105 protein-coding genes (1 of these 105 cut by a window edge) are annotated in these 115343 nt (G+C 48.7%); 7 read left to right on the forward strand and 98 right to left on the reverse strand.

Annotated elements, in window-relative coordinates:
• From HPY31_RS05215 to HPY31_RS05440, 46 genes are all read right to left on the reverse strand, one after another.
• Nucleotides 1–474, reverse strand: the 5' portion of a protein-coding gene (locus HPY31_RS05215; RefSeq protein WP_172139141.1) for a flagellar hook-basal body protein. The gene continues 522 nt to the left of window position 1, outside the view; only the first 474 of its 996 coding nucleotides appear in the window; its start codon is at nucleotides 472–474; its stop codon lies beyond the left edge, outside the window.
• Nucleotides 475–481: 7 nt separating this feature from the next.
• On the reverse strand, nucleotides 482–1498 hold the full coding sequence (mreB, locus tag HPY31_RS05220; RefSeq protein WP_015893600.1) for a rod shape-determining protein: 1017 nt from the start codon (nucleotides 1496–1498) through the stop codon (nucleotides 482–484).
• 81 nt (nucleotides 1499–1579) lie between these two features.
• On the reverse strand, nucleotides 1580–1864 hold the full coding sequence (gene spoIIID / locus HPY31_RS05225; RefSeq protein ID WP_003388385.1) for a sporulation transcriptional regulator SpoIIID: 285 nt from the start codon (nucleotides 1862–1864) through the stop codon (nucleotides 1580–1582).
• Between the two features lie 180 nt (nucleotides 1865–2044).
• Nucleotides 2045–2779, reverse strand: coding sequence for a M23 family metallopeptidase (locus HPY31_RS05230; RefSeq protein WP_172139143.1), 735 nt, complete (start codon nucleotides 2777–2779; stop codon nucleotides 2045–2047).
• 87 nt (nucleotides 2780–2866) lie between these two features.
• A complete protein-coding gene (gene spoIID, locus HPY31_RS05235) occupies nucleotides 2867–3883 on the reverse strand; it encodes a stage II sporulation protein D (RefSeq protein ID WP_172139145.1) in 1017 nt (338 codons plus the stop codon).
• A gap of 173 nt (nucleotides 3884–4056) precedes the next feature.
• Nucleotides 4057–5382 carry a UDP-N-acetylglucosamine 1-carboxyvinyltransferase gene (murA, locus tag HPY31_RS05240; RefSeq protein WP_016740202.1) on the reverse strand — a complete coding sequence of 442 codons (1326 nt, stop codon included), beginning with the start codon at nucleotides 5380–5382 and terminating at the stop codon, nucleotides 4057–4059.
• Nucleotides 5383–5400: 18 nt separating this feature from the next.
• Nucleotides 5401–6144, reverse strand: coding sequence for a YwmB family TATA-box binding protein (locus tag HPY31_RS05245; RefSeq protein WP_172139147.1), 744 nt, complete (start codon nucleotides 6142–6144; stop codon nucleotides 5401–5403).
• 97 nt (nucleotides 6145–6241) lie between these two features.
• Nucleotides 6242–6472 carry a DUF1146 family protein gene (locus tag HPY31_RS05250; RefSeq protein ID WP_172139149.1) on the reverse strand — a complete coding sequence of 77 codons (231 nt, stop codon included), beginning with the start codon at nucleotides 6470–6472 and terminating at the stop codon, nucleotides 6242–6244.
• 103 nt (nucleotides 6473–6575) lie between these two features.
• On the reverse strand, nucleotides 6576–8108 hold the full coding sequence (gene nuoN / locus HPY31_RS05255) for an NADH-quinone oxidoreductase subunit NuoN (protein ID WP_172139151.1): 1533 nt from the start codon (nucleotides 8106–8108) through the stop codon (nucleotides 6576–6578).
• Nucleotides 8109–8111: 3 nt separating this feature from the next.
• Entirely contained in the window at nucleotides 8112–9644 is a 1533-nt protein-coding gene (locus HPY31_RS05260) for a complex I subunit 4 family protein (RefSeq protein ID WP_172139153.1), read from the reverse strand.
• Nucleotides 9637–11550 carry an NADH-quinone oxidoreductase subunit L gene (nuoL, locus tag HPY31_RS05265; RefSeq protein WP_172139155.1) on the reverse strand — a complete coding sequence of 638 codons (1914 nt, stop codon included), beginning with the start codon at nucleotides 11548–11550 and terminating at the stop codon, nucleotides 9637–9639. The genes HPY31_RS05260 and nuoL overlap by 8 nt, the downstream gene beginning before the upstream one ends.
• 27 nt (nucleotides 11551–11577) lie before the next feature.
• Complete coding sequence (gene nuoK, locus HPY31_RS05270; protein ID WP_172139157.1) at nucleotides 11578–11889, reverse strand: NADH-quinone oxidoreductase subunit NuoK; 312 nt, start codon at nucleotides 11887–11889, stop codon at nucleotides 11578–11580.
• Nucleotides 11886–12395, reverse strand: a complete 510-nt coding sequence (locus tag HPY31_RS05275; RefSeq protein WP_087341729.1) for an NADH-quinone oxidoreductase subunit J — start codon at nucleotides 12393–12395, stop codon at nucleotides 11886–11888. The genes nuoK and HPY31_RS05275 overlap by 4 nt, the downstream gene beginning before the upstream one ends.
• Nucleotide 12396: 1 nt before the next feature.
• A complete protein-coding gene (gene nuoI, locus HPY31_RS05280; protein ID WP_007722093.1) occupies nucleotides 12397–12810 on the reverse strand; it encodes an NADH-quinone oxidoreductase subunit NuoI in 414 nt (137 codons plus the stop codon).
• 135 nt (nucleotides 12811–12945) lie between these two features.
• Nucleotides 12946–13956 carry an NADH-quinone oxidoreductase subunit NuoH gene (gene nuoH / locus HPY31_RS05285; RefSeq protein ID WP_172139159.1) on the reverse strand — a complete coding sequence of 337 codons (1011 nt, stop codon included), beginning with the start codon at nucleotides 13954–13956 and terminating at the stop codon, nucleotides 12946–12948.
• Complete coding sequence (locus HPY31_RS05290) at nucleotides 13953–15101, reverse strand: NADH-quinone oxidoreductase subunit D (RefSeq protein ID WP_016740195.1); 1149 nt, start codon at nucleotides 15099–15101, stop codon at nucleotides 13953–13955. Before HPY31_RS05290 ends, nuoH begins: the two co-directional genes overlap by 4 nt.
• A gap of 3 nt (nucleotides 15102–15104) precedes the next feature.
• The gene (locus tag HPY31_RS05295) at nucleotides 15105–16505 is read right to left on the reverse strand and encodes an NADH-quinone oxidoreductase subunit C (RefSeq protein ID WP_172139161.1); all 1401 of its coding nucleotides are present in this window, start codon (nucleotides 16503–16505) and stop codon (nucleotides 15105–15107) included.
• On the reverse strand, nucleotides 16502–17020 hold the full coding sequence (locus HPY31_RS05300; protein ID WP_007725455.1) for a NuoB/complex I 20 kDa subunit family protein: 519 nt from the start codon (nucleotides 17018–17020) through the stop codon (nucleotides 16502–16504). The genes HPY31_RS05295 and HPY31_RS05300 overlap by 4 nt, the downstream gene beginning before the upstream one ends.
• Nucleotides 17011–17382 (reverse strand): NADH-quinone oxidoreductase subunit A, encoded by a 372-nt coding sequence (locus HPY31_RS05305; RefSeq protein WP_015893615.1) that lies wholly within the window; start codon nucleotides 17380–17382, stop codon nucleotides 17011–17013. The genes HPY31_RS05300 and HPY31_RS05305 overlap by 10 nt, the downstream gene beginning before the upstream one ends.
• A 407-nt stretch (nucleotides 17383–17789) precedes the next feature.
• Entirely contained in the window at nucleotides 17790–18530 is a 741-nt protein-coding gene (locus tag HPY31_RS05310) for a DUF6042 family protein (protein ID WP_016740193.1), read from the reverse strand.
• 221 nt (nucleotides 18531–18751) lie between these two features.
• Nucleotides 18752–19150, reverse strand: a complete 399-nt coding sequence (locus HPY31_RS05315) for a F0F1 ATP synthase subunit epsilon (RefSeq protein ID WP_016740192.1) — start codon at nucleotides 19148–19150, stop codon at nucleotides 18752–18754.
• A gap of 27 nt (nucleotides 19151–19177) precedes the next feature.
• Nucleotides 19178–20587, reverse strand: coding sequence for a F0F1 ATP synthase subunit beta (gene atpD, locus HPY31_RS05320; protein WP_015893618.1), 1410 nt, complete (start codon nucleotides 20585–20587; stop codon nucleotides 19178–19180).
• Nucleotides 20588–20635: 48 nt separating this feature from the next.
• On the reverse strand, nucleotides 20636–21499 hold the full coding sequence (atpG, locus tag HPY31_RS05325; RefSeq protein WP_142497987.1) for an ATP synthase F1 subunit gamma: 864 nt from the start codon (nucleotides 21497–21499) through the stop codon (nucleotides 20636–20638).
• 74 nt (nucleotides 21500–21573) lie between these two features.
• Nucleotides 21574–23085, reverse strand: coding sequence for a F0F1 ATP synthase subunit alpha (gene atpA, locus HPY31_RS05330; RefSeq protein ID WP_015893620.1), 1512 nt, complete (start codon nucleotides 23083–23085; stop codon nucleotides 21574–21576).
• Between the two features lie 43 nt (nucleotides 23086–23128).
• On the reverse strand, nucleotides 23129–23656 hold the full coding sequence (locus HPY31_RS05335; RefSeq protein ID WP_015893621.1) for a F0F1 ATP synthase subunit delta: 528 nt from the start codon (nucleotides 23654–23656) through the stop codon (nucleotides 23129–23131).
• Nucleotides 23653–24156: a F0F1 ATP synthase subunit B gene (atpF, locus tag HPY31_RS05340; protein ID WP_015893622.1), complete on the reverse strand. Its 504-nt coding sequence runs from the start codon at nucleotides 24154–24156 to the stop codon at nucleotides 23653–23655. The genes HPY31_RS05335 and atpF overlap by 4 nt, the downstream gene beginning before the upstream one ends.
• Before the next feature lie 114 nt (nucleotides 24157–24270).
• Complete coding sequence (gene atpE, locus HPY31_RS05345; RefSeq protein WP_016740190.1) at nucleotides 24271–24492, reverse strand: F0F1 ATP synthase subunit C; 222 nt, start codon at nucleotides 24490–24492, stop codon at nucleotides 24271–24273.
• A gap of 57 nt (nucleotides 24493–24549) precedes the next feature.
• Nucleotides 24550–25365, reverse strand: a complete 816-nt coding sequence (gene atpB, locus HPY31_RS05350; protein ID WP_172139163.1) for a F0F1 ATP synthase subunit A — start codon at nucleotides 25363–25365, stop codon at nucleotides 24550–24552.
• A gap of 68 nt (nucleotides 25366–25433) precedes the next feature.
• Nucleotides 25434–25802: an ATP synthase subunit I gene (locus HPY31_RS05355; RefSeq protein ID WP_016740188.1), complete on the reverse strand. Its 369-nt coding sequence runs from the start codon at nucleotides 25800–25802 to the stop codon at nucleotides 25434–25436.
• Nucleotides 25803–25813: 11 nt separating this feature from the next.
• Nucleotides 25814–26023, reverse strand: coding sequence for an AtpZ/AtpI family protein (locus tag HPY31_RS05360; RefSeq protein ID WP_026134010.1), 210 nt, complete (start codon nucleotides 26021–26023; stop codon nucleotides 25814–25816).
• 137 nt (nucleotides 26024–26160) lie between these two features.
• Entirely contained in the window at nucleotides 26161–27351 is a 1191-nt protein-coding gene (locus HPY31_RS05365) for an acetyl-CoA C-acetyltransferase (protein WP_172139866.1), read from the reverse strand.
• A 153-nt stretch (nucleotides 27352–27504) separates the two neighbouring features.
• A complete protein-coding gene (bioC, locus tag HPY31_RS05370; RefSeq protein WP_172139165.1) occupies nucleotides 27505–28320 on the reverse strand; it encodes a malonyl-ACP O-methyltransferase BioC in 816 nt (271 codons plus the stop codon).
• Nucleotides 28289–29026 (reverse strand): alpha/beta fold hydrolase, encoded by a 738-nt coding sequence (locus HPY31_RS05375; RefSeq protein ID WP_172139167.1) that lies wholly within the window; start codon nucleotides 29024–29026, stop codon nucleotides 28289–28291. The genes bioC and HPY31_RS05375 overlap by 32 nt, the downstream gene beginning before the upstream one ends.
• Nucleotides 29023–30222 (reverse strand): 8-amino-7-oxononanoate synthase, encoded by a 1200-nt coding sequence (gene bioF, locus HPY31_RS05380; protein ID WP_172139169.1) that lies wholly within the window; start codon nucleotides 30220–30222, stop codon nucleotides 29023–29025. Before bioF ends, HPY31_RS05375 begins: the two co-directional genes overlap by 4 nt.
• Before the next feature lie 7 nt (nucleotides 30223–30229).
• A complete protein-coding gene (bioB, locus tag HPY31_RS05385; RefSeq protein WP_172139171.1) occupies nucleotides 30230–31225 on the reverse strand; it encodes a biotin synthase BioB in 996 nt (331 codons plus the stop codon).
• Nucleotides 31226–31245: 20 nt separating this feature from the next.
• The gene (gene bioD / locus HPY31_RS05390) at nucleotides 31246–31965 is read right to left on the reverse strand and encodes a dethiobiotin synthase (RefSeq protein WP_172139173.1); all 720 of its coding nucleotides are present in this window, start codon (nucleotides 31963–31965) and stop codon (nucleotides 31246–31248) included.
• Between the two features lie 5 nt (nucleotides 31966–31970).
• Entirely contained in the window at nucleotides 31971–33353 is a 1383-nt protein-coding gene (gene bioA / locus HPY31_RS05395; protein WP_172139175.1) for an adenosylmethionine--8-amino-7-oxononanoate transaminase, read from the reverse strand.
• Nucleotides 33354–33790: 437 nt separating this feature from the next.
• Complete coding sequence (locus HPY31_RS05400) at nucleotides 33791–36955, reverse strand: phosphodiester glycosidase family protein (RefSeq protein WP_172139177.1); 3165 nt, start codon at nucleotides 36953–36955, stop codon at nucleotides 33791–33793.
• A gap of 221 nt (nucleotides 36956–37176) precedes the next feature.
• A complete protein-coding gene (gene wecB / locus HPY31_RS05405; protein WP_015893637.1) occupies nucleotides 37177–38325 on the reverse strand; it encodes a non-hydrolyzing UDP-N-acetylglucosamine 2-epimerase in 1149 nt (382 codons plus the stop codon).
• Nucleotides 38326–38343: 18 nt separating this feature from the next.
• The gene (gene upp / locus HPY31_RS05410; protein WP_015893638.1) at nucleotides 38344–38973 is read right to left on the reverse strand and encodes a uracil phosphoribosyltransferase; all 630 of its coding nucleotides are present in this window, start codon (nucleotides 38971–38973) and stop codon (nucleotides 38344–38346) included.
• Nucleotides 38974–39156: 183 nt separating this feature from the next.
• Nucleotides 39157–40407, reverse strand: coding sequence for a serine hydroxymethyltransferase (locus tag HPY31_RS05415; RefSeq protein ID WP_172139179.1), 1251 nt, complete (start codon nucleotides 40405–40407; stop codon nucleotides 39157–39159).
• Between the two features lie 19 nt (nucleotides 40408–40426).
• Nucleotides 40427–40996, reverse strand: coding sequence for a TIGR01440 family protein (locus HPY31_RS05420; RefSeq protein WP_172139181.1), 570 nt, complete (start codon nucleotides 40994–40996; stop codon nucleotides 40427–40429).
• Nucleotides 40997–41452 (reverse strand): ribose 5-phosphate isomerase B, encoded by a 456-nt coding sequence (rpiB, locus tag HPY31_RS05425; protein ID WP_007725502.1) that lies wholly within the window; start codon nucleotides 41450–41452, stop codon nucleotides 40997–40999.
• 140 nt (nucleotides 41453–41592) lie between these two features.
• Entirely contained in the window at nucleotides 41593–42063 is a 471-nt protein-coding gene (locus tag HPY31_RS05430) for a low molecular weight protein arginine phosphatase (protein WP_172139183.1), read from the reverse strand.
• Between the two features lie 33 nt (nucleotides 42064–42096).
• Nucleotides 42097–42657 carry a manganese efflux pump MntP gene (locus tag HPY31_RS05435; protein ID WP_016740175.1) on the reverse strand — a complete coding sequence of 187 codons (561 nt, stop codon included), beginning with the start codon at nucleotides 42655–42657 and terminating at the stop codon, nucleotides 42097–42099.
• A 56-nt stretch (nucleotides 42658–42713) separates the two neighbouring features.
• Nucleotides 42714–43793 (reverse strand): L-threonylcarbamoyladenylate synthase, encoded by a 1080-nt coding sequence (locus HPY31_RS05440; RefSeq protein ID WP_172139185.1) that lies wholly within the window; start codon nucleotides 43791–43793, stop codon nucleotides 42714–42716.
• Between the two features lie 230 nt (nucleotides 43794–44023).
• Between HPY31_RS05440 and HPY31_RS05445 the strand changes: the two genes are divergently transcribed.
• Nucleotides 44024–44821, forward strand: a complete 798-nt coding sequence (locus HPY31_RS05445) for a DUF3298 and DUF4163 domain-containing protein (RefSeq protein WP_172139187.1) — start codon at nucleotides 44024–44026, stop codon at nucleotides 44819–44821.
• 58 nt (nucleotides 44822–44879) lie between these two features.
• Here the strand turns inward: HPY31_RS05445 and spoIIR are convergent, their stop codons facing one another.
• From spoIIR to HPY31_RS05520, 15 genes are all read right to left on the reverse strand, one after another.
• Nucleotides 44880–45635: a stage II sporulation protein R gene (gene spoIIR, locus HPY31_RS05450; RefSeq protein WP_172139189.1), complete on the reverse strand. Its 756-nt coding sequence runs from the start codon at nucleotides 45633–45635 to the stop codon at nucleotides 44880–44882.
• Between the two features lie 111 nt (nucleotides 45636–45746).
• Nucleotides 45747–46637: a peptide chain release factor N(5)-glutamine methyltransferase gene (prmC, locus tag HPY31_RS05455; protein ID WP_172139191.1), complete on the reverse strand. Its 891-nt coding sequence runs from the start codon at nucleotides 46635–46637 to the stop codon at nucleotides 45747–45749.
• Entirely contained in the window at nucleotides 46621–47697 is a 1077-nt protein-coding gene (gene prfA, locus HPY31_RS05460) for a peptide chain release factor 1 (protein ID WP_172139193.1), read from the reverse strand. The genes prmC and prfA overlap by 17 nt, the downstream gene beginning before the upstream one ends.
• 235 nt (nucleotides 47698–47932) lie before the next feature.
• Nucleotides 47933–48436, reverse strand: a complete 504-nt coding sequence (locus HPY31_RS05465; RefSeq protein WP_064200385.1) for a hypothetical protein — start codon at nucleotides 48434–48436, stop codon at nucleotides 47933–47935.
• Nucleotides 48437–48530: 94 nt separating this feature from the next.
• Nucleotides 48531–49106, reverse strand: a complete 576-nt coding sequence (locus HPY31_RS05470; RefSeq protein ID WP_015893649.1) for a thymidine kinase — start codon at nucleotides 49104–49106, stop codon at nucleotides 48531–48533.
• A gap of 28 nt (nucleotides 49107–49134) precedes the next feature.
• On the reverse strand, nucleotides 49135–50589 hold the full coding sequence (locus HPY31_RS05475) for a cryptochrome/photolyase family protein (protein WP_172139195.1): 1455 nt from the start codon (nucleotides 50587–50589) through the stop codon (nucleotides 49135–49137).
• Nucleotides 50590–50675: 86 nt separating this feature from the next.
• Complete coding sequence (rpmE, locus tag HPY31_RS05480) at nucleotides 50676–50873, reverse strand: 50S ribosomal protein L31 (protein ID WP_015893651.1); 198 nt, start codon at nucleotides 50871–50873, stop codon at nucleotides 50676–50678.
• Between the two features lie 106 nt (nucleotides 50874–50979).
• Nucleotides 50980–52245 carry a radical SAM family protein gene (locus HPY31_RS05485; protein ID WP_026043394.1) on the reverse strand — a complete coding sequence of 422 codons (1266 nt, stop codon included), beginning with the start codon at nucleotides 52243–52245 and terminating at the stop codon, nucleotides 50980–50982.
• Between the two features lie 70 nt (nucleotides 52246–52315).
• The gene (locus HPY31_RS05490) at nucleotides 52316–53218 is read right to left on the reverse strand and encodes a M23 family metallopeptidase (protein WP_172139197.1); all 903 of its coding nucleotides are present in this window, start codon (nucleotides 53216–53218) and stop codon (nucleotides 52316–52318) included.
• Nucleotides 53219–53293: 75 nt separating this feature from the next.
• Entirely contained in the window at nucleotides 53294–54574 is a 1281-nt protein-coding gene (rho, locus tag HPY31_RS05495; RefSeq protein WP_015893654.1) for a transcription termination factor Rho, read from the reverse strand.
• 67 nt (nucleotides 54575–54641) lie between these two features.
• Nucleotides 54642–55595, reverse strand: coding sequence for a class II fructose-bisphosphatase (gene glpX, locus HPY31_RS05500; RefSeq protein WP_016740165.1), 954 nt, complete (start codon nucleotides 55593–55595; stop codon nucleotides 54642–54644).
• Nucleotides 55596–55623: 28 nt separating this feature from the next.
• A complete protein-coding gene (locus HPY31_RS05505) occupies nucleotides 55624–56907 on the reverse strand; it encodes a UDP-N-acetylglucosamine 1-carboxyvinyltransferase (protein ID WP_015893656.1) in 1284 nt (427 codons plus the stop codon).
• A gap of 79 nt (nucleotides 56908–56986) precedes the next feature.
• Nucleotides 56987–57631: a fructose-6-phosphate aldolase gene (gene fsa, locus HPY31_RS05510; RefSeq protein WP_087341780.1), complete on the reverse strand. Its 645-nt coding sequence runs from the start codon at nucleotides 57629–57631 to the stop codon at nucleotides 56987–56989.
• 14 nt (nucleotides 57632–57645) lie between these two features.
• Nucleotides 57646–58500, reverse strand: a complete 855-nt coding sequence (gene fba, locus HPY31_RS05515) for a class II fructose-1,6-bisphosphate aldolase (protein ID WP_016740164.1) — start codon at nucleotides 58498–58500, stop codon at nucleotides 57646–57648.
• Between the two features lie 103 nt (nucleotides 58501–58603).
• A complete protein-coding gene (locus tag HPY31_RS05520) occupies nucleotides 58604–58978 on the reverse strand; it encodes a response regulator (protein ID WP_007725537.1) in 375 nt (124 codons plus the stop codon).
• Nucleotides 58979–59149: 171 nt separating this feature from the next.
• Between HPY31_RS05520 and HPY31_RS05525 the strand changes: the two genes are divergently transcribed.
• Nucleotides 59150–59944, forward strand: coding sequence for a lipid II flippase Amj family protein (locus tag HPY31_RS05525; protein WP_172139199.1), 795 nt, complete (start codon nucleotides 59150–59152; stop codon nucleotides 59942–59944).
• Between the two features lie 73 nt (nucleotides 59945–60017).
• On the opposite strand, the gene HPY31_RS05530 is transcribed toward HPY31_RS05525, so the two are convergent.
• The 18 genes from HPY31_RS05530 to speE all read right to left on the reverse strand — a co-directional run bounded on the left by HPY31_RS05530 (nucleotide 60018) and on the right by speE (nucleotide 82576).
• Nucleotides 60018–61613 carry a CTP synthase gene (locus tag HPY31_RS05530; RefSeq protein WP_016740163.1) on the reverse strand — a complete coding sequence of 532 codons (1596 nt, stop codon included), beginning with the start codon at nucleotides 61611–61613 and terminating at the stop codon, nucleotides 60018–60020.
• Between the two features lie 206 nt (nucleotides 61614–61819).
• Nucleotides 61820–62380: a DNA-directed RNA polymerase subunit delta gene (gene rpoE / locus HPY31_RS05535; protein WP_172139201.1), complete on the reverse strand. Its 561-nt coding sequence runs from the start codon at nucleotides 62378–62380 to the stop codon at nucleotides 61820–61822.
• A gap of 257 nt (nucleotides 62381–62637) precedes the next feature.
• Entirely contained in the window at nucleotides 62638–65889 is a 3252-nt protein-coding gene (gene icmF, locus HPY31_RS05540; protein WP_172139203.1) for a fused isobutyryl-CoA mutase/GTPase IcmF, read from the reverse strand.
• A 120-nt stretch (nucleotides 65890–66009) separates the two neighbouring features.
• Nucleotides 66010–66642: a TetR/AcrR family transcriptional regulator gene (locus HPY31_RS05545; protein ID WP_016740160.1), complete on the reverse strand. Its 633-nt coding sequence runs from the start codon at nucleotides 66640–66642 to the stop codon at nucleotides 66010–66012.
• A 169-nt stretch (nucleotides 66643–66811) separates the two neighbouring features.
• A complete protein-coding gene (locus HPY31_RS05550) occupies nucleotides 66812–67954 on the reverse strand; it encodes an acyl-CoA dehydrogenase (RefSeq protein ID WP_016740159.1) in 1143 nt (380 codons plus the stop codon).
• A 35-nt stretch (nucleotides 67955–67989) separates the two neighbouring features.
• The gene (locus tag HPY31_RS05555; RefSeq protein WP_172139205.1) at nucleotides 67990–69132 is read right to left on the reverse strand and encodes an acyl-CoA dehydrogenase; all 1143 of its coding nucleotides are present in this window, start codon (nucleotides 69130–69132) and stop codon (nucleotides 67990–67992) included.
• A gap of 30 nt (nucleotides 69133–69162) precedes the next feature.
• Complete coding sequence (locus tag HPY31_RS05560; RefSeq protein WP_172139207.1) at nucleotides 69163–70014, reverse strand: 3-hydroxybutyryl-CoA dehydrogenase; 852 nt, start codon at nucleotides 70012–70014, stop codon at nucleotides 69163–69165.
• Between the two features lie 15 nt (nucleotides 70015–70029).
• Nucleotides 70030–71208, reverse strand: a complete 1179-nt coding sequence (locus HPY31_RS05565; RefSeq protein WP_172139209.1) for an acetyl-CoA C-acetyltransferase — start codon at nucleotides 71206–71208, stop codon at nucleotides 70030–70032.
• A gap of 161 nt (nucleotides 71209–71369) precedes the next feature.
• A complete protein-coding gene (locus HPY31_RS05570; protein ID WP_172139211.1) occupies nucleotides 71370–72488 on the reverse strand; it encodes a hypothetical protein in 1119 nt (372 codons plus the stop codon).
• A complete protein-coding gene (locus HPY31_RS05575; protein WP_172139213.1) occupies nucleotides 72485–73024 on the reverse strand; it encodes a sigma-70 family RNA polymerase sigma factor in 540 nt (179 codons plus the stop codon). Before HPY31_RS05575 ends, HPY31_RS05570 begins: the two co-directional genes overlap by 4 nt.
• 115 nt (nucleotides 73025–73139) lie before the next feature.
• On the reverse strand, nucleotides 73140–75215 hold the full coding sequence (locus tag HPY31_RS05580; protein WP_172139215.1) for a heterodisulfide reductase-related iron-sulfur binding cluster: 2076 nt from the start codon (nucleotides 75213–75215) through the stop codon (nucleotides 73140–73142).
• 266 nt (nucleotides 75216–75481) lie between these two features.
• Entirely contained in the window at nucleotides 75482–76846 is a 1365-nt protein-coding gene (kamA, locus tag HPY31_RS05585) for a lysine 2,3-aminomutase (protein WP_172139217.1), read from the reverse strand.
• Nucleotides 76847–77010: 164 nt separating this feature from the next.
• Nucleotides 77011–78429, reverse strand: a complete 1419-nt coding sequence (locus HPY31_RS05590; RefSeq protein ID WP_172139219.1) for a sigma-54 interaction domain-containing protein — start codon at nucleotides 78427–78429, stop codon at nucleotides 77011–77013.
• A gap of 77 nt (nucleotides 78430–78506) precedes the next feature.
• Nucleotides 78507–78899, reverse strand: coding sequence for a hypothetical protein (locus HPY31_RS05595; RefSeq protein WP_172139221.1), 393 nt, complete (start codon nucleotides 78897–78899; stop codon nucleotides 78507–78509).
• Nucleotides 78900–78973: 74 nt separating this feature from the next.
• Nucleotides 78974–79387, reverse strand: a complete 414-nt coding sequence (locus HPY31_RS05600; RefSeq protein ID WP_047069857.1) for a YwiB family protein — start codon at nucleotides 79385–79387, stop codon at nucleotides 78974–78976.
• Between the two features lie 55 nt (nucleotides 79388–79442).
• Nucleotides 79443–80675 (reverse strand): MFS transporter, encoded by a 1233-nt coding sequence (locus HPY31_RS05605; RefSeq protein WP_172139223.1) that lies wholly within the window; start codon nucleotides 80673–80675, stop codon nucleotides 79443–79445.
• A gap of 178 nt (nucleotides 80676–80853) precedes the next feature.
• Nucleotides 80854–81723: an agmatinase gene (gene speB, locus HPY31_RS05610; protein ID WP_172139225.1), complete on the reverse strand. Its 870-nt coding sequence runs from the start codon at nucleotides 81721–81723 to the stop codon at nucleotides 80854–80856.
• A gap of 19 nt (nucleotides 81724–81742) precedes the next feature.
• Nucleotides 81743–82576, reverse strand: a complete 834-nt coding sequence (speE, locus tag HPY31_RS05615; RefSeq protein WP_026134007.1) for a polyamine aminopropyltransferase — start codon at nucleotides 82574–82576, stop codon at nucleotides 81743–81745.
• Between the two features lie 196 nt (nucleotides 82577–82772).
• Between speE and HPY31_RS05620 the strand changes: the two genes are divergently transcribed.
• Nucleotides 82773–84824, forward strand: coding sequence for a transglycosylase domain-containing protein (locus tag HPY31_RS05620; RefSeq protein WP_172139227.1), 2052 nt, complete (start codon nucleotides 82773–82775; stop codon nucleotides 84822–84824).
• Between the two features lie 49 nt (nucleotides 84825–84873).
• On the opposite strand, the gene HPY31_RS05625 is transcribed toward HPY31_RS05620, so the two are convergent.
• From HPY31_RS05625 to HPY31_RS05665, 9 genes are all read right to left on the reverse strand, one after another.
• Nucleotides 84874–85131: a hypothetical protein gene (locus tag HPY31_RS05625; protein WP_064200364.1), complete on the reverse strand. Its 258-nt coding sequence runs from the start codon at nucleotides 85129–85131 to the stop codon at nucleotides 84874–84876.
• 239 nt (nucleotides 85132–85370) lie between these two features.
• Nucleotides 85371–85868, reverse strand: coding sequence for a YwhD family protein (locus HPY31_RS05630; RefSeq protein WP_016740146.1), 498 nt, complete (start codon nucleotides 85866–85868; stop codon nucleotides 85371–85373).
• A gap of 83 nt (nucleotides 85869–85951) precedes the next feature.
• A complete protein-coding gene (locus HPY31_RS05635) occupies nucleotides 85952–86284 on the reverse strand; it encodes a hypothetical protein (protein WP_172139229.1) in 333 nt (110 codons plus the stop codon).
• Between the two features lie 26 nt (nucleotides 86285–86310).
• Nucleotides 86311–89100: a lipase/acyltransferase domain-containing protein gene (locus tag HPY31_RS05640; RefSeq protein WP_172139231.1), complete on the reverse strand. Its 2790-nt coding sequence runs from the start codon at nucleotides 89098–89100 to the stop codon at nucleotides 86311–86313.
• 66 nt (nucleotides 89101–89166) lie between these two features.
• A complete protein-coding gene (locus HPY31_RS05645; RefSeq protein ID WP_253901696.1) occupies nucleotides 89167–93096 on the reverse strand; it encodes an ABC transporter permease in 3930 nt (1309 codons plus the stop codon).
• A 57-nt stretch (nucleotides 93097–93153) separates the two neighbouring features.
• Nucleotides 93154–94053, reverse strand: coding sequence for an S-layer homology domain-containing protein (locus HPY31_RS05650; RefSeq protein WP_172139235.1), 900 nt, complete (start codon nucleotides 94051–94053; stop codon nucleotides 93154–93156).
• Nucleotides 94054–94089: 36 nt separating this feature from the next.
• A complete protein-coding gene (locus HPY31_RS05655; protein ID WP_172139237.1) occupies nucleotides 94090–94482 on the reverse strand; it encodes a thioredoxin family protein in 393 nt (130 codons plus the stop codon).
• A gap of 187 nt (nucleotides 94483–94669) precedes the next feature.
• Nucleotides 94670–95197 carry a YwgA family protein gene (locus HPY31_RS05660; protein ID WP_172139239.1) on the reverse strand — a complete coding sequence of 176 codons (528 nt, stop codon included), beginning with the start codon at nucleotides 95195–95197 and terminating at the stop codon, nucleotides 94670–94672.
• Nucleotides 95190–96485 carry an HD domain-containing protein gene (locus HPY31_RS05665; RefSeq protein ID WP_007724798.1) on the reverse strand — a complete coding sequence of 432 codons (1296 nt, stop codon included), beginning with the start codon at nucleotides 96483–96485 and terminating at the stop codon, nucleotides 95190–95192. Before HPY31_RS05665 ends, HPY31_RS05660 begins: the two co-directional genes overlap by 8 nt.
• A gap of 224 nt (nucleotides 96486–96709) precedes the next feature.
• Between HPY31_RS05665 and HPY31_RS05670 the strand changes: the two genes are divergently transcribed.
• Complete coding sequence (locus tag HPY31_RS05670; protein WP_216675491.1) at nucleotides 96710–97537, forward strand: CPBP family intramembrane glutamic endopeptidase; 828 nt, start codon at nucleotides 96710–96712, stop codon at nucleotides 97535–97537.
• 58 nt (nucleotides 97538–97595) lie between these two features.
• On the opposite strand, the gene HPY31_RS05675 is transcribed toward HPY31_RS05670, so the two are convergent.
• The 7 genes from HPY31_RS05675 to HPY31_RS05705 form a co-directional block, all read right to left on the reverse strand.
• Nucleotides 97596–100706: an efflux RND transporter permease subunit gene (locus tag HPY31_RS05675; RefSeq protein ID WP_172139243.1), complete on the reverse strand. Its 3111-nt coding sequence runs from the start codon at nucleotides 100704–100706 to the stop codon at nucleotides 97596–97598.
• A complete protein-coding gene (locus HPY31_RS05680) occupies nucleotides 100703–101935 on the reverse strand; it encodes an efflux RND transporter periplasmic adaptor subunit (protein ID WP_172139245.1) in 1233 nt (410 codons plus the stop codon). Before HPY31_RS05680 ends, HPY31_RS05675 begins: the two co-directional genes overlap by 4 nt.
• A gap of 31 nt (nucleotides 101936–101966) precedes the next feature.
• Entirely contained in the window at nucleotides 101967–102593 is a 627-nt protein-coding gene (locus HPY31_RS05685) for a TetR/AcrR family transcriptional regulator (RefSeq protein ID WP_172139247.1), read from the reverse strand.
• Nucleotides 102594–102720: 127 nt separating this feature from the next.
• Complete coding sequence (locus HPY31_RS05690; protein WP_172139249.1) at nucleotides 102721–103449, reverse strand: bactofilin family protein; 729 nt, start codon at nucleotides 103447–103449, stop codon at nucleotides 102721–102723.
• Between the two features lie 14 nt (nucleotides 103450–103463).
• Complete coding sequence (locus HPY31_RS05695) at nucleotides 103464–104087, reverse strand: YhbD family protein (RefSeq protein ID WP_172139251.1); 624 nt, start codon at nucleotides 104085–104087, stop codon at nucleotides 103464–103466.
• A 125-nt stretch (nucleotides 104088–104212) separates the two neighbouring features.
• Nucleotides 104213–105145 (reverse strand): RluA family pseudouridine synthase, encoded by a 933-nt coding sequence (locus tag HPY31_RS05700; RefSeq protein WP_172139253.1) that lies wholly within the window; start codon nucleotides 105143–105145, stop codon nucleotides 104213–104215.
• A 572-nt stretch (nucleotides 105146–105717) separates the two neighbouring features.
• The gene (locus HPY31_RS05705; protein WP_142498027.1) at nucleotides 105718–106830 is read right to left on the reverse strand and encodes an aminopeptidase; all 1113 of its coding nucleotides are present in this window, start codon (nucleotides 106828–106830) and stop codon (nucleotides 105718–105720) included.
• Nucleotides 106831–107399: 569 nt separating this feature from the next.
• Between HPY31_RS05705 and HPY31_RS05710 the strand changes: the two genes are divergently transcribed.
• Together HPY31_RS05710 and HPY31_RS05715 are read left to right on the forward strand one after the other, a co-directional pair.
• The gene (locus HPY31_RS05710) at nucleotides 107400–108647 is read left to right on the forward strand and encodes an MDR family MFS transporter (protein ID WP_172139868.1); all 1248 of its coding nucleotides are present in this window, start codon (nucleotides 107400–107402) and stop codon (nucleotides 108645–108647) included.
• Nucleotides 108648–108725: 78 nt separating this feature from the next.
• Entirely contained in the window at nucleotides 108726–109373 is a 648-nt protein-coding gene (locus tag HPY31_RS05715; protein WP_172139255.1) for a hypothetical protein, read from the forward strand.
• A 54-nt stretch (nucleotides 109374–109427) separates the two neighbouring features.
• On the opposite strand, the gene HPY31_RS05720 is transcribed toward HPY31_RS05715, so the two are convergent.
• Entirely contained in the window at nucleotides 109428–112076 is a 2649-nt protein-coding gene (locus tag HPY31_RS05720) for a DUF4855 domain-containing protein (protein ID WP_172139257.1), read from the reverse strand.
• A 74-nt stretch (nucleotides 112077–112150) separates the two neighbouring features.
• Nucleotides 112151–113308, reverse strand: coding sequence for a THUMP domain-containing class I SAM-dependent RNA methyltransferase (locus HPY31_RS05725; RefSeq protein ID WP_172139259.1), 1158 nt, complete (start codon nucleotides 113306–113308; stop codon nucleotides 112151–112153).
• A 206-nt stretch (nucleotides 113309–113514) separates the two neighbouring features.
• On the opposite strand from HPY31_RS05725, the gene HPY31_RS05730 reads away from it, so the two are divergent.
• A complete protein-coding gene (locus tag HPY31_RS05730; RefSeq protein WP_172139261.1) occupies nucleotides 113515–114321 on the forward strand; it encodes an Fpg/Nei family DNA glycosylase in 807 nt (268 codons plus the stop codon).
• Nucleotides 114322–114337: 16 nt separating this feature from the next.
• Here the strand turns inward: HPY31_RS05730 and HPY31_RS05735 are convergent, their stop codons facing one another.
• Nucleotides 114338–115246 (reverse strand): GNAT family N-acetyltransferase, encoded by a 909-nt coding sequence (locus HPY31_RS05735; RefSeq protein WP_172139263.1) that lies wholly within the window; start codon nucleotides 115244–115246, stop codon nucleotides 114338–114340.
• Nucleotides 115247–115343 lie beyond the last annotated feature (97 nt).

Raw genomic sequence — 115343 nt, forward strand, 5'->3', positions numbered from 1 at the left:
CACCAGATAACCAGCGTTATTCACGCTCCAGTTGCCATTCCGCGTGTAGCGAATATCCTCTTCTTGCACAGGCTGAGCCAAATCCGCTTCATCAATCCGCGCCACACTGTAAAACAACCGCCGCTCATTGCCATTCTGATCTGGCTGGATATTGTCCATCAACGCAAGATCATACGGATTGCGTGTCTCTTCAATATCCCCCTGCGCAAAATTCGGTAGCGCCTCCGACATGTAAACCCCTGTGTTTAAACGCCCGATAATGGCAGGCTGTCCAGGCATAGTAGGGATGCCCGGAACATCCAGTCCCTCATGATCATTCATGCGCGAGAGCAATTGCTCTGGAAATGCACGCATGACACCCACGTCCTGCTTGAACCCGGGTGTATTGATATTTGCTAAATTGTTCGCCAGCGATTCTTGCCTGTTTTGCAAAGCCAGCATGCCAGATGCAGACGTATACAAGCCTCTGATCACGTAAATCTTACCCCCTGAATAATCGCTTATTCGAGTGAGCCGGCATCTTGTCCAAATAGTCCAGCATCATTCCTGTTCCTTTTGCAACGCACATCATTGGCTCGTCCGCTACCAGCACAGGAACCTTCAGCTCCTCTGCCAGAATCTCGTCAATACCGTGCAATAATGCGCCGCCACCGGTCAGGAAAACACCCTTATCAATTATATCGGCAGAAAGCTCCGGAGGTGTTCGTTCTAAAACAGATTTTGAAGCTTGTACAATTGCACTCACCGACTCAGCCAGGGCTTCCTGGACTTCATTGGAGCGAATGGTAATCGTTTGCGGCAAGCCGCTTACCATGTCTCGACCCCGAATGTCCATTTCGTCCTGGCGTCCGCCGGATACGGTTCCAATCTGAACCTTGATATCTTCAGCCGTACGCTCTCCAATTAGCAATTTGTATTTATTTTTTATGTAACGCATAATAGCCACATCGAATGTATCGCCTGCTATTTTAATGGAGGAAGACGTAACAATATCGCCCATCGACAATACCGCTACATCGGTCGTTCCCCCACCGATATCCACTACCATATTACCCGACGGCTGAAAAATGTCCATACCTGCCCCAACTGCGGCAACTTTCGGTTCTTCTTCAATAAATACTTCTCTTGCTCCACCGCTGCGCTCAGCCGCTTCACGAATTGCCTTTTGCTCAACAGAGGTGATGTTGGTCGGGCAGCAAATCAAAATGCGCGGACGGGCAAACATGCTTTTTCCACCAATTTTGTTTAAGAAGTGCTTCAGCATGGCCTCTGTGATTTCAAAATCCGCGATAACCCCTTCTCGCAAAGGTCGGATCGCTACGATATTTCCCGGGGTGCGGCCTACCATGCGATAGGCTTCATTTCCTACGGCCAAAACTTTTCTGGTTTTACTATCTATTGCCACGACAGATGGTTCGTCTAGGACAATTCCCTTGCCTTTTACAAAAACCAAGACATTGGCCGTGCCCAAGTCGATTCCGATATCTTTGCCAAACATGAAAGGTCCTCCCTGATTACCAGTTACATTTCTACCTAATATCATAGGCTCTTCTACGTGAGAGGACAAGGAAATTCTTTCTTACACACTCTCCTCCTGTTCTACTCGTACTTTTTTACTACGTCGTTTGTACTTAATTTTGGTCGCTTCGCCCCCACGAAGATGTCTGATGGCTTTGTGGTATTCCAAAATTTCCTTAACCTGGTTCGCCAACTCTGGATTTATCTCAGGCAGCCGCTCAGTCAAGTCCTTGTGCACAGTACTTTTCGAAACACCGAACTCTTTAGCGATCATCCGAACCGTATTTCTTGTCTCTACAATATATCGGCCGATTTTGATGGTCCGCTCTTTGATGTAGTCGTGCACATTACTCGCCTCCTTGTATCTACATTGTCTGATACAATATATGGGTGCGTAGGGACACATATTCTACGTTTCCAAGCCTGACAAGCCAGCACGGCCGCATCTTTTTTCAACAGTTTGTACTACATGCAAAAAAACACCTGCAATTGTTGTTGTTTGCAGGTGTTTTTCTACATTCATTGGTTATTGATTTTTTACTTCCGTATCAGCCTGAATCAAGTATTGCTCTGGATTGACAGGCTTGTTATCGATGCGAACTTCAAAGTGAAGATGTGCGCCAGCGTCTTTTTCAAAGGTGTTGCGTCCAGCAGACCCGATTACTTGACCTTGTGTCACTTCATCGCCTGGTTTGACTGTAACGCTTTCCATACTTTGATATACCGTAATCATTTTGCCAGCGTGCTCAATCTCAATCTCGTTGCCGACAAGTGGATCGTTCACCACTTTTACTACTTTACCCGCAAGAGCTGCAATGACATCAAAGCCCTTTCCATCCGTGGATACGAGGTCAATACCTGTGTGCGGATAGAAGGTGTTGTCGAAGCTTACCAATGCTTTTTGCTGATTTTCCTTGGAGGCTTTCTCATCGTAGTAGTTCATGCCCACATTGTACTGTACGCCTTTTCCTACTGGCCAAGCGAGTGGTTGTACGCCACTTGTAGCAGGTACCGCTTCTTCGTTTTGCGGTGTAGTCGTCTCAGGAGCTGTAGGAGTTGTCACTGCCACGCCATCCGTGCCATTCGTCATTTTGGATACCGTGTCCATGACATTGCCCTGATACCACATCACAAAAGCGAGAATGATTGCTGCGGTGCCGATGTAGATTGCAGGAAACGCCCATTTCTTGCCCAAAACTTTTTTCCAAGAACTTGCCTTCTTGAATGGAATCGGTTGATTTTGATTTTTTTGATCTTCCATTTTATTCATCACCTCATCCCTCAGTATCGCCAGAATTTTGGCGTATAAACCTGAGAGAGTAGGGAAAAGTAAAAATTTGCTTTTCTTTTAGGCGGAGATTACTCTTTTATACTCTTGCAGACTAACTCCTTGATAGAAGTGTTTGACGATTTGCTCCGCGCTTTTGCCGCTTTTGGCCATTCCATTTGCTCCCCACTGGCTCATCCCGACACCATGACCGTACCCTTTGGTCGTTATGAAGACCTGATTGCCACGCAAGTCCAACGTAAAGGAGGAAGAATTCAAATTGAGCTTTTCACGAAACTCTCGTCCAGTAAATTCCTTGCCGCCAATGCTGATAGTTCCTACGCGATTTCCGGTTGTACGCGATTCGATCCGATACCAGGAACCACTGGTAGAAGCCTCCTGCGTGAGCTTGACGCCCAAATTCTTTTCTAGCTCCACCGTGGACAGGACGACCGTTTCCTCATAACGAGGAGACTGAATATCCCAAGGACTCGCAACGCTCTTCAAATAAGGAATGGGCTTTTCCCAATATTCATCCGAGTTCTCTGTAAAACCATTACTGGTGGAGAAAAACGTCGCGTCAATTGGCTCATTCTGATAGGTCAAGATAACCCCTGCTGTCGCCCTCACTGCTTGCTGGATGCGTTTGTTTTTCCATTCGTACTGGTCTCCCCAACGTTCACGCCGCTGCTTTTCATCCATATAGACTTGATGCTGCACCGTATCCAAGACCTGACCGCCTGATGGCACATCATCAAACTTGCCCTCTTTTAAACGGCGCACGATATAGGTCCTGGCCGCTAACGCCTGTGCTTTTAAAGCCTCCAGCTCGAACTCGGCTGGCATTTCCGCCGCTACGACTCCCGTAATATACGTTTCTAGCGGCAATGTTTCCACGGCCTTCTTTTCTGTACGGTACACCTTAACCGGCAGAGTGGAAGCTGATTCCTTCATCGCCGGTATGGCAGGCTCCGGGACGGCCACAGTAGGCTGACTGACAGGGCTTATTTCTGGTGAAAACCAAAAGACCAGAGCAGCAGGCATGAGGACGAGCAAGATCGGCAAAGCAATAAACCACATGAGTAGATAGCGTTTCATGCAAGAGATCCTCCCCGTTACGTACTAGACACGAAAAGTCTTAAATAACCTACTAAAGTCTATGTCCTGCAACAGAGCGGTAGAACGAGAGAATGAGAGAGTCGAGAGAACGAAAAAAAGACCCCCTGCATACGCAGAGAATCTTTCGTTTTGCCATATGGTTGACGCATTTATCAAGCAAAATTAGGAGAGAAGCTTACTTTGATGGTTTCGGAAACTGCTTTTTCACGAGCCTTTTCTTCTGGAACCACGCGTTCTACATCTGCTCCCAAAGCCAGCAGCTTTTCCGTAAAGTTCACGTAGCCACGGTCAATATGGTGCAGGGCAGAAACCTCAGTCTCTCCCTCCGATACGAGCCCAGCCAGTACAAGTGCTGCACCCGCACGCAAGTCAGTTGCTGCTACCTTGCTGCCTGTCAGCTTGGAACCGCCTTCGACGATGGCACTGCGGCCTTCGATCTTGATGTTTGCATTCATGCGACGGAACTCTTCCACGTGCATGAAGCGGTTCTCAAATACTGTTTCGGTCACAATGCTCGTTCCTTCTGAAACAAGCAAAAGCGCCATCATTTGCGACTGCATATCCGTCGGGAAGCCAGGGTATGGCAGCGTTTTGAGGTCAACTGCTTTCAGTGGGCCTGTGCGGCGTACACGAATGCCGTTTTCTTGCTCCTCAATATCTACGCCCATTTCACGAAGCTTGGCGGTCACGGATTTGAGATGATCGCAAATCGCACCTTCCACAAAGACATCCCCACCAGTAATCGCTGCAGCCACCATGAAAGTACCTGCTTCAATGCGGTCAGGAATGACACAATGTGTGCAGCCCTTCATCTTTTCCACGCCTTCGATGCGGATTGAACCTGTACCCGCACCGCGGATTTTTGCTCCCATTCTGTTCAGGAAGTTCGCCAAATCAACGATCTCCGGCTCTTCTGCCGCATTTTCGATCAATGTGGTTCCCTCTGCCAAAGCAGCGGCCATCATAATATTTTCTGTTGCACCGACGCTAGCGATATCCAGGTAGATTTTCGCACCCTTCAATCGTCCTTCTACCGTCGCTTCAATAAACCCTTGTCCGATTTCGATTTTGGCTCCCATAGCCTCAAACCCTTTTAGGTGCTGGTCGATCGGGCGTGTACCGATAGCACATCCACCCGGAAGAGCGACACGAGCTTGTCCTTTTCTGGCTAAAAGCGGCCCCATCACGAGGAAAGATGCGCGCATTTTGCGGACCAGTTCATAGGACGCTTCTACACTCGTAAGCTTGGAAGCATCGATCGTCAGCACTTCATGATCATATGTAAGGGAGATTCCCATCGATTTCAAAAGGTCGCATATCGTCCGGACATCGTCGAGGCCTGGTACGTCTGAGATGACGCAAGTCCCTTCTTCTGCCAAGATAGATGCTGCAATAATAGGGAGTACGGCATTTTTGGCGCCAGATACTTTTACATTTCCAGCCAATGCCTTACCACCACGGACAATAATTTTATCCAATGTGTACCCCTCCGCGTGCTAATATTCCACAGTGATGATTGGTGTACCTACCGTAATCCATGTTCCAGAATGGCTGTCACGATGCGTAGCCACCTGTAGATTCATCTTTTGACCGTTTAACGCGATGAATGATTCCCACATAGGGGTATACCCTGAAATGCTGACAACCGTCTCATCTTGCAAACGTTCTAATTCTGTTGCCTGGAGAGTACCAAAAATCGACAATATTTTACCCTCCTGTTGGTCAACACCCATCTTAACATTGTACAATCCGCGAATACAAGTGCTAATTTGCGGAATAAAGTCGGCGCTTTGTAGGGCATTCGTGAAGGTTTCCTGTACTTGTCCAATATATAGTAGCGAATCACGGTTTCCAGATAACTGAAGTACTAGATATACAGAAAATGCTCCATTTTTAGGCACTCCTGTCACCTCGTAGCTCAGATCCACGCCGTTTTGTGTGTATGTAGTCCTATATGCGAGTATGTTGTGTTTACGCGATTGTTCGCTTGGGGAAAACGGAATCTCAAGTTGTTGTGCCCATTTCGTCGCCAACTCTTTTACTTGTTCAGGAAGCAAGCCTTCTCCCATCGCCGTACGCATACGTACCTGAACCGATACACCCGTTGCGCCCGACTCTTCTAGTGCTTTCATCATTTCTGTCACAACCGGCTTTTCTTCCTTTGCTTCTGCAGGCATCCAATACACGGCCCCCATCACGAGCAATAGAGCCAGCACGCACCAACCAGACCATTTCCCCATTGATATCCTCTCCCTATGCTTACATGTATCTCTTTGTACTTCTCATTTTGTACATGTAGCTGGGTGGATATACCAGCGAATCGTCGTCTTTGGGTATTTAGTTGAACAAATTCCCGAATGTCAGGGACCAGCCCAAGTAATCAAGGAAAAAGCGGGACACTTCATATCCAATCACAATGGAAAGAATAATTTGCAACAGCTTCGCCTGAGCACCATTTGGCTTTTTCAAAATCTTATCGAAGCGGAAGGATTGCAACGCCCACCAAGCGAGCCCAATAAACGCAATCGATAAAATGATGCTCAACAAGCCATATACTTCTTGTGACATGCTCGTTACCTCCTCATTGCCCAACCGAGAATCATAGAAAAAGGACGGCCCGATCACGAGCCATCCCTTCTATTGTACCTGAAGTGCTATTCAGTTACGAGTATCACTGAGCGCTGGGAGAGAGCATGTTCCCAAAATCAAAGGACGGATTGAAATGAATCTGGATATAGTCGGTGACCAGACCCGGGAAAGCACCGAAGAATACGGTAGCGATTGCCATGATGAGAATAAACGTCCAAATACCTTTTGGCACAACCATCGGTGCTTCGGTTGTCCCAGGACGCATGTACATTTGACGAATAATCCCAAAGTAGTAGTAGTAGGAAATGACGCTGGTGATGATCATAATGGCCGCCAGCCAGTAGTTTTCTACCACTAATGTACCCATGAACAGATAGAACTTCCCGAAGAAGCCAACCGTAATCGGGATACCTGCCAAGGACAAGAGGAAGATGCTCATCGCAATGGCCATCACTGGTGAGCGATGATACAATCCGGCGAATCCTTTCAAATCCTCTGTCTCTTGCTCACGAGATACAACCATAATCACAGCGAAAGCCCCAAAGCTGACCAGCAAGTAACCGAACAGATAGAAGATTACCTCGCTGAAAAAGAGAGAGGTCGGCGGTACAAACGGCACGAGCAAATAGCCCGCTTGCGCAATACCTGAATAAGCCATCATACGCTTGACGTTTGTCTGCCTGAGCGCCATCGTGTTCCCAATAATCATCGAGGCGGCTGCCATCAACCCCAGATAGAGGCTTCCCTCTTCGAAAAAGAACCGTCCTGATCCCGTTCCATCGGAAACGTTGAAAAACGAGATCATCATCACGCGAAAGATCAGCGCGAACCCTGCTGCTTTTGACACAACTGCCAGGAATGCAGTGACCGGGGTAGGAGCACCCTGATAGACATCTGGCGCCCACATGTGGTTAGGCGCTGCGGATATTTTGAATGCAAGACCTACTGCGAGAAATGCAAACGCCGTATAGACGAGGAACTGATAGCCCGCCATTCCCGCTTCAGCCAACCGGAATGAGATTTCATAAATATGTGTGGTTCCCGCAAGTCCGTATACGTACGACATCCCAAACAGGAGCACAGCCGTGGCAATACTTCCCGAAACGACGTATTTGAACGCCGACTCGTTGGAAAGCCGCGATTTTTTTCGCAATCCGACCAGTACATAGGATGAGAGAGACAATAGCTCCAGTCCCACGAACAAGGTAATCAAGTCAGCCGACGAAGCCATGACCATAGCTCCGAGAAGCCCGGTCAGCAGCAAATAGTAGTACTCGCCTCTGTGCTGGACTTCTCCTGCTTTCAGATAGGACAACGAGATGAGAATGGCAAAAGCTGTCCCTGCTAGGAAAATCAGCTTGAACGCATTACCGTAATCATCGATCCGGATCATGTCGATCATGTAGCTGTATGGCTTATCGAGAGCATTCATATTGACAAACACAAAGATCGCCGCTATGACCGTTCCCAGGAAGGATAGCCAACCGATGACCTGCTTGCCAAGGCGCTTGCCCGCAAAAAGGTCCAGCAGTGATAAAAAGGTCGCAAAGCCAAGAATGATAAACTCGGGCAGAAGGTAGCTCCAGTCATATGAGAAAATATCTTTAACCTCCATGGATTACCCTCCTATTCCCGTTACGATAGGTACGATCGTTTTCAGCGCCTGCTGCATCGGATTCCCCAGAACTGCCGGATAAACCCCGATGAGAATAATACAACCCAATAGGACTACCATCGGAATGACCTCCATCGGCTGTGCATCAGCAAGTCCTGTACATCTACCCGGAATAGGGCCAAAAGTCGTTTTCAAGATCGCTCTGAGTAAATAAGCCGCGGTGAGGACAATCCCGATCGCTCCCACTGCTGCCATTACTGGCAAACGACCAAACAGACCGAGGAAGGCAAAGAACTCACTAATGAATCCGGACATGCCCGGAAGTCCGAGTGAAGCCATCCCGCCTGCCAACAACACGCCGCTGACAAACGGCATGGATTTGGCTAAACCGCCCAAATCGTCGAGCATCGATGTCTGCGTCCGATCCCAAATGACACCGATCAAGAAGAAGAGCAGTGCTGAGATAAAGCCGTGCGATACCACCTGGAACATCGCGCCCTGAAACCCGATCGTGTTCATCGATGCGAAACCGAGCAAGACGATACCCATATGGCTGATACTGGAGTAAGCCAGCACCATTTTTAAATCCTTTTGTACGAAGGCCAACACAGCCCCATACAAAATGTTGATAATCCCCAAAACGGCTATCCACGTAGAGAAGTCATAGGCCTGCTCTGGGAAGAAGCCGATTCCCATCCGCAAAAGACCGTACGCCCCCATCTTCAGCAAAATACCGGAGTGAATCATGACGATAGAAGGTGGAGCCTGTACGTGAACGCGTAGCATCCACGTATGGAACGGAAATACTGGCAGCTTGATCGCAAAAGCGATAAATAGCACCAGGAAGATGCCAAAACGCATTTCCGGCGTAAGGATTTCGGTTATCGGATGCCCTGGTGTTGTCAGGATCGCCGTTATTTCATCGATATTGAGCGTCCGCATGATGACAAAGATCACGATGAAAGCCAGCAGCATGATCCCTGAACCGATTCCGTTATACAACAGGAATTTGTTCGCTGCTTGTTCGCGCTCTCCATATCCCCAAATCCCGATGAGGAAGTACATCGGTACAAGTGTCAGCTCAAAGAAAATGAAGAACAAAAACAGATTGTCTGCAGCAAAGACTCCCAACATACCGATCAACAGCAGGTGAAACAGGATAAAATACTCCTTCTGCCTCTTCTTGATCTGCCACGAAGCAATTGCTGCGAGAGTACCGATAATCGCCGTCAGCAAAATCAATGGCATCGAAATACCATCTATACCGAGTTCATAGTTGATCTCAAAAGCAAAGACTGTACCTGCCTGAGCCATTCCAATCGGAATCGAAATCCAACTGTGCTTTTCTACGAACTGCAGATTGGCTGTCTCGTAATTAAACATGCCGAACATCCAACCTGCCAAGATAAGTGCCGGCAACGTTCCATAAATCCCGACCTGCTTGATCACACCTGCATGTCGACTGGGGATAAAAGCCATGACGATAATCGCCAGCAGCGGAGAGAACACCAGTGATGACAAAAGGATATTACCCAAAGAGTCCACCTCCCTTGGCCGTCAAACTGATGGCGATGATCAATAGTAACAGACCGAATATGACCATTGCCCCATAGGACTGAATCTGTCCACTTTGTACTCTTGCGTGCAAGGATCCGATTCCTTGGGTAATTTTTGCTGTCAATCCAACCAAACCATCCACAATGTACTTATCAAATACATCCAGGACGAATCCAATCCAGCCAAGTGGACGAACAATGACGTTGTGATACAGCTCATCGATGTAGTACTTCTTGTATGAGAGCTGATAGAGCCAAGGCATTGTTTCTGGAATCGTGTCCGAGGAGATGGATTTCTTGCCGTACATCAGATAAGCCAACACGACTCCGAGAATAGAGATCAACAGTGCCACAATCTGCAACCAAGCTGCCGCGTGCTCACTGCCTTCCCCAAATATGCTCGTGATCGCCGTCCCTGTTTGCGTTGCCAACAACCAATCAGAGAGTAATGGCGCGTACGGTGTATTCACAAAGCCCGCAACAACCGCAAGCAATGCCAAGACCAAGAGCGGGCCTGTCATGACTCCTGGAGATTCGTGCGCTTCGTGCTTGCCACGTGCCTTCCCTGCAAATGTCAGGAAGAACAGACGGAACATATAGAATGCGGTAAAAAATGCTGCGAGCAGCGCGATGAACAGTAAATCGTAGCGATGCGCTCCGTAAACAGCCCCCAAAATCGCTTCTTTCGACCAGAAACCAGCGAACGGAAAGATCCCCGCAATCGCCAAGCAACCGATTAAGAAAGTCAAAGCGGTAATCGGCATCTTTTTCCACAAGCCACCCATTTCGAATACATTCTGCGTATGTACGGCATGGATGACACTACCTGCTCCAAGGAAGAGCAATGCTTTGAAAAACGCGTGCGTCATCAAATGGAAGGAACCTGCTACATAACCAGCAGCTCCGGCTACACCCAATGCCAGCATCATGTATCCGAGCTGACTGACTGTGGAATAAGCCAAGACACGCTTGATATCCCGTTGGGTCAGGCCGATCGAAGCTGCAAATATGGCGGTGAATCCTCCTACATACGCCACAACTGTCAAAGCCGTATCGGATGCGATAAACAACGGATAGGTAGCAGCGACCAAATAAACACCAGCCGCGACCATCGTTGCCGCGTGAATTAATGCAGACACAGGTGTTGGACCTTCCATGGCATCAGGTAACCACGTATGAAGCGGAAATTGACCTGATTTTCCCATGGCTCCAATGAAAATGAGGATCGCCGCGAGCGTAATCATCCATGGTTCCAATCGTCCGAGTGCGATACTCTCAAAAATCGCCCCGTACTCGAAGCTTCCGGTCCACCAGAACAACAGACATATCCCGATGAACAGACCCAGATCCCCGATGCGTGTAACGATAAAAGCCTTTTTGGCAGCCGCTTTTGCCTCATTCTTGAAGTAGTAGTAGCCAACGAGCAGGAAGGAGCATACCCCGACCAGCTCCCAGAAAATATATACTTGCAACAAATTTGGCGAGATGACTAGTCCCAGCATAGAGAACGTGAACAGCGCCAGGTATTGATAAAACACTGGAAAGCGTTCATCCCCATGCATGTAGCCTTTGGAATAGATTTGGACCAACAGACTGACCAATGTCACAATGACGAGCATCATGGCATTTAGTGGATTCACTTCAAATCCCATGTTGATCACGATATCGCCGATATGCAGCCAATCAATCACATAATTGTAATCAGTTCCCCCACCCTGGAATCTCTCCCAGAAGATGAGCACTGCGATTCCAAAAGAAACAGCCGTCAGGGTAATGCCCACTATGGCCGCTCCTTCTTTCAATTGGCGACCAAATGAGACGATCACGATGAAAGCAAGAAGCGGAAACAGAGGGATCAGCCAGGCATAGTGCATTAGAGTATCCATCTTTGTCCTCCTTTTCAGGTTTCCCTCTTATCGTTTCATTTGGTCCATTTCGTCTACATTCACGGTCTCCTTGTTGCGGTACAGCGCAATCAGAATCGCTAGCCCTACGGCAACCTCGGCAGCTGCAACCGTCATCGTAAACAAGGTAAAGATTTGTCCCGTCACAGATGGATACAATCCGAATTTGGAAAAGGCGACCAGGTTAATATTTACAGCATTCAGCATTAGCTCGATTGATATCAAGACGACGACTGCATTTCGCTTCGTCAATGCGCCGTACAGGCCTACACAAAAGAGAATCAGAGCGACCATTAAGTAGGAGGAAATGCTTACTGTCATTCGTTATCCCCCTCCTTTTTCGCCATGATGATCGCACCAACCAACGCGACCAACAACAGAACAGACAATAGCTCAAATGGTATGACGAATTTGGTGAATACTTCGATACCGATTTCTTTTGCATTGTCTACAGGAGCATCTACAGGCGGTGGTGGCGCAGGCCACGGTGTGTTTTGCACACCCCAGAACAATAACCCGAACAGAACGATTACGAAGAGCAGGATAAAACGGTTTTTCCATGTCCGGCCTGTTCCCTCATCGTTCGCATCATGCTTGGTCAGCATGATTCCAAAAAGCATCAAAATGGAGATAGCCCCTGAATAAACCAGAATTTGTGCGACCCCGACGAACTCCGCTCCCAGCAAAACAAACAGACCTGCAATGCTGATAAACGTAACACCCAATGAGATGACCATGTGAACGACGCGCGTAAAGCTGATCATGAACACCGCGCCACCGATCGTCAGAAGGGACAGGATAAAAAAGGCAACGAATTCGCCTGTCATACTAATTCTCCTCCCTGACGTTCGTATTGTTGTCGTCGAGCCACTTCAAGTTCTTGTACAATTCGTCCCGGCTATAGGCAGCCAGTTCGAAGTTGTTTGTCATCACAATCGCTTCAGTGGGACAAACCTCTGTACACAGATCACATAAAATGCACAACTCAAAATTGATATCATACGTATCGATAATCTTTCCCTTTTTCTCCGGATCAGGATGGGGCTTCCCTGTCAGTTGAATGCACTCCGTCGGACAAATACGTGCGCATTGGTTGCAGACGATGCATTTTTCAGGAGAAAAGTGCTGAATACCGCGAAAACGAGGCGGCATTGGAAAGGGCACATCCGGATAGAAATGGGTTACTTTTTTCTCCGTGAGCTTTTTAAATGTATACCCCAGGCCTTTGGCCAGTCCTAGCATGTGTGTCACCCCTCAGGATTTGAGAACTTGGCTGCACCACGTTTTTGACGAAAGCTAGCTTTTGACGAAGCAAGCCTATGGCGAAGCCTGCGCTATGAAAACAGTGGGACGTAGTCGTTTTCGATCAAGTCGCTACTAGAACATGCCATTTTGGTAAGAAACCACTACAGCTGTAAGCAGGATGTTGAACAATGCCACGGGCAACAGCACTTTCCAAGCAAACGACATCAGTTGATCGACACGTAAGCGCGGCATCGTGGCGCGAATCCAAAACTGGAGGAAGACGTAAACAGAAAATTTAAGGATAAACCAAACGATTCCCGGAATGAAATCCAGCGATGGATGAATCGGCAACCATCCACCAAAAAAGAGAATCGTAATCAAGGCACCCATCCCGAACATATATACATACTCCGCCAGCATGAACATCGCAAAACGGAAACCGGAGTACTCGACGTGATAACCGCCAACGAGCTCCGACTCTGCTTCCGGCAAGTCAAACGGCGTACGATTCAGCTCGGCCTGGGCAGCAATGATAAATACAACAAATCCGATAAACTGCGGAACAATATTCCAGACATCCTGCTGCGCGTTGACAATATCTTTGAGATTCATGCTGCCCGTCAATAGAACGACACCCACCACGGACATGACCAGCGGAACTTCATAGCTGATCATCTGCGCAGCGGAGCGGAGACCCCCGATCAGCGAGTACTTATTATTCGAGGCCCAGCCAGCCGTGATCACACCTAATACGGTGATCCCAGACAAGGCGATGTAGTACAACAGCCCTATTCCCAGATCAGCGAACCGAATGCTGTCCGTAAAAGGCATGACCGCCAATACGGCAAAAGCAGGGGCGTAGGCCAATATTGGTGCTAGAGTGAACAACGCTTTGTCAGCATGTTGCGGACGAATATCTTCCTTTAATAGCAGCTTGGCAACATCCGCAACCGTCTGGAGAAGTCCCAATGGTCCTACTCGATTCGGCCCGATGCGCAGCTGCATCCACCCAATCACTTTACGCTCGAAGTAAATAGCGTACGTAACGAATCCCAACACGACGGCAAGCAGTAATACTGCGGCTATGATAAACCAAAGTGTGGTCCCCCATGAGGGTGCTTGCTGCAAGAGAGTATTCATCAACAGTCAACCTCCCCGAGCACGATGTCGATACTGCCCAGGATGGCAACCATGTTCGAGAGGTTTTCCCCCTGCAACAGCTTAGGCAGAATTTGCAGATTGGTAAACGAAGGCCGTCTAAACTTCAATCTCCACGGTTTATCCTTACCTTGACTGGCAATGTAACAACCAATTTCTCCCCGCGGTGACTCGATGCGCACATATGTCTCCCCAGCAGGCGGGCGAATCACACGTGGTACTTTGCCCATGACTTCGCCTTCACTCGGAAATTGCTCCAATGCCTGCTCCAGAATTCGCAGAGATTGTTCAATTTCAGCCATGCGCAGATGATAGCGCGCCATGCAATCTCCCTCAGTCGCTGTTGGCACATCAAATTCAAAACGATCATAAATGCAATACGGTTCGTCCTTGCGCAGGTCCCATTTGACACCTGTCGAACGGAGCATGACACCTGATAGCGAGTAATCCAACGCAGTTTTTGTATCGAACTTGCCGATTCCATTGAGACGGTTAATAAAAATCTCGTTACCCGTCACTAGCTGATGGTAGTTATTCAATTCCTTCTTCATATATTGGACAAATTCTTTGGCTTTGTCTGTCCAGCCTGGAGGTGCATCCCATTTCACTCCGCCTACGCGCATGTAGTTAAAGGTCATCCGCGCCCCGCACAGTTCATTAAACAAATCCAGGATCGTCTCCCGATCACGGAATGCATATAGGAAGGGCCCCATCGCACCAATATCCAAAAGAAACGTTCCCCACCAAACCAAATGGCTCGCCACCCGGTTCAACTCCATTGCGATCAATCGTAAAAACTGAGCACGTTCTGGAATCTCCAACCCCATCATCGTTTCTACTGCGTGACAGAGAACGTAGTTGTTGGTCATGGCGGACACGTAGTCCATACGGTCTGTATAAGGAATAATTTGCGTATAGGTCAAGTTTTCTGCCAGTTTCTCTGTACCTCGATGCAGGTAGCCCATCACCGGAATCGCTTCTTTAATGGTTTCCCCATCGATTTTTACTACCAAACGAAATACTCCGTGTGTACTCGGATGCTGTGGACCTACGTTTAATAACATCTCTTCCGTACGAAGTCCTGTTTCAGAAGAGGTATCAACATGAGTCGTGAGGATGTTATGGTTCATCTGCTAAACCTCCTCGTCGTATTGCACATAATCTTTGCGCAGCGGATACCCTACCCAATCATCCGGTAACAGGATTCGACGTAAATCCTTATGTCCCGGGAAATGAATACCCAAAAGGTCAAAAGTCTCTCTTTCATTCCAATTTGCGCCATGCCAAAGGTCCATTACAGAAGCAACTTTGGAATCTTCTCTGCTCGTTTTGACCTTTACTGCCAGGCTTTGACGATTTTTGTAGGAATAAAAGTGGTAGTACACCTCCAGGCGATCCTCGTAATCGACACCGTGAAGATCGGACAGGTACTCAAAACTCAATTGCTCATCATCTCTTAAAAATTGGGCAACTTGATGCCAACGTTCATTTTGAATGGTGAGAGTCGGAACTTCCTTACCTAGCTCGTTAATATACGAAGCCTCGATGACTTCCTGTCCAAATGCTTCGGAAATTCGTGAAACGTATTTATCAAGATAGGGCTGGTTTTTGGAAGGCGCTTTCGGCGCTTCCTCTGCCGGGGTCTCATCCCCAGTTGCTTGTGTTGCTTTTGCCTTCGCTGCTGCTGCGGCTGCTGCTTTGGCTTTTGCGGCAGCGGCGGCCTTCGCCTTGGCATCGTCATCAGCGGATTCATCGCCGCCTGCTTCACGAGCGGCTTTTGCCTTAGCAGCCGCTGCTGCGGCAGCCTTGGCTTTTGCGGCAGCGGCGGCCTTCGCCTTGGCATCCGCATCTGGAGCGGAATCAGCTGTATCTGCTCCATTTTCCGCGGCTTCTTTTGCTTCCTTCGCAGCTTTTGCCTTGGCTAGTGCTTCTGCGGCAGCCGCTTTCTTGGCTGCGGCTTTTTCCTCAGGCGTCATTTCAGTCACTGGCTTTGCTGGCGGTGGAGTAACTTCCGCCTGTTCCTTCGCCGCTTTTGCCTTGGCAATCGCTTCAGCCGCTGCTGCTTTCTTGGCTGCGGCTTTTTCCTCAGGCGTCATTTCAGACACTGGCTTTGCTGGCGGTGGAGTAACTTCAGCCTGTTCCTTCGCAGCTTTTGCCTTGGCAATCGCTTCAGCCGCTGCTGCTTTCTTGGCTGCGGCTTTTTCCTCAGGCGTCATTTCAGACACTGGCTTTGCTGGCGGTGGAGTAGCTTCAGCCTGTTCCTTCGCAGCTTTTGCCTTGGCGATCGCTTCAGCTGCTGCTGCTTTCTTGGCTGCGGCTTTTTCTTCCGGCGTCATTTCAGACACTGGTTTTGGTTTCGGTTCCGGAGCAGAGACTTCCTCTTGTGGCTCTTGCGATGCCCCCACTGGGCTCGCCTCTTGGGAAGCCTGCGCTTCCTGTTCTCTTAATTTTCGCAAAGCTTCCGCCTTGGCACGGGCTTCAGCCGCGGCTGCTGCCTTTTCCTCCGGCGTCGGCTTGCGTTTCTCGTCGCTCATAGATTGGTCACCTGCTTCCCAGTCTTCGCTTCGTAACGGATTTTTTCTTGGAGCTTATTGATTCCGTAGATCAAAGCGGCAGGGTTAGGCGGACAACCCGGAATATATACGTCGACAGGCACAATCTGGTCTACACCTTTTACAACGCTGTACGAGCGCACGTACGGACCTCCCGCTGTCGCACAGGAGCCCATAGCAATCACCCACTTTGGTTCAGGCATTTGATCATACAGCCTGCGCAGCAGTGGGGCCATCTTTTTCGTGACGGTTCCGGCTACGATCATGACATCAGATTGTCTTGGGGATGCTCGAAAAATAACGCCAAACCGGTCGAGGTCATAACGCGCCCCACCCGTTCCCATCATCTCGATTGCGCAACAGGCCAAGCCAAAAGTTAATGGCCACAATGAGTTACTGCGAACCCATCCCTTCACTGTTTCCAATGTCGTGAACATGACGTTGCGATTCAATTCCTCTTGCAATTCAGGCGCAATGCTTGTCAGGTCTAGTTCCATTCCAGCACCTTCTTTCTCCACGCGTAAATCAATCCTACGACGAGCAAGGATATAAATATGACCATCTCGACTAAGGCAAAGAGCCCCAGTTCTTTGTAAGCGACGGCCCACGGATACAGAAAGAGTGTTTCTACATCAAAGATGACAAACATGAGGGCAAAGATGTAATACTTCACGTTGAAACGCACCCAACTGTCACCAACAGGAATGTTACCGCTTTCATAAGTAGTTTGCTTCTCCCGTGTCGGTTTCTTTGGACGAAGTAATGGACCAACAAAACTGACTGTAGCCACGGGCAACAGCACACCAAGAATCAAAAAGATCGCGACAATCACATAATTGTTGGTATAGATGTCACTCACCCACGTTCCCTCCGCTCTTGAGAAAGGTATGAATCGTCTTGCGCTGTCCTCCAGAAGAAGTCGAGACTCCCTCAAAAGGTACTGCTCGCAGCATCAAAGGTGTAGGTATGAACGCTGTCGCTAATGATACTGCTAGGGGGTGTTCAATAGTCGTCTTTTGATCACGAAGTAGTCCTGAAAGCTGATTCGAGATCGAAACTTTCTCGATGCTGAAAAGACGTCTTTTGAACCAGTGTTGCTAGAAAAAAATACCTTTATCATTATAGCAAATTGCCAATAGGGTGTCTAACGAAAGCCTTCCTTTTGTGCCATATAAAGGGAAAAAACTCAGAGATTTCCCCCTGAGTTTTTCCAGCATAGTATGATGACCAAACGAATATGCCCGTCTGGCCCTGTTATTCTCTTAATTATTGAACATTGTTAGAAAATTGCTGTCCGAGGAAATCCTCGTAAATGCGCTCCCATACAATCGTGAAGTTCATCTTCTCGTCTTCTGGGATTTCCAGCATATTTTCAATCGCTTCTTCCATATATGGAGTCAGCTTGATCAGAACCTCTGCCAGCATTTGGTCATTGGTGTTCAGCAATTGCTTCATTTCTGCTTTGGACATGCTGAACGTATTTTCTTCTTGCTCGTGCAGCTTCATCACAAGGCGGCTAAACATCGGATGAACCAATGCTTCCAATTTAATATGAGCCAACGCAAGAGATTCTGCTTCACTCAGCTTGAACAACTCAGATGCATCTGGGAATGGATAAACTGGTACATCCCAAGCATCTCCATTATCGATTACCAGACCCCACTTCACGAAAAGCTCAATCGCTTCGTCAAGAGATGTCGGATATGCATATTCGGAACGGCTCATGAACGCTTTGAATCTGTTCAAGAGGTTTACATAGCCTTTAAAATCCTCTTCAGACTTAAAGCCTTCTTGAACAGGCTCGGTGAATGTGCCTTTCAATGCATCGAACTCGTCCAGAGCTTTTCTCATCTCTTCTTTAGACTCATGCTTCGTTACCACATAGCACATTGCTTGGAAAAGAACATTCATTTCATGAGATAGCACGCTTGTCCAGCCATTAGCCGCAAAGCTGCTAGGAATCACTACGCCATCTTGATTGTGGCGGATATCGCGAACGGTTTGCATCAATTACACTCTCCTTTAATCCCAATAGCCAATGCCGCTTTTTCCCGCTGTTTATCATGATAACGTAGCTCGTCGGCAGGGCATTAGGTCTATTATACACAGAAACATTAGGCAATTACCAACTGGAAATATCATGCCCGATTTCCATGGCTCATCATTCATTACCCTATAACCGAAAAATCCCCGCAGCCACATGGGCGCGGGGATATCAAGCTTACGCTTTACTTCGATACGTCGAGACGTGCCATCGCACGTTGCAGCGCGCGTTCTGCACGCTTGACGTCGAGCTCGGCATATTTCTCAGTCAAACGCTTTTCAGCACGCTCTTTCGCTGCCTTCGCGCGTTCAACATCGATGTCTCCCGGCAATTCAGCCGTTTCAGCAAGGATGGTCACTTTATCGCCGCGCACTTCCATGAAGCCGCCGCTTACAGCCATCTTTACTTCTTTATCGCCTTCTGTCTTAATCCGAACTGGCGCTGTTTTCAGCGGGGTTACCAACGGCATGTGGTTCGGCATAATACCGATTTCCCCTTGCAAGCCGCGAGCAATCACCATTTCAGCCTGACCGCTGTAGACAACCCGTTCAGGAGTTACGACTTCAACTGTCATCTTACTCACTTACTCGTCTCCCCTTTCCAGGGTGTCTTACGCCATTTTCTTCGCTTTTTCTACCGCTTCTTCAATTGTACCTACGTACAGGAACGCGCCCTCTGGCAGGTGGTCATGCTTACCTTCGAGGATTTCCTTGAAGCTGCGAACAGTTTCCTTCAATGGCACGTATTGGCCTGGGTTACCAGTGAACTGCTCGGCAACGTGGAAGGACTGGGACAAGAAACGTTGAATGCGGCGTGCGCGTCCAACTACTTGCTTGTCGTCGTCGCTCAACTCGTCCATACCGAGAATCGCAATGATATCTTGCAGTTCTTTGTAACGTTGCAGGATTTTTTGAACGCTACGAGCCACATCATAGTGTTCTTGTCCTACAATATCAGGAGCCAGAGCACGGGAAGTGGACGCGAGTGGGTCTACCGCAGGGAAGATACCCAACTCAGCGATGGAACGCTCCAAGTTCGTTGTAGCGTCCAAGTGAGCAAACGTAGTAGCAGGAGCCGGGTCAGTGTAGTCATCCGCTGGTACGTAGATCGCTTGAATGGACGTTACGGAACCTTTTTTCGTGGAAGTAATACGCTCTTGCAGCTGACCCATTTCGGTAGCCAATGTTGGTTGGTAACCTACCGCAGATGGCATACGGCCCAAGAGAGCAGAAACTTCGGAACCCGCTTGAGTAAAGCGGAAGATGTTATCAACAAAGAGAAGAACGTCGCGGCCTTCTTCATCACGGAAGTATTCCGCCATAGTCAGACCAGTCAACGCTACACGAAGACGTGCACCAGGCGGTTCGTTCATCTGACCGAATACCATCGCGGTTTTCGGCAGTACGCCTGCGTCTTTCATCTCGTGGTACAGGTCGTTACCTTCACGGGTACGCTCACCTACACCAGCGAATACGGAAATACCACCGTGCTCTTGCGCGATGTTGTTGATCAGCTCTTGAATAGTAACGGTTTTACCTACACCCGCACCACCAAACAGACCGATCTTACCACCCTTGATGTACGGAGCCAAGAGGTCAATAACTTTGATACCTGTTTCCAGGATCTCAACAGTCGTTGCTTGGTCTACGAACTCAGGAGCTTTACGGTGAATTGGGTCACGACGATCTACTTGACCGAGTTCTTGCAGGTCGATCGGCTCACCCAATACGTTAAATACGCGTCCGAGGGTGATTGCACCCACTGGAACGGAGATAGCTGCACCGGTATCAACTGCTTCCATACCACGAACCAAACCGTCAGTGGAAGACATTGCAACGGTACGAACCAAGTTATCGCCCAAATGAGTAGCAACCTCAACAGTCAAGTCGATGTCGCGCTCACCGGCACTTTGTGCTTTATGTTGAATCTTGATCGCATTGTAAATGGCAGGCAGGTGTCCGCGGTCGAACTCGACGTCAACAACCGGACCCATTACCTGAACCACACGTCCATTCGCCATCTTACTTCTTCCCTCCTGTAAAGCTAAATTGGGAGCTATTCGCTGCCACTAAGCCTGTGCGTTTGCACCTGCAACGATCTCGGAAATCTCTTGTGTAATGGCTGCCTGACGAGCACGGTTGTAGCTCAACGTTAAACGGTTGATCATATCCGTAGCATTGTCTGTCGCGTTGCCCATTGCAGTCATACGGGAACCTTCTTCAGAAGCTTTTGCTTCGAGAAGTGCACTGTAAACCAGTGTTTCCGCATATTTCGGCAACAGGTCCGCCAATACTTCTTCCGAGGACGGCTCATACTCGTAATTGATTGCGCGCGCATTGTTGCTCTCGGGAGCTTCCAATGGCAGCAATTGTTTTACGGTAGGTATTTGCGAAATTGCACTTTGGAACTTGTTGTAGCACAGGTACAGTTCGTCAATCTGCTCGTTCTCGAACATTTGGACTGCTGCACCGGCAATTTTCTTGATATCAGCAAAGGCTGGGCTGGTTGGTAGACTTGTCACTTCATCCAAAAGCGGGTAGTTCCGTTTGCTGAAGAAGTCACGACCTTTGCGGCCAATCACAAAAATACCGTATTCATCCTTGGACTTGTGCTTCTCGTTAATGGTATTTACCACTTTACGGAGAATGTTGGCATTGTAACCCCCAGCAAGTCCACGGTCAGAAGTGATGACAATATAACCAGTCTTTTTCACCGGACGATTTTGCAACATTGGATGCTTGGAACCAGAAGTCCCACTCGCGATGCTTGCGATCACTTCTTGGATCTTGTCAGCATACGGGCGTGCCGCCTCAGCTTTATCCTGGTTACGGCGAAGCTTTGCAGCCGCCACCATTTTCATCGCTTTCGTGATTTGGCGCATATCTTTTTTACTTTTGATACTGCGTCGAATCTCACGTATTCCTTTAGCCACTCGTTTTCACCACCTTGAGGACGCATGCACGGGCAAATCGCCCGGCATGCATCTGATGTCTATCAGGTTAACGATTAGCGAGTTACCGAAAAGCCTTTTTTGAACTCTTCGATCGCTGCGTTGAATTCTTTTTCATCTGGAAGGTCTTTCGTTGTGCGGATGTGCTCCAACAGTTGCGGTTTGTTGGAATCCAAGAAAGACAACATCTCTTTCTCAAAACGGCGCACTTCTGCTACTGGAATGTCATCCAGGAAACCTCTTGTAGCGCTATAGATAGAAGCAACTTGCTTCTCAACAGGCATTGGATCGAATTGACCTTGTTTCATGATTTCCATCAAGCGCTCACCACGGGTCAGACGAGCTTGGGTCGCTTTGTCCAGATCGGAACCGAACTGAGCAAACGCAGCCAACTCACGGTATTGAGCCAACTCGAGCTTGAGTGGACCTGCTACCTTTTTCATCGCCTTGATTTGCGCGGAACCACCTACACGGGATACGGAAAGACCGGTGTTAACCGCTGGGCGTTGACCTGCGTTGAACAAGTCTGTCTCCAGGAAGATCTGACCGTCCGTGATGGAGATCACGTTCGTTGGAATGTATGCGGAAATGTCACCCGCTTGGGTTTCGATGAATGGCAGAGCCGTAATGGAACCAGCGCCCAGATCATCAGACAGTTTCGCAGCGCGCTCCAGCAAGCGGGAGTGCAAGTAGAATACGTCACCAGGATATGCTTCGCGACCTGGAGGACGACGGAGCAAGAGGGACATTTCGCGGTATGCAGCAGCCTGTTTGGACAGGTCATCGTATACGCACAGAACGTGTCCGCCTTTGTACATGAAGTACTCAGCCATTGTTACACCTGTATAAGGAGCCAGGTACAACATTGGAGCTGGGTCAGACGCAGTAGCAGAAACGATGATTGTGTATTCCAGAGCCCCTGCTTTACGCAGAGTTTCTACGATGTTTGCAACGGTAGATTGCTTTTGACCGATTGCAACGTAGATACAAATCATGTCTTTACCTTTTTGGTTGATGATCGTGTCGAGTGCCACTGCTGTTTTACCAGTTTGTCGGTCACCAATGATCAACTCACGCTGTCCACGACCAACTGGGATCATCGCGTCAATCGCTTTGATACCTGTTTGGAGTGGCTCGTGTACGGATTTACGTGCCATAACGCCAGGAGCTGGGCTCTCGATTGGACGGAAACCGTTATTTGCAATAGGGCCTTGACCATCGATTGGTTGACCCAGTGGGTTTACAACGCGGCCGAGCAGCGCTTCCCCTACTGGAACTTCCATAACGCGGCCGGTACGTTTTACAGTATCGCCTTCCTTAATGTCGCGGAAAGGTCCCATAATAACGACACCCACGTTATCTTCTTCCAAGTTGAGTACCATACCCATTACGCCATTTTGGAACTCGAGAAGCTCCCCTTGCATGGCCTTTTCCAAACCGTGAACACGAGCAATACCGTCACCTACTTGGATGACTGTGCCTACATCCACAACTTCGATTTCAGATTTAAAGTTAGCGATCCGCTCTTTAATGAGGGAGCTAATCTCTTCTGGTCTGATTGCACTCACTTAATTCACCCCATTCATCCAACTTCTTAAAAGCCATCGAACTTTACGCTTTTTGCGCAAAGGTTTCCAACTTCGTTTTCAAGCTGCCATCGTACAGACGGTCGCCAATTTTGATAATAACGCCACCGAGAATCGCTGGATCTACGACTGCTGTCATACGCAGCTTTTTATTCAGCGTTTGTCCGAACTTCTCAGCCAGCTCATTTTGCTCTTCAGTAGAAAGCGGTTTTGCACTTGTCACAATCGCATCTGCAAATCCACGAGCTTCGTTCGCCAATTGTACAAAAGAACGGTAGATATCAACCAGATCAACTTCGCGTCCGTTCTCAATCAGGACGTTCAGAAAATTAAAGGCTTCTTCCCCTACATGGCTTTTGAACAATTCGTCAGCGAGCGTAGCTTTCGCATCTGCTGCGATGTGAGGGTGCAGCATGATCTTTTTCAGATCTTCATTACCTTCAACCGCTTCCACGATTGCACCCAGGTCTGCTTCTACCTGATCAATCTTGCTACGTTCACTCGCTACTTCAAAGAGCGCACGAGCATAACGTTTTCCTACTGCGCTACTCATAGGCGATCTCCCACTTGTGCGAGAAATTTATCAACAGTAGACTTTTGAGCTGCTTCGTCCAGTTCTTTCTCGATGATCTTGGAAGCCAAGAGCACGGACAGGCTGGTCATTTGCTCACGCAGTTCGAGTTTTGCTTTTTCCACTTCACGTGCCAGTTCAGCGCTTGCTTCCGCTTTCATACGCTCGGATGCAGCTTGTGCCTCTGTCACGATTTTGGTTGCTTCATCAGACGCTTGCTTTGCAGCGCGGTCAATGATTGCTTTTGATTCTGCACGCGCTTCATCCAGCACGCGACGTTGCTCAGCTAGAAGAGCTTCCGCTTCAGTGCGGTTCTTCTCAGCTGAGGAGATTTGACTTTCGATATGCTGACGACGTTTTTCCATGATCCCTACGATCGGGCCCATAGCCAATTTACGAACAAGCAGCAACAACAACAAGAACACAATTGCCTGGGTTAACAGCGTTCCCCATTCCAGGGATACCGCTCCAAAGTCGAGCATTCGTTTCACTCCTTCCTGCGAAAAGAAAGATGTATCATCAAGGTTATTAATTGTCTTTGTCAAAAATATAGGCGGGTATCAAGTGCCCGCCTATTGTTACTAAATGCTCGCTGATTACAGGCGACCGAAGAGAATGAAACCGATCGCTACAGCGATGATCGGAACTGCCTCTACCAGACCAAGACCCAGGAACATGAGACCCATCAGGCTACCACGTGCTTCTGGTTGACGAGCTACACCTTCAATTGTACGAGAGATTACCAAAGAGTTACCAATCGCTGCGCCAAGAGCAGACAGACCAAATACGATACCAATTGCAAGAGCCAAACCTTCCATTGTTTAAAAACCTCCTTAGTGTTTAAAAAGCGAAGATAAAATCGGGTAAGCACAAAATTAGTGATCTTCATTCACTTGCTGTGACAGGTAAACCATCGCCAGCGTTGTGAAAATGAATGCCTGTACGGAACCGACGAACACCGAGTAGCCCAACCACAGGAACAGCGGAATGCTTCCGAAGATCCCTACACCCAGCAGGAAGGAAATCAAAACCTCACCCGCAAAGATGTTACCGAATAGACGCAAAGGCAGCGTCAACGGCTTGATGATGAACTCCTCCAGAATGTGAATCGGGTTCAGGAATGTATGTTTCAACCATCCGCTGAAGCTCTTCTTGATGCCCAGATAGTGAGCGTAGAGAAGAACGATGAACGCCAGAGCGAAAGTTACGCTAGGAGTCGCTGTTGGTGATTTCCACCACCCAATGACAGGCCCGTGCGAGGACGGATCGGTAGAGTTCAGCTCTTCTTCAAGCTTGGCCATCTTTTGTTGCTTCATTTGCTCATTTGTGGAAGCCGTCAACATGTCTTTAACCTTTTCACTTACTTGATGGTCAGGACTGTTGTGGTGAGCCGTGTTTACGTTAAATACGAGACCCAGTTGGTTTCCAAGGAAAATGTAAAGGAACAAAGTGAGTGCCAGCGAGACAAAGCCCGCAGCCTTCTTCGGTGTGATGTAGCTTTTTGTAATGCCGGTAACGAAGTCCACAATCCATTCCATCACGTTTTGCGCGCCGCTTGGAGTTGCGGAGGTCAGGTTGCGGGTCATCCCGATACACAGCAAAAGCACCACCAGAGAGGTAACCAAAATCATAAGAATAGTGGAGATGTCAAATACCATGCCCAACCATTCAAACCGCAGAGAATAATGCATGTATTTCACCCCTTTCTTCCGCGCGAATCTATTGCTTTAAGTACGTGTAAAGAAAAAATATCTACTATCTATTTAAAGGAGCGATACACAAAAAGGAAACTGAGAATCTGAAAGAGGAATAAACCTATCAACACGCCAGCGATTCCAAACATATGGGGAAAACGCATTGTCAAAAAGACTGCAAAGCCAGCCACAGCCAGTCGCTGCAACATACCAGTCCCTTTTGGCCGGACGTTTGAATCAACAGCCATCTGACCAATGCGCCAGGTTTTGCTGAAGAGAACCGTGCCATTCACCAAACTGCAAACCATCCCAAGCAGGAGGCTTTGCAAAAAGAAACGATACGATGGCAACACCGCCCAGAGTATCGAGGCAATTGCCATACAGAAAAAGGCATAGCGAAAAGTGGATCGCATTGCCGAAGAAAACGTTTGCATGTTCCATCTCCCTAGAGATAACCGCGAACGATGCGGTAGACGCTATACACGCCTATTCCTAATCCCGCGAGCAGCCCCACCATCAAAAAAAGCGGATTGGTAGAGAAAAGACCATCCAAGTATTTTCCCAGAAGGACTCCCGAAATCACGCAAACGGCCATATCGACACCGATTAGGGTGACCAACGTGATCGCTCGCCACGGATTATCCAATTTTGACACAGAGCAACATTCTCCTTTCATACATAAGGAGAGGGCTGGTGTCAAGTGCCCCTTTGCCCTCATTCATATTAACGAAGAATTATTCCCTTTGTCAATGTTCGGCTCGGTCTGTACACAAAGCGTTCACAATTTGAAGTTTAAATTTTCTCGACAAGGGTAGCGACCCCTTGTCCACCACCGATGCAAAGGGTTGCTAACCCATATTTTGCCCCTTCGCGTTTTTGCAATTCATGCACGAGCGTGACCAAGATTCTGGCGCCACTTGCACCAATTGGATGACCCAAAGCGATGGCTCCGCCATTGACATTCAGCTTCTCGCGATCAAAGCCGAGTGCCTTGCCAACAGACAGCGATTGGACGGCAAAAGCTTCATTTGCTTCGATCAAGTCAATGTCAGCAATCGACAGACCCGCTTTTTCCAGTACGCGTTTGGTCGCAGGAACTGGACCGTACCCCATGATGCTCGGATCAACACCTGCACTTGCATTGGCTACGATACGGGCAAGAGGCTTCACACCCAGCTCTTCTGCCTTCTCGCGTGTCATAATCAAAAGAGCTGCTGCTCCATCGTTGATACCAGATGCATTCCCGGCTGTCACAGTCCCATCCTTTTTAAATGCAGGCTTTAGTTTGCCTAGCGCTTCGGCTGTCACGCCAGCACGCGGGAATTCGTCTACGGCAAATAGCACCGGATCACCCTTGCGTTGCGGGATCGGAACCGGCACGACTTCTTCCTGAAAACGACCACTAGCGAGCGCTTGCTGAGCCTTTTCCTGGCTCCACGCTGAAAATTCATCCTGCTCTTCGCGTCCGATTTCGTATTTGGTGCAAAGGTTCTCTGCTGTAATGCCCATGTGGTAGTCGTTGAAAGCACACCACAGCCCGTCGCGAATCATGGAGTCTACCACTTTCTGATCCCCCATGCGGTAGCCTGAACGCGCACCTTCCATTAAGTATGGTGCCTGACTCATATTTTCCATCCCACCAGCCAAGACAACCTCTGCCTCACCAGCAAGGATGGACTGAACGGCCAGATGAACGGCTTTTAGACCTGAACCACAAACCTTGTTAATTGTCAGGGAGGGAACTTCATGAGCAAGGCCCGCGTGAATAGAAGCCTGACGCGCCGGGTTTTGACCCAAGCCTGCTGACAGTACGTTCCCCATAATCACTTCATCGACCGCATCCTTGGAAACACCTGCACGCTCTAGCGCTGCTTCCAGTACAATCCCGCCCAGCTTTGTCGCGCTGACACCTGCAAGCGTTCCTTGAAAGCTACCTATAGCAGTGCGCACAGCACTCGCAATGACGATTTCTCTTTGACTCATCTTCCACACACCCCTCAAATACACAGGATAGGCAACCTTCTTAAGATTCCATCTCTTCATGATAATTCCTGCTAGGAAATCGCTTTCTTTTCCAGTTTATTTAAAAAACGTCACGGCTCTTGGGGGGTAGAGTGCCAGTCTGTCACGATTAGGCTAGGATGAAACAGCACGAACGTAAATAACTTCGTAGGTGACAGGGATGCCCGTTTCTCTTTTATACGTCTGCTCATAGTAACGAATCATTTCTGCAAGGAGTTTTCTGCGTCCAAGACCGTTTCCTTGCTCCATGCTTGCACTGGCGCCTACAGCTTTCACAGCATGCAGAAAATCCCGTACACCCGGGTAAGTTAGCCGTTCATATTTCCTACTGATCTCTATACCCGTAAACCCTGCTTGCTCCAATTGCTCATGCCAATCACGTGCAGAGAGAAACTCCAGACCATGGCGTACTCCCTTTTCTCCCAAAATCGCATGAGCATTCGTAAACGAATCATGCAGCTCCCAAAAAGTATCAGGTCCAAATGTCGAAAAAACCAAATGTGCCCCGGGCTTCAGGATTCTTGCCAATCCTCTTAGCGTATGCGCTGGCCTGGCAAACCACTGAAAACACGCTCCTGAAACGATCAAATCCTTTGACTTCGCCTGTTGTTCCCAAACCCATTCTTCGGCATCAGCTTGTGAAAATGAACAAATCAGGCCATGCTGCTCCAGATTGTTCTTCGCCTGCTCCAGCATACCTGGCGCAATCTCTACCGCCTCGTAATGGGCAGCAGAAAAATGGCTGCGAATGACGCGGGTTAACCCCCCTGTTCCACAGCCAATCTCTAGGATGTTACGCACATCATTCTCTTTCGTTCTCTCTGTAACCAGTTGACTCAGATGATCAGCCATCTTCTTTTGCACAAGTGCGTATTTTTCATATGAAACAGCCTTCTCACTAAATCGGCTGCTGATTGCCCTCTTCTGCAAGCTGCTCCACCATCCTCTTTAGCGAATCTCCTACAACCTCTGGAACAAACACATGCGGAGCATGACCACAGTCAGGGATTTGTACGAAATTGGCGCCTGAAAGGCTACCCGCCAGTTCTTCTCCGGCCGCGAGCGAACAGATAGCATCCTCCGTGCCATGAATGACGAGAGTAGGAGTAGTCAGCGAAGACAGGAACGGGCGGCAGTCCTCTTCTTCCAAATAGGTCAAGCCCGCAATCAGCGCCGCCGTACTCCACTTCTGGCTGTCCAGTCTCACATGCAAACCTGTTTGTTCACGCTCACCGGGTGTGAGCATCTGTACGACAAATGCTTCCATCACCCGCTCGCGTGCTACGGAAAGCTGCCTTTTCATCCTATGCAAAACAACGGGATGCCACCCAGCGCGAAGGTCATTCTGTTCACAGGTAAAGCGAGCTGTGGTGCCGATCAAAACAAGTCCTGAGACCGGGTACTGGGCAGCGAGGCGTATTCCGAGCATTCCTCCCATAGACCACCCCACTACAATCAGCTCCTGCGCTGCTAGAGGGCGGACTTCCTCTACTACTCTCTCGTAAAATTGCGAGGAATCCGTGACGTCCGAATAAGTAGGAATGATGTGCTGATGGGAAGGAAACTGTGAGCGAACTGCATCCCAGCTGCAATCTGGCATTCCCCACCCGGTTAGCCACAGCATCGCTTTTCTCACGATATCGTCCCTCCTTTCTGAAGCTCGTCCCTGATTTCGCTCACTTGCTCGCAAGCCCACTCCAGCTCTTCGCGCGTATGAGCAGCCATCACGGTAAAACGTATACGTGCGGTTCCTGCTGGCACTGTAGGAGGTCGAATCGCCACTGCTGCAATCCCTCGCTGCCTAAGCCTTTTGCTGAATTGCAAAGTCCACTCATTCTCGCCTAACGTAAGCGGGATGATTGGCGTATCTTCTTCGTCTACGGTAAACCCACGTGAACGAAGCAACTGACGAAACATGAGCGCATTCTGCCTCACTGCTTTTCTGCGCCAAGAGTCCGTTTGTACCAAAGACAACGCCGCCAGATTCGAGCCAATCACAGCAGGAGGCAGAGCCGTGGAATAGACCAACGAGCGCGCTTTTGTCATCAAATAACGAATGATGATCTCATCTGCGCATACGTATGCCCCATAAACACCAAATGCCTTGCTGAAGGTTCCCATCAACACATCGACTTTTCCGGCGAAGCCGAGTTCGTGGCACAAGCCCTGCCCTTCTTCACCACGTACTCCCCCTGCATGGGCTTCGTCAACCATCAGCATGGTATCGTAACGATCTCGTAGTTGTACCAATTCATGCAGAGGAGCTTTGTCACCATCCATGGAGAATATGCTGTCCGTGACGATCCACTTCCGTCTTGCATCCTGGTGCTTTTTCAATAAAAACTCCAGATGCTCCATGTCGTTATGTCTGTACCGAAAATGCTCCGCTCGACTGAGCACAATCCCATCTACAATGCTGGCGTGATTCAATCGATCACTAAAAACAGCGTCGCCTCTTCCAACAAGTGCTGCAATTACCCCTGTATTTGCCTGATAACCGTTTGCAAAAACAAGCGCCGCTTCTCTCTCTTTCCACGCCGCCAATTGTTGTTCCAGCTCGTCGTATAACGCGTAGTTGCCATGGACGAGACGAGAGGCAGTTCCTCCTGCCCCCCACTCCTCTGCCGCTATCTTGCCAGCTTCCACGATTCGTTGATCGTGGGCCAAGCCCAAATAGTTGTTCGATGACAGATTTAATAATGGTTTCCCTTCGACTTGAATCCACGTGCCTGCACGGTCACTGGCTGAATCTACGGTGCTCCACTCTCTTGCCAACGATTGTTTCCGCAATGAATCGTATTCTTCTTCCAGCCATGTGTAGCGTTTATTCATAACTGACCTACAGCGCACACAGCTCGATTTCAAACCCGAGGTCTTCAATCATCTGATGGTCTGTCGTGATTTCTTGCCCGGGCGTCGTCAAATAATCGCCCACAAACAACGAGTTAGCCGCATACAAGGAAAGGGGCTGCAAGGTGCGTAAATTCACTTCGCGCCCACCCGCAACACGAATTTCTTTATCCGGGCAAATAAATCGGAACAAAGCGAGAACACGAAGAGCCTTCATTGCCGGGGTGCGTCCTTTATCCTCCAACGGGGTTCCTGGAATCGCATTTAAAAAATTGATCGGGATCGAATCTGCGTCGAGATTGCGCAGGGCAAATGCCATTTCGACGATCTCCTCATCGCTCTCCCCCATGCCAATGATCACGCCTGCACAGGGAGACATCCCTGCTCTTTTCACTGTATCGACTGTCTGTACACGCTGATCGTACGTGTGCGTTGTCGTAATCGCTTCGTAATGGTTGCGACTCGTGTTGAGATTATGGTTGTAACGGTGAACACCTGAATCTTTTAGACGCGTTGCTTGTTCGTCGCTTAAGATCCCTAAGCACGCGCAAATTTTCAGCGGCATCGTCTCGCGGATTTCTTTGACGGCCTCGATGACTTGGCCCAGCTCTTTTTCCGTGGGACCGCGTCCTGAGGCGACAATACAGTATGTACCTGCTTTTCGATTCATGGCTTCCCGCGCACCTGATAGTAATGTCTCCTTGTCCAGCATCGTGTACTTGGATACGGGAGCATTCGAAACAATCGACTGCGAGCAGTAACCGCAATCCTCCGGACATAGGCCGCTCTTGGCGTTGATGATCATGTTCAGTTTGACCTTTTTTCCGAAAAAGTGCTTTCTGACGCGAAACGCTTCGTTCATGACCAGTAGCAGCTCATCATCCGGCGCTTGCAACACCTTCATTGCCTCTTCGTGCGTAAGCACTTCCTTGCTAATTGCTTTACGAGAGTATCCCTTCCAATCCAAACAGGTGCTTTGCTCCATTTTCTCGTCTCCCCTTCTTATTATTTATGGCTCCACTGACACAGCTGTCCGATGTCTACACATTCTTGGATCAGCTGCGTCAAGTGCTGGCGCTCTAACGGTTGGTCTATCCATGGAAGCACGCCCCATACGGGAACTCCCCCATAGCTCTCAATCATGCTCGCGTTTGTTTTGACACTCTCATCGATGACACCAGCTGAATTGTTTTGATTCAGGATGACACCTACAACCTCGATCCCGAGTTCCCGTGCATACCAAACGGACAAGAGCGTATGGTTAATTGTGCCGAGCCCAGCCCGAGCCACGATGAGCATGGGCAGGTTCAGCCGAGCAGCAAGATCCGCCATCGTTTCGGTCGGAGTCAATGGAACAATCAGACCACCCGCTCCTTCGACAAGAAGTGCTGGATAACGTTCCATCAAGGGTCGCCCGCAAGCGATTACTTCCTCCATAGTCAAGCTTTTCCCCTCTGCTTCCGCAGCCAGATAAGGGGTAAGCGGTGCCTCAAAACAAAGTGGGGCTATCTCCTCACACGCGTCAGGCACTCCGCTCCACGATCTCAAGTGCATAGCGTCACTGCCCTCATCATATGCGAGTGCTCCTGACTGGACTGGCTTCCAAACTCCGATGTCCACTCCTGTCTCACGCAACACGGATGCGATTCCGGCAGTCACAATCGTTTTGCCTACCCCAGTATCTGTTCCTGTGATGAACAATCCGGAAAAGGGGCGATCAGCCATATCAATCACTCCTCTACTTCACCTGTCGTTACATCCTGAATCGATTCCGCCAAAATCCGAACCATGTCAGCCAATTCTTCGGTTGTAGATACAAGCGGCGGGATAAAAACGATGACGTTGCCCAACGGTCGTGTCAAAAGCCCTTTTTCTCTCGCTACCTGACAGACACGCACACCGATCCGCTCATTCCAGTGATAAGGCTCCTTGGTCTCTTTTTCACGAACCAACTCGATTCCCGCCATCAAGCCTTTTTGCCGGATATCTCCTACATGAGGCAGGTTGTACAGCGGCCCTAGCAATTGCTCCAAAACGATTGCCTTTTGTGCCACTTGTTGAACAACCCCGCGCTCCTCCATCAGCCGCAGGTTGGCGAGAGCAACTGCACAGCCGAGTGGATTTCCTGTAAACGAATGTCCGTGGAAAAAGGTTTTCTGTTCCTCATAGTCAGCGAAAAAGGCATCATAAATCTGCTCGGTTACTAAGGTAGCCGCTACAGGCAAATACCCTCCCGTAAGCCCTTTTGCAACTGCCATGATGTCTGGCACAACCCCATCATGCTCACAAGCGAACATTTTGCCCGTTCGTCCAAATCCTGTCGCTACTTCGTCTGCGATCAGCAATACATCATGGGCGCGCAACAGCTCCGCGATTTTTTTCAAGCAACCATCCGGCATGATAATCATGCCGCTTGCTCCCTGCACGACAGGCTCTACGATCATCGCCGCAATCTCATGTGCTCTATCCCTAAGCAAACCTTCCAGGCTGCTCAATGTGGCCTGAACGGCTGCTTCTTCGCCGCCTTGCCTGTACGGATAAGGGTATGGAATGACATGTGGAGAAAAGAGCAGCGGTTTGTAGACCTGATGGTAGAGAGGAATGGCTCCCACACTGGTGGCTCCAATCGTATCCCCATGATAGGCATTGTTCATCGTGATAAACGAATGCTTTCCGGTCTGTCCGCGATTTTGCCAGTATTGAAACGCCATTTTCAGTGAGATTTCGACCGCAGTTGCCCCGTTGTCAGAGTAAAAGACTTTGCTCAATCCTTTTGGAGCGAGGTTGATCAGCTTTTCCGCTAATAAAATGGATGGCACATTTGCCATGCCGAGCAAAGTAGAATGGGCAATCTGGTCGAGCTGCTCCGTGATCGCCTGATTCAGCTCGGGAACGTTGTGGCCATGGACGTTCAACCACACAGAGGAAAAACCGTCGTAGTAAGCCTTGCCATTCACATCGAACAGCTTGATCCCTTCTCCTTTCGCAATAATGAGTGGCTCTTGTGCGACGTAGTCTTTCATTTGAGTGAAGGGATGCCAAACGTATTGCTTGTTTTTGGCAGAGAGTTCTTCAAAGTTATTTAACAACCAAATCACAACCTTGGTTAACATATATTTGTTAACCGTTATTTTAAATTGGTTAACCTATTTTGGCAAAGCTTTTTTCTCGACTTTGAAAAATTAGTAAGATCTAACATCTAAGAAGGTCCTTCTAGTTTAAGTCAACATAGTGGAGGAGAAGAAAAAGCGCAGTTCTCTTCGACTCTGACACGCCCGCAAGGGGATTGACTGTCCGTCTCCACTTCCAAAAGGGGACCGTCGAGCCAAAGCCACCCTACGGGCGGAAGGTTCTCGAGGAAGGAGTGTTCGACAAGCGGGTCCCCTTTTGCAAGTTCCGACTGGGTAGGCGTTGTCAAGGTCTACGAGCCCTGCGCTTTTTCTTCTCACCAGCTTTGTCAGCTCATCGATTCCTTCTAAAACTCAGGAAGCCGACAAAAAAAGGTCAAGCTCCTCTTCGTTAGAGAAGCTTGACCTTTTATATTCCGATTCTATTTAACTTGATGCAGGATGCGATAAAGCGCTACGACACACACTGCTCTCGTCGTCGGTTTATTCGGCTGATAATTTCCTCCAACTGGATCAATCAGGCCAAGTCCGACCATGTTGGTGATGGATTTCGATGCCCAGGATGGCCAGGTCCCTTTATCGGAGACCTTTTTCGTCGTTCCCTTTTTATTCACGAGACGATCGAGAATGACTGCGGCCTCTGCGCGAGTCACCGGCTGATCCGGACGGAAGGTATTATCGTTATACCCCTTCACCAGACCTTTAGAAACGGCAACCTGTACGGCACCTTGCGCATAGGAAGGCACCTTATCCTTGAATTTCAGTTTTGGTGAGGAAGGGAGCTCCCATTCAAAAGAGCGCGCGAGCAGGGTGACGAACTGTGCTCTTGTCAGAGAAACCTCTGGGCCAAACGTCGTCTCTGTCAAACCCTTCACGTAGCCCTTTTCCGCCATGTAGGTGATTTCTGCCTTAGCTGGATGCTTCGTGATATCTGTAAATCCAGCGTTGCTCGTTCCTGCATTGTCCAGGTAGTACGGAATGTACTTACCGTAGCTATTGACTTCATATACCCACTGACCTTGAGCATTCATGGTTCCCAGAAGCGGATCCAACGTATTGTTTACTTGGTTTACGTACAAGAGTCCTACGCCTTTTCCAGCGAGCCATTGCTTCGGTGCCAGTGTCAACTGAATCGACGAGGTTGAAATTGCGTCCTCTTGTCCTGCTTTTAGTTCGCCCGGCTTAATCGTAAACGAGTAATCAGCAGGTACATATCCTGGCATTGGCTGGGTCACGATCGACTCCACATCAATCAGCGCACTATCCAGATAAGATGCAGTATTTTCAAAGGAGTAATGGAGATCAAGCTCCGCTCCGAGTGACATGCTGCCTGGCAGTTCAGGGACAACGGCCACATCGCTCGGCTGACCTGTCTTGTTGCCCAAGAGGAGCGAGAATTCGTCGAAGTACAGTGTTCCTTTGTCGTGTGTAATGCCATCGTTGGCTTGGTCAACGACATATACACTCTTCAGATGCAATGGATAGGCAACATTGCTCGGGAAGTAGCCTTTCACTTGCTTCCAGCCTGTCCAATTGATCTCTTTTGCCAGATCGACGTAGACCGGCTTGCCGTTTGCATCAATTGCTTCTGCACGGAGCCAATGTCCGCTGTTGTCCCCATTGACCCATAAGCCCAATCCGAGCGGCTTGCCAGGAATCGTCACAGGGTTTGCCCCCAGAACACCGTACGAAATCCGCATGTTGTTCGCTGGTGCTCCTGAGAAGTTGTACACCAATTTCGCTGCCTTTTTCGTGCGGAATGTCTGATCGGAGACGAGCGCGAACGAACCAGCCGAACTGATGCTGGACGGATTTGCCGCATGGTACATGCCTGCCTGATTATCGAAGGTGAGCCATGGCTGCTCGAATTGTCCAACGGCAAATGGTACGGTTGTTGCCACGCCATCATACGTAATCGTCAGGTTTCCGTTGCCCGGCTCATTGCCTGCTACCAGTTGCAGATTGTCGTTAATCGTCGCTACAGAAGAATCGACACTCGCTTTTACGCTAAGTGGCGTCGCTTGTACGGTAGAGCCCTTTTTCGTTTTGATTTTGACATCGAGAGCAATGGATTGTCCCGGTGCAATCGTAATCGGGTTCGGGGAAACGATGATTTGCTGCACATCGTTGCCGGAAATGACTTGAATGTCTTTATTTTGCGTCACATTGCCCAATCGCGCAGTCAATGTGATCTTGCCAGAGCGAGCTGGTGTGAATTGCTTGCCATTTACGGAGCCCGCTTCGGACTGACTAGCATCCCAGCTCACATCACCTGCATTGATCGCATGCGGTTGGAAATGCACATCGTAACCTTTGGATGCACTGAGCGGGATAGATTGTCCGATAAGCACATCTGCCGGTACATCGATTTGGAAGCCTCTCAATTCTCCAGCAGGTGCCGTATTGTATACGGCCAGTCCAGTAGGCACTCGACGCTCAGCACCGCCGCTCGGCTTATTCGCCAGATTCGCGTGTGTCTCACCCAGCATGCGAGCTGCCATGGTCGTAGAGCCACCACCGTCAAAGTTTACAGCCCGATAAGAACCGAGCTCCGCCATGATTTTTGCCAGCTCGTCCAAATAAACGCCTTGGCTCGCATCGATCGTGACCATGTACAAGGTCTTCCCGTCCTGGGAAACTCCGACCGATGTGCGTGCCGTCTTGTTGATGATGGACTTGTCCGCTTGAAAGGAGGTGAGCGCTTTCCCTTGATCAACCAAAATCACATTGCCGCCTACCGCTTGTTTTAGGTTGAGTGTCTGTGGTGTCGTTTGGTACTCAACCGCTGCAGTAGCGCCTACAGGGAAGTTTTGTTTGAGGAATGCTCCTGCTGCTCCATGTCCCCAAAGGACATAGCCGTTGTAAGGTATGTATACGCCTGGTTGATTCACACGAACTTCTTTAGCGACGTTGTCTACAAACAAAATCTCGACGACATCTTTGTAGCCCGGTATCGTTCCCAAGCTGGTTTTCCCAAAGGAAGGGGTATAGACGTTCAGTTGGTTCTGGTGACTTTTTCGTGAATCACTCGGGTTGTACTCTTCCTTGTTGACACCTTGAATGGAATAGGTAGCGCCATTAGGAGCAGTAACCTTGCCGCCAAACCCAAACTTGTCGACGATGGCCATCTTGTCTCCGGTCAAGCCCAGCGCGTACCAGTAGGAGACCAAGCCCATGGAAGAAATCAGTTCATCGTCTTTCATGACAATACCAAACGGCGCTCCCCGCTTGGACATGTTAAAAAAGTCGGCATTGATCGCTGCTACAGCTCCGGTTTCACGCGCCATTTGGGTAACCGTCTGCCTGTCTGTCAGTTTGCCTTTCGTTCCGTATACCGGTTTTACCTCAACATAAGGATTGTTCAAATCAACCTTGGTTACCATGATCGTGACTACTTGATTGGCAAATGATTTCGTATATTTCTGCAAAGTGGTCCCCTCACCAATTGGGGTTTGCCACATCATATTCAATGCACTTGTCTCCGCTCTGGCGTGTGCGACATTGGTCGCAAACGGCACAAACGGAACAAAAGCTCCCCAGGCCATGGTCGTAGCCGTGAGCAGCGTCACTATCCTTTGCGCTCTCATGTTGATAACTCCTCTCCGTATTCCAAACTCTGTCTTTCTACCATCTAAGCCAAGCAACTAAATATTAGACGCAATAGGCCATGGATAGTTTCGCCAATTCTCTCGATTCTCTCTTAGAAAAACATACCAAATCGTCAGTCATAGAAAACAAGAATATCCCTCTACAACAAGAAACCCGCCCGGTTTGACGAACGGAACCTGGCGGGTTTTCTAGCTGTATGTTACTGACCTGGTTGGAACGGCTCTGGTTGTTCAGCCCGCAAACCAAAATGATAGAGGATTGCTTCTACAATACGGCGTGAAGCCTCGCCATCCCCATATGGGTTGACAGCATGCGCCATTGCATCGTAAGCCGCTTGGTTGGTCAGCAATTCTTTTGCCATTGCATACACTTGCTCTTCGTCGGTTCCCACGAGCTTCAACGTGCCTGCTTCAATCCCCTCAGGACGTTCTGTCGTATCGCGCAGAACCAGGACTGGTACGCCAAGAGACGGCGCTTCCTCCTGTACTCCGCCGGAATCGGTCAGGATGAGATGGGAACGACGAGCGAAGTTGTGGAAATCAAGGGCATCCAATGGTTCGATCAGTGAAATGCGATCATGGTTTCCGAGAATCTCCTGCGCCACTTCTTGTACAGCAGGATTCAAGTGAACCGGATACACAACAGAAATCTCAGGATGCTCATCCACCAGTCTTCGAACTGCACGGAAAATACGGCGCATTGGCTCGCCCAAATTTTCGCGACGGTGAGCCGTCATCAGCACCAGCTTCTGACCAGCTACGCGATCCAGCACCGGATGCGTGTAATCCTCGCGAACCGTTGTTTTCAACGCGTCAATCGCTGTGTTTCCTGTCACGTAGATGCTCTTTTCCGGCTTTGCTTCGCGACGAAGATTGTCAGCCGATCCATTGGTCGGAGAGAAATGAAGGTCAGCCATTACACCTGTCAACTGACGGTTCATCTCTTCCGGGAACGGCGAGTACTTGTCCCATGTGCGCAAGCCCGCTTCCACGTGGCCAATCGCGACTTGATTATAAAAAGCAGCCAGACTCGCCACAAAAGTGGTTGTCGTATCCCCGTGTACGAGGACGATGTCCGGTTTTACTTCCTTCATTGTTTCATCCAGACTCTCCAATGCGCGAGTGGTCACACCCACCAGCGTTTGGCGATCCTTCATGATGTTCAAATCAATGTCTGGTTGAATATCAAAAATGTCCAAAACCTGATCGAGCATTTGACGATGTTGGGCCGTCACGCAAACGACAGATTCGATCTGCTCGCTGTACTTGTTCAATTCATGGACAAGCGGTGCCATTTTGATCGCTTCTGGACGTGTGCCGAATACCGTCATTACTTTTACAGTTTTCATCCGTTTTTCCCTCTCCGACTACTTCGTGCCGTACAAGCGGTCACCCGCATCGCCCAAGCCTGGCACGATGTATCCATGGTCGTTTAAATATTCATCAACAGCCGCTACGTAAATATCTACATCAGGATGCTCGTCCTGAACCAGCTTGATACCTTCTGGAGCAGCGATGAGGCACATCAGTTTCAAGTTTTTCGCTCCACGTTTTTTCAAAGCAGTAAGAGCGGCAACAGCAGAGCCACCAGTCGCCAGCATCGGGTCAGTTACGATCAACTCACGCTCAGCAACATCGGATGGCAGCTTCACATAATACTCAATAGGCTGTAGGGTTTCCGGATCACGGTAAAGACCTACGTGTCCTACTTTGGCAGCAGGGATCAGCCTCATCAGGCCATCCACCATACCAAGACCAGCACGCAGAATCGGTACCAACCCTACTTTTTTACCAGCGATTACGTTCGACTGACAGGTAGCCACTGGCGTTTCGATAGTGATTTCCTCCAAAGGCATATCACGGGTAATTTCATAGCCCATCAGAGTAGTCACTTCATCTACCAGCTCGCGAAATTCCTTGGTCCCTGTATTCTTGTCACGAATATACGTAACTTTATGCTGAATCAGCGGATGGTCAAACACATATACACGGCTCATGTCATTTCCTCCGTTTCCCTATCAATACATCCTTTCTATAATAGCTGGTGAGAGTGGCTCAGTCAATTTGCCTAATCTTCGTACTTTTTCTCATCCTCGATCCCTACCTACAGCCGCGGAGTAAAGAAAAAAGCAGACCCGTATAGAAAAATTTCCACTGGGTCTGCTTCACGTAGCCTTACCTTAGATATTCAAGCCTTCATACATCGGGAAACGTTGGCACAAAGCTGCCACACGTTGGCGTGCTTCCTCATGTTTCGCAGCATCCTCTGGATTTTTCAATGTCAGAGCTATAATCGCTGCTACTTCTTTCATTGCTTCCTCATCAAAACCGCGGCTTGTCACTGCTGGCGTACCCATGCGCACACCGCTTGTAACAAACGGGCTTTGTGTATCGTAAGGAATCGTATTTTTGTTCGTAGTAATGCTTACTTCGTCCAACAGATGCTCAGCTACTTTACCAGTCAGGCCGATTTTGCTTACATCCACCAATACGAGGTGATTATCCGTTCCGCCGGAAACAAGCGTCAGACCTTCAGCAGTCAAGCCTTCCGCAAACGCACGTGCATTCTTGATGATGCGAGCTGCGTAATCCTTGAATTCTGGTTGCAGGTTTTCACCGAAGGCAACCGCTTTTGCTGCGATGACGTGCATCAACGGACCACCTTGAACGCCTGGGAACACGGATTTGTCGATGCCTTTCGCGAACTCTTCCTTGCACAAAATCAAACCGCCACGTGGTCCACGCAGAGTCTTGTGCGTCGTAGAAGTAACGAAATGCGCGTGCGGTACTGGGTTTGGATGCAGACCTGCCGCAACCAGACCAGCGATGTGCGCCATATCCACCATGAAGTACGCGCCCACTTCGTCCGCGATCTCACGGAACTTGGCAAAATCAATCGTACGCGGATAGGCACTCGCACCAGCAACGATCAGCTTTGGCTTATGCTCCAATGCTTTTGCACGAACATCTTCATAATTGATCAGGTGAGTATCTTCGTCTACACCGTAGTCAACGAAATTGTACAGAGTACCGGAGAAGTTTACTGCACTACCATGCGTCAAGTGACCACCGTGGGACAGGTTCATTCCCAGTACAGTGTCGCCAGGCTGAAGAATCGTGAAGTATACAGCCATGTTCGCCTGAGCACCAGAGTGTGGTTGTACGTTTGCATGCTCAGCGCCAAAAATTTCTTTTACGCGGTCACGAGCGATGTTTTCCACGATATCCACATACTCGCAACCACCGTAATAGCGGCGACCTGGGTATCCTTCTGCGTATTTGTTCGTCAAAACGGTGCCCATTGCTTCCATGACTGCGCGGCTTACGAAGTTTTCAGATGCAATCAGCTCAATCTTGTCGCGTTGTCTTCCGAGCTCCAGTTGAATGGCTTCCATTACTTGCGGATCTTGTTTACGCAAAAAATCTAGCATAGTAGTTTCTCCTCCTCTTTTACGTGCAGCTTTCATTTGGTGGTGTCTTCTCATACACGGCACGCGGTCCGCCAATCAGCTTGGGACGTGTGCGCGCTGCCGTAACATGTGCTTGTCCAACGAGACGCTGTGTCGGACGCACTGGTACTGCCACATGCTTCAGATGCATGCCGATAAGCGTATGGCCGATATCTATGCCTGCATGCGCACGAATTTGCTCTACAACGACTGCATCCGTGAACTGCGTAAACGCATGCGCAGCCATAGAGCCTCCAGCGGTCGGAACGGGAACAACCGAGACCTCTTCCAGTCCGTAACGCAATGCAACCTCGCGCTCGACGACCAAAGCCCTGTTCAAATGTTCACAACATTGAAAGGCAACAGCAAAGCCGCGCTTCCCTACAACTGATTGAATCCCACGATATAGAGCTTTCGCTACATCTTGGCTTCCAGCCTTTCCAATATGCTCCCCGAGCACCTCGCTGGTACTGCACCCAATCACCATAAGTTGTCCGGCTGCAAGCTCTGCCATATCAGCTACTTCTTCGACAATGTCACTGATTTGTTTTTCGATAGCGGATAAATCCACTTACTTCACTCCCGCATGCTTCGCTTCGATTTGGGAAATCTTTTCCACGCGACGCTCGTGGCGACCACCTTGAAACTCTGTTTCCAGCCAAATTTTCACGATATCAAGCGCAAGACCCGGTCCAATGACCCGCTCACCCATCGCCAATACATTCGTGTTGTTATGCTCACGGGTAGCGCGTGCGGAAAACGTATCATGCACAAGTGCACAACGGATGCCTGGAACCTTGTTGGCCGCGATCGACATGCCGATACCTGTTCCGCAAACGAGAATGCCTCGATCAAACTCCCCCGCTGCTACCTTTTCCGCCACTGGCAAAGCATAATCGGGATAATCAACCGATTCCTCGCAGGTGCAGCCGAAATCTTCCGTCTGGATGTTCATGGAGGCCAGCAGAGTCTTGATCTCCTCTTTTAGCTTGTATCCACCGTGATCAGCAGCAAGTGCTACTTTCATCTGTCATCCCTCGCTTGTCTCATAATCTTTGTCTAGTATACATCAAAAAACAATAAGTAAAAAGTGAACATTTTTATCAGGCAACTAAAAAATTGTTCGTACTCTCACAAAAAACAAGGTCCTGGCTATACACCAGCACCCTATTCATCCACTGATTTACGAAGACCTGGGTCCTTGAGCATCAATGAGAGCCTTTCCAGTGACTCTTCGATTTCTTCGGCACACCTGCGATAATCCATCAGTGATCCCCCATACGGATCAGCAATATCACTAAAGCCTTCTATCCCAACGAACTCTTGTAGGGTATGCACCTTTTCAGTGGCTGAGGGGAAATACGTCAAGATCGCGCGCTTGTGACCATGCGTCATCGTCAAAATGACATCAGACCATTCAATCAACCCTTCGTCTACCTTGCTGGCCTTATGATCGTGAGCAATTCCTCGCTCTTCTAATACTTGTTTAGCGTGCAAGGAAGCATCCTGACCAGCAGATGCCGCCACACCAGCTGAGCGTATTTCAAGCCCCTGTCCGTCTGTCTTCGTACGGAAAATCGCTTCTGCCATGGGGCTTCGGCACGTATTTCCCGTACAGACGAAAAGTATCCGTTTCACGTATGGTTCCTCCTCACCTATTAATTAGTCCGGTTATATCATAAATTTTAACCCAAAACCAAACAAAATAAGTCCACCTATTAATTCGCTATAATCCCCAAGCCACCCTCCCACACTCCTGCCTAACAATAAACCGAAGTAGGACATCGTGGCACCCATTACGCCAAAAAGGGAGATGGCCAAAATTCTATTGACCTCGATCAAGCCGAACGAGAAACCGACGGTGAAAGCATCCAGGCTGACACTAAATGCGAAGAGAAGGAGTCCGAACCCTTTTGTCTTCCATACACTTTTTTGTTCCCCTTGAACGAAGCCATTCCATAGCATATGCAAGCCGATGATCATCAGGACCCCGCCACCAATAAACACGGCAATATCTCCAACCAAATCGGACAAGTACGCTCCAACGACAATCCCGATAATCGGCATCATAATATGAAACAGTCCGATGGTAATACTCACCTTGATAATCTCTCGTAACCGAATGCCAACCATACCTACGCCAATTCCTAACGAAAAGGCATCCATACTTAAGGCGAAAGCAATAATGAGCAAGGTCAAAAATTGCCCCCATTGGAATAACACCTGATCCAAGCAGCTCCCCTCCCGTCTCTTCACCTTATGCGGACGAGGGGGAGTTTAGGACAGGTTTACACGGACAAGACACGGCCTCCAGCAGCCTTTTCCAAGCGATTCATCACGGCCATACCCAACCCGTTTCGCGGGAAAGTCTCACCGACAATATACTGCACTTCTTGATCGTCGAATTCTCGCAGGACTGCATACAACTGTTGCGCAACCCCTTCCAGATCCGCTTGTGATCCGACCACGAGAACAACATCTACCGATGCGTGGCTTTGCCAAAAGGGAGCTGTTTCTTCCGTTGCCAGCACGCCCGTTTTTTGACCGTGCTGCTTCGCCTGTTGCAGCATGTCTTCCATTTTTGCCCGAACTTTTTCACTCTCTCCTGATACTAGCCACATTTCCCCTTCAGGAGCGTAATGGGTATATTTCATCCCTGGAGAGCGCGGTGCCTCGGCTGCTCCCACTTGAAAGGAAGGGTCCAGCTCCACATAGCCAATTACTGGTTCCATTTGCTCCCGTGTGATGCCACCTGGACGCAAGATCATGGGCGGGTCCTGTGTCACATCAATAACAGTAGACTCTACCCCAACACCTGTTGCCCCTCCATCGACCACACCCGCTACACGTCCATCCAGGTCCGCCAATACATGCGCCGCAGTCGTTGGACTCGGACGTCCTGAGCGATTGGCGCTCGGAGCTGCAATCGGTACCCCCGCTTCTTTGATCAAAGCCAAGGCAATCGGATGATCAGGCATGCGAACGCCGACTGAATCCAACCCTGCCGTTACTAGCGACGCTACCTGATCTGTTTTTGGCAAAATCACCGTCAAGGGCCCAGGCCAAAACGCCTCCATCAGCTTCTTCCCTTTCTCAGGAATTTCACTTGCTACTGTGGATAACTGGTCCCACGCTCCAATATGTACAATCAGCGGATTATCGCTGGGTCTGCCTTTTGCTGTAAATATCTTTTCCACTGCGTCATTTGATAATGCATTCGCTCCCAAGCCGTAAACTGTCTCCGTGGGAAACGCGACAACTGCCCCTTCTCGAAGAAAACGGGCTGCATCCACAATCTGTGCACAACTAGGCTGATTTTCCACATCGTTATCCACAGACCAGACTTTTGTCACACCATTCATTTCCATCGTTAAAAAATCCTTTCTCTAGCTCGTTTCTTTGTAAGGAGTGCCTTAAGTATAGATGTGCACCAAAAAGTTTTCAACAGGCTGTGGGTAACTTGTGAATAACTTTTCAGAACAGCGTGGAAAAGAGAACATTGTTACCTTTTTTTAACTACCTGCGTCTTTCCCTTGTAGTAGAATGAACACGAAAACAAAACAATAACTTTCCCTTTATTGAAAGGACCGTGAATGAAATGTCATCTTTTAAATCCTTAGCTTCCAGCCTGCTTGGCACAGCTGTATTGTTAACAGCCGTCGCTGCTCCAGTCTTTGCAGCACCTGCTTCACCTGCAACCTCCACAAAGCCTGCTGTACAAGCGCCAAAGCCACAAGCTAACGGTGTCGTGTTCACACCAAAAACCATTACGGTCGATACGAAAGAATTTCAAGGTAAAGTATCCATCCCAGTGATTAGCGGGATGAAGGATAAAGCTTTTGAAGCAAAACTGAACGCTACTCTGCTGAAAGAAGCACAAACAGGCTTGGCAGAAGGACAAAAAGCCGGCAAAGAAGATGCCGCAGACGCGAAAAAGAACGGCTGGGAGCTACGCCCTCATGCACTCGACATCTCCTATGAGGTACACAATGCCGGCAAGCTCGTTTCTTTCTCCGTACAGACATACATTTATACAGGCGGAGCACATGGCATGACGGATGTGACGTATTACACCATCGATAATCAGGCCAAGGCAAAACAACTGAAGCTGGCTGACCTGTTCCAGCCTGGCTATGACTACCGTACCATTCTCAATCAAATCATTGCACAACAAATCAAAGCAGAGACTCAGGCGGATGGCTTTAACCCTTACGATGCATTCGAGGGCATCAGAGAGGATCAAGGCTTCTCCTTTAAAGACGGCAACCTGATGATCCATTTTGGTCAATACGAAATTGCCGCTTATGCAGCAGGAATGCCTGAGTTTGCGATCCCTGCTCATCGTTACCAAAGTCTGTTGAAGCCTGAGATTCGTGAGGCTTTGCTCAAAAAGTAATGGTGGCAATTCAAAACGACACCTGCACATGCGGCGGGTGTCGTTTTTTATGTCCGGCTTAGGAGAGCCAGCCCTCGATTTTTTCCCATAAGTAAAATCGTACTTCTACTTCAGGAGCAGAGGCAGTTACTTCTTCTGCTTTTTCTTTTTCTACCTCTTCGGACTCTTCTTTCTCTGTTTTTGTTTGCTCAGCGTCCACTTTATTTGTTTCGGAATGAATCCCTACTTCGTTCTCTTCCAGGGGTAAGGCCGCTACTTCCTCGGATGCAGCTTCTTCCGTTGGCTCAGATTCTTCCGACTTTGGAGTTGGCTCGGCTTTTACAGCGTCGCCATTGGACATGTCAATAAAGCAAAGCGGCGGGAAAAGGACACACCACCAGTTTTGACCTTTTGCCTCTCCAATTTGTACACGGACTGCTCGGTAATTACCCGCAGGATACACATAGGAGCCGTACAGCTTCGTTGGAAAAGGGACTTCACCGAAATCGACTACCGCTTTGTATGAAAAACCGCGTTCCTTGATCGTCTTGTCCACGACTTGTTGAAGGACAGGCAATTGTGTGTGAATCATTTGCTCTGCTTCCTCCAAAGTCTCGATATCGTCCGCCCACGTATTCATTTGAGCGACAATCGCATCTCTGACTTCGCGCTTTACCCATTGATCTTGGACAGAATCGCTGTTCGCAATAATGCGCAAGCGAACGGATTCCTGAGGGATCGGCCCATTATCCAACACATTGGCCGAAGTAAGCTGCCCCTCCCAGCTCATCATAAGCATAAACAGGCTAAATGCCATTAACAACATCCGTTTCATCGTTATCCGTCTCCCTCTATACTGATCTTCTCTCTTTAGCAATCAGTATGGACGGATTCACACGATTTCAAACATTCATTCCCTATGTAAAAAAGGCGAGACGAGCTCTTGCTATCGTCTCAATCCGATAACAACCCGCTCGATCCCCGCCAAATCTGGAACAATCTCAACTTCATCCATGACACCAGATGCCCTCATCAATGCCGCTACATCCCCAGCCTGATAAATGCCTACCTCAAACGCTACAACCGCTCTTTCTTTCAATAGATTCGGCAGCACCTCACACAGGCGACGATAGCAATCCAGACCATCTTCGCCGCCATCCAGAGCCAAGCGAGGTTCATGTACGCGCACCTCATCGTCCAGCTCCTCGACATCACGACTCGGGATATACGGTGGATTGGATACGAGGACGTCTACCTTTTCGCCTGCTTCCAAAAGCGGCTGCACCAAATCCCCTTGTAGAAAGCGGACATCTGCCCCAAGACGACTTGCATTTTCCCGTGCAATTGCCGTTGCCTCAGGAGACAGGTCCACCGTAGTCACGCGCCATTGCGGTTTTTCTAGCGCGAGCGTAATGCAGATGGCTCCGCTCCCTGTGCCGATATCCACGACCGCTAGCTCTTCGCTCTCAGGCCAGAGCTTTGCAGCAGCAGCCATCACCTGCTCTACCAGTATTTCCGTTTCCGGTCTTGGGATCAGCACGCCTGGTCGCACCGTAAAAGGACGCCCGTAAAACTCCTGTTCGCCAAACATGTATTGCAATGGCTCGTTATTCGCCCTGCGCACGCACAGTCCGTCCAGCTTCATCAAGGTTTCAGCATCGATTGAATCCGGCATCGCCATTAAAAAGCGCGTCCGATCCCAGTCGAGACAATGACGAATCATTAGCTCCGCTTCGAACAAAGGATCCTTTGTCCCTTTTTCCCGCAAAAAGGAAGAAGCCCGTAAGAGGGCTTCTCGAATCGTCGTGACATCAGACCAATCAAGCTGAGTGTGCATGGCTTTTCAAAAGCTCCGTTTGTTCATGCAGGATCAGGTTGTCGATCACTTCATCCATTTCGCCTTCCAATACCGATTCCAGTCGGTGCAGGGTCAGACCGATGCGGTGGTCGGTCACGCGGCTTTGTGGATAGTTGTACGTGCGGATGCGCTCGCTTCGGTCACCAGTACCCACCAAGCTTTTGCGCGTAGCATCTGCTTCCGCATTTTGTTGTTGCATGTAGAAATCATACAGACGAGCGCGCAATACACGCAACGCTTTGTCTTTGTTGGAATGCTGGGATTTCTCGTCCTGACAAGAAACCATGATCCCTGTAGGAATATGCGTTACGCGAACCGCAGACTTGGTCGTATTAACGCTCTGACCGCCCGCACCACTGGAGCAGAACGTATCGATGCGGATATCTTTCTCGTGTACTTCTACTTCCACGTCTTCTGCTTCTGGCAGAACCAGTACAGTCGCAGTAGAAGTATGAATGCGTCCACCGGACTCAGTAGCCGGGATACGTTGCACACGATGCGCGCCGCTTTCGAATTTCATTTTGCTGTAAGCACCACGGCCAGACAGCGAGAAGACAATTTCCTTGTATCCGCCGATATCGGTTGGGCTTGCCTCCAGCACTTCAATTTTAAAAGCGTTACGCTCCGCAAAACGTGTGTACATACGGAAAAGCACGGCTGCAAACAGTGCGGCTTCATCGCCACCCGCAGCACCGCGGATTTCCACAATCACGTTTTTCTCATCGTTCGGGTCTTTTGGAAGCAACAGGATCTTCAAGCGATCTTCTAGTTTTTCCTTGCGTGCTGACAATTCATTGAGCTCGAGCTTGACCATTTCACGCATCTCGTCATCCAGCTTCTCTTCCAGCATCGCTTTGGCGTCATCGATTTGACTCACCACTGATTTATATTCACGGTATGTCGTTACCGTCTCTTCCAACGAAGATTGTTCCTTAGACAGTTCTCGCAAGCGTTTTGTATCACTAATGACGTCGGGGTCACATAGGAGGTTGGTTACTTCTTCAAAACGCTCTTCAACTGCAGATAAGCGTGTAAACATTTTTATTTCACCCCATCGCAAAGAATAATTGCCTTTTGGCGCAGGCGAAGCCTTGGTAGCATGTATGTTAGATATGAATTGCGATAAAATGCTATCTACCATAAAAACGGTTATAACAGATAAATTATAGGAGGAAAGCCGCAAGAAGTCAAAGTGCATTATAACTGGAAATGTTTTACCGATGCCAAACAGGCCCGGCAATGCCGAGCCTTGCTACATACGTCCTGCTCACCTGTCAGCGATGGTAACCGTCATGCGAGGTTAAGTGAAAATCGTAACGCGGGAGTCTTTCCTGAAGAAGCGAAATCACCTGCTGCTCGATGGTTCGCGCCTGATTCGCAGTGATGTTATGCACAAGGTCAAGAGTAACATATGCATTGGCATCGCTGAGTGTGATGCGAGCGTTTTCCACACCTTTTACCGACATGGCCATTCTTTCCATATTAGTTACGTCGACTGGGGTATTACGTGAGTTCCAGTGGCCGATAATCATGTTGGGATTTTGATTGCGTCCCATTAACGAGTCACGATCCGCTGCAACAGGCGCACGGCCTTGAAGTGTATGGCCGCTTTGATCCCCTCTGATCTTCATATTGTGCTGCGTATTCCTCACATCCGTACTATAGCTCTGTTGCTTAGCCGTATTTCCCCCGCAGCCGACAGTGAGGACAGTTGTAAGTACAACCAAGCCCAGAACGACACGTGAGCTGCTCAAAAGCCAATTAGGCTGTGTCCGCATGAAAAAGCCACCTCCTGTTTTGCTTAGTCTGTGCATCGCCTCTTGGGCTCATGCACGGGACAAACAGGGGGTGGCTTATGCTTGCTTTCTTTCTTTATTCGACAACTGGAGGGGTGTAGTAATGCTTGCGACAGACGCTGCTGTATGTATCATTTCCAGCAATTTCAATCGTCTCCCCAGAGTAGACGGGCTGTCCATTTTTGAACTTGAGAATATGCGTCGCCTTTTTATTGCAATATACACAAACTGTTTTTATTTCTTCTACTTTATCAGCCTCGCACAAAAGGGCGGCGCTGCCAGGGAAGAGCTCATTCTTGAAGTTTTTCAACAAGCCATAGACGATGACGGGGATTCCCAGCTTGTCCACAATCCTGACGAGCTGATCCACATGGTGGCGGCTGATGAACTGAGCCTCGTCAACCAACACGCAATGCGGCTTGACTGATTCTGCCTCGACGATTTGGTACAAATCGGTCTCTTCGCTAATCGGAATCGCTTCTCGGCTAATCCCCACACGCGAAGCAACTTTTCCCACGCCATAGCGATCATCAACTGCTGGAGTAAACACTACTACTTTTTTCCCCGATTGCTCGTAGTTGTGGGCAACGGTCAATAATTGAATGGATTTGGAAGCATTCATCGCTCCATACCGAAAATATAGTTGTGCCACGTCTCTATCTCCCTTTGCCTAAAAGTTGTTACTCATTCTTTGCATGGCGATCTTTTGCCTCCTGGAACAAGGCCATGGCCAGCTTTCTTCTTTGTGCATGGTCCACACAAGGAAGCGGGTAGTCGAAGCCAATCTTGCAGCCTGCTTGCTCTTGGATATGCTTTGGCATGTCCCATGGTTTATGAATATATTGTAGAGGTACTTCACGCAGTACGGGAAGATATTTTTTGACGAAAACACCGTCTCGATCAAACTTTTCCCCTTGTGTGACAGGATTAAAAATCCGGAAATACGGTTGCGCATCGGTACCAGTGGAAGCACTCCACTGCCAGCCCCCTATGTTTGCCGCTTCATCGAAATCAATCAACTGCTGTGCAAAATAAGCCATTCCCCAACGCCAATCCACAAGCAAATCCTTTGTCAAAAAAGAAGCAGTAATCATCCGCAGCCGATTGTGCATCCATCCTGTCTCATTCAACTGCTTCATTGCAGCATCCACAATCGGATAGCCCGTCTCCCCTTGACACCAACGGGTAAATAGGTCTTTCCTGTTTTCCCAAGCGACCTCTTCAAATTGTGGGAGGTAGGCATGGTTAGTCGTGTGTGGATGGAAATAAAGCACCTGCTGATAAAATTCTCTCCAAATGAGCTCCGTAAGAAAAGCTTCAATCGAGGTAACCTGCTCACCCCGCGCGGAAGCAAGCACTTCCTGTACGCTATGATACACCGTCCGTATAGACAGCGTACCTATGTTTAAGGCAAAAGATAATCGGGATGTCGCATTCACCCCTGGAATGTCGCGTTTTTCTTTGTACGTATAAATGTCTCTATCTAAAAATTGCTGCAATCGTTTACGTGCGGCTCGCTCCCCGAACTGCTCGATTTCCCACTCGGTGCCCATCGGTCGGTTTCGTCCAAACGCTTCCACAGCAGGAACTGGCTCACTCGGCAACTCCTTCAACCGATCAAATAGAATCCATTCTGTCGGCTGAGCGAATGGCCGGTCTTTGGGGAGCGTCTGCCAAACGCGGCGATACGGGGTAAAAACAGCATACGGCGTTCGCTGCTTCGTCATAATTTCCCCAGGCTCATGCAAAACCAAATCCTTGCATGCATGAACAAACACGCCGTGCCTGCTCAACACTTCTGATACGAGCTCGTCTCGCTTGCGAGCGTCTGGCGTATAATCCCGATTGAAAAACAGCTTTTCTGCACCCGTCTCTTGCGCTAATTGACAGAGCACTTGCTGTGGTTCGCCGTGGCGAATCAATAGACGACCTCCCAGTTGAACCAATGCGTCGTCGAGTGCAGCTATTGCAGAAAAATGCGCATGGAGTCGCTTATCTCCTATAGCCGTAGAAAGACAAAGCGAATCCTCCACTATATAAACAGGAATAATCGGATCACCTGTGAGCATGGCTGCGTGCAGAGCAGCATGGTCGTGCAAGCGCAGATCCCGACGGAACCAGACTATGGCAGTCATCGTTTGTCCTCCCGAAAAAATCAGTGCCAGAAAAAGACAAAACCAGGCAGATTGCTCTACCTGGTTGTTCCCATACATTCTGATTATTACAGATTGTATTTGCGTTTGAAACGGTCTACACGGCCGCCTGCATCAACGAATTTTTGTTTTCCTGTGAAGAAAGGATGGCAGTTGGAGCAGATCTCCACTTTCAACGCTTGTTTCACGGAACCGGATTCAAATTCGTTACCGCATGCGCAGCTAACTGTTACTACGTTGTACTTAGGATGAATGTCTTGTTTCATCTCTTCTACACCTCTTTCCGCCCTGAATCGTTTGCCGAAACAGAGTTATATAAATACATATCAGATAGTAGCATGAAACACTGTCGAAATGCAACTGGTTGGCCGATTACGCCATGTTTTTCCTACGCTGGAGTTGATCTGGTGGAATATGTGTAAACGAACCGATCACGACATCTGGCAGTTCCTGCTGATAAATTTCGATAGCTTGCTTCATGCCGAATACTTCGCCTTGCGCTTTTGGAATCATCGCCAAGTAGCTCTCTGGATCGATATTCAGATTTCGCAGCTGAATCAGCTTGATGCCTGTTCTGCGGATGAACTCGATCATTGCTTCCATTTCCTCTTCGCGGTCAAACACGCCAGGGAAGCACAAGTAATTAATGGACGTATACACACCTTTGGATGCAGCGTACTCAGCAGAACGCGCTACATTTTCCAACGTGTAGTTGCGCGGGCGGTAGTAGGCATTATAGTGTTCGTCAATCGCACTGATAATACTCACGCGCATCAGATCAAGTCCGGCATCGACAATGCCTTTGATATGATCCGTCAACCCCGCATTCGTATTGATGTTGATAAAGCCCATATCTGTCGTTTCCCTTACTCGACGCATAGCAGGAACAATGATGGAAGCCATCGTAGAAGGCTCACCCTCACAGCCCTGTCCGAAGCTGATGATGCTCTCCGGTGTCTTCAGGTGGTGGAGCATGACTTCCACCAGCTCGTCCTCTGTCGGCTTGAAGTTCATCCGCGTCTGTGGGGAAGGGAATCCACTGTCATCTGGTTGCTCGGAAATACAGCCGTAGCAACCGGCGTTACAGGTATAGGAAACAGGCAAGCTGCCTTCCCAGCGGTTGAAAAAGTTATTGGAGGCCGTTAAGCATTCGTACTCCAACGCACAGTGGGACAAATGGTTCAAAATGCGGTTTTGCGGAAACGTCTCCAACGTCTTTGCCACTCGCTGGCGCAGCTCATCCATCGGGAAGTTCAACGGGTCCCATTTGTAAATATCGTCACTGGCACGGCCCGTTACCCAGAAACGGTTATCCTTCCAGACGACTGCGGAGTAACCAAACAAAGGCAGCTTGCTTTCCTTGTTTGTTTTCACGTAGCCTGGCAGCAAGAGTCTTGTAATTCCTTGTGGCACAAGTGCACCTACTGCTGTACAACCATCCAACTTGACCATTTCACCTGTGTCAGGGTCCATTCCGATCGGCTCGGTGTCCGGCAAACTGACCAACGTCGATCCTTCCGGGAGCGGGATCAGTTCTTCTTCCAGAATTTCTGTCAATATATCTCCGTTACGAGCCACTGCAAAAAGACCTGGGTGGTCGTATACATTGCCTTTTTCATCTGCGTAAACTAAATACATGGGAAAATCGCCTCGCTTCTTTGCTTTGCCCATTGTATCGCATTGAAAAAGCAATGTAAATTGTATAGGGTTACCTGCCAAGATAGGGAAGTGGATTGATCGGCACATCATCCTGTCGTACTTCAAAGTGCAAATGGTAGCCCGTAGAGTTCCCCGTTTGCCCCATGTATCCCAATACCTCACCCGCTTCTACGGTTTGACCTGGTGACACCAGCAGCAGACGCATATGCGCATAAAAGGTTTGCAAGCCATCTCCGTGATCTATCACAACCATTCGCCCGTAGCCTGACCGATTGGCGCCAGCCTCCACAACAACTCCTGCCCTCGCCGCCAAAATTGGGGTCTTTGATTCCTGTTCATTCCACAAATCGACACCCTTGTGTGTCTTTCCCCAACGCGCTCCAAATCCGCTTGTAATCGTAGCTTCTCTGACAGGCCAACTTAGACCGCCGCGAATCCTCGTGATGACTTGCCGACTTGCTGCTTGAACGGCACTTCGCTTCTGCTCCGGATCGTTACCCAACATCGGATTGCCTTTAGCGATAGGGACATACACGACCTGTCCTACATACAGGTTGTCCGACAGCCATTTTAGCAGCGGATTTCGTTCGATTAACGATTCCCGACTCACACCGTACCGCCTTGCTATGTAATCCAGTGTTTCTCCCTGTTTCACCATATGTCCGACTTCATCACGCTTGATGATTAGCTTCATGCCCACGCTTACCAGATGGGGATTCGTAATGCTATTCGCTTCTACCAGATTTTTTAAAGAAAGACCGTAGCGCTGGGCGATACTGGATAGCGTATCTCCTTGCCGAACAGCGTACACCACTGAATTTCCTTTCGTTGCTGGTGCAGGTGAAGCCAGACTGGCATAGGGATTAAACGCTTGAAATAGCGCTTGCTCCACGACCGCTTGTTTCGCTTCCATCTGTGACTCCACCGGAGCGCTAACTTGCACGTACTCCATGAAGCATCTCCTCCTTCTTTTCCAGCTCCCTTCCTAACGGTATGCCAACGCCACAAAAAAAATGACGGTGAGTCATCATGAACTCACCGTCGTGCTAGCTGCTTTCCCTCTGCCTTGTTGCTTAGACTCTAGGGTTTGCAAAAATTCTTCGTTTGTTTTTGTATCTGCCAACTTTTTAATAAAGGAGTCGACAAACTCATTTGTTTCATTCATGTTTTTCCGGATCATCCACAGCTTATCCAGCTCTTCTTTGGTGAGCAGAAGCTCTTCGCGGCGCGTACCCGAACGGCGGATATCGATCGCTGGGAAAATTCTGCGCTCCGCCAGCTTGCGATCCAAATGAAGCTCCATGTTTCCGGTTCCTTTGAATTCTTCATAGATCACATCGTCCATACGGGAGCCGGTCTCAACCAAAGCAGTCGCCAAAATGGTCAAGCTACCGCCTTCTTCAATATTGCGCGCTGAACCAAAAAAGCGCTTCGGACGATGGAAGGCTGCCGGATCGATACCACCGGACAACGTTCGACCACTTGGCGGAATAACCAAGTTGTAAGCACGAGCGAGACGTGTAATGGAATCCAGCAGGATCACCACGTCTTTTTTGTGCTCAACCAATCGTTTTGCACGCTCCAAGACAAGCTCAGCAACTTTGATGTGATTCTCAGGCAACTCGTCAAAAGTCGAGGCAACTACCTCTCCTTTGACAGATCGCTGCATATCCGTTACCTCTTCCGGGCGTTCATCAATGAGCAAGACAAACAAGTGGATATCCGGGCGGCTTTCGGTAATGCTGTTGGCAATTTCTTTGATCAGCATGGTTTTCCCCGCTTTTGGCGGAGCCACAATCAATCCGCGCTGACCCAGTCCAACAGGAGAGAGAAGATCCATCAGGCGAGTGGAAACACGTTCAGGGGCTGTCTCCAGTACGAGCTTGGTTTGAGGATACAACGGTGTCAATGCGGGGAAATGAAGACGCTCTGCGGCTGTCTCAGGGTCTTCTCCGTTCACTGCCTCTACTTGAAGGAGTCCAAAATAACGTTCATTCTCCTTCGGTGGTCTTGCTTTTCCTGATACCACATCCCCCATCCGCAGATCAAAACGACGAATCTGCGACTGGGAGATGTAGATATCTTCTGAGCTGGGTAGATAGTTAATGGGGCGGAGGAAGCCGTATCCCTCCGGCAATATTTCGAGAACCCCCTCCATAAACATAAGACCATCCCGCTCCGCTCGTGCCCGAAGAATCGCGAAAATCAATTCCTTCTTCTTCAGCTGGGAGTAGTACGGAATATGGTATTCCTTAGCCAGCTTATAGAGGTCGGTCAGCTTCTTTTCTTCTAGTTCAGAAAGTAACATACATCCACCACTCTTTATTTACTCTTGAAAAAGCCTAGCTCAACTAATAAATGCGAAAATGACTTTCTTACAAACCGTTGCGTTCTAAGCGGTGGTTCCCTTCAATGAAACGTACCGTTCCGGTTTTCGCACGCATAACAACGGAATTGGTCGTCGCACGAGTTCCCTGGAAGCGAACCCCTTTGAGCAATTCACCATCCGTTACACCTGTCGCTGCAAAAATGGCGTCATCACCTTTTACCAAATCATCCATGAACAGTACTTGATGAGGGTTCGTCAATCCCATTTTGACACAGCGTTTAATCTCATCTTCATTTTGCGGCAAGAGCTTACCCTGAATTTCTCCCCCGAGGCATTTCAAGGCAACTGCAGCAAGAACACCTTCAGGAGCTCCTCCAGAACCGAACAAAATGTCTACACCTGTATCCGGGAAAGCGGTATTGATCGCAGCGGCAACGTCTCCGTCAGAGATGAGGCGAATACGCGCCCCTGCCTCACGAATTTCGTGGATCACCTTAGAGTGACGATCACGGTCAAGTACAATAGCAACCAAATCGCTGATATCTTTCCCTTGTGCCTGCGCTACCGCCTTCAGGTTATCGCGAACCGGTGCGTTGATATCGACCTTGCCGACTGCTTTTGGCCCTACTGCCATTTTCTCCATATACATGTCAGGAGCATGCAACAAATTTCCCCGGTCTGCGATTGCAATGACCGAAATCGCTCCCCACGTACCTTTTGCGAGGATATTGGTTCCCTCCAAAGGGTCTACAGCCACATCGACTGCCGGAGCCACTCCCTGGCCCAGACGTTCACCGATGTACAGCATTGGCGCTTCGTCCATTTCGCCCTCACCAATTACTACGACGCCATCCATCGGCACTTTCATAAATTCATTGCGCATTGCGGTCGTTGCCGCATCGTCAGCCTCATCTTTTTTTCCGAGACCCATCCAACTGGCAGAAGCCAAAGCAGCAGCTTCAGTCACACGTACCAGTTCAAGTGTTAAACTGCGTTCCATTCTGGAAGACTCCTCTCCTGGTGATTGGTTAACGCTGGTGGTTTTCCATGCTCTGCAGGCCTACCCGAGTAATATCGGCCCCCAAGGCTTGCAGCTTGCCCACCAAGTTTTCGTAGCCACGATCTATATGTTCGAGTCCTTCTAATTCTGTCGTGCCGTTTGTTGCCAAGCCTGCAATGAACAAAGCTGCTCCCGCACGCAAATCTGAAGCTATCACCTTGGCACCATTCAGTTTGCTGCCGCCTTCGATGACAGCGGATCTTCCTTCAATCTTCAAGGAAGCTCCCATGCGGCGTAGTTCATCTACATGTCGAAAACGCGAGCTGTAAATATTGTCCGTCACGATGCTTGAGCCTTTAGCAAGAGTCAGCAAGGTCGTGATCGGCTGCTGGAGATCCGTTGGAAAACCCGGATACGGACTTGTTTTCACATCGATTGATCGATAAGAATCATGTCCGATGACTTGAATACTGTCATCCTGCTCTACCACTTGCGCACCGATTTCGCGCAGCTTGGCCGTTACAGACTCCAAATGTTTCGGAATAACATTCTCCACCAACACATTGCCGTTTGTAGCCGCTGCCGCAATCATGTATGTCCCGGCTTCGATCCGATCAGGGATAATCGTATGACGGCATCCACGCAAGCGTTCTACGCCCTGAATGCGGATCATATCCGTTCCGGCACCTTTGATGTTCGCTCCCATATTGTTGAGCAAGGTTGCGACATCGACGATCTCAGGCTCACGGGCAGCGTTTTCAATAATGGTCACACCGTCTGCTTTGGCGGCAGCCAGCATGATGTTAATAGTCGCACCAACACTGACCAGATCGAGATAAATTCGTGCACCCTGCAAACGTCCATTTTGGGCACGGATAGTCATGACGCCGTTTTTGTTCTCCACTTCGGCGCCCATTGCTTCAAAGCCTTTGATGTGCAAATCTACTGGACGCGGGCCCAAATCACAGCCACCTGGCAAGCCAACCTGGGCTTCACCGAACTTGGCGAGCAAGGCTCCCCACAAATAGTACGAGGCACGAAGCTTTTTGATGCGACCATTTGGCATGAGCATGAGCCTCATACTGCGTCCGTCTACTTCCATCCAGTCTTCTTCGAACAGCACGTCAGCTCCCATTTCCTGCAAGAGCTCGTGATAAATACCTACATCCTGAATACGGGGGAGATTCTCAATAACAACAGGCCCATCTGCCAGCAACGCTGCTGGGATGAGTGCGACCGCGCTGTTTTTTGCTCCGCTGATGGTCACCGTCCCCGCGAGCGGTTTTCCACCGTTGATGATCAGCTTATCCATGCTTTGCTCTCCTCAGGCGTAATCGGGAAAGAAGCACCTTCCCCAATGGAAAAGGTGCTTGGACTTTCAACACGTGTCCTTATTTTTGCATGCTTGCCCAGTCAGCTAGGAATCTCTCCAAGCCACTGTCTGTCAGTGGATGGGCAATGAGTTGTTTGAAAACTTTCGCTGGAATGGTAGCGAAATGAGAACCACGGCGGGCTGCCTCCGTTACGTGAACAGGGTGGCGCACAGATGCCGCAATGATTTCAGTATCGATACCGTGAACGGAAAAGATTTCTGCAATATCTTCGATCAATTGCATACCATCTTGACCAATATCATCCAAGCGTCCCAAGAACGGAGACACGAAGCTCGCACCTGCGCGCGCAGCCAAAAGTGCCTGGTTCGCGGAGAACACCAACGTTACGTTTGTTCTGATTTTGCGTTTAGCAAAATACTTGGTTGCCTTCAAACCTTCTGCGGTCATTGGCAGCTTGATGACGATGTTTTTCGAGAGAGCAGCGAGCTTCTCTCCCTCTTCGATCATGCCTTTTGCATCTGTACTGATAACTTCAGCACTGATCGGACCGTCAACAATATCGAGAATTTCTTTCAGGGTTTCTACAAAATCGCGTCCTTCTTTGGCAACCAGAGACGGATTTGTCGTTACGCCCGCCAGAACTCCCCATTCGTGAATTTCGCGGATTTCTTCAACGTTTGCTGTATCAATCAAAAAACGCATGATTATCCTCCCAGTTACGCGCGGTTGCTGCTTCCGAACAAGCGCATTTTTCCTTTGACTACTTCCTTGATCGCATCGCGAGCAGGGCCCAGGTATTTGCGTGGGTCGATCTCATTCGGCTTGGCAGCCAGCACTTTGCGAACTGTTTCCGTGCATGCGACTTGGCTTTCTGTATTTACATTGATTTTTCCTACGCCCAAACGGATGGATTCGATAATCGCTTCGTCTGGTACGCCGGAACCACCATGAAGAACGATCGGCGCTCCAATGTTGCTCGCTACTTTTTCGATAATGTCGTAGCGGATTTTTGGAACTCCTTTGTACATACCGTGTGCTGTACCTACGGCAATCGCTACGTAGTCTACTTTTGTTTCTTCCCAGAAGCGGATTGCTTCCTCAGGATTTGCCAGAGTGGCATCTTCCTCGTCAACAGACAAGTCGTCTTCCACCCCGCCGATGGTACCGAGTTCACCTTCTACCGATACGCCAACAGCGTGAGCAGCCTCTACAACCTGTTTGGTCAGGCGAAGGTTATCTTCAAACGAATGATGGGAACCATCGAACATAACAGAAGAGAACCCTGCACGAATGCACTTCATAACCATGTCGAAATTGCTACCATGGTCAAGATGCAAAGCAACAGGAACTCCTGCGCGTTCAGCAGCCACTTTTGCAATCGCTACTGTATAATCGATCCCCATGTATTTCAATGCACCCTCAGAAACACCAAAGATCACAGGCGATTTTTCTTCCATCGCAGCTTCCGTAATCGCTTGAGTAAACTCCAGATTGTTCAGGTTAAATTGTCCGACGGCGTATTTATGCTTTTTGACGTCTTCGGTAAAAGCGGTCATAGGTACCAGTGGCATTTTGTAAATCCTCCTCTAGCAGACTTCAGTCATGTGGCTTATTATACCACAGACAAGCATTTGTTAACAGGGACGCTTGTACCCTGACCTTTGCAGTCTGTTCCTAACAAGCTAATTGCTGATGGACTGCCATTCGTAGTTCATCAATATCAAACGGCTTTGTAAAATGAGTCAATGCTCCCAGTTGTGTTGCTTCTTTGATCATGTCCAGCTCTCCGTAAGCTGTCATCATGATGACTTTGATTTCTTGATTGATCTTCTTGATGTGCTTCAAGATCTCAATACCATCCATCCCAGGGATCTTCATGTCGAGGATAACCAAATCTGGTGATTCTTTTTCCACGATTTCCAATGCCATTTTCCCGTTTGCTGCCTGAAAGGTCTTGTACCCTTCTTTTCCCAGCACCTCATACAGTAAAATGCGAATCCCATACTGGTCATCCACAACCAGTACCTTTTTATCTTGTTTGTCGAACATTCTGATTCCCCCCTGACGAATGCGTTTTCTTAATTATTATGGGTTCGCCTAAAATCAGGAAACTCCTTCACGTTTTTTGCTGAACGTCAACTTAAAATTTCCTATAGGCTTCTTTTCGAGTATAATGGGAAAAACCAATTTCCCCTACACACAAGGAGCCAGATACTTACTATGGATGCTCTGTGGCTGATTTGCTTGTTAACTTTTATTATCCATACGACAGAGACACTTACCTTCGGAATCCGTTTTGCAGGGGTACAAACGGGCAGGATCGCTGTAGCGTTGTCTCTGGTCGGGATTGTATTGCTCCTCTCCCGTACTTCCAACCTGATTCAAGGCCCCTTCACTGGGGGATTTATGGATCAAGCTGCAATCCAACACTTTGATCCTAGCATGTATTTGCACGTGATTATTGCAGCGTCCTCGCTCGGAACCTTAGCAGCTATCGTACTGTTCCCCACTTTTGTCCAAATATCGAAACGAATGATCTCGCACTTGGAGATAGCGGGCTCGATTCCGCAAATGATTCGGACGGCAGTTACAGTAGAAACGATCCGACGCGTCCACCATCATGTCCGGATTCCTAGCTGGCAAGCCATCTCACGCTTTCGAATCAAAGGCGTTCCCAAACGATTGCTGTTATTAAACGCATTGGGAACAGCGATCTACACAAGCAGCGTACTATCTGTGTTGTACGCGACATTGCTAGCCCCAGATTACAAAGCAACCGTTCTGATGTCTTCCGGATTAATCAACGGTTTTGCCACGATTTTCATGACGATTTTGGTAGACCCGCAAATTGCCCTTTTGACAGAAAAAGCGATGCAAGGGAAAACCACGCAGGAATCGATTCGCGACATGTACCTGTGGCTGATGATCTCGCGTTTTATCGGAACGATTTTGGCTCAATTCCTGCTCATTCCCGCCGCCTACTGGGTTGCTTGGCTATCTCCCTTGTTCCATTGATCTGCTTTTAAAAAACACAAGACGCACCTACGACCATACATCGCGGGTGCGTCTTTCTATTTATCGACCTATGTTATTTGTTCAGGGAAGCCTTCACGAAGTCACGGAACAGTGGCTGCGGACGGTTCGGACGGGATGTGAACTCTGGATGGAACTGTGTCGCTACATACCATGGATGTTCTGGAACTTCCACGATTTCAACCAGACGACCATCTGGCGTTGTACCCGCAAAACGCAAGCCCATTTGCGCCAATTGATCACGATATTCGTTGTTCACTTCATAGCGATGACGATGACGTTCATAAACCAGGGTGCTTCCGTATGCAGCCTCAGTCAGCGTGCCTTCTTCCACCTTGGTTGGGCCGAGACCCAGACGCATGGTACCGCCCTTGTCCTCGATATCTTTTTGCTCTGGCAAGAGGTCAATCACCGGATACGCTGTATTCGGGTTGATCTCGGAGCTGTTTGCGCCATCCATACCCGCTACGTGGCGAGCGAACTCGATCACAGCGATTTGCATACCCAGGCAAATTCCGAGGAATGGCACTTTATTTTCACGAGCATAGCGCGTAGCGATGATTTTCCCTTCGATACCACGATCGCCAAAGCCACCCGGTACGAGGATACCATTTACATCACCAAGCAGTTCGCCAACATTTTCTGGCGTAACTTCTTCCGCGTGCACCCATTTGATTTCTACTTTGGTGTCGTTCGCATAGCCACCATGGTACAACGCTTCTGCTACGGACAAGTAAGCATCATGCAATTCTACATATTTACCAACGATTGCAATGGTAGTCGTTTTGGACAGGTTTTTGATTTTCGTTACGAGCGATTTCCACTCTGTCATATCCGCATCCTGGCAAGTCAGACCCAAGTGGCGGCATACGTAATCGTCCAATCCCTGTGCTTGCAATTGCAGTGGTACATCGTAAAGGCTATCAGCATCTACACATTCCACTACCGCGTTTTTATCGATATCACAGAACAGAGCCAGCTTGTCTTTCATTTCTTGCGTCATCGGTTGCTCAGTACGTGTCACGATCACATTTGGTTGAATACCCAAGCTGCGCAGTTCTTTCACGCTGTGTTGCGTTGGCTTGGTTTTCATTTCACCCGCTGCCTTGATGTATGGTACCAGGGTTACGTGAATGTACATGACGTTTTCACGACCGATGTCACTTTTGATCTGGCGGATGGATTCAAGGAATGGCAAGCTCTCGATATCCCCAACAGTTCCACCGATCTCGGTAATCACTACATCTGCCCCAGTTTCGCGACCTGCACGGAAAATGCGATCTTTGATTTCGTTCGTGATGTGTGGAATAACTTGAACGGTTCCTCCCAAATAGTCGCCACGGCGTTCTTTGGCGATGACAGTCGAGTAAATTCTACCAGTCGTCATATTGGAGTTAGCGCTCAGGTTGATATCGATAAAGCGCTCATAGTGGCCCAAGTCCAGGTCTGTTTCCGCACCATCGTCCGTTACGAAAACTTCCCCGTGTTGATACGGACTCATCGTTCCCGGGTCAACGTTGATGTATGGGTCACACTTCTGGATGGTTACCTTCAGACCCCTATTTTTTAAGAGTCGGCCCAGAGAAGCCGCTGTAATTCCTTTTCCCAACGAGGATACAACCCCGCCTGTCACAAAAATATACTTCGTCATCGTTAACGTCCCCTCTTTCCCTCACCCTTAAGTTGTTATAAAAATCGAATGAAGACGGCTCCAAAAAAAAAGAAAAACAAAAGCGAGTCCTATCCCGTAAAGAAATGGGGTAGGGGCACTTTTGTTTTATAGTTTCCCATATTTGATCCTTCTTCATGTGAAGCCCAAGGAGTATTTTATCTGTCCCTCAAGCGGAAGTCAAGGATCTATTTCTCGTCTTCGTCGTCGAGCTCTTCGTCGGATTCCTCTTCCTCAAGCTCTTCGTCCTCTTCGAACATCTCATCATCTTCGTCTTCGAGTTCTTCCTCGTCGATTTCTCCATCGATTTCTTCTTCTTCGATTTCAGAATCTTCGTCGACGAATTCCTCTTCGTCCTCAAAGATGACAACATCGTCGTCTTCGTATTCTTCGACACCTTCGTCTTCGGTATCGTAATCGTCGAAGTCGTCTTCCGTGACGATTTTCTTCTTCTTCGTTCCGCCACCCTCTTGAGTTTCCTCCACGGTGTCAGTTGGGTACCAACGTTTCAATCCCCATACATTGTCACCAAGGCATACGAAACGGCCATCAATGTTAATTTCTGTGTATACTTGCGCGATGATTGCCATGAGTTGTTCATCTGTCAGCTTGCGTACTGCAACCAGTTCATTCATCAGCTCGCGGAAGTTGTAAGTGCGGTTAGTTTCACGCAAAATTTCATACGCAATGTCAACTAACGCCATCTCACTCAGTTTCTCGGAATCAATATGAGCAAACAATTGACTCACTCAGGGCACGTCCTTTCCATATGAAAACGATTGATTTGAATACAGACCCGGTGCCCTGTTCGGGGGACGCAGGCTTGTATAAGTCATTCATAAATGATATCGATTTCTTTGATTGTACATCGTACAACATAAGAAGGCTATCATACAGTATTCCTTATTTTAGACGAAAATGCAAGGCTTTCAAACGGGGGCCGACTAATTCTTGTCGACATCAAAACCAAAGACATCCCTCGGCAATCGCTACCGAGGGATTTGTCTTACATATTTCTGCGGTATTGGCCGCCCACTTCATACAGGGCAGCACTGATTTGTCCAAGCGATGCTACTTTTACCGTCTCCATCAGCTCGGCAAAGATGTTCTCTCCCGCCATAGCCACTTCCTGTAGGCGCCGCAATGCAGCCGCAGACACATCCTTATGGCGCTCCTGGAATGCACGGAGATTTATGATTTGCTGTTCTTTTTCCTCTTCGGTCGCACGAGCCAATTCAATCTCGTAATCGTCCTCAGACGCGTTTGGATTGATAAAGGTGTTTACCCCAATAATTGGAAGCTCACCCGTATGCTTTTTCATTTCGTAATACATGGACTCGTCTTGAATTTTGCCGCGCTGGTATTGAGTCTCCATCGCCCCCAGCACGCCTCCGCGAGAACTAATCCGCTCAAACTCTTGCATAACTGCCTCTTCTACCAGATCAGTCAACTCGTCGATGATGAATGCCCCTTGAAGCGGGTTCTCATTTTTCGCGAGGCCCATTTCCTTGTTGATGATCATCTGAATGGCCATCGCACGCCGCACAGAGTTCTCTGTTGGGGTTGTAATCGCTTCGTCGTATGCATTCGTATGGAGAGAATTACAGTTGTCGTAAATGGCAATCAAGGCCTGCAAGGTTGTTCTGATGTCGTTGAAATCCATCTCCTGCGCGTGCAAGGAACGGCCGGACGTCTGGATGTGATACTTCAGCTTTTGGCTGCGGTCATTTGCACTATACCGATTCTTCATCACGGTTGCCCAAATCCGTCGAGCCACACGTCCAATCACCGTGTATTCCGGATCGAGACCATTGGAGAAGAAGAAAGACAAGTTCGGCGCAAAGTCATCGATGTTCATGCCACGGCTTAAATAGTACTCGACGTAGGTAAATCCGTTAGACAGCGTAAACGCAAGCTGCGTAATCGGATTCGCCCCCGCCTCCGCAATATGATAGCCGGAAATGGACACAGAGTAGTAGTTCCGCACTTTCTGATCGATAAAATACTGCTGGATATCCCCCATCATCCGCAAGGCAAATTCTGTCGAGAAGATACACGTGTTTTGCCCCTGATCCTCTTTCAAAATATCCGCCTGAACGGTTCCGCGAACGGTCGACAGCGTGTACGCCCTGATTTGCTTCGCTTCGTCCTCGGTAGGCTGGCGCCCTTCTTTTTGGACAAAAGCATCTAGCTGCTGCTCAATCGCCGTATTCATGAACATGGCCAAAATCATGGGCGCAGGACCGTTGATCGTCATGGACACAGAAGTGCTAGGTGCACAAAGGTCAAAGCCGGCATACAGCTTTTTCATGTCATCCAAGGTGCAAATGCTGACCCCACTCGTACCAATTTTTCCGTAAATATCCGGGCGGTAGTCAGGGTCTTCACCATACAGCGTTACCGAGTCAAAAGCCGTACTGAGTCGCTTCGCTTCATCATTTTGAGACAGGAAGTGAAAGCGTTTGTTCGTCCGCTCTGGAGTACCTTCGCCTGCAAATTGTCGCTTGGGATCTTCTCCCTCGCGTTTAAACGGAAATACTCCTGCGGTGTACGGGAATTCCCCTGGGACATTTTCTTTTAACGACCACTTTAAAATTTCGCCCCAATCCTCGTAATCAGGGACAGCTACTTTTGAAATGCGTGTACCGGACAAAGATACGCTGAACAACTTAGTAACCAATTCCTTGTCGCGAATTTTCGTGACGAATTGATCCTTCCGATACGCTTCCTTCAGCTTCGGCCAATTTTCCAGGATACGTCGGCACTCTGGATGCAGCTTTTCTTCAAAGAGAACGATTTGTTTATCGAGTACCGCCACCAGCTCGGCAGCGGCAGAATCTCCAGAGGCAAGTACCGTCTCCTTTGCACCCTGCAACTGGAACAGCTTGCGGGCAATCAACGACTGCTCTTCGGCATAGGCACGGTATTGGCGGACGGTGTTGGCAATGTCCTGCAAATAATTGATTCTCTCTGTCGGAATCAACGAAGTTTTATGAATATTTACAGGGGTTGTATCCAAATGCTCTACAGACCAGTCAACACCAGTTTTTTCTACAATTCGATGCATCAGGGCAGCAAACAACACATTCGTTCCCGGATCGTTGAATTGGCTCGCAATTGTACCATACACAGGAACCTTCTCATCCGGCAGCTCAAAAAGCTGATGATTGCGTCGATATTGCTTGCGAACCTCGCGGAGAGCGTCCTCTGAGCCTTTGCGCTCAAATTTGTTGATCGCGATCACATCAGCGAAGTCGAGCATATCAATCTTTTCCAGCTGAGATGGTGCCCCGAATTCACTGGTCATGACGTACATGGAGACGTCGCACACTTCTGTGACCTGCGCATCCCCCTGACCAATCCCGCTCGTTTCCACAATAATCAGATCAAAATGGGCAGAACGGGTTACTTGAATCGCGTCTTTTAATGCAGCAGACAGCTCCATGCCTGATTTGCGGGTGGCGAGACTGCGCATGTAAACACGCGGTGTCGAATTGGCATTCATGCGGATGCGGTCGCCAAGTAACGCTCCACCTGATTTTTGCTTGGATGGATCGACAGACAAGATCGCAACCGTCTTCTCGGGATAAACGCGAATAAATCGACGAACAAGCTCATCAGTTAATGAGCTTTTTCCTGCTCCACCCGTACCTGTAATCCCTAATACCGGTATAGTTGAATCAGCTTCCACTAAGCTTTCTCGGAGAGGTTCTGTCCATACAGGCTGGTCCACTGCATACTCCGCAACGGAAATAAGCCGGGCAATCGCCTGATGGTTTTGCTCGCGCAAGCCTGCTACTTCTTCCTCCAGCTGCTTGACGGTTGGGAAGTCGCTACGTCTGATCATGTCGTTGATCATGCCCTGCAAGCCCAATCGTCTGCCGTCATCTGGCGAGTAAATTTTACAGACTCCGTACTCTTCCAATTCCCGAATTTCGCGTGGAACGATAACGCCGCCACCGCCGCCAAAAACACGGATATGCTCTGCTCCCCGCTCGCGTAATAGATCAATTACGTATTTGAAATACTCCACATGACCGCCTTGGTAGGAACTAATCGCAATCCCTTGCACGTCCTCCTGGACAGCGGCTGTTACAATATCGTCAACAGAGCGGTTGTGTCCGAGATGGATAACCTCTACTCCCGACGATTGTAAAATACGGCGCATGATATTAATCGAGGCATCGTGACCATCATACAGACTGGCTGCGGTCACAAAGCGAACCTTGTTTTGCGGACGATACACTTCCGTTTCCATCGTTCCACTCTCCTTTTTATAAGTTTAAAAAGGAGGAAAAACAGGGCCAAGCAGATCAAGGCGCGTAGACGCGAAGTATGCTTGGCACCCTATGTTTTCCAGACTTTTCAAACTCTCTTCTTAATCGGAGACACTGATTTCGCGAAGCAACAGGGCAATTTGCTTCTCTGTGTACTCCTCAATGGTATAGTGCTTTTTCAATGCCCAGCGGCGGAAGACCCACATTTCGCCCAAAACCATGATATTGTCCGCCATCAGCTTGACGTTCTTTTCGTCAATGCGCAACGAACCATCAGCAATCCCTTTTTCCAGGATTTCGACGAAAATATGCGAAATGGCTTCTTCACGCCCTAATACGTAGCGGAGTGTTTCTTTTGGCAATGATTTGGCTTCCTGATAAATAAGCAAAACGCGGTCGCTCATCTGATCCATCACGCGGATCAGACTTTTCAGTGCTACCTTTAATGTTTTCAAGCCAGTTCCGTTGAAGTTGATCGCTTCACGTAAGCGCGTCTCCATCTCCGCATGAATGGCATCGCAAACAAGATAGAGAACATCTTCTTTTGACTCAATATACTCGTACAACGTACCAATACTAAATCCAGACGCCCGAGCAATCTCCCTTGTCGTCGTTTTATGAAAACCTTTATTAATGAAGAGATGAACGGCAGCCTCAATAATCTGCTCTCGTCTTCTCTCGATCAGTTTTGGGTCCTTTACTAGGGACGGTATCGTTTTTCTCTTTTCAGACACTCCAAATCCACCTTTCCAACCGACTGAGCGTTTGGTCAGACGCCTCATAGAAAAGAAGGCGCAAACACTCTACTTTTGTATCATCGCTGATCATTATACGCGAGTAAGAGCACAAAGCCAAACTTTTCTTTTCTATGTGTGTAATCGTGTTGGAAGACGGGATAGCTTCCTACTCTTTTAGCAGGAAATTGCTGATCACGACACGTTGGATTTCATTTGTTCCTTCATAGATTTGTGTAATTTTGGCATCACGCATAAAGCGCTCCACAGGATATTCCCGGGTGTAGCCATAACCTCCGAAAACTTGAACAGCCTCGGTTGTCACTTCCATTGCTGTATCTCCTGCAAATACTTTGGACATCGCAGATGCTTTGCCATATGGTAGACCTTGATCCTCCAGCCACGCTGCTTGGTAAGTGAGCAAACGGGATGCCTCGATCTTGGTTGCCATGTCTGCCAGCTTGAACTGAATTGCCTGCAAGGAAGCGATTGGTTTGCCGAACTGACTGCGTTCTTTGGCATAATTCCGTGCATGCTCGTACGCCCCTTGTGCAATTCCCAGTGCTTGAGCGGCGATACCGTTTCTTCCACCGTCCAACGTCATCATCGCAATCTTGAAGCCTTGGCCTTCTTCGCCCAGTCTATTTTCTACCGGCACGCGCACATCTTCAAAGTTGACCGCAAGTGTTGGCGAGGAACGGATACCCAATTTCTTCTCCTTTTTCCCCATCGTGAAGCCATCCATGCCTTTTTCAACAATAAAAGCCGTAATGCCCTTATGCTTCAATTCTGGTTGAGTGACCGCAAATACGATGTAGATTTCTGCTTCACCTGCATTGGTAATGAAGATTTTGGTGCCATTTAAAATGTAGTGATCGCCATCGCGTACGGCTGTCGTGCGCATTCCAGCAGAATCAGAGCCTGACCCCGCTTCGGTCAAACAGTACGCGCCCATCTTCTTGCCTTCTGCTAATGGACGCAAAAACTTTTGCTTTTGCTCCTCTGTCCCGAATTTGTAAATCGGCCAGCTCGCCAAGGAAACATGTGCAGACAGTGTTACACCGATGGAGGCATCCACACGGGAGAGTTCTTCCACTGCAATGACGTAGCTCAGGTAATCTGCACCTGCTCCACCGTATTGTTCTGGCCAAGGAATCCCTGTCAGTCCAAGCTCAGCCATTTGCTCAAAAATGGAACGATCAAAGCACTCTTCTTCATCGCGCTCGGCTGCTGTCGGAGCTACTTGATTCTCTGCAAAGTCGCGAATCATTTTGCGCATCATGTCATGTTCTTCCGTCAGTTGGAAATTCATATGGCTCACTCCCCCAAGTGCTTTTCATTTTTCTATTAATCAGCAAGCAAATGCTTGGCGATAACGATTCTCTGAATTTCGTTGGTGCCCTCATAGATTTGCGTTACTTTCGCATCCCGGAATAGACGCTCAACCGGATATTCTCTGGTGTAGCCGTAGCCCCCAAAAATCTGTACGGCTTCTGTGGCGAGCTCCATCGCGGAATCTGTGGTAAAGCGTTTTGCCATCGAGGCTTCCATTCCACAGGCAATTCCTTGACTGCGCAACCACGCCGCTCGGTATACCAGTAATCGGGCTACTTCTGCTTTCGTCGCCATGTCTGCCAGCTTGAAAGCGATGGCTTGCTGCTTGGCAATCGATTGTCCGAACTGCTTGCGTTCCTGCGCGTACTCTGTCGCGTATTGGACTGCGGCTTCGCAAATACCAAGGGCTTGTGCAGCAATCCCGATGCGACCGGAATCCAGATTCGCCATCGCGATACAGAAGCCTTCCCCTTCCTGTCCGAGCAGGTTGGCAACCGGTACACGGGCATTGTCGAATACGAGCTCTGTTGTATAGGAACCGTGAAGTCCCATCTTCTTTTCCTTTTTCCCAACCGTGAAGCCCGGTGTATCCTTGTCTACGATAAAGGCCGATATTCCCTTGGGTCCTTTTGTCGAGTCAGTAACGGCAAAGGCGATATAGGTATCAGCCTCCCCGCCATTTGTGATGAACACCTTGTTTCCGTTCAGGATGTATTCATCGCCTTTTTTCACGGCTGTGGTTCGGATACTGCTCGCATCAGAACCTGCATGCGGCTCAGTCAAGGCAAAAGCCCCGAGGTATTCCCCACTCGCAAGCTTGGTCACGTATTTGCGTTTTTGCTCCTCGGTACCGAAGTAGAGAATCGGGTTCGTCCCGACGGAGGTATGCACGGACAAAATGACACCCACTGTCGCACTCACCTTGGAAATCTCGTGAATGGCCAAAATGTAGGAAATAAAGTCCGCTCCCGCTCCTCCCCACTCTTCGGCAATCGGAATGCCCATGAGCCCCATTTCGCCCATCTTTTTGAGGATCTGACGTGGGAACTGGTCCGTCTCTTCCATCACCGGGACGAATGGTGCGATCTCTTTCTGGGCAAAGTCTCGCACCATGCGGCGCATCATCTCTTGCTCTTCGTTCAATCGGAAATCCATGTCCGTCCTACCTTTCTGCGAAATCTTCGGTTAGCTGTACACGTAGAAACCACGACCGGATTTTTTGCCTAGCCATCCTGCTTTTACGTACTTGCGCAGCAATGGGCATGGGCGGTATTTCGAATCACCGAACCCTTCGTGCAGTACTTCCATAATGTAGAGGCAAGTGTCCAGCCCGATGAAATCAGCCAGTTGAAGCGGTCCCATCGGATGGTTCATGCCCAGCTTCATGACTTCATCGATTGCTTCTGGTGTTGCAACTCCTTCGTACACGCAATAAATCGCTTCATTCAACATTGGCATCAGTACCCGATTGGACACAAACCCAGGGAAATCGTTGACGCTCACGGGTACCTTGCTCATTTGTTTGGACAAATCCTCTGTCAGCTGATAGACATCATCGGACGTTTGCAGCCCGCGGATGATCTCAACCAGCTTCATCACCGGAACGGGGTTCATGAAATGCATTCCGATTACTTGTTCCGGCCGCTTTGTAACTGCCGCAATCTCAGTAATCGGCAGCGAGGATGTATTGCTCGCGAGCACCGTATGTGGCGGACATACTTCATCCAGCTTGGAAAAGATTTGCGTTTTGACTACCATGTTTTCTGTCACTGCTTCTATCACAAAATCCGCTTCAGACGCATCTGCCAGATCAGTAGACAGTGTCAAACGGCCGAGGATCGCTTCCTTTTCTGCTTCGCTGAGCTTGCCTTTTTCCACGTTGCGCGACAAGTTTTTCGTAATCGTGGCCAGACCGCGCTCTACAAATGCTTGCTGGACGTCGTTCAGAAAAACGCGAAAGCCAGCCTGCGCCGCTACTTGGGCAATCCCGCTACCCATTTGTCCTGCCCCGATGACCATAATCGTTTGTACGTTCATGCAAAAAGGCCTCCCTTACTCTACTTTAATCAAGATGGCGTCACCCTGTGCTGCACCACTGCAAATTGCAGCGATTCCCAAGCCGCCGCCTCGTCTTTTCAATTCATAGGCGAGGTGCATAATGATTCGAGCGCCACTCGCGCCAATCGGGTGTCCGAACGCAATCGCTCCCCCGTTTACATTCACTTTCTCTGCGTCCCAGCCAACGATTTTGCCACTGGTCAAAATTACCGCGGCAAATGCTTCGTTTACCTCAAATAGATCGATCTCCGAAAGCGAGACACCTGTCTTTTCCAAGAGCTTGTTGATCGCAAGCCCCGGAGTTGTCGCGATATAAGGAGCCTCTGCGCCGACCGCGGCGTGTCCCAGTATCGTCGCAAGCGGCTTGATGCCCAGCTGTTGTGCTTTCGCTTCTGACATCAGCACCATTGCTGCCGCTCCGTCGTTGATTCCCGGTGCATTGCCTGCCGTGATTGTTCCGTCCTTTTTGTACACGGGTGGCAGCTTCGCCAATCCTTCCTCGGTGGTATCCGGACGTGGTCCTTCATCGACGGTTACTTGCAGCGGATCCCCTTTTCTTTGCGGAATGGAAACCGAGACAAGCTCGTCGGCAAAAAGTCCTTTTTCCATCGCTTGTGCGGCCCTCTGCTGGCTGCGCAGCGCCCACGCATCCTGCTCTTCTCGCGTAATCCCGTTCTCTTCCGCCACATTGCTGCCGTGAACAGCCATCGCCACTTGATGAAACGGACAAGTGAGGCCGTCGTACATCATAAGATCACGTACGGTCGAATCTCCCATCCGCATTCCGTTACGTGCATCTGGCAGTGCATACGGTGCGTTGCTCATGCTTTCCATGCCGCCCGCGACGATGATTTCTCCGTCCCCGGCCCGAATGATCTGGTCCCCCATCGTCACTGCACGCATCCCGGACGCGCATACTTTGTTGATCGTCTCACTCGCTACATTCCACGGCAAACCAGCTTTGCGAGCTGCCTGGCGTGAGGGCACCTGACCCGCACCTGCCTGCAAGACCATACCCATGATCACTTCGTCCACCTGATCGCCGGAAATGCCAGCGCGCTCTACCGCTTCCTTGATCACGATGGAGCCGAGCTCTACTGCCGATAGCGCTTTCAAAGAGCCACCAAACTTACCAAAAGGGGTACGCGCTGCCCCTACAATGACCGTTTTCATCGAATGCCCTCCATTCGGATGATGTTTCACATCAATAAAAACTAAATTGATCGAGCGTTCGTTCATTTTGCATACTTTTATTTTGCCGTCTTCCGTACGAATAGTCAATCTATAATGAAAAAAAGAACAGCCTGACTTTTGTGAGAGCCAGGCTGTTCTTGCTATTGTCGTGCCATCCAGCTTAGTTTCCAGATGCCTTGTTTGTTTTTCTGCATTTTATAGGCGACCTTATCCCTGTTATCCTTGAAAGTCACCCAGACAACCGCTTCCTTGTCAGACGTTTGCTCAAGCGTTATGTCACTTGCCCATTCTTGCATCGATTTCAGCTGCTTCCAGCTATTCCGTGCTCCAACCGGATCTTTCTTCCTATCTTCCAAGTATTGCTCCAGTGTTGGCTTTTCGAATCCATCGTCCTCGATATGCAAAGCGTACTGCATTTCGAGCTGACCCTCTTGCTGTGCTTTCACATACAGCTTCCATACATCAATTGGAGATAATCCTCGCAAAAGCTCATCTTTCTTCTCATACATGTAATTGTAAAAACGATCCTCTTCCTCTGGCTTTAAATCGAATATGGACGGAGCCGGAGGTGTTTGTATGCCATCCTGAGGAACATCTACGACATCCTCAGTAACGGTACCGTTACTGTTCAGTTTGAAAAGATAGACCTCTTTGCCTTGGACATAGCTTATCGTATACCAATGAAGCTTTTTATCCTTCCATCCAACTAACATCGCCAAGCCCACGTCTCTTTTTAGCAGAGCCTCCGTATCGATCATTGTCCACTCTTTTTGCTGATATCCTTCTTTTGCAAGAATCGAATAGCCCCAGTACTCTTCTGTGCCATCGTCCCCGCTTCCGCCATAATTGTCTACAACTGTGTAAGGGAACGAAATCTTGGCTTTGATTTGGTCTTGTGTCATCCCAACACGCAAGACATCAATGATCTCATCTACCGTTCCCATAATCACCTGATCATCAGAAGCTGGGTGAGCCTTTGGATCAGGCTTTTGATGGGTCCCTGGCTCGGTAGACGTTCCCTTCGGCGTATGTGTGCTCGTCGTGCTTTCCTTTGGCAGTATATAAGGGGTAAACCCGATGACAAGCGCAACCGCAACAAGTGCTGCACTTACAGGGTAGATCAAACGAAACCTTTTCTTGCCTTTCTTCTCCATATTCATGCGAATCCTCTCCTCCAAGCCAGTCGTATCGTCCATTCCGCGCAACACTGTCCGGTCAGCCGTTTCCTTGAATTCCGCCAGCAATTTATCTAGATTCATTCGATCCCCTCCTTTTCCAGGAGCACTTTGAGCTTCTGGCGTGCGCGGTGCATTTTCGTATAAATCGCTCCTGCGGACGTGTCCAAAATGACTGCGATCTCCTCTACGGACAATTCCTCATAGTAGTGAAGGACAATCAACTGACGATAGCTATGCGGCAGCTTCATGACGAGATGGGCAAAACGGGCGCGAAGATCATTTTGCAAAACGGCCGACTCTGCCCCCTCGACTACCTCTATGTCCACTTCCGATTTGAAAAACAAGTGGCGGAACGACCACGAGCGTAGATGCTTTTTTGCTTCGTTGACGGCGATTCGGTACACCCATGTTTGCATCGAGCTCTCTTGACGGAATTTCCCCAAATTTTTGTAAGCTAACAGGAACACTTCCTGGGTAATATCCTCAGCAAGACTGCGGTCCTTGACCATCAAATACACGAGGCGCAGCACCTTTTTCAAGTAGTGCCGGATCAATTCATCAAATAATGCTTCCTTTGTTTTGGTTAAACTTTTCTCTGTAAGCTCCAGCTTCCTCACTCCCTTCCCACTCTTTTTGATTCAGCTGGCTCCATTATCTTACAGTTTTTTTGTAAAAAAATAATGCACAAGCCTCGTCGCTTGATTAGCACCGAGACTTGCGCATGGTATAAACCTAGATGGCGTCTGCGAGAATTTCCGCGACGTCGCGTGTTTTGACGTGATCTTCCTGCTCTTTGGTCTTGATTCCGTCGTTCATCATCGTCAGGCAGTATGGGCATGCACTCGCGATTTCCGTCGGGTTGACCTCCAGAGCTTGCTCCGTACGAGTGACGTTGACACGAGAGCCCTCATGTTCCTCCATCCACATCAAGCCGCCGCCCGCTCCGCAGCACATACTGTCGCAGCCACTGCGCTTCATTTCGACCACCTCTACACCAGGGATGGCTTCGAGGATCACGCGTGGCTTGTCGTAAATTTCGTTGTAGCGGCCCAGGTAGCAGGAATCGTGGTAGGTGATGCGCTCCTTAACTTCCTTGGTTGGCTTCAATTTGCCTTCCTTCACCCACTCCGCCAACAGTTCAGAGTGGTGGTACACCTCTGCATTCAACCCGAACTCCGGATATTCGTTCTTAAACGTATTGAACGCATGCGGGTCGCAGGTGACGATTTTTTTGACTTCATACGCTTCAAACAGGGCGATATTTTCTTGAGCGAGCTGTTGGAACAAGAATTCATTACCAATACGGCGAGCCGTATCCCCTGAGTTCTTTTCCTCGTTACCCAAAATGGCGAACTTCACACCTGCTTCATGCATAAGCTTCACAAATGCCTGCGAAATTTTTTGGCTGCGCAAGTCAAACGATCCCATCGAGCCTACCCAGAACAAGTACTCGAATTCCTCGACCTGCTTCACAGTTGGCACCTCGTACTCACCGTTCAGACCTTCAATCCATTTCGTCCGGTCTTTGCGGTTGATTCCCCACGGGTTGCCTTGACGCTCGATATTGTTCAAGGCGCGTTGTGCTTCTGCCGGCATGCTGCCTTCCGTCATAACCAAATAGCGGCGCATATCGATGATTTTATCGACGTGCTCATTCATTACCGGGCATTGGTCTTCACAGTTGCGACAGGTCGTACAAGCCCACAGCTCCTGCTCGGTGATAACATCGCCGATCAAGCTTTTCTCGTAGACTGCGGTAGCTCCTTCCGCTGTCGCAGCTACTTCAGAGGCTTGGAATGCAATCTGGTTGGCCGTCGTCTGCGAAAAAGCGAAGCTCGGCATCCATGGCGTACGCGATGTCACCGACGCACCTTTTTCGGTCAAATGGTCGCGCATTTTCGTAATCAGATCCATCGGGGAGAGCATTTTTCCCGTTCCAGAGGCCGGGCACATATTCGTGCAGCGACCACACTCCACACAAGCATACAGGTCGATGAGCTGCGTTTGTGTAAAATCCTCGATTTTGCCTACACCGAATTCTTCCTGCGTCTCGTCCTCGAAGTTAATGCTGGTCAGCTTGCCTGGCGGGTCCAGCTTCTTGAACCACACGTTGACTGGCGCAAACAGCAAATGCGCGTGCTTGGACTGCGGCACATACACCGCGAAACCGAGCAAGATAATCAGATGCAGCCACCAGAAAACGTAAAAGCCAACCACTGCACCCGTTGTCCCTACCCCAATCGCAGATAAGACGATCGCGAAAACAGAAGAGATCGGAGCGAACGCCGATGGCTCATGTCCGAGCCAAATTTGTTCAAAAGCGAGCGAGAGCAAGACAGTCGCCATCAGAGAGGAAATCAGCAAAAGAACAATCCCTGACTTGAAGCCGCGCTTCAGACGCTTTAGCTTTTCGATATAGCGGCGGTAAAAAGCGTAGCCGACCGCAGCCAAAATGAGAAACGTGGTGATCTCCTGCATGACAGAGAAGTATTTGTGAGCGCTGCCAAAAGGAAGCTCGTAGCCTTTCGAAAGCCCTTTGATAATCAGCTCGATGGCTCCGAATTGCAGAGTGATAAAGCCGTAAAACATCACGACGTGCATCACGCCGCTCTTCTTGTCCTTCAGCAGCTTCTTGTGGAAAATGACGTTGTCCAGCATCAGATTGATGCGTGCCCCAAAGTCATTTTTCACATCCGGCTTTTTCCCCAGCTTGATAAACAAGTATCTGCTGTACACGACATGTCCGGCTAAATAAAGCCCGTAAGCGAGAACCAGGAAAAAGGCGATCAAATTAATGAGTGCCAGCATGTTTTCTACTCCCCTCTATTGCGAGTTTGTCTTTGGACGTGGAAATCGTTTTTTTCTATCTTATCAGAATCATGGAAATAAATGAATGAGTATTCAGTCAGTCTGTTTATTTTTTTCGAAAAATGAAACGATACTGAGCGACCGCTCATAATAGGTACAACTCGATCTTAACACACAAGTTGCGAATCATCCATCCTCTTCAAAGAGTTGGAAATATTCTTACGAAAAAAAACAGCTACCTTCATACGGGTAGCTGTTGATCCTGCTTATTTTCCTGAAGCTTCCTTGGTCTCGGCAGTGGTTGGTTCTTTCTTGGCCTTTTGCTCCGAGCGTACATCTGCGAGAGATTTGACCTTGGTTGCCTTGATGCGCTTGTTGCGCGGCAAATCAGTCGGCTCCAGATTGTCTACCTCGTCTTGCATGAGTGCTGCGATACCAACTGCTTTGCCTTTTGCAGCCTTACAGTATTCGCAGTTTTCTTCATCATGCTCGTGGTATTGCTTCGGCTCTGGATAGGACGTGATAACGCCTTCAAAATTACGCAGGACGACTTTATCGGACGCTTGCGAAATGATGTAATTCGGGCTGACAGGAATTTTCCCTCCGCCGTGTGGAGCGTCTACTACAAAGGTCGGAACTGCATAGCCGGAAGTATGGCCGCGCAGGTGCTCAATGATTTCGATCCCTTTGCTGACAGGTGCGCGGAAGTGTCCGATTCCCTCTGACAGGTCGCATTGATAGATGTAATACGGGCGAACGCGGATTTTCACCAGGTCCTGTACCAGCTTTTTCATCGTATTCGCGCAATCGTTGATACCGGCCAAAATAACTGCCTGGTTGCCGAGCGGAACACCAGCATTAGCGAGCATCTCGCAAGCCAGCTTTGCTTCCGGTGTAATTTCTTTTGGATGGTTGAAGTGTGTATTGAGCCAAACTGGATGGTATTTTTTCAGGATATTGCACAGGTTTTCGGTAATGCGTTGCGGGAATACAACAGGTGCACGCGTTCCGATCCGAATAATTTCAACATGCGGGATATCGCGCAGGCTGCTGATGATGTACTCCAGTACGCGGTCATTGATCAACAGACCGTCTCCACCGGAGAGTAATACATCGCGGACTTCTGGTCTTGAGCGAATATAATCGATACAGGCATCCAGCTGTTTCTTTGGCACACCCATGCCGATCTGACCGGAAAAGCGACGACGCGTACAGTAACGGCAATACATGGAGCATTGGTTCGTCACCAGGAAAAGCACGCGATCTGGATAACGATGCGTCAGACCAGGTACAGGAGAATCGGTATCCTCGTGGAGTGGGTCTTCCATGTCGTATTTAGTACGAACCATCTCAGAGGACAAAGGTACAGACTGCATGCGAACCGGATCGCTTGGATCGTCTGGATCCATCAGATGAGCATAGTACGGTGTGATGTTGAGTGGAATCGTTTGCGTAGAAATACGTACGCCCTCTTCCTCCTCCGGTGTCAGGTTGATTACCTGCTTCAAATCATCGACCGTCTTGATGGTGTGCGTAAGCTGCCACATCCAGTCATTCCATTGCTCGTCCGTGACATCCTTCCAAAGTTCTATCGAACGCCAATCGCGTTTTGTCGCTACTGTCATGTGCATCCCGTCTCCTCTCGTCTTATGGTGAACCTCTTCGTTTCACTCAATCAACAAGAGATGCAAGTGCCATGCCAACAAATCAAAAGATTTAGAAAATAAGGAATAGAGCGTTTTGTGAGCGCTTCTTATCCGTTTGATCCTTCGCGAGTCTGCCGAATTTTCGGCACTCAACAGGGAGGGATCATCCGCTGCGAGAGCTTGTATTGCAGCGTCTGTCTTGGGATGCCCAAGAGCTTGGCGGCGCGAAGTACATTGCCGTCCGTTTGCTGCATCGCCTCTTTGATCACCTTTTCCTCTACCTCACGCAAAATTTCGGGCAGCGTACAGCCTTCCTTGGGTAGGAGTTGAGCTGAAATTGGCGCTTCCTTTTTCTCAGACTGCGAGCGTTCCAGCAAATGAGCCGGCAGATGATCCAACAAAATCATGTCCGACTCCACCATATTCATGGCTGCTTCTATGACATGCTCCAGTTCACGGACATTCCCCGGCCACTCATACGCCGCAAACAAACTAGCCACTTCACTGCTGATTCCACGCACATTCATACCGAAGATCTGGTTGAACTTTTCCAAGAAATGATCGATCAGCATATCCACATCTTCTCTGCGCTCTCGCAATGGCGGCAGTTCAAAAGAGACGACGTTGATCCGATAGTATAGGTCGGTTCGCATAACCCCTCGTTCCACGAGTGACTGCGGTGCTTCGTTGACTGCTGCGATTACCCGTACGTCCACTTTGGTCGAATGGCTCCCACCGATCCGTCTGATTTGACCGTCCTGGAGGACTCGTAGCAGCTTTGCTTGCAAATCGAGCGGCATACTGTTTAGTTCATCCAGAAATAGAGTACCACCGTCCGCCAGCTCGAATAACCCTGGGCGATCATCCGCTCCCGTGAAGCTTCCTTTTGTCGTGCCAAACAGCAAGCTTTCGAGCAGCGCGGCCGGAAGCGCGGCACAGTTTTGCGCGATGAATGGCTTACTGCTGCGGACAGATGCGTGGTGAATAGATTGGACAAACAGTTCTTTTCCCGTCCCGGTTTCGCCGTATATCAACACAGGAGAGCTTGTCCGGGCAGCTTTTCGAGCGCGTTCTTTGAGGCGTTTCATTTTTTCACTCATCGTCAAAATATCTTCGAAATGGAAAGTCGTTTCATCTAACGTGCGTTTTGTCCGTTTCGGCTTGCTAATTTTGGCCTGAAGATCAACCAAGCGCTCCGACAGTTCTTTTAGCTTGCCGATATCCTTCGCCACCTCGACTGCACCGACTAACCGTTTGCCTACTCTCACCGGAAGTGTCGTGTTAATTGTCTCTACACGCATTCCCTTCCAATTCTTATATGTCTGTGTCTGGTTGTAGATTGATTCGCCACTATCGATAACACGTAGCAGAGTACTCGACTGTCGATCAAGTGAAGGAAAAACCTCCAACAATGGCTTCCCCAACACCTCTTCTGAGGTCAACCCATCGAGGTTGGCTGCGACGTGATTGTAGAAAATCGTAATGCCATTTGCGTCCACAACGTGAATTCCTTCATCGATAGCACCCAAGATCGCCTGCAACATTTCTACCGTATCTGACAACGGCATCCTGGCTTTCACTCCTTCCTTCCATCCATGCTGCCAAAAAATCATCACTTCGCCGAATATTCGGCACTTTTACGTTATTATCGATTACGCCCTACCTGAATGGCAAGCATAGCGGTATACAGCAAATGTCCCAATATCCAAATGAAGAACGCTGTCATACTGATCGGGGATTTACTTAACACACTAAATGGGAAAAACGCGACAGAAAAACCGAGCATCCAGTACAGCAAGTATCGTACCGATCGGGCTTTTCGTTCCCACGGGTAAAAGTGCATGAGAAAAAAGGCGACGATCACACTAATCAGCAGATGAATCAATAGTTCTACAATAGAGGGCAGGTTTTCCATGCCCGGTACATAGCTGACATCAATCAAAACGGGAAAGGTATTGGTATCAAACAAACCATCCCCGAGCGCCAAAAAAGCAGCAAGACCCAGACCGGCTATTAGTCCATTTGTGAGTACAAACATGCTGTATCCCCCTCTCACTTCAGCCGCAAGTAATCCTATTGTACGTGCAAAAAACCGCCCTTGCAAAGGGCGGCTTATTTTCCTAGCTCTATTTTCAGCTCATGCTCACCAGCGTACTGCTCATTCATCCATAGCTGGTACGCGATTTCTACCTGTACAGGAACCTCTGCCTCGTAGCGAATTCGCAGCTTGTTCGTATGCGTCTCCATGGCAAACGGGCCATAGGGACTTTGATAGGTAGAATGAGTGCTGGCTCCTTTTTCGAATTGTTGTCTGGTTGAAACACCACCCTGACGGACCAGCGTAATGGACGTATCTGTCAGCTTCAGTGTCGTGCTTACTTCGCCTACGCCCTCCATCTGCTCTTTGTAGGTCAAGTACCACGCGGATGCTTTTTGTACGCGCTTGCCTTCGTAGCTGTGGGTCGTTTCTTCCCAGTTGCCTTCGACATGATGCCGTGCCGTCAATTTCACTTGTATGTCTTGCATGCTGCTTCCACACTCCACTTTCTTTCGCTTCCCTTTTATCCCTACATTCTACCCTTCATCGCTCTTCTGTGGCAACCGCCGCCTCCACTAGCAGGTATCTCATAGTAGCTGCAATCCCAATCGCCGCAAGCAACAGCAGACCCGCCAACACCAAGTATCCGACTCCTGCCCCCGTGTAATCGATCATCGCCGTAAACAAACCGATCAGGATCAGACGCATCATCATGCCGATGGAGTTGAAAAAGCTCATCACCCGCCCCATCTGATGCTTCGGCACAACTGTCATATAGAGCGATTGCCGAATCAAACGCACAGAAGCGTTACTCCACCCGTAAAACGTGTACGCCGCAATCAGCGCCCAGCCATACGGCAAAGCAATCATGACGACAATGGCAATCGCGAATAGCAACGTATTGCCGATCATGGCTGCCAGCTCCCCCATCTTGCGTACGACGATCGCAACGAGTAAACCTGCCGCCACAGCACCCAGTGCATACGTAACCTCTCCTAGCGAATAAACCGAGACACCCGCTTGCAACGTTTGGCTTATGTAAACCGGCTTCAATAAGTTCGTCGCCATAACAGCAATGAAGGGCATCAGTGCGGATATACCAAACAGAAGAAATCCTTTCTTTTGCCGAATGTACCGCCAGCTTTCCATCAGCTGCACCGTCCACGCGACACCCTGATTTTGCTGCGCTTCTTTTTCCAGTGTGAAGGTATACGTCATGGTAGACAGCAGGGTAAAGGCGAACAAGTACGTAATCGCATTGAAAATAATCACCACATGCAGCCCGTAGGAGCTCAGCAAAATCCCCGCAAACGCGCCAGCAAGAACGGATGCCGTCTGTCCTTCGATCTCGAGCAGACTGTTGATGCTATTGTAGTGCTTGGGCTCAAACGTCTCCTGAACCAACGCAGACTGGGTCGGGTAATGAATCTGATACATAAAGGTCGTCGTCAAATAGATAACAATCAGCATCCACTCGGTGTACTCTCCGAAAAAGCCCCAGATCGCGAGCAGGCCAAGTACGCCAAATCCGATCAAGTTTTCTATCAGCAGCATTTTCTTGCGGGAGTAACGATCGATGAGCGTCCCGATATACGGCCCAATAAAAAACATCAGTACCGCAGAAGTAAACATAGTGGAGCCCAAAAGCTGAGCAGAGCCTGTGGTTTCCACGAGGAACCAGGCAATCCCGATCATCGTCATGCCTTGCCCGAAACCGGAGAACAAATTGGAAAAGAACAGCTTTCGAAATGGTGCGTAGGCAAATACCTCTCTCATACAGACAACTCCTTTGTAAGAAAACCTCCGTCGACTTTTCAATCATCTCACTATTAAGATTGTACTGACTATTTTATACTTTGTAAACTAAAATGTTTATTAAATTAGTTCACTCTCTCTCCAATAGAAAAAGCCCCCGGTTCTTTTTAAAAACCGGAGGCTCATTTACACAGATATCTTATTTTACAAAGCTCAAGAGCAGCTCGCGAACGAATTTGGACGCCGCGATTTGCGTCATTTCACTGTGGTCATACACAGGAGCAACCTCCACCAGGTCACAACCGATGACATTCGCACCGTTGTTTGCCATGAAGTGAATGGTATCGAGCAGCTCACGAGACGTGATGCCGCCTGCTTCTGTAGTACCTGTTCCTGGAGCGTGCGCAGGGTCCAATACATCGATGTCAATCGTCAGGTAGATCGGACGGTTGCCGATGGTAGGCAGCACTTGCTTCACTGGCTCCAGTACATCGTATTTGTACAGGTGCATGTTTTCTTTTGCCCACTCAAACTCGTCCTTCATCCCGCTGCGGATTCCGAAAGAGTATACATTTTTACCGCCAATCAGGTTGCATACCTTTTTGATCGGGGTGGAGTGGGAGTATTCGTATCCCTCGTAGTTGTCACGCAGGTCTGTATGCGCGTCAAAGTGGAATACGACCATGTCCTTGTACTTTTCATAAACCGCTTGGAATACTGGCCAGGAAACCAAGTGCTCTCCGCCAAGACCCAATGGGAATTTGCCATCTGCCAATACTTTTGCCACGAATGTACGGATCGCGTCCAGGCTACCTTCCACGTTTCCAAAAGGAAGTGGAATATCGCCGGCATCAAAGTATTTGATGTCTTCCAACAGCCTGTCCAAGTATGGGCTGTACTCTTCCAGTCCGACAGAAACCTCACGAATACGGGCAGGGCCAAAACGAGATCCCGGACGGAAGCTCACCGTCCAGTCCATCGGCATACCGTAAATAACCGCTTGGCTTTCTTCGTAATTCCCGTGACTACGGATAAAGACATTTCCAGAGTATGCTTCGTCAAAACGCATAGGTGTAGTTCTCCCCCGATTAGTCGCGGGTCAGCTCAGCCACAAAGTTAGGCAGTTTGAAAGCAGCGTGGTGAACTTCCGCATTGTAGTATTTGGTGCCCAGATCTTTGATTTTCGCTGGATCTACTTCCAACGGATCATGTTGCTTGGAAGCGATAGTGAAGCTCCACAGTCCAGATGGATAAGTAGGGATGCTGCACGTGTAGAGACGAGTAACCGGGAAGATCGATTTCAGGTCTTTGAACACACGCTTGATCAGTTCACGGTTGAACCAAGGAGATTCCGTTTGAGCAACCATGATACCGTCTGGTTTCAAAGCATCGTGGATGCCTTGGTAGAAACCTTTTTCGAACAGACCTACAGCAGGTCCTACTGGCTCTGTAGAGTCGACCATGATCACATCGTACTCACCTTTGTGGTCATGAATATGTTTAATACCATCGATGACTTGTACATCTACACGCGGATTACCTGTCAATGCACTCGCAATCTCAGGGAAATATTTTTTGCAAGACTCAATGACGCCACCGTCGATTTCAGCCAGAACTGCTTTTTCTACAGACGCGTGCTTTACGATTTCACGAATAGCACCGCCATCGCCGCCGCCTACAACCAGAACCTTTTTCGGGTTTGGATGCGTATTCAGCGCGATATGAGAAATCATTTCATGGTAGACAAACTCATCGACATCGGTAGTCATAACCATGCCGTCGAGCACTAACATGCGACCAAACTGCTTCGTATGAATGACGTCGATTTGTTGAAACTCGGATTTCTCACTGTATAGGGTCTCTGTAATTTTCGTTGTTATCCCGTGATTTTCCGTCTGTTTTTCGGTGTACCACAATTCCATGTTCATGGCTATGTAACCTCCTTCAATTAACCGCATGAAAATACAATATAACAAGAAAATTATAGTAGCTGTCTTCCAAATTGCAAGATATTTTTCTAGCAAGGAAAGTTTAACCAGCTTGCAAGCGACACATACTACTAGTAACGTAGTATGTCCTATTTTATTTATTCAACCGCAGAAAGGAGGAGAGGCACACATGGAAGTCATTCGCGAAGCCCCATTGCTGCGCTATTTGCGTTGGGCTAAGAAATTCGTAAAATTTACCATTCTCAGCCTATTATGTTTCTCTTTTGCCATCTTGCTCCTCATTTTGTACTTGCGCTCACAACCACTCCCGGAAACATTTGTGAAGCAAACCACGACGATTTACGCTTCCAACGGAGAGGTTTTGGATACGATGCATCGTGGCGAGAACCGGATTTCTGTGCCACTTGCAGAGATATCACCAGCATTGCTTGATGCAACCATTGCTATCGAGGACCGTTCGTTCCGCGAGCATTTCGGTTTTGATTGGAAACGATTAGCCATGGCCGCTTATGTCGATGTCGTTAACATGGACATGCGTCAAGGTGCCAGTACCATCACCCAACAATTGGCAAGGAATCTGTACCTCAGCTTGGACAAGACATGGGAGCGAAAAATCAAAGAAGCCCTGCTTTCGATTCAGCTTGAACTGAATTACAGCAAGGATGAAATATTAGAAATGTACGTGAATCAGATTTATTACGGTCATTCAGCCTATGGTGTACAAGCTGCTGCCCAAACCTATTTCGGCAAGGACGCCAAAGATCTGACGGTTGCAGAGAGCGCCATGCTCGCAGGCATCCCTAAGGGTCCTACTTATTATTCACCATTTGTCGATTTGGAACGCGCCAAAGCCAGACAAAAGCTCATTTTAAATGCGATGGAGCGCGACAATCTACTGACATCGAAGGAAGCAGAGCAAGCCTACGCGGAACCAATCAAGCTGAAACAGCGAGCAAACGATAAGGTAACCGAGCCAGCTCCGTATTTCCGTGATTACATCGCTACTTTGGTAAAAAACAAATATGGCATTGACGAAGAAAAATTTATTCATGGTGGTCTAAAAATCCACACGACCCTTGATCCAGTTGTACAAAAAAAGGCCGAGGATATTGTCGCCTCCGTTTTACCGAAGAATAATCCGAATTTGCAGGTAGCCCTCGTCGCCATGGACCCTGCTACCGGCTATATCAAAGCGATGGTAGGTGGACGTGATTACAAGGTGAGTCAGTTCAATCGCGTGCTTGGCAAGCGCCAGCCCGGTTCCTCCTTCAAGCCGATCATGTATTTGTCAGCCTTGCAAAACGGCTATACACCGCTCACGTTGATGAAAAGCGAACCGACCGTTTTTACCTACGATAACAATAAGCAGTACATTCCCGGCAATTTTGGTGGAAAATATCCAAACGCACTGATCAACATGCGTGATGCAATCAAAACCTCCGACAATATTTATGCCGTCAAGACCATTGATTTTCTCGGGCCGCAAAAAGTGGTTGATCAGGCAAAGCAGTTAGGTATTACCAGCTCGATGCAAGCAGTTCCCTCTCTCGCACTAGGAACTTCACCTGTCTCTCCCTTAGAGTTAAACGCAGCTTATGCAGCAATCGTCAACAAGGGACAAGCAGTGAAGCCCATTGCGATCACTTCCATCGAAGACAGCGAGGGCAACATTTTGGTTGAAGAAAAACCTGAGAAAACGCAGGTAGCCGATCCTGTCGCATCTGCTCTTTTAGTCAATATGATGCAAAGTGTATTTGAACAAGGCGGTACGGGATATCGCGTAGCTGGTGAGATGAACCGACCGGTAGCAGGGAAAACAGGATCAACGGATTATGACGCTTGGCTGAGCGGATTCACTCCGCAGCTGGTTTCGACCGTATGGGTAGGGTACGACAAAAATCAAAAAGTCGATGACGTAAAGGAAGGCTATCTGTCCAAAAAAATCTGGGCCCAGTTCATGGAAAGTGCGCTCAAAGGTCAGCCCCCTGCCCTCTTTGACATGCCAGCTGGTGTTGTTTCTGTCTATATCGATCCTGCTTCTGGAAAACTGGCGACCGAGCATTGTCCGAATCCACAGCTCTTTTATTTCGCCAGCGGAACAGAGCCTCAAGATTATTGCATGAATCACATCCCAAAAAATGAGACACCAACACCTTTAAAGCCGCCAGATTCTTCGACCTTTTGGCAGCGCATGGGCAGTTGGTGGAAACCAGATCACTAAAGAAAAAAGGACGTTTCTCTTAATCGAGTACGTCCTTTTTGTATGCCTATTAACCTAGCGTGTTCTGATTGTCCCCGCCGCCCACGACTCCATCTCCATCGGCAAAAACATGGTCGTTGACGATCGTAATCAGACCGGCATGATCAAGCTGTTCCAACACTTCAAACAAGCTGTCCCTTTTTCCAGCAGGGAGCTTGCGTACAAAATTGTTTATCTCGGTCGGAGTCACATGTGTGCGGAAATGGACGCCACCGTGCCTCACAAAATGATCATGCGATTGTTCATTACCACGGAGATCTTCTTCCAATGGGTACCGCCCCTTCCGTCAAACAGTTTGGTTCAATCCCCATTAGTGTTCCGCGATTTCCCAAAAACTATGATGAACGCCGACAATTATATAAGACAAACAGGGAAAGAGTGACGGCTCTCTCCCTGTTTGTTGACCAAGTGTACATGTAACACAATATGGAAATAAGTTTACCTGACTTCAATTGTGTGAACAATTGATTTCACGATTTGTTCACAGACCGTTCACGATTTCCAACTTTAGGACAAATTTTGCTTTAATTCCTCGGTAGAATTCTCATACATAGCCTCGTTATTTTCAATCAAAAGCTTTTTCAGAGCAGCTTTTTCCTTCTCAGATAGATCGGTCAGCATAATACGTCTCTTCATGGAATAATCCATGCGATTCACGTGATCCGCCAAAAGTTTGTAGCCCCTACGCGCTTCCCGATCGATTTCCATGTAGCACGCAGTCGCCCCTGCATAATAAGGACCGGCTTCATTGCGATCGACTGTTACCCAAACGAGCCAATAAGGCTTTCCATTTGGTACTTCTTCTTTATTTGTCGTCCATTTGATGCCCTTTTCTACAGAACTTTTGGCATGTAAGGCACCCATGTCAATGTACGCTTCGTCCCCATCGATAATGACCGAGGACACAGCATTCAGGTCGAGCACACCTTGACCAAAACCGCCGTGTACATCGGTTTTTCCACTCATGATGGTAAAGCCGCCTTTTTTATTATCAAAAATATCCATTTGAATAACCTCCAGACAATCATTCTCCTTCCTTTTATTCTACTCGAAAAACGTGTGATGACGCAATTTGCCTATGTGCCCAGTTATTTATCCATGGGTTTTTGGGTGTTTCGTTTTTTGTTTACGAGCTGGATCATTTTTTCGATGCCCCACATGATCAGGATCGTTACGATTGCTGTATGGACGGCCATGGCAACTTTCATGACTAACAGTTCGCCTAGCATCGTGTCAGAAGGAACAATAAACAGGTAGTACACAAAGCTGATACAAAGAACACTTAGAAAGATCAACCAGCCTCGAAATCCTAGCGTGAAGCGAATGGAAGCAGCGATGAGCAAACCAATCAAAGGCCCCGCAAACATCAATGAGAATACGAAAGGACCGAGTATGAACCAGACAATCCAATTATCATCCATTGTCTTACATCCTTTGCTTTTGATGACTACACATCATTGGAATCCGTAGTTTCTTCTACTTCAGCCAGTCCACGCTCATCAAGCACGTAACGTCTGCCTGTTTCTTTGTAACGCTCCGAATCATCTGATGAGAAGCGTTTGATCAGAAACCGCGCTGGCTCCGCCCCCTCTACTGCTACAGGCGGCTGGAATTCCAATTCTTCACCATCTCGAACATGGATAACAACAATACGATCGTGATATTCAATAGACAGGTCTTCCCGTACTTCTTTTTTATTGGCGTCGAGCGTAAAGGTCTGTCCGGACTTGTGTATCGTCACCTCAGGAAAGCTTTTGTCATCTTGTGCAATGATGTAATATAGGTAGTCCGCATTTTGATCCGGAGCATTGCGTAACCCTGGTTGTAATTCATCATCTCCCTGTAGCAATCGCGTTACTTGGTCGATGACCTCTGGTATGCTCGGCAGTTTGGCGTGTTCGCCTTTCACGTAGTATCGTTTTTTCATATCCTTCTGGGCGTAATTGGCACTCATATACGGAACTGTACCGTCCCCAACGCCAGGATCGAGAATCGGGGACCATTCGTTATAAAACGAATCATAGAAGTAACCCAGCAATGTTACTTGGCCGGTACCCACAATGGAATACTGTGGAACATTGATCGTCTTGTTATCCCACTTTTCATGCATCTGGCCGCCATGTCTGACGAGCGGCGCATAGTCGAGGCGAATATTTTTGTCCTTTAAAAAATCATCATAGGTGTAGTACTGAATGTTACTCCTTTTCAGGAAGCCAACCGTTTCAAAGTATTTCTTAGAGGGTAGCAGCTCGTAAACGGCAGGTGCATAAGAGGAAATCACTTTCCCCGTTTCCTCATCCAACCAAGGGATCGAAAAATTGTATCCGTGCTTAAGAGCCTGATATGCACGTGGAGAGCCAAGGAAGGGTGTGCCCATGTACACGACACGATTCACTTTGCGCTGGTAGGACACATTGGATAGAAGTGTTTCTTTTACCAAGAGCCCACCCATGCTATGTGCCACCAAATGCACCTGATTTGCCCCGCTTGCCTTCAGTGCTGCATCGATTTTCTCTTTTAGAAGCTTGGCATTTTTGGTGCTGCTGTACCGCCAATCGTACGGTAGTGCAAATAAGGTTCGGTGCTTTTTGTATCCCGCCTTCTCCAGTTCCTTTACCATGCTGTAATACTGTTCGGTAAGTTCTTTTAAAAACGGTGCATAGGAAAGATATTCGATGGCGTAAAAATCATCTTTTTCCGGGTGGATCGTCGCATCACGGGCAATTGGCTGTACATCTATACTATTTGGCTTGATCGGCTCCAAGGAGAGTAGCCGACGGTGTTTAGGATCATTAATACCAATGAGACTATCGCCAAGTCCCAACCATATTTCCGATCTCTTTCCATTCTGCTCTGCTTCGAGTCGCGATCCACCCACTCCCGGGATTAAAATAACCGGAATCGTTCTGTCTCCTATATAAAGACTGTACGAGTTAGCAGTAAAACCCGAGCGTTTGCTGGCCATAACCTTGACTATGTAGGTGCCAGGATAGGCATTGAAGATAATATGTTCATCCGAATTCTTCGCTTTCTCGGAACTAGCGACGACTTTTCCAGCCTCGTCGAGCAGAAATACGTCCATATCCATTCCAGTAGGGATATCCTTGAGAGAGACCTCCACAGTAGAGGAGAGCGGAAAGGATAAGCTGTAAAAATCTACATCGGTCCTTGAATGAAGATTTCCTACGATATTTCGGTTGTATGCATCCAGCTTGTATGCCGCTTCCATTGTGTCGTTCGGCTCGTATCCATCTGCCTTACCGCCTCCTCCATGATCCGCAGAAAAATCAGCTCGTAAGCGGTAGTAGTAATCTTTCGAAAACGAGCCCTGCTTTCCAACTACCTTGATGTAGTACCATTTGTCTTTTTCCAGTGCCAGTCCCTCGATGAGCTCAGACTCATTTCCATGCTGCTGTGAACGGGCAAGCTCCCTTTCCCCCTCATCATACACATACAGATCGTAGTCTTCGTTTGCCGGAATATCTGTGAGGGAAATATTCATCTGTCCCTTTGTTGTTCCTCTGATTTTCCAAAAATCCACATCATCTTTGCTGCTAATCTTTCCATGGCTGTCCTTTCCATCAAATAACCAGTCCGATCTGCTGCCCAAGGTATCATTCGGTTCTACCTCAAAACGAACTTCTCTATTTCGAAGTTCCGCTTCTCCTGGCTTATTCTCGCTTGAAAAATGCGCATAGAATTCCTCTGCTAGCCGCGAAAGCTCTTCATCAGAGGCATCCTGCTCCTGTTTTTGGTCTGCCTCTTCCGGCGGGGCCTCGTTGTTGTCTTCGCTCTCTCGTTCGACCAACGTTAACGGCTCTTCCTGATCGGCAGCCATTTCATCCCAAGGCGCCTTTTTGATTTTTATTTTTTCTACGGTCGGCTCTATGTGTTCAGGTAACGACAACTCCCAACTACGTAACGGCCCCTCCGCATCATCTATGAACATCGTTATCTGGATAGGGCTATCATCCATAGGCATTATAGCGAGGGAAATCTGAGACTCCTCGTGAAAAGAACGGATTTTACTGACGCTGTCCTGACTGACAGAAAGCTCGACTTTATCCGGAGCACCTGATAATTGTGCCTGAAAACGCACCTCTCCCTCGTCGATCCAGGCCCACGCCTCCTCTACGAATTTCTCCCGTTCTTTTGCCCAGCCCTGTTCCACTGTATTTCCCAAGCATAAAGCGAATAGGAGAAGCACACAAAGCAAGCGCCGCGTGATTATTCCCACAAAAATCCCCCTCATCCTTTTTCTAGCTTTACAGTAGAAAAAGACAGAGAGGGGGTGCAAATATTTTTACTGCGTCGTATGGTTGCGGATTCCTTGTCGTTCCCATGCATTTGCAATGATACGGAAGGGTAGCGCATAATCTTTTATTTCGTGCCCTTGCCCAGAAGCTTTATTTTGATAGGGGAAGCCCTTGTTCACGTCAAAACGGAAGGAAACAGAGTAATAGACTGCGTAGCTCGCATCCTTTTGGAAGCCATGCTGTTTATCCCCCATCAAAGGCGTATCTACACCCACTTCACGAGCTCCTAGCTTGGAAGCGGAATAGGAAGGGCCTCTCCAGAGCTGAGGAGTCGCTTGTTGCAGGGCTAACAACGACTGTAACGGCGTTTGGCGTATGCCTGTTTCTGAAATCCATGCTCGCGCAGCTGTCACGACTGGAAACTGATTACTCACGGGATGGCGGTGTCGATCCTGTAGCTCTACTTGTGTCAAGATGCGCTCACCCGCATAGTAATCATTTGGCTGGCTGTTTGGATATCGGTCTCTGGCATGATACGCTTCCCATTCGGCTGTATGGCGAATCGAGCCTGTTGCATTGGGCTCAAAGACCTCAAAGGAGCGCTCTCCCCCTTTTACCGTAATGGTATAGCGTCCTGCCATCGTTTTGGAGAGGCTCCGAGGCTCACACACCTCTTCATCTTCGTCGTTCATAGCGCAACTCTCGTAGGACAGTTCAAAATCGACCTGATAATCCATCACGATGACAAAGCCGTTGATTTCTGCTTTGTATTTTTGCGATTGGAGCACTTGGCGCCAAGTCGTCTGTGTTGGGATCGTGGTTCCTGTGTACACGGCCTCTGAGCCTGTAGATGCACTGCTTACCTGCCATTGCATCGGCGCTCCGGGGCCTGTTAGCTTCAGATCAAGCTGTGGTGGTGTATAAACCGCCATACTCTTTGCATCTGAAATCCACCCCGGATTCGCAGTGACAGTTACGTTTTTGATCGTGTCCCCGCTGACTGAACTCTCCAATTGCGCTTTAAATTGCGTGATTTTCTGATTGATCTCCTGCTCTGTTTTTTGGAAGCCTTCGTTTATTTTCGACTGATCAATGACCACCCGAATCGTCGCAGGCTCACGTTCCCACACGCCATCTGCATGTAGCGGCAGTTTTTGTAGCTGTCTACCATCACTGTCATAAATCTCTAACCCAATTTCACCGCCATCAAAATCTCCTCCACCATCAGGCGGCTCCGGAACTTCTCCACCGACAATCTTTACTGGCCAAGTGGCACGATTGTCTGTCCAGTTCGTCTCGTTTTCCGGCATAGATTTCCCAGGGTTGATATGGGCGATAAAATCCTCGGATTTTTGCGGATACTTCGTCGGAACCGTGATCTTACGCACCTCACCCGGCTTGAATTCATTCACGTCCAAGCGAGTTTCCTTTTCTGAGCTCGCCCAGCGAACAGCCAATTTTGTATCATGCGTTAATTTCCCGGCATTCTTCACGTTGAAGGTAATCGTCGCATCCGTTCCTGCGGCTTGAGGGCTCTTCGGATCAATTTGAAAGCTCGATTTCACAATCAGTAAATTCTCTCCATCCGGTTTTGGAACGCCTTTACCGATTTGCACAAAAAAATGACCGTCGCAGCCGTCACTCTGGGTTGAATAAAATTGCACCTTGTACAGTCCTTCTAAAAGAAGACCATTTTCGTCTCTAGGGAAATACACCCAGTGGCTATTTGTGGAGGTGCTTGAGCTATCGAGTGCCTTTCCGTTTCGCTTTCTTTCCCAGGAGCCAGACGTAGGATCAAACCATCTCATCGAAAAGTGACTATCATCCGACAAAAACATCCGAAACCGATGCTTGTCTGGAATCTCATCTGCCGCCATTTCAATGGTTTCACCACGTTGAATATCCTTGCTCCACTTTCGGTTGTTTCGATCGATTTCTACTGACGCGAGAATATCCCAGCATTTTTGGTCAGATTCAATGGTGAATCGCACCTCACCCGTGCAGCCCGTCTCGGACTCGAACAGCAGTAAGATTTCATCACCAACATCTACGCTTGCCGGCAACATGAGCCTAAATGGCTCGTCCGCCGCAAGCTTGTCTGTTAACGCTGTTTTTCCTTCGGGGGTCTTCCAATACCAAGTACCAGATACCTTAGAGGAAAACGATAGATTGGTATCGTATTGATCTCCAGCCTCCGTAAAGTACTTGATGTATATGGGGTCTTTCAATGTAAATCCTGAGCTGACCGATCCATTCATGCCCTCACCTTCAGGAGAAAATGGCAGAGGTGGTTCGCTATGTACTAAAAATGAAACCTTTTTTTGATCAGCGATCGAGCAGGAAGCATCTTTTACCACAATCGTTATTTCCCAATTGCATTCAGGTCGCTCCCTCCACTTTGTCCCATCGAGGTTTAGCTTTAGTTTGTACGTTTTTCCTCGCTCGAATGGAAAATAGTACGGGTTATAAGCATTTCCGAATGGAAGCTTTAAACTGGAGGAATCATAGGGTCCCCATCTGCCATTGTCATTTTCTTTGACTGGCAAGGTATAGGTTTTTCCGTTTGGAAGGGATACATCCCACTTGAGCGATGCCTCCGAGCTATCTCCGTATTTGGTTGTGTATTTAGCTCGGAACGTAAGCGTATCGAACGGCATAATTTCAATGGTTTGACCGTTTCTTACTGCAGATGCCGACAGCGTAACGATGGGGCATGAGTCTTCGCCGTCTGGCGACTCCACTCTAAAATATTTCTCCCAGCACTCTGTTCCATCATCACTGGTGTAGACGATTTTTACCCGTCCAGAGCTACCGATGCTTCCTGTCCCGACTTTCCTGTTGCCATTCGCTCCAGGCTTCATGTCATAACCATTCATCGTGTATTTTCCTGGTTTATTGGCAGAGAGAGTGATATCGGCATTTTTTTCGACAGCAATATCCGAGCCGCCGCTGGCAACAGCATTGTGGTCTTTAATATCCTTGTCGCCAACGACTTGAATATTCAGTCTGGTTTTTGTTGATCCGATTGTACATGCTGGACCTGGGTCAGGCTTTTCGGGATCAGGCTTTTCCGGTGGGGTTACATCACCCACTGTGAATTGTGCTGTATACGGTGCCGAAACGCTTATGCTGCTTGATCCTTGGCGGCTTCTTTGATGCAGGTCAGTGATGGTTAGCGATATTTCATACAGGCCTGGCTCAGTAGGCTTATATTCGGTATTTTTAAAGGTCCACTTGTAGCCTGGAGGACTGCTTGTCTCGTTTACCTTGGGGACGGCCGTGCTTGGATCGTTGAATTTTTGATTAGACAAGATGCTCTTGTATCCACGTCCTGTTGTCTTGTTGATCACGCTTAAAGACCATACAAAAATGCCGCGGTCATAGTAAGAAAAGTCCGTGGCATTTGCATGGATCTCAACTGTTTCGTTGAGGTTGTATTTTGTTTTGTTGGTGGTTATGCTGCCGCTGGGTTGTGGGGTGGTTCGGAAGTGACCTACTGAGAAGTATCCGCCTTTGCCGTCTGGGACGAGGTTGTCCCCTTTGGTGTAGCCTGCGCCGCCTGAGGCGGTGGCTAGTTCTGCGAGGTTGTAGGCTTGGTAGGGGACGAAATTCGGTACTGAATCACTAGAGACTTCCTTACTATAAACATTACCCGTTCCTCCAAGAATGTAGTTTGGATTTCCTCCGAACCGTTTAATCCAATATGACGTTTCGTTTTCGTCAACAAAGTACCACCCTCTATCTGCCTTTTGGTTTACATCAGCAAAGCCCAATACTCTATTAGTATCAATAACTCTGTCTACTTCAATTTGAGAAACTGTTGCTCCGAGTTGTCCTTCTATTCCTTCGATTAAAAGAAGATAAAAACGCCCTTTGGGTGCAAGCTCTTTATTCGAATCAACAGTTGCTACTTTAATGTTGTGATAATTAGGCGAACCATACGTCGAGTTTGGGTAAATAATAAAAAAACCGCACAATAGGAAAAGAGAAAGCATAGAATAAACTATTCTATGCTTAGTTAAGTGGATATGCATTTACTTCGTACCCTTCGTTTTATAGAATTTTCGGGTGTTATTAGTTTTCTCTAAAGAAGGTAATTTGGTATACAAGTATATACCTGCATCAGTCGAGTCATTGTTATTTATGACATTAAAAGAAAAAGAACTTGTGTTGTTTAATGGAATGTTAAAAGATTGATTGTTTATGAAACCTTCCAATTCATTTTGCTTTGTAAAAAATTGTACTAATATCATAAAATCACTATCACCCTTAGGCACCTTCCCACTAATCTTCCCATTCACAACCTTCAAGCTCTTATGAAACTCATCCGCAAATTTAGCCCCTTGCTCAAGCTGCCATTTATCCTTCCACAAATAACGCAAAATCTCCGCCGCTTCTCCTCGCGTCACAGGTAAATCCTCACGAAATTTGGGCTGACCACTTGGTGCTGGCTTCATCCATCCCCACGTGATAAGCGCCCCAGTATTGGTTAAATTCGGATTCTTTTCACCCCGAATCGGCTTCCACGCAGCATACACCAGCGCTGCCGTTTCTTCCTTCGTCAACAGCCTGTTCGGCTCTACCTTTACCCCCGCCAAAATCCCCGCCTTCCGCGCCTTCTCATAGCTCCCCTTCGCCCAATGCCCTGCTGGGAGCTCCGGAACGGGGGCTACCTCCTTCAATCCGCGAATCGCTACTAAACTCGCGATAAACTGCCCCTGCGTGATTTGGCTATTCGGATAAAAGTTCCCCTTGCTATCCAGCCATAAGTAGTTCTTCTGTACACCGAAATCAATGGCTGCCTTTGCTGTATGTGAAGCGTAATCCTTCGCTGACGCAGTAGCCTGTACGGTTTGACTATCTGCTACTCCAGTAAGCCCTGCCACTGCGAGAACAGCTGCTAGTAGGTATGACTTCATTGCACGTTTGTTCATGGAATGACCCCCTCTTTATCGGATATTTTACCTATATTATCCATTTTTAGAAAGAGTCTGATTTAGGTTCCTTTGTAAAAAGCTCCGCAACGTATTCTCGGGTACCGCACCTTCCAGCTTGTCGATCACCTTACCTTGTTCGACGACAAAAACAGTGGGGGTTGCCTCTGCCCCGAGGCGCGACGCTTCATCTAGCTCTTTCTGCTCATGGATATCCAGTCGTTGGATCCAGTCGGGTGGATACGCCTGCACGACTTTCTCAAATGTCGGGCCGAACTCCGTACAATATCCACAGCTATCACTATAGACGTACACCACTCTTACTTCATGCGCACTGGCTGTCCCCCAGCACGCACTTATACCGACGGCAAGCATAACAACACCGAGCACGATCCACAGCCACCATCGCTTGCTTCCACTCACGTCCATCTCCCTTTCGCGAATCAAAATGTTTCATAACCTATGCACTTGTCAAAGATCGATGCCCGTATTATGCGGCTCCGAGCTGAGACAAAAAAAGCCAGCCCCATTGGACTGGCTGACATGTATAAAAAAAAGACGTACCACAACTCTTGCAAGTTCGTACGCCGTGCTTTTCCTCGTATGATGTTTCCTATTACATAAGTGAGCTGCCGCCGTCTTCCTTCATCAGCGCACGCAGTTCTTCAATAAACGCCTGCCCTTTTTGAATCTCTTCTTCGGTGTAGCGCTGCTTGCTCTTAAACGTAAAGATTTTGCCCTTCATTTCCTCATAGGGCAGGTGGTTGAAATACAGAATCGTAGAAACCAGCTCGAGGAAACGGGAATTCTCCTCGTTCATACGCAAAATCGCACGTTCTCCACTACCAAAGTCAACCTCATGAAACTTGAGAAAATCATGACCGGTTTCGTTCAAAGAGTAACGATACATATGAATGGCACCTTTACTCTCCATTTGCTCATCTAGAAGCCCCATGTTGCACAGCTCATCTACTCTGAGCGTCAGCTCTTCCGAATATGGACCGTACATGTGAAACTCGTAGCGCTCATCGAAATCCATCTCCAGATGTTTTCCTATGTACACCATCTTTTGTAATTTTTTTCGCCCGCTCACTTCGCCGACTATCTCAATCAGGCGTATGATCTTGGCGTGACGATTAAGCATCCTCCATCACTCCCAGACGTTCTCGAATCTTACGGGAGAGATCCCCCGGCAAAGCCATGACTTTATCCAATGGAAAGTACAGCTTGTAATCAAAACGCCGCTTTCCGCTAATGGCCTGTACAATTTCTGACTTCTGTGACAGCTCGACAAGTTCGCCTGAAGGCATTTGGAGCATAATCGGAATGCGCTCCTCTTCTTCTCCGGCACGGTAAAAATCATACGGAAGATCGGAGGTCGTGTCTACCTCCAAATAATACATCGGATCAATTCCGGCAGATTGAAATAGTTCCTTCAACTCAGACAGCAAGCGGAAATCCCTCGGATTATATTCGACGTATTTAAAGAGATTCCTGTCCAAAAAACGGGCGCACAAATCTTTCAACACAGGGTCTTGCTCTCTTCGCCAGAGCTGCATATAGAAAAGAATAATCGACTCATCAAGTGCCAAATAGTCAGCCAGCTCTACTTTTTCCTGTAAGAAAGGCAGCAGCATGACAGGCTCCTGCATGAACGGATAGCCTTGGGAGAACAAGAGCTTCGCCCGTTGAAAAATTTTGCACAGGATGACTTCTGCACTTCGCGTCACGGGATGGAAATAGACCTGCCAGTACATTTGATAGCGTGACATGATGTAGTCTTCGACAGCATGCATCCCGCTAAATTTAAAGACAATGCCATCCTCCTGCGGCCGCATGACACGCAAGATTCGCTCAATCTCGAAATTGCCATAATTGACGCCCGTATAGTAGGCATCACGCAGCAAGTAATCCATCCGATCGGCATCGAGCTGGCTGGAGATGAGACTTACGATCAGTTTATTGTCATATGTCTTATTAATCACTTCTGCCAATTTCTTCGGGAAGCTATCATCAAACCGACGAAGAATGCGGTTGATTTGCGTATCTCCAAGTAAAATGGCGCGCGTCCAATCCTCGTGGTGATACTTGAACACCTTTTCAAACGAATGGGAAAACGGACCGTGGCCCACATCGTGGAGCAAAGCCGCACATAGACACAGCAGCTTTTCCTCGTACGTCAACTGAATACGGCCTTCGAACGTCTCCAAAATTCTGCGCATCAGTTCATACACGCCAAGCGAGTGGTTAAAGCGACTATGCTCTCCACCGTGAAACGTAAAAAAGCTGGTGCCCAGTTGCTTGACTCTGCGCAAACGTTGGAATTCTGCCGAGTTGATCAAATCCCAAATGAATTTGTCCCGCACGTGGACGTAGCGGTGAACAGGGTCTTTGAATACCTTTTCTTCATGAAGAAGCTGGGGCTGTTGCATCCTGGACACTCCCTTCCTGTACTGCTTTTTCTATCTATTACTGACAGTGAATTTTGATTCTATCATATCATACGTCTGATACCTTTTCTTGCTTAAACAAACTCTTACAAAAATCTGAAGAATGCCATTACCATCTAGACCGAGTAAAAGGCATGTAGGATTATATAGGAAAAAATGGTTGGAATGGGAGGTTTTCGCAAGTGTGGACAAATACATTTCGATACATGACCAAAAACCCACTTTTACTCCTTTTCTTGATGATGATGCTCTTTCTGCCCCTGCTCGCCTCCTGGGGACAATTTCTCTCCTCAGGTTTTTTGGGACAAACTGTTTCCGTCTCTCTACTCTTCTGGCCGAAAACCGATTGGAAGGTCGCTGTCCCGCTTCCTGGCTGGCTTATTTTTGGTGTGATCTCGCTGATTTACGCTGGCGGAATCTTGTGGCTTGTACGAAAGAAAAAATTGGGACAGGCATTTCTGTTCATCCTTGTCGGGCTCTTATTGGCAAAAGCGTGTGGAGCTGCCTTTCAGGCGATTAGCGGATGGTCTACCACGCAGCCAATCGGTGCTCAGTCTCTCGCTGGCAAAGCAAATCTGCTTGTGTTTGCCACCTGGCATAATCCTTTGTGGGAGGAGCTTGTCTTTCGCGGCATCCCGTTTCTCTTGCTAACGCTCATCTATCGAAGGAGCACAGACCTGCCCACTATTGCGAGGTGGATGTATCTACTCATTCCTTCTATGATTTTCGCCTACTATCACGTACCTGGGCATGGTCTAGGAACTCTTTTCGAGTCGTTTCTCATTGGTGTTTTGTGGGCATGGGCAGCACTTCGCTGGGGATTGCTAGCTCCGATCATCCTGCACATTTATGCGGACGTGATGATCATCCCTTCTCTCCCCAAAATGAAAAACATGCCTCTGGAGGAGATTCCCTGGCTGGTCAACCAAAGCATGCTGCTACAGTCAATCTGGGCTTTATGTGTACTCGGTTTTCTCATACTGCTTCTTATCCTTTTGATAATCGGCTGGCGAAAAGCAAGGAAAGCTTACTAAAAAACAGCGACAAACTCCCGAAAGAAAAGAATCGGAGAGTTTGCCGCTGTTGCATGCATTATAGAGTCTCTGCCTCAGGCCCATACAAATCCGGGCGCTTCGCGGCTCTTTTTGCCAGCTTTTTGATCTTGTGCTGCGTTAGAACGGTATAGAAGGACGGCACAACGATCAAGGTCAAAAGTGTCGAGAATGCCAAGCCGAAAATAATGGTGACCGCAAGTGGTTTGAACAAAACGTCACCTGAAATAGCTAACGGCATCATACCAGCAATCGCTGTAAGCGAGGTCAATAGAATAGGGCGTAGTCGTGCCTCACATGCAGAAATAACCGCCTGCTTCAGCTCCATGCCTGTATGACGTGCTTCCTCGATGAACTCGATCAACACGATCCCGTTACGCACCACGATGCCCGCCAACGCAATAATACCCATCATGGTCATAAAGCCAAGTGGTGTCTGGGTCACGAACAAGCCGATCAAGCTCCCCGATACAGCGAGATAAATCGTACTTGTAACCAGTACAGGGATCGTCAAGGAATAAAATTGCATCGCGATCAAAATCAAGATCAGGAAAACAACAAGAATCGATAGTTTACCCATGTCGATAAAAATATCAGTCTGCTCGGAAGTCTCACCGCCAATCTCATAGCGGTATCCTTCAGGCAAGGACATACTATCGAGCATCGGCTTAATCTCTGCCATTACTTCTGTCGCCGTTCTCCCTTTCAGATCACTGGTAACTGTCACGCTCCGCGACAAATCGCGATGCGGAATCGTCTGTGTACTGAAAGTCGGTTTTACCTCCGCCAGCTGTGATAACGGGATCAGCTCTCCACGCGCATTGGCGATGCTGAGCCGCTGGAACAGCAATGCAGGGTCTTCCTCACCTTTTTGCAAGAACAGCTTCATATCGATCAGGTCTGAGCCTGTATCAAACTCGCTGACGGTGATGCCTTCGCTCACCAGACGCAATGTCGTGGACAAGTCCGTATAGTTGACGAGCTTTTGCTCCATCAGCTCTTTGTTCACGACAAATTCCAAAGTGTAGCGTTCTACCCCGAAATCGTCCTGCACATTGTACGTGCCCTCTAATCCGGCAACCTTTTCTTTTGCTTGTGCAGAAAGAGAGCGCAGCGTCTCAATATCCTCTCCGTAAAGACGAATCACGACTGGTTTTCCAACCGGAGGACCTGCCTCCAGCTGCTTCATCAAAATACTCGCTTCCGGATACAGCTTTTTGAATTCCTCCGTCCACGGCTCCAGCATGTTCTCGAGATGGGTCTCTTTTTCATTATAACGAACCACTAACTGTCCGACGGTAATGCCGCTTCCAGCAGCTGTATCTCCACCGAACATTTTCGGTGCACTGCCTCCTGCGTATGCAGATACCGCCTCGATGCCAGGCTGCTTCAACACCCAATCTGCCGTCCCACGCACCACCCGGTCTGTTTCTTCCAGACTGTTGCCCACCGGGAGACGGATATCGATGAGAAACTGCGGGCGATCATCGTTCGGGAACAATTCCACCGGAGTGAGCGGTATCAATCCATATGCTGCCGTTCCGATCAAAACGCCAATCATCCCTGCCAAAAGTGGTCGCTTCAAAATTTTCGGCATGACCTTGCTCGCATACCACTTGGTCAGCTGCAACAATTGTTTCCCCAAAAGTCCAGCGGGCTTGCGATACCCTTCTACGCCAGCCTTTCTACGTTGCTCATACCATTGGCGAAAGATCGGGATGATCGTCAGTGACATGACCATGGAGGCCAGCATCGTCATCGAAATAATGACGGGAACCGGACGAATGAACTGCCCGACGTTTCCACTAAGAAACATCAAAGGTGCAAATGACGCAATCGTAGCCAGCGTAGCGGTCGTGATCGAAATCGATACTTCCTTGGCGCCATTAACCGCCGCAGCCATCGGTTTTTCACCCAGGACAGACAATCTCCGCTCAATATTGTCATTGACCACCACGGCGTCATCGACCAAGATCCCGAGCACAATGATCAAGGAAACGATCGAGATCATGTTGAGTGAAATACCCATTGATGGCAGGAACATAAGCCCCACAGCCAAGGAAATCGGAATTGCCATCGCTACTACCAACGATGTGATCAGGTTTAATCCGAGCGCACACACCACCAAAACTGCGACAATGGCAATCATCATTTCCCGCGTCAGGTCGCTAAAAAGCTCATCCACGCGTTCATTCTGACTATAAATCGAGTGTCTCTCGGCCCCTGCCGGAAGTGTTTTATCCAGAGTCACCATCATCTCGTCTACGCGCTTTTGCAAGGACGGTACATCGCTTCCCGTCTCTGCATTGACGCTGATCGTGATCGAAGGCTTCCCATTGAAATACGAAGTTGTTTTCACCGTCTCCGTCGACATTTTGACCGATCCGATGTCCTTTAGATAGATCGGGAAGCCCTCTTTTGAACGGGAGATAATGACTTTGTTCAGTTCTTCGACATCTGTATTTTCCGCCAGCTTGAGCTGGTAGGTCCGTTTTTCTGTGGTCAGGTCGCCAAGCGGGATTTTTTCATTTTCCTTTTTGACAGCCATCATCACCTGACTCCACGTGATCCCGTACTGGCTCAGCTTTTGTGTATCAACCTCGATATGGACTTCCTGCTCCGGTAGACCTTCCACCAGTACATCCGCTACGTTTGGAATGGTGCGCAGCTGTTCCTTCCACGATTTCAGCATGGTACGCATGCTGTACAATTCCTCGCGTGAGTTAGCGGTGACCGCAAACGATTGGACAAACGTACGGTTCAAATCATCATTGATGATCGGTTGTTTCGCATCTGCTGGCAAATCAGCCTCTGCGTCCTTTACCTTTTTCCGCAATTCATCCCATTTTTGCTTCGGGTCTACGTCACTCTTTGCTTCTACCATGATAAAAGAGACGCCGAGGGAAGATGAGGAGGATATATAGTTAAGTCCTTGCAATTCGTTGATTTTTTCTTCCAGCTTTTTCGTAACAGCCTGCTCGACCTTTTCTGGCGAAGCTCCCGGATAAACCGTCGTGATCGTCGCCATGTTTACGATAATATCCGGCATCTCTTGCTTAGGCAGTTGAAAAAAGCTGAGGGAGCCTACAAGTACAATCATGCTGAAAAACAGGAGCGTGATTTTGCGCTTTTGTACGATGTACTTGATCACGGTTGTGTACCTCCTGCCGCCTCGATTGGGTCACCGTCAAACAAACGGTCCACCCCTTTGACGATCAGTTGGTCTCCTTCTTTTAGTCCGCTCTTGATCTCGAGCTTGTCACTTACAATCTGTCCGATGGCTACGCTTGTTTTGACAGCCTTGCCGCCTGTATTGACGAAGACATGCGCGTCATCTTTTCCTCTGCTGATGACTGCTTCTACTGGTACGTAGACACCTTCCTGCCCCGTTACCGTTTTGGTCGCTTTCACCACCTGACCAGCAAACCAGTCACGAGCTTGGTTGGCGATTTGAACCTCTACGCCAATCGTTCCGGTATTTTGGTTCGTGGCGGGAAATATTTTGGTCACTTTGCCATCCCGTTTTTGACCATACAGGTCTAAGGAGATCGCCTCGCCTACCTTCCATGCAGAAATCTCACGGTCAGGAACGGGCAATACGACTTTTAATGTATCGATGTTGCCGACTTGATAGACGGGGGTACCTGAACCGACCAAATTGCCCGCAGACGAGAGCTTGGCGATGATCGTCCCGTTAATCGGCGAACGAAGCTGCGTTTTGGCAAGTGTATTGGCTGCCACTTCTTTGGCGATAACCGTCTGATTGTAGACAGCCTGCGTCAACTGTTTGTCTTCCGCACGAGCCCCTTGAGTAATCATGGAATACGACTGCTGTGCGTTTTGCAAATCCTTTTGCGCAATCGTCAGTCCATTTTGTGCACTTTCATACTCGCTTTTGGAAATGGCGTTTTGCTGGTAAAGCTTTTCAATCCGATTGAAATCATCCTGCATCTTTTGCAGTCCTACTGTTGCCTTCTCCACAAGCAAACGCGCCTGCGTCACTTCTTGCTCTCTCGCGCCATTGTTTACCTTGCTAAGATTTGCCGCACTCTGCTGCACGGCAGCGCTGGACGAAGCAACCTGGAGCGAGTAATCTGTGGCATTCACTCGGGCAAGCACATCGCCCGCTTTGACCGTGTCTCCTTCTTTTCGGTTCATCTCCACAATACGACCGCCTACTTCAAAAGAAACGAGTGCTTCCTCCAAAGGAGCCAGCGTACCAGACAACTCCGTGACGGTAACAGCCTGCTCCTTCTTTACTGGTGCAATGACGACGTGCTTCAACTCCTTCTGAGGTGCCGAAGCAGGCTGTTGCTCGCTGCAAGCCGTCGTTGCCAATAGTCCGATCATCATTACAGATACAAGCCATCTTCTCTTCATGACTTCCTCCGCCCCTATGTAGCTATGCTGATTATTTGAGTCCTCTGATGCCTTGTAGCAAGATTTCAGAAGCATTTTCAAAAAGCTCTTCTTCTACCATTTCAAGATCGAGATTAACCCGATACTTCGCCATGAAGGCATAGAAGAAAGTGGAGACGAACATAAGAGCTGCCGTGAACGGATCTGCCTTTGGCAAATGTCCTTGCTCCTGAAACACTAGGAGCTTGTTGGACAATACCTCGACTGCGGTCATCGGCAGACTGCTGAACATCTGCACGACTTCCGGGTGGTTATCCGCTTCAATCATGCAGATCATAAAAATCTCCTTGCGATCGACCAATAAGCCGTAATACGTACGTGCGTAGCTGACTAGCATTTCCTTGATATCAGAAAACTCGCCTTGCAACCCTTGCTCCAGCTGCTCTCGGACATCCATGATTTCTTTCAGGAGTTCTGTCAAGATGCCTACCTTGTTCTTGAAGTGACGAAATACCGTTACCTCATTCACCCCAGCAAGCTCAGAAATCTTGCGTGTAGTCGCTCCCTTGTATCCTTTTTGTGCCATTAGCTGACGTGCGGCCGATAAAATTCGCTCACGGGTTTCCTGTTCCTCTTCGCCTCTCCCCCCCAGCTTCTGTTCTATATCTGGGTGATCCATGACGCACCTCCGTACCAAGCAAGCAATTACTTGCATTTTCATTTTTTTCCAAACTCATTATATAAAGAGACTGCATGCGTGTAAATACTTGCATGCAGTTTGGAATGTTAATTTTTCCTTGTCACCCTTATCGTTGTGTCAGCGTCTTAACCTGGGAGCTTTGGTCTTGCTTGCATTCGGTGCTGTATTCAACCAGGTCAATTTCGCAGTCGGGCCCAATCTCGACCTTGTTGCCGCGAACGACCTTGGCCTTTGTGTTTTCCAGGTAGATTTCGTCTCCTTCAATCGTCTCTACAGTCAAGGTATTATTGAGAAAATGCTTCAACAGCTTGCCCAAAGTGCTATTGCCTGTTCGGCGCACCTCGATGTACTCTCCGCCTATTTCTTTTGCCTCGCAGCTGCCATGCAGAGTGACCTCGATTCGCCCCGCATTCAGCAGTCCTCCGATACTAAACGCACCATTTGCCCGGAACACTTCCGCTTCGCAATCCCCTGCGGTTTTCAATGATCCGTGAACCTTTACATCCTCTCCTGCCATATTGCCCTGTACCTTGACATTGCCACCGACTTTTAGACTCGTAAAATTCAAATCGTCCGCAACATCAAGCTGACCGTATACAGACAATGTATCCATTTTCACTTTGCCTTTAATCGATGCGTTGCCTTCTACTCTTGCCGAAGAGCCAATGAGATCTCCCGTGATACTGACATGTCCCGCACAATGAAGCGACTCGCACTCTACGTCGCCATTAATCTTGCCGTAACCTTGCACATCTACCTTGTTGTATACGCCACCCGTAGCATTCACTGCCCCATGAAAGATCAAATCTAGCTTGTTCTTATTCTCGTTTTGCATGGTATGGTCTCCCCCTATAAATATTTTCCTTTTAATTCCTCGATGCAATTGGCTAGATCGAGCCGCTTCACTACTTTTACACCGCTATCAAAATACATTTCGGTAGAGCTAGACACCAACACGAACGTGGAAATCCCCATCTTGCGCATAAAGATCAGCTCACAAGGCTTCCCTTCGAATTTGGGATAGTGGCTAACAAGTACCTGCAACAATCCGCCGCCTTCATCTACACTCAAGTCTCCTGCGGCCAAAAGCTTTTCTAACACATAGGCGTATAATGCCTGCTGGAAGGTAAAGGTCCGTAAGCTCCCGAGAAATACGTTAAACACTTCTAAAGAAGTAGTCGAAACAATGTTTCGTGCCAATAATTCCTCTGCTGTCAACGAGGTTCCACTCATACTTGGTGAAAACATGTCCGCCAATTCATCCAGCGACAGGTCGTCTTTCATGTTCAGGATCTTGTCGATTCGAGCCAAAATCTGTTCCCGTGGGAAAAAGGTTTCTTGCCCTGTAAAAGTGGCTCGGCGAATGAACCACTCCTCTGGAATCAAGTTCTTTCGTTTCCAACGGTACAATTGTCCGTACGAAATGCCGGTAAGCTCCAGCAGGTCCTTCTTCGAGATTACATTTGCGTCCAAGTGAAGCACCTCCGAAAACAATGTAACATAACACTGTTACGTTATTCAACTATAGAATGTCTGACACTCGGGGGACTTTTGCGCATAAAAAAGGACTTCTGTCATCGAAGTCCTTCTGTCCGTTCTTATTTAAACTCTGCTTGCATCAAGCGTTTCATATCCGATGGTATCGGTGCCTCGACTACAATCTCTTTTTCGAGAAGCGGATGTAAAAAGGACAGCTTCGAAGCATGCAGAGCCTGTCTGCGTAACAAACCTCTCGCTCCCCCGTACATCGTATCGCCAGCAAGCGCGTGTCCAATGTGGGCAAAGTGAACGCGAATTTGATGGGTACGACCTGTTTCCAGCCAGACGCGAGCGAGCGTCATTCCCTCAGAGGTCTGTTGTACCTCGTAATGCGTGATGGCAGGATCGCCACTCTCCACGACACGGCGTTTCGTCGGATGACGGGCATCTCGGCCGATTGGCGCATCAATCGTTCCCGCTCCCTCTGACAACACGCCACTGGCAACCGCAAGATACTCGCGATGAATGCCTCCTTCGCGCAGCAGTCTGTCAGCCAATTGATGACCATAGCTGCTTTTGGCTACGAGAATAGCTCCGGATGTATCTTTATCTAGCCGATGCACAGGATGTACGCTCGTCTGCTCACCACGTGCAGCCAGTACGGCAGTGAGTGCATGTATCAATGTGTCGGTCTCCTGTTTAATCGGGTGCACCATCATGCCTGCCGGTTTGTTTGCAATCAAGAGATGATCGTCTTCGTACAAAATGTCGATGGACGGCATTGGTGTGATCGGTCCTTCGGGCTTCGTATCATGCTGGGGCTGCCTAGGCGCTTGCTCTTGTCTCTCAATGACACGAACTGCGATTGTATCTCCTGCTTTTACTTGTCTTTGCAGGAAGGGCTGCTTGCGATTGAGCAAAATTCCCTTGCTTCTCGTCAGCCGCTGCATCATACGACCCGACACGTTGAGCTTTTGCCGGACGATTTGTTCCACGTTCATTCCCGTGTCTTGTTCACTGACGATGTATTCGATCCAATCTTTGCGGCTCACGTCTAATCCCTCTGTTCCATGCTTTTTTCTTATTGTAGCAAAAGGATGCTTGAGATGCTCGTTTGTACTGCTCCAAAGACGGTTGTCCTCCAACTGTGGTGGTCGGGGGAAGCCCTGCCACATGTCTTCCAGTCGCCTATATCCTCTCTTCGTTCGGGCGGTCTCCTTCCAGACATGTGACAGTGCTTGTGGACAGCTTGTGATTACTTCGTGTTTTTAGAGCGTTTTGGTTGTTATAACAAGGGAGTTTTAGACCTTTAAGCAAGATGAATCAACTCTCAAGAAGTAAAACAACAGCACCGTAGGAAGAAGCGCATTTCCAGTCCAAGCGCCTCTGGAGCCCAACTCAGCGTAGGAATAAATGGCGGGGGTTTTCAGCTTCACTTATGAAACCCTTCCTCGAAACTTCTACGTTTGAAGCGCTCCCGCCATTTATTCCGGAGCGAACAGTCAATCCCCCTTGCGGGGCGTAGGCCGAAGCGTAGACTGGAAATGCGCTTCTTCCCTCACCAATAGCTACGTAACAAACAAAAAAAGCCACCATGCTCAGCATGATGGCTCTGTTGTACCAATTACCCTTTTAAGTTTTCCGGATTGAGTCCTTGCAGCTCTGGCAATACGAACAAACCGTCTTTGCGAATCAGCACATCATCAAACCAAATTTCTCCGCCGCCGTACTCAGGACGCTGGATATTTACCATATCCCAGTGGATTTGGCTGCGGTTGCCGTTATCTGCGTTGTCGTATGCACGGCCTGGTGTGAAGTGGAAGCTGCCGGCAATTTTCTCATCGAACAAGATATCATTCATTGGATGCAGGATGTACGGGTGTACGCCAATCGCGAATTCCCCAATGAAGCGGGCTCCTTCGTCTGTATCGAAAATTTCGTTGAGTCTCTTGGTATTGTTAGAGGTCGCCTCGACAATTTTTCCGTCTACAAACTTCAGACACACGTTTTCAAATTTCGTGCCCATGTAGCTTGTTGCTGTGTTGTACGTAATGGTTCCATTCACGGAATCACGCACAGGAGCTGTAAAAATCTCACCGTCTGGAATATTGCGCAGCCCGGAGCAGATGACACTCGGAATGTCCTTGATCGAGAATTGAAGATCCGTCCCTGGTCCCACGAGACGCACTTTGTCTGTACGATCCATCAATTGCTGCAAAGGCAAAAAGGCTTCGTGCATCTTTTTATAGTCAACAGAGCATACGTCAAAATAGAAGTCTTCAAAAGCAACAGTAGACATGTTGGCATTTTGCGCCAAGCCCGTAGTCGGGTAGTTGAGCAGTGTCCAGCGTACATTGTTGGTCAGGTAGTCATGCAATTCTTGCATCACACTCTGATGCGCACGACGACGCTCTACAGGAACATCGGCCATCTCACTGTCGTTGGACGGACCATTAATGACGATATATGTATCCAAATCTTTGTACATTGGCTCTTCCCATTTCGCCAAATGAGTCGCACGCTCCGCACTTGCACCGAGCATCAGCTCACGTTGGATAGACGGATCAATAATCCGTACGAACGGATAGGCTCCCAAATCGTATGCCTGCTTAACCAATTCTTTCGCCAAGGCGTGACCCTCGCCACGAACTTCAATCAACAAGCTTTCTTTTTCCTTTAGGCGTACAGAATGGCTCAGCAAATTTGTAGCCAACTTGACGATGCGTGTATCCAGCATGCGATATCCCCCACATTCCTAGCATGATTTGATTATTGTTAAAAAATATTTTACCGAATAGAAGCCCCTTTTTCAATTCTCGATGTTCTTGGTACTATTCAAAAAAAACCAAAAAATTATCTTGCATAAATTCGACTCTTTCGAGTATTCTAATCAACAAGAGTTTACCTATGTAAAAAATTTGAAAGACGGGAGTGCTGAGTTCATGGTGTGTTCTGTAGTTATCTTCGCTTAGGTGGGGCCTCTCTTAAGGGGCACTGCCTCTTACAACCCTATCAAAAGCTAGAAGCTGCAGGATGCCTGAACCGCTTCCGTCTTTTTCCCGATATGAATTGCGGGCCATGTTCTTGGGTGAACAGTCGGTTTACTGTACCTAAAATTAGAGGTATATAACCGTCTCTCTTTTGTCCCCCGTTGAACTGGTTATTCCCCGCCACCCTTGTATCGTTTGATAAAGCGCAAGCGGAAGAGCATTGTCTCTACCCCGTTTGCGCTTTTTTACGTGGAATTTTTCCAAGAAGGGAATCGAGGTCAAGGCACCTGCCGAAATGAATGGAGGAATTCGTGTCATGATTTGGCGTTCGTGGGATCTTAACTTGAAAGTACGTCTCTTTGGTGAATTGATTACGCACACCTTCTTTTGGATGTACTTTCCGTTTATGGCGATTTATTTTAGCGATACGTTTGGAAAGGATGTAGCGGGTCTTCTCTTGATGGTACCACCGCTGCTCGGGATGCTGTCCAACCTGTTTGGCGGATATTTGGCTGACCGGGTAGGGCGCAGATTCACCATGCTGCTCTCGCTCTGTACATCGACGGTGATGTTCGCGCTGTTTGCGTTCTCTCCGTCTCCCTGGATCGACTACATTGCCTTCATCGGGATCGGGATCGCTGGGGCTCTCTACTGGCCTGCCAGCTCCGCCATGGTGGCTGATTTGACTACAGAAGACGATCGCAGAATTGTATTTGCCACCTTTTACACAGCGATGAACATCGGGGTGGTCGCAGGTCCCGTATTGGGTTCTGTCTTTTTTGTCCATTATCGCCCGCAGCTGTTGATGTTCTGTACCTTCGTTGAACTACTTTTTGCGATTACCGTCTTTTTCCTGATCAAAGAAACGCTGCCTGAACACGTCCGTCAGGAGAAGGCAAAGGAGCGTTTTTCCCTGATTCAGCAATTCCAGAGTTACGCCATTATTTTCCGAGACAAAGCTTTTGCCCTGTACATTGGCGCAGGGATTTTGATCGCCATTGGATTCATGCAATTGGATATTTACATGGCGTTGTATGTGAAAGAGCATGTCATGCAACAAGCATTATTTTCTTGGGGCAATTGGACTTATTCTGTCGGGGGAACCAGCGCATTCGGCTGGCTCATGGCCTTAAATGGTTTTTTGGTGGTTCTGTTTACACTGCCAGTCACACGCTGGTTCGAAAACTGGAGTGATCGCAACAGCCTCGTCATCTCCTCCATCTTATTCGGTATCGGTCTGTTCTTGATGGCCTTTACGACGAATATCTGGCTTCTGTTCGGCTGTATGGCGATTTTGACATTCGGCGAGCTGATGCGTACACCAGTCGCCCAGAGCTTTATCAGTAAATACTCGCCTGAGGATGCACGCGGTCAGTACATGGGAGCTTCTTCACTCCAATTCTCGATTGGTCGCTTCATCGCTCCCCTGACGATCGGTCTATCCCAATGGCTCGCTCCTGTCGGTGTATTCGGTGTCATCCTGGGCTTCACCTTAGTCAGTGCTTATCTGTATATCATTTTGTTCCGCATGATCGGTGCCAAAGAAGTTAGCAAGAGTAGCTAGAGTAGAGCATGTCCGTTCTACCAAATCCCCTCCTCTCATATAAATGGGCATAGATAGCTTGACCAGGAGGGGATCGTCATGAACCAGCCGAATGCCTTTGCTACCTTTAAAGAACACCGAGGAGTCGTCTACCGAACTTCTACCTATCTTCAATGGGGACCGAATTCAGAGGGTCATGATTCTCTTGGGAGCTGTCTCTTACTGAATCCTGGTAGTGCCCAGCTTTTTCGTGAAAGACCTGCATCCGGCCATAGTATCATGGGTCAAACCACACTCGATCCCACTATGCGACAATTGATCCGGCTGGTGGAGGCGCTTTACGGAAAACGGGCGTTGGTAGGCAGATTCCATATTTACAACCTGTTTTCCGTACAAAATGCTGCTGCCGTGAGTGCTATCTCTCATTTTGAACAACTCATTGATGAGAAAGAGACGACGCTCGAAGCTCAGCTCGTATCTACGCAAGAACTGCAAAAGCATCCGTGGCTCCTGCTTGGTTGGGGGCTTTCCCATCACCATTCGTGGCAGCATCTTTCTTCCCTCAAGAAACAGTGGAAACAACGGATCGCAGCAGCAGGGATACCGACTTTTGGCAAGCCCTGCCCCAAAGGAATCGATTACTACCATCCGAGTCCCCCTCTACATGCGACGAAGGAAAAGATCATGGAGGAACTGGTGGAGATCTATCGGAAAACGATTGGGCGAAAGTCTGCCCATCCGCTTTAGACAAAAAAAGAGTCTGTCTTCCCTCCAAACGGGAAACAGACTCTTTTCCATTCACTACGGCATCTCGCTGCCCTCGAAGAATTCTGTTCTGTCCAAACGACCGCGCATCCATTTGTACGTATCATCATAGATGGCGCGCTTGACAGGGTCCGTGCTCTTGACAGACTCTAGCAATGTCTTGGAGCCAAAGTAGTAAGCATGCACGTTGTTTTTATCCATCCCCAGCTTGTGGGTGGCAACTAGCTGATTATAGTAGGTCTGATAGAACTTCGGATCATCGTACATCTTCCGGTCGCCTTCGATCTCGATGTCCATGTCGTACTTCTTGACGACATCCAGTACGCCTTGAATACGGTCAATTCCCACCGGCTTGTCGCTGTAATAGCCCGGCTGTAGGAATGCCTTATCAAAATAAAGAGATTTCCACTCGGACACTCCCGGTGATCCGAAATACGGAATCCAGTAGTAGCGCAACGCCTCGTCGTGCACCATGCTACCCATGTCACGAATCAACTGACGCTCTTTCGGTGCGCTATCCTCCACCAGCTCATGGAACCAATAGATTCCTTCCAGCTTCAGATAAGCGTATCCTTCCTTGTTCCAGCGCTTCATGAGCTCCTGGAAGTACCACTCCATTGCAGCTTTGCGATTCAAATATGCTTGCTCTTCTCCAATTCCCGCAGGGCTGAAGGAGAGGGATGGTTTCTTTTCATCCAGCTGACCAAAATTGGTCTGACTGGCATTCGGATACGGCAGTGCCAGCACGACATTTTCCTGTGTCGGTGTCGAATACAGCGTTCCGCGCAGGCGGTTGTACTCCCGCATAGCCTGGTTAAGAGCGTCAAGCTGCTTGTTTGAGCCGAACAAATCATTCATGTACTTTGTCCAGCTTTCTTTCGTCGCAGGAATAGTCTGATACGGCAGGAACAGAATCGTGTCAAACATCTGGTCACGCATATAACCATCTACAGTGCGGTAGCCAACCATCGGGAGGAAATCCTCTTTGGTCCATGTCCCGTATTCGCCATGCTCTCCGCTATAAGCGAGCAGCATATTTTCCACACGACGCCCTGATTGTTTGGCTTCTTCCAGCTTCGCCGGGTTCGGTGGCGGCAGCAAGACAGCGCCATTGTTCCACTCGCTCTCCGCTTTTGCCCATACCTCCAGCTGGCGAGCGAACGTAAATACTTTCACCGGGAACGATGCCCGGACATAGCGGATGTTGACGTCAGGCAAGGTCACGCTCAATGTGCGTGTAACCAGCTTGTCCTCATTGGGGGAAACATCGTGTACGGCTCTTCCCGCATACGACCACACTTTCCCGTCACGAGATACCTCGACTTCCATGTATTCTGGCATCGTGATACCCGAAGTCTTCTGCTGCTTAAACGTTAGCGCAACTCTCTCCAATGGCTTCGCCTCGTCGAGCTCAACGGTCACCTTGCGCCCAAACTGACGGTAGTATCCCGTCCAATCTCCTGTAGGCGTTACAAGTCCACCTACAGGACCTGGATACTTCTTCTCCATCTCTTGGAAATACGAGTCTGGCGTTCCAAAAGTAGTAACCGCTGTATAACTGCCCGGTGCGATATTGACCAGTTCGTCCTTCTTCGCTGGCTCCTTCGCCTCTTCTTCTACTACCTTCTTGCTTTCATCGACTTTCGTTGCCGAGTCATTCGAGGAAGTCACCGGAGCAGTCGTTGGCGTGTCCTCTGCCTTTTCGACAGCTGGCTCACTAGCGTTCTTGATCTCAACCGGAATTGTCGTCGTTTTGTAACCGACTGTCACCGTGAGATTTCCTTTTCCCGCCGTAGGACCAGCAACAAAGGTTCCGTCAGCCGAGATGGTTCCCAGCTCAGGACGATCAAAAGCGAAAATAGGTGTAAAAGGCAGCTCATCTCCGCCGATGCTGTTTACCTTCAAGCGTTGGCTCGTGCCAGCAGCCAAACTCAGCCGCTCTACATCTACTTTGTATTTCACCTGTTCTGCTTGCTGGTAGCGTGCATCCAAGACGCGCTCAGCGATCACAGCCGCCTCTGCACGCGTGACGGTTCCTGTCGGATTAAACTTGCCGTTTGCACCTTGCATCCAACGCTGATTCGTTACTTCTTCCACAGCCGTTTTGGCGTAGTCGGCGATTTCTTCTCCATCGTTGTATGTAACAGGAGTCTGACCTGCCACTTTGGTCACAGATCCTTCTTTCATCAAGCGAGACAGCATGACAGCCAGCTCTTGTCTTGTAAGCGGGTCTAGAGCACCCATGGTATGCTCACTTTTGCCGTTCATCACACCCAGCTCGGAGAGTCCATAAACGTACGGTGCATAAGGATTTTCCAACGGAACATCTTCAAAAACGGCTTTCTCAATTTCTGTTGGTTGAAGACCGATTACTTTTGTCAAAAGTACCGCAATATCTTGTCGAGAAATCGTGTTTTGCGGGTTGAAACGGTTTTCTCCCTGACCACTGATCATATGAAGGGCTGCTAGTCTATTTACGGCTTTTCTAGCGTAGCTATTGCCCAAATCCGTAAACTCCGTGTGTGCTTCTTCTTGTTTTTTGAACTGATCTTCTAGCTTCTTGGTGTCTACAGCCGGTTTCTTTGGCTCCGTCGCAGCATGAGTCAACGGCGTACTTTGGACCAGTAATGTAGTCGCAGCCAATAAAGCAAACAACATTTTGCTCCCGAATCGTTTCTTGCTCATTACATTTTCTCCTCCAATATGCCCCTTCTGTAGAGGTGGTTCAAAAAGCCATCCGTTGAACACACCCCTTATGTTTATTCGGTTGGGGTAACCATTGGTCCGCGCGGCGGTCTAGGTCCGAAAAACTGATAGTAATCTACCTTGATATTTCCGTTGTAGAGCTTGCGCTTCTTGCTTGCTGTACGACCAAAATGCTCTTCAAACTGCTCATCTGACGTAATAACGTAGAATGACCACGTATCCATGGCAGCAAAGGTTTTCCCCATTTCGCCATACATCTTGGCAACCTGCTTCCATTCTCCCAAGCGCTCTCCATAAGGTGGATTGCAAATCAAGTAGCCGTACTTTCGCTTGGTTCGCACATCTCGTACATCCATGCGCTGAAAATGAATCAGGTCATCTACACCAGCCTCCGTCGCGTTGCGGCGGGCAATTTTCAGGATCTCGTCATCCATATCTGTCCCGATAATCTCCAGCTTTTGATCATAGCGCGCCAAATCATGCGTTTCTGCACGAGCTTCACGCCAAGCTGTTTTCGTAATGATAGGCCACGTCTCGGAAACGAATTCCCGGTTCATCCCCGGTGCGATGTTTTGTCCAATCAACGCTGCCTCAATGGGAATTGTACCCGATCCACAGAATGGGTCCATGAATACCCGATCAGGCTTCCAGCGAGACAGCATAATCATCGCCGCAGCCATGGTTTCTTTTAGTGGCGCTTGTCCGATCAATTCCCGGTAGCCACGCTTGTGCAGACCCGGTCCTGATGTATCAATCGTGAGCGTCGCCACATCCTTGAGAAGTGCCACCTCGATCTTGTACAGCGGCCCTTGCTCATCGAACCACTCGCGCTTGTAGGTCTTTTTCAGACTTTCTACGACTGCTTTTTTCACGATAGCTTGGCAATCCGGCACACTGAACAAGGTAGATTTGACTGATTTCCCTTCCACAGGAAATGTCCCATCCTCTGTGATCCAATCGGCCCATGGCAGTGCTTTTGTCTTTTCAAACAGCTCGTCAAACGTAGTTGCTTTGAACTCTCCTATCTTTAGACGCACGCGGTCGGCAGTTCGTAACCACAAATTTGTGCGGGGAATCGCAGAAATATCTGCGGTGAACGTTACCTTGCCGTTCTCCACCTGTACGGGTCCGTATCCGAGCGCCTTCACCTCTTCTGCTACTACTGATTCCAAACCAAAAGTCGCCGTAGCGATCAATTCTACTTTTTGCATATGTAATCTCCTGTCCGTCCAATAATCCTTCGGGCCATGCCCTCATCCTACTACCTTACATATTATATTACCCCATTTCCGAATAGCGTTGGTAAACTTGTCTAAATTCAAAAGACCCATCACCGAAAAACAGTGACGGGTACGGCATGCGAATCATCCCTATGGGAAATCCTACAAAAAAAACTTGTGTATGGGAGGGAGTCAGCATGCCAGAATTACCTGAAATGGAGAACTATCGCCGACTGCTACAGGAGAAAATCGTTGGTGGAACGATTACGGCCACACACGTTCAGCGGGAAAAAACGATTAATTTGCCTCCTGCGGAATTCGCTCGTCTTTTGCAAGACAATCGCCTGACACTTGTCGACCGCCGTGGCAAGCATCTTCTCTTCCATCTGGAAAGTGGTCATGTCCTGCTGCTTCACTTGATGCTCGGCGGCTTTCTATACCTGAGCTCTGGAGAAGACAAGCTAAAGAGAACCGCCCAAGTGACTCTTGCCTTTGGAGAACACCTTTTATATTTTCACGGCCTCCGTTTAGGCTACTTGCATTTACTCACCAACGTTCAGATCGACGAAAGACTGGCTCCTCTTGGGCCCGAGCCATTGGACCCACTGTATACTTTTACCCGATTTACGGAGCTACTCACTGACAAACGCGGTGTCCTCAAAACAGCGCTAGTCAATCAGCATTGGCTCGCGGGCATCGGCAACTGCTATGCGGACGAAATCTGCTTTCATGCCGCCATCCTGCCTACCCGGACGATCCCGACACTTTCTCTCGAGGAACAAAAACGACTATATCATTCCATGCAAACCGTGCTTACAGAAGCGATTCGATTCGGCGGTTACATGCAGCCGCTTTTTCAAGGCGATCCCCTGACAGGTGGCTTCGATGAGCGCTGCCAGGTGTACGATCGCGGTGGAGAGCCTTGCCCTCGCTGTGGACAACCTATTGAAAAGAGCGAGCTCTCCTCCCGCAAAGTATTTGCCTGCACGAACTGCCAGCATTGACTAGCTGCTTCACTCCCTAGACGACAGGGGTCTGTGAAGCTTCCATCTGCTTGATCATAAACACCTGCTCTGTCTCGGAAGGACTGAAACCTGCCGCTTGCAGTATTTCAACAAGCAAGGTATCAGCCGCACGCAAATTAAACGTAGACCGGCGGCATTCGTGTGCAAGCGGTCCATACACATGCCCGAGTGCGGTTTTCAAAATGTCTGGTGCACCAGGATGCTCTGGCTGCGCTACACATTGACGAAGCACGATCCCACTCACTTTGCCTTCTTCGTTTACCACACACTTGTACATCGCATAGCCGACTGCCTGACCCTCTCTGTCTTCTACGAGCACGGCCTGCGAATCTCGCAAGTTCAGCCAATAATTTTGCCAAGGGACATCGGTTACGTAAAACGGCAGCACGGCGGCTTCCTGGGCCAAAATGCGCCGAACCCGATAATTAGCCTGTTCATTTGTCTGAAAGGCCTTCTCTGCCAGAGGTCCACTCTGCTGCAAAAACAACAGACGATCCACGACGTCATAGCCTTTTTGCTCATACAAAGCAATTGCTTTGGTATTTTGGCTCAATGCCTCCAAGGTAGCTACTTCCCCCCCAGCTTCTCTGTATAACTCCAATGCCGCTTCAATCAGTTGCTTCCCTACTCCCTGCCGACGATATTCCGTGGCGACACCCGTACCACCATTCCAGGCGACTTTTTTCCCTGCAACAGTCCTCATCCCACTGGCCACTAAGCCAATCGGCTCTGTGCCGTCAAAAGCAACCACAGACAGGGACAGCACGTATCCCTCGCCCCCCAGTCGCTGGACAAGCATTTCTTCTGTCATCGTAAACTCGATAAAATAGCCTTCGAATCCTCTGTTCCACGCTTTGGTCACTTCTGCAAAGGTACAGTCGCTCATCCGTTTGATGGTAATCATGGTATCACCCTCCTGGTTTTGATAAAAATATTTTAATCGATAAAATCTAAAAATTCAATCATCTACAAACACTTCCTCCAGCTTTGTCACCCACACG

The sequence above is a fragment of the Brevibacillus sp. HB1.3 genome, assembly GCF_013186635.1.
GTDB classification, from domain to species: domain Bacteria; phylum Bacillota; class Bacilli; order Brevibacillales; family Brevibacillaceae; genus Brevibacillus; species Brevibacillus brevis_D.

Bases quoted from the DNA above. Each gene is read 5' to 3' on its own strand.
- spoIIR (WP_172139189.1), bottom strand. From the start codon at position 45,635: ATGAAACGGATGTTGTTAATGGCATTTAGCCTGTTTATGCTTATGATG.
- HPY31_RS05690 (WP_172139249.1), bottom strand. From the start codon at position 103,449: ATGCAAAACGAGAATAAGAACAAGCTAGATTTGATCTTTCATGGGGCA.
- HPY31_RS05590 (WP_172139219.1), bottom strand. From the start codon at position 78,429: ATGCCGTTGTCAGATACGGTAGAAATGTTGCAGGCGATCTTGGGTGCT.
- mreB (WP_015893600.1), bottom strand. From the start codon at position 1,498: ATGTTTGGCAAAGATATCGGAATCGACTTGGGCACGGCCAATGTCTTG.
- rho (WP_015893654.1), bottom strand. From the start codon at position 54,574: ATGTTACTTTCTGAACTAGAAGAAAAGAAGCTGACCGACCTCTATAAG.
- HPY31_RS05570 (WP_172139211.1), bottom strand. From the start codon at position 72,488: ATGAATCTAGATAAATTGCTGGCGGAATTCAAGGAAACGGCTGACCGG.
- nuoI (WP_007722093.1), bottom strand. From the start codon at position 12,810: ATGCTAGGACTGGCCAAAGGCCTGGGGTATACATTTAAAAAGCTCACG.
- bioB (WP_172139171.1), bottom strand. From the start codon at position 31,225: ATGGAGCAAAGCACCTGTTTGGATTGGAAGGGATACTCTCGTAAAGCA.
- HPY31_RS05735 (WP_172139263.1), bottom strand. From the start codon at position 115,246: ATGATTACCATCAAACGGATGAGCGACTGTACCTTTGCAGAAGTGACC.
- HPY31_RS05525 (WP_172139199.1), top strand. From the start codon at position 59,150: ATGGATGCTCTGTGGCTGATTTGCTTGTTAACTTTTATTATCCATACG.
- HPY31_RS05250 (WP_172139149.1), bottom strand. From the start codon at position 6,472: ATGTCACAAGAAGTATATGGCTTGTTGAGCATCATTTTATCGATTGCG.
- atpE (WP_016740190.1), bottom strand. From the start codon at position 24,492: ATGGAAGGTTTGGCTCTTGCAATTGGTATCGTATTTGGTCTGTCTGCT.
- bioF (WP_172139169.1), bottom strand. From the start codon at position 30,222: ATGAATAAACGCTACACATGGCTGGAAGAAGAATACGATTCATTGCGG.
- HPY31_RS05705 (WP_142498027.1), bottom strand. From the start codon at position 106,830: ATGCTGGATACACGCATCGTCAAGTTGGCTACAAATTTGCTGAGCCAT.
- HPY31_RS05715 (WP_172139255.1), top strand. From the start codon at position 108,726: ATGAACCAGCCGAATGCCTTTGCTACCTTTAAAGAACACCGAGGAGTC.
- HPY31_RS05595 (WP_172139221.1), bottom strand. From the start codon at position 78,899: ATGTTTGTACTCACAAATGGACTAATAGCCGGTCTGGGTCTTGCTGCT.
- HPY31_RS05580 (WP_172139215.1), bottom strand. From the start codon at position 75,215: ATGCTGGCACTCATTAATTTGATCGCCTTTTTCCTGGTTCTCGCTTAC.
- HPY31_RS05415 (WP_172139179.1), bottom strand. From the start codon at position 40,407: ATGCTAGATTTTTTGCGTAAACAAGATCCGCAAGTAATGGAAGCCATT.
- HPY31_RS05475 (WP_172139195.1), bottom strand. From the start codon at position 50,589: ATGACTGCCATAGTCTGGTTCCGTCGGGATCTGCGCTTGCACGACCAT.
- bioA (WP_172139175.1), bottom strand. From the start codon at position 33,353: ATGTTAACCAAGGTTGTGATTTGGTTGTTAAATAACTTTGAAGAACTC.
- HPY31_RS05650 (WP_172139235.1), bottom strand. From the start codon at position 94,053: ATGAACAAACGTGCAATGAAGTCATACCTACTAGCAGCTGTTCTCGCA.
- HPY31_RS05490 (WP_172139197.1), bottom strand. From the start codon at position 53,218: ATGGAGTACGTGCAAGTTAGCGCTCCGGTGGAGTCACAGATGGAAGCG.
- HPY31_RS05655 (WP_172139237.1), bottom strand. From the start codon at position 94,482: ATGGACGTGAGTGGAAGCAAGCGATGGTGGCTGTGGATCGTGCTCGGT.
- HPY31_RS05530 (WP_016740163.1), bottom strand. From the start codon at position 61,613: ATGACGAAGTATATTTTTGTGACAGGCGGGGTTGTATCCTCGTTGGGA.
- HPY31_RS05550 (WP_016740159.1), bottom strand. From the start codon at position 67,954: ATGAATTTCCAACTGACGGAAGAACATGACATGATGCGCAAAATGATT.
- bioD (WP_172139173.1), bottom strand. From the start codon at position 31,965: ATGGCTGATCGCCCCTTTTCCGGATTGTTCATCACAGGAACAGATACT.
- HPY31_RS05560 (WP_172139207.1), bottom strand. From the start codon at position 70,014: ATGAACGTACAAACGATTATGGTCATCGGGGCAGGACAAATGGGTAGC.
- HPY31_RS05230 (WP_172139143.1), bottom strand. From the start codon at position 2,779: ATGGAAGATCAAAAAAATCAAAATCAACCGATTCCATTCAAGAAGGCA.
- atpF (WP_015893622.1), bottom strand. From the start codon at position 24,156: ATGCTCGACTTTGGAGCGGTATCCCTGGAATGGGGAACGCTGTTAACC.
- HPY31_RS05465 (WP_064200385.1), bottom strand. From the start codon at position 48,436: ATGCGGACACAGCCTAATTGGCTTTTGAGCAGCTCACGTGTCGTTCTG.
- HPY31_RS05275 (WP_087341729.1), bottom strand. From the start codon at position 12,395: ATGACAGGCGAATTCGTTGCCTTTTTTATCCTGTCCCTTCTGACGATC.
- glpX (WP_016740165.1), bottom strand. From the start codon at position 55,595: ATGGAACGCAGTTTAACACTTGAACTGGTACGTGTGACTGAAGCTGCT.
- prfA (WP_172139193.1), bottom strand. From the start codon at position 47,697: ATGTTTACACGCTTATCTGCAGTTGAAGAGCGTTTTGAAGAAGTAACC.
- HPY31_RS05400 (WP_172139177.1), bottom strand. From the start codon at position 36,955: ATGAGAGCGCAAAGGATAGTGACGCTGCTCACGGCTACGACCATGGCC.
- HPY31_RS05630 (WP_016740146.1), bottom strand. From the start codon at position 85,868: ATGGATATTTTTGATAATAAAAAAGGCGGCTTTACCATCATGAGTGGA.
- HPY31_RS05245 (WP_172139147.1), bottom strand. From the start codon at position 6,144: ATGGGGAAATGGTCTGGTTGGTGCGTGCTGGCTCTATTGCTCGTGATG.
- rpiB (WP_007725502.1), bottom strand. From the start codon at position 41,452: ATGAAAGTAGCACTTGCTGCTGATCACGGTGGATACAAGCTAAAAGAG.
- nuoL (WP_172139155.1), bottom strand. From the start codon at position 11,550: ATGGATACTCTAATGCACTATGCCTGGCTGATCCCTCTGTTTCCGCTT.
- HPY31_RS05505 (WP_015893656.1), bottom strand. From the start codon at position 56,907: ATGGATAAGCTGATCATCAACGGTGGAAAACCGCTCGCGGGGACGGTG.
- HPY31_RS05335 (WP_015893621.1), bottom strand. From the start codon at position 23,656: ATGAGTAGCGCAGTAGGAAAACGTTATGCTCGTGCGCTCTTTGAAGTA.
- rpmE (WP_015893651.1), bottom strand. From the start codon at position 50,873: ATGAAACAAGACATTCATCCTAAGTACAACGTAGTAACAGTTAGCTGC.
- HPY31_RS05365 (WP_172139866.1), bottom strand. From the start codon at position 27,351: ATGAGTCAAAGAGAAATCGTCATTGCGAGTGCTGTGCGCACTGCTATA.
- fsa (WP_087341780.1), bottom strand. From the start codon at position 57,631: ATGCGTTTTTTGATTGATACAGCAAACGTTGAAGAAATCCGCGAAATT.
- HPY31_RS05520 (WP_007725537.1), bottom strand. From the start codon at position 58,978: ATGTTCGACAAACAAGATAAAAAGGTACTGGTTGTGGATGACCAGTAT.
- atpB (WP_172139163.1), bottom strand. From the start codon at position 25,365: ATGCATTATTCTCTGCGGTTTGAATGGTTGGGCATGGTATTTGACATC.
- HPY31_RS05295 (WP_172139161.1), bottom strand. From the start codon at position 16,505: ATGAGCGACGAGAAACGCAAGCCGACGCCGGAGGAAAAGGCAGCAGCC.
- HPY31_RS05445 (WP_172139187.1), top strand. From the start codon at position 44,024: ATGTCATCTTTTAAATCCTTAGCTTCCAGCCTGCTTGGCACAGCTGTA.
- HPY31_RS05710 (WP_172139868.1), top strand. From the start codon at position 107,400: ATGATTTGGCGTTCGTGGGATCTTAACTTGAAAGTACGTCTCTTTGGT.
- HPY31_RS05730 (WP_172139261.1), top strand. From the start codon at position 113,515: ATGCCAGAATTACCTGAAATGGAGAACTATCGCCGACTGCTACAGGAG.
- upp (WP_015893638.1), bottom strand. From the start codon at position 38,973: ATGAGCCGTGTATATGTGTTTGACCATCCGCTGATTCAGCATAAAGTT.
- HPY31_RS05685 (WP_172139247.1), bottom strand. From the start codon at position 102,593: ATGGATCACCCAGATATAGAACAGAAGCTGGGGGGGAGAGGCGAAGAG.
- speE (WP_026134007.1), bottom strand. From the start codon at position 82,576: ATGGAATTGTGGTACACCGAAAAACAGACGGAAAATCACGGGATAACA.
- HPY31_RS05725 (WP_172139259.1), bottom strand. From the start codon at position 113,308: ATGCAAAAAGTAGAATTGATCGCTACGGCGACTTTTGGTTTGGAATCA.
- HPY31_RS05680 (WP_172139245.1), bottom strand. From the start codon at position 101,935: ATGAAGAGAAGATGGCTTGTATCTGTAATGATGATCGGACTATTGGCA.
- nuoN (WP_172139151.1), bottom strand. From the start codon at position 8,108: ATGGAGGTTAAAGATATTTTCTCATATGACTGGAGCTACCTTCTGCCC.
- HPY31_RS05355 (WP_016740188.1), bottom strand. From the start codon at position 25,802: ATGCAAACGTTTTCTTCGGCAATGCGATCCACTTTTCGCTATGCCTTT.
- HPY31_RS05565 (WP_172139209.1), bottom strand. From the start codon at position 71,208: ATGAAAACGGTCATTGTAGGGGCAGCGCGTACCCCTTTTGGTAAGTTT.
- HPY31_RS05620 (WP_172139227.1), top strand. From the start codon at position 82,773: ATGGAAGTCATTCGCGAAGCCCCATTGCTGCGCTATTTGCGTTGGGCT.
- HPY31_RS05485 (WP_026043394.1), bottom strand. From the start codon at position 52,245: ATGTATTTAGTTTACGCAGATGAAAAAGGCAATGTATACGACCACCCA.
- HPY31_RS05310 (WP_016740193.1), bottom strand. From the start codon at position 18,530: ATGCAAACCGTTCGCGATATCCGCCACAATCAAGATGGCGTAGTGATT.
- atpD (WP_015893618.1), bottom strand. From the start codon at position 20,587: ATGGCGAATGGACGTGTGGTTCAGGTAATGGGTCCGGTTGTTGACGTC.
- HPY31_RS05720 (WP_172139257.1), bottom strand. From the start codon at position 112,076: ATGAGCAAGAAACGATTCGGGAGCAAAATGTTGTTTGCTTTATTGGCT.
- prmC (WP_172139191.1), bottom strand. From the start codon at position 46,637: ATGCACACTCAGCTTGATTGGTCTGATGTCACGACGATTCGAGAAGCC.
- HPY31_RS05605 (WP_172139223.1), bottom strand. From the start codon at position 80,675: ATGAGAGAGGTATTTGCCTACGCACCATTTCGAAAGCTGTTCTTTTCC.
- HPY31_RS05555 (WP_172139205.1), bottom strand. From the start codon at position 69,132: ATGGATTTCCGATTGAACGAAGAGCAAGAGATGATGCGCCGCATGGTG.
- icmF (WP_172139203.1), bottom strand. From the start codon at position 65,889: ATGGAAACGGAAGTGTATCGTCCGCAAAACAAGGTTCGCTTTGTGACC.
- HPY31_RS05665 (WP_007724798.1), bottom strand. From the start codon at position 96,485: ATGCAACAGCCCCAGCTTCTTCATGAAGAAAAGGTATTCAAAGACCCT.
- HPY31_RS05600 (WP_047069857.1), bottom strand. From the start codon at position 79,387: ATGCAAGACATACAAGTGAAATTGACGGCACGGCATCATGTCGAAGGC.
- fba (WP_016740164.1), bottom strand. From the start codon at position 58,500: ATGCCACTGGTACCTATGACCGCTTTTACCGAAGACGTCAAAAAGCAT.
- HPY31_RS05290 (WP_016740195.1), bottom strand. From the start codon at position 15,101: ATGAACCATAACATCCTCACGACTCATGTTGATACCTCTTCTGAAACA.
- nuoK (WP_172139157.1), bottom strand. From the start codon at position 11,889: ATGACAGTAAGCATTTCCTCCTACTTAATGGTCGCTCTGATTCTCTTT.
- spoIID (WP_172139145.1), bottom strand. From the start codon at position 3,883: ATGAAACGCTATCTACTCATGTGGTTTATTGCTTTGCCGATCTTGCTC.
- HPY31_RS05670 (WP_216675491.1), top strand. From the start codon at position 96,710: ATGACCAAAAACCCACTTTTACTCCTTTTCTTGATGATGATGCTCTTT.
- kamA (WP_172139217.1), bottom strand. From the start codon at position 76,846: ATGCACATGACAGTAGCGACAAAACGCGATTGGCGTTCGATAGAACTT.
- wecB (WP_015893637.1), bottom strand. From the start codon at position 38,325: ATGAAAACTGTAAAAGTAATGACGGTATTCGGCACACGTCCAGAAGCG.
- HPY31_RS05660 (WP_172139239.1), bottom strand. From the start codon at position 95,197: ATGCTTAATCGTCACGCCAAGATCATACGCCTGATTGAGATAGTCGGC.
- HPY31_RS05300 (WP_007725455.1), bottom strand. From the start codon at position 17,020: ATGGAACTAGACCTGACAAGCATTGCGCCTGAATTGCAAGAGGAATTG.
- HPY31_RS05635 (WP_172139229.1), bottom strand. From the start codon at position 86,284: ATGGATGATAATTGGATTGTCTGGTTCATACTCGGTCCTTTCGTATTC.
- speB (WP_172139225.1), bottom strand. From the start codon at position 81,723: ATGCGTTTTGACGAAGCATACTCTGGAAATGTCTTTATCCGTAGTCAC.
- HPY31_RS05440 (WP_172139185.1), bottom strand. From the start codon at position 43,793: ATGGAAATGAATGGTGTGACAAAAGTCTGGTCTGTGGATAACGATGTG.